The organism is Lonsdalea populi (assembly GCF_015999465.1).
Classification (GTDB): domain Bacteria; phylum Pseudomonadota; class Gammaproteobacteria; order Enterobacterales; family Enterobacteriaceae; genus Lonsdalea; species Lonsdalea populi.
On record NZ_CP065534.1, the window covers coordinates 1,729,710 to 1,845,052 of the forward strand.

The following is a 115,343-nucleotide window of genomic DNA, read 5'->3' on the forward strand; positions in this document are numbered from 1 at the left end:
CTACGACCAAAATCTTACCCGCGCGGCGGCCAGCCTGGGGGCGCCTCCGCTGTTGGCGTTCCGTAAGGTGACGCTGCCCTTGATCGCGCCCGGCGTGTTTTCCGGCGCGCTGTTCGCGTTCGCGACGTCGTTCGACGAAGTGATTGTCACGCTGTTTCTGGCCAGTCCGCGTCAGCGCACGTTGCCGCTGCAGATGTTCGCCGGGATCCGTGAAAACCTGGACCCGACTATCGCGGCGGCCGCGTCGATGATGGTGGGGGCCGCGCTGCTGTTGCTGATCGTGATGGAAGTGCTGCGGCGACGCGGTGAAAAGCTGCGCGGCGCACAGCACTAAAATCGACGAGGTCATATATACGGTAAAGCCCCGGGCATGTCGCTCGGGGCTTTGTTATAGGTGGGTTATTCCAGCCGCGACGCGCGGGGCGGGTAATCCACCGCGCCGTTGGGCGGCCGGCAGCGCCTCAGGCGCGCTATCGCCAATTTCCAACCTGACAGCGCGCCGAAGCGGCGGATAGACACCAGCGCGTAGGTCGAGCAAGAAGGGTGGAAACGACAGCGGCCGCGGATCCTGTCGGGCGCATACCTGCGATACAGCATGATTAGCCGCAGACTCAACCCACGCAATATCATTCGCGTTTTTTTCGAAACGTGATGACGTAGTAGTTCACGACGCCCGTCTTGTTGGTGCTAAAACAGCCGGGCTGTTCTTCGATGCCGATGGTATCGACGCGCTGAAACTCCCATCCGTCTAGCGCATAGTCGTTGACGACATTTTCGAGATATTGGGCCGCTATTCCTTGTTTGTTGTCCCGCGCTTTCACCGAAATATTGGGGGGGATCTGCACCATCTTGTATTGATAGATCACTATCATCCTTAATGTTAATTTTTTTTAATGTTATCACCAGGGGCGGATAAGTGAAAGCGGTGCTCGTTGCTGTAAAGGGAGTAAAAACAGGATGATATATTTCACTGACGTATGGTAAAGGTAATAAACATTATAAATGTTAATGTTTTGGTGGGCGCGCGCCGACCGCAACACTGGGGCCAAGGGGGCCACGGTGCGGCGGCAGGCGAGTGCCTGCCGAGGGCGGAACAATCAGGCATCCGGCGAGGAGACGTAATCGGGATTGGGCGCGTCGTCGTCCTGAATAATGGACTCAAAGCTGCGCAGACGTTTATAGATCGACAGTAGCTCCACAATCGTGGTCCAGGAGTTAATCAAATACTGGAACGAACTGCGGACCTGGTCGAACACGTTGTTGATCTGCGACATCAGGCCCAGCGTGAGCGCACCGGCCACGATGGAGGGCAGCAACACGACGATCCCGAAGACATTGTCCACCTGCAGATATAGTACGCGCGCAATGTTGAAGTAGGTGTAGTGGAAGTACAGCCGGAAGTAGTTTTTTCGCACGTTGGTAAACAGCTCGCGCACGGTCGGCGGCGTGGCGCGCTCGGCATGATCCTCTCCGTAGACGAGTTCCTTACGGTAAGCCGCCTCCACGCGCTGGTTATTGAACTCCAGTCCCGGTAGTTTGATCCCGATAAAGGCCAGCAGCCCGGTGCCCGCCAGCGACCAGATCAGCGCGGCGATAAGGAGCGCATAGGGGATTTGGCCAAGGATCGGCACATCTCTGACGTGGACGGAAAGCGTGATCAGCACCGGCAGGAAGGCGATTAGCGTCATGACCGACTGAATCAGATTGACGCCCAGACTCTCGACCGTGGATGCGAAGCGCATACTGTCTTCCTGGATACGCTGGGCGGCCCCTTCGACATGGCGCAGCCGAGGCCAGTGCGTCATGTAGTAGTCGTTCATCGCCATTCGCCAGCGAAAGACATAGTGGCTGACAAAAAACATATTCAGCACACCCACCACCACCGCACACAGCGCGATGCCGAGAAAGACCGACAGTTCGTGATAGAACGCGCCGATGGTGACGGCATGCGGGGTGCCGAGCGCTTTCTGAATCAGATCGTAGAAGGGCACGTACCAGGCGTTGACCGCGACGCCGACTTCCACGGAGAAATATGTCACGAAGATAATCAAAGCCGAACCGAGAATGGACCAGCGCTGCCAGCGGTGCGGGCTGAATATGAACCAGCAGGCTGAGAACAGACCGACGGCGATCGCATAGTAGCCGTAAAACCACAGGAAGGCCGGGCTCCAGAAACGCGCGGCGCTGGTGGGTAGCGGCTGATCGGTCAGATTCAGCAGATTGGCCCCCAGAGGGCGCGCGAAAGCGTACCAGATGGCGATGCAGATCAGCGACCAGATCGCGGCGGAAGAGAAGAATAGTTTGGGATGAGGAAAAAACGATTTGAACATAGAGTATGTTTTACCTGTTAAACGCCGATGCACAGAGTCGCCTGCCTGCCGAACAGACCGCGGCGGTCGTTGCCGGGCGTGCGATTCTGCGCTGAGTTCAATGGATTACCATGCTTTGAGTAATACCAGATAGCTAACGGATGTGCAGGATTATATTGAAACTATTTCTAAATTTTTACTGAATCGAGAGGCGTTGACCACCCGTATGGCAGGTCCAGCCATACTGGTTCTTTTGGGGGCAAGAGTCATATAACGCGCTCGCTGTCCATCTCGGTCACCTCCGCTTTGCGCGTGGTGTCCTGCTCCAACTGCCGCAGCACCCGGTAGACCTGAGCGACGGCCTGCAGGGTATCTCGCGGAATGTAACGGCCTTCCGGCTGACGGTAGAGCGTGCGGGCAAGCCAGACGAAGCGGATCACCGGGATCTCGGCCCGATGCGCGCGGGCGATGAGCTGGCGTGCCTCCTCATCTTCTCCTTTGCACAGGATGCGCGGCAGCGGGGTTTGTCCCGGACGGTAAAACAGCGCCACCGCGTAGTGGGTAGGGTTGACCAGCAGTAAGTCGGCATTTTCCACCTTGCCGGCCGGGCGCAGTTTGGCGGGTGCATTGAGGATGTCGCGCGCCATCGACTTGCGCTGTCCTTTCATATGCGGATCGCCCTCGGAATCCTTGTGTTCGTTGCGAAGATCTTCACGACTCATCCTTTGCTGTTTCATAAAAAAGTATTTCTGTAGTCCAAAGTCGAGCACGGCCAGGACAAGCAGGGCCGCCAGCGTCGTGCGCGCCACGCGCTGGAGCACCGCCGCAACGCCGTGCCAGAAACCGTCCAGGTTGCCGTAAGCCAGCTCAGCCAACCATTCCAGCTGCGGAATCATCACGCGGTAGAAAATAAAGCCGATGGTGACGGTCTTCAATATGTTGGTCAGCATCTCCGTCAGCTTGCGCATAGAAAACATCTGCTTGATCTGATTGACGGGATTAAGCCGGTTAAAATCCAGTTTAAGCGCCTCGGGGGCAAATAACGGGCCGTATTGGAGCCAGGCGCCGACAATTCGCATCAGTATGGCGACCGCGACGGTCAGCAGACATAGCGTCGCCAGCAGACTCAGCGCCTCGCCGACGATCTCGTTGACCGCATGTCCAAACGGATCGGTTAGCCGTTTGAGCGGCAGTTGCATCAGCATTTCGAGCTTTTCCATGCCGTTGTTGACCAGTGCCAGGATCATTTCCAGCAGCGCGGCGCTGATCAGCAGTTTGGGGATGTCCTGACTTTGGCCGACTTCGCCTTTGCGCCGCGCATCCCGTAGCTTTTTCGGGGTCGGTTTTTCAGTTTTTTCGCTCATGCGTCAGCCTCGGCGAGTCCGTCAGGAGAACGTGGGGAAAAATTGCGGCAAAACGTGTTTCAGGTCCGGCAGCGCCTGAATCCGCCCCTCTGCAAGATATTGCAAAATCGGCAGATACACGATGAAGAACGCTATCCCGGCCAGACATTTGGCGGGCACGGACAGCACATAGACCTGCAGTTGCGGGCTATACAGGCTCAGCAAGGCAATGCTGAACTCCAGCAGTAGCAGCAGCGCCACCAGCGGCCCGGCGAAAATCACCAGATGCGTGAAGGTGTCGGCCAGCAGGGTGAGATAGGCGTGGAAGCCGGTTTCGCGAAGCGGCGGCAGCCAGACCAGCGCGGGCCACAGGCGATAGCTGTCCCAGAGCAGCTGCGTCAATCCGGAGAGTCCCAGCGTCAGCAACAGCATTAACGTCAACAGCTGCTTCATCATATGGCCGAGGGGTGTGGCGTCGCTGCCGAGCGCGGGGTTGAGCTGTCCGCCGATCAAGGCGCCGCGCTGGTTGTCGAATAACGCGCCCACGGATTCAAACAGCCAGAAAGGCATCGCCAGGATGCAGCCCAACAGCAGCCCGACTACCAGCTCCTTGAGCAACAAGCCCGGCAACAGCGGCCAATTGAGCGTCGTGTCCTGCATCTGCTGTTGGATGGCGGCGGCCGGCACCAGTGCCAATGCCAGCACGATGGCATTTCTGAGCAGGCCTTTCACCAACGTGAACGAAAATAGCGACACCAGAAACAGGCAGGGATAGAGTCTGGCCATACCGAGCGTCAGAGCAAAAATGAAGTCATACAGGCGTTCGAGAGTATCGAGGGTCAGCATCATGGCCTCATGCGCGAGTCTGTTCGATCATATTGAAAGCCAGCAGGGTCAGTTGGATCAACTCTAGGCCGATCCAGCGACCGGTTATTGCCAGCACCAGACCGACCGCCACCAGCTTGATGGCGAAAGGAAGCGTCTGATCCTGTAGCTGCATGACGGCCTGCAGCAGCGAAATCAGGATGCCCACGAGCACGGCGACGACCAGTGGCGGCGCGGACAGCATCACAACCAGCACCATAGCCTGTCGAAACAAATTCAAAATCTCCACGTTCGCCTCACAGGTAGCTATAAAACAGGCCGTCGAGCAGTCGGGTCCAACCGCTGACCAGCACGAACAGCAGCAGTTTGAGCGGCAGCGACAGCGTCGTCGGCGCGACCATCTGCATCCCCAACGCCAGCAACACGTTAGAGACGATCAGGTCGATGACGATAAAAGGGATGTAAATCAGAAAGCCGATTTTGAATCCCGCCTGTAGCTCGGAGAGCACAAAGGCGGGGATCACCAGCAAAATATTGTCCGGCGTCACTTTGTCGGACATGGCGGCGGGCCACATGCGAATGCTGTTCTCATGCAGGTGGGTGAGAATGTCCGGGTCGGTATTGCGGGACATGAACTTCTGCAACGGTTCGATGCCACGCGTCGCGGTGGTTTCCAGCGTGCCGAGATCGCTCATATCCAGCGGCGTATCCTGAAAGCGTTGTTTGATATCGCCGAAGACCGGCGCCATGACGAACAGGGTAGCGGCAAGCGCGATGCCGTACAGCGCCATATTCGGCGGCACCTGCTGGACCCCGATGGCGTTACGAGTAATCAACAACACGGTGGCGATTTTCAAAAAACAGGTACAAACCACCATCATTAACGGAATGAGCGACAGCGCCCCCAACATCAGGGCAAACATCACCGGATCGAACGCGCCCGACGTCATGACATGGGCTCCCGATCCGGCTGCAATGCACCGAGCCGTTGGGTGATTTGCAGGCCCAGACGTCCCGCCACGTCCACCAGTTCGCCCCGGGCCAGCGGAACCTCGCCGTGATACAGCATCGCTTCGCCCGGCAGCGCCTGCTGGACCGGAACAACGCTGCCGCACGACAACTGCTGCAACGCCTGAAGCGTCAGAGAAAGGTGCCCGCAGCGGACCGTCAGGGTCAGAGGCAGCGCGGGCAGCGGCGTGTCATGAGACGTTGCGGTCGTCGTTATCTCGTCGACAAAGGGCATTTCATGCGTGGGTGAGGCATCAAAAGCGTTATTCACCGGACACTCCTCCTGTTCAGCGATAAGAAAATGGGTCGGCGTCAGGCCGTTCCATTGCAACTGGCCCTGAAACCGTCGCCCCCCAAGCGAAACAAAGCCATCGCCTTGCGGGGAGAAACTGCAAGTAGGTGGGTAAATCAGGTCGCCTGGTTCCAACGCGTTAATCTGCTTTGGTGACAATGTCACATTGGCCAGCGTCAACGGCACGGAGATCGGCAGCGTCGGCGGCAAGGGCGGCGTGTAGGAGAACCAGCCCGGCTGACGAAGTAATGGCAGCAGTTCGCCAGCGCTGATGCGCAGCAGACTCCGGGCGCGTCGCGCCTCGACCTGAACGTCCAGCCACAGTGGAATGGCCTCTTTGGCGATGTTGTCGTTGACCGGTGTCAGCGGCCCCAGCAGCGTATACAACTGCGGGCTGAGGCCATCATTAAACAGCGTCCAGAACCACTCGGCCGCCGTCGGGTCTTCTTCCTGTGTCGGCAGCAGCGCCGGGCAGTCGGACATCAGCGACAGCACCGTCGCGGGATCGCTGAGCGAGAAGCGACCCGCCGTGCTTTGCCACGCGTGCGCGGGAGTGGCCGGTTCCTGGAGCGACGCCAGCGCCAAATGCAGCTCACCTCGGCGACCGTCGTCAAAGCGGAAAGCGAAACGGCAGCCTTCCGCCAACTGTTGAGACAGCTGAGCCTGCAACGGCGTAAGCGTCCGCAGCCTGAGGGGGGCTGGCGGCATCAAGGTTTTCATGGCTCCTCCTGGACTTCAAATCCAAGCCGGATCGGGCACCCGAGCGCCGAAGACAGCGCCCGTCGGCAGCTTTCTCGCTGGCGGAGAACTTGCTGACAGGGAGAACGCTGGAATCGCAACATCACTTCCCAGCCGATGGGCTGCAACGTACTCATCCTGACATCGATGCCGCCGAGCTGAGGCAGCTGCAGGCTAAAAGAGAACGGTCCGTGGGAGGCGAGATCGTTGCGGGCGGCCAGCTCAGCGTGCAGTGCCGTGGTGAGTGACATTGTCACGTTTTCGGCGGATAAGGCGGATAAATAAGGCGTTGAACCCGCCGATGTAAGGTCGGCATGTACGGCGGTCGCCCCGGGCGTGTAAAAGTTTAAAGGGGGTGAAGCCAGCAGAAGTTCGAAGTCCGGGGGACGGTCCGTCGCATCATCGCCGAAATGGGCGGCGGATCCACGCGAGCGCGGCAATGTCTTCTCTGCCGGGGGCGTTAGAGCCTGGCGCGATGCGGATGAAGAGGTGGCTGGCGGGAGATAGGGGCTCATCATGGCTCCTGATTCAGTGTCAGTAAAAATTCCAGTTTTTCGACGGCTTTTTGGCGCTGGCGCAGCAGCGCACGCCTGTCGGCGACCTGCCGCTGCTGCTGCTGGCAGCGCGCCTCGCCGTCTTCACCGCGCTGTTGCTGCTGTCGCAGACGGCCGATCTGTCTCTGCGTGCGCTCACGCTGCTGTTGCAAACTGTCCAGCGACTGAGCCTGTTCCTGCAGGCGCCGGCGGAAGTCCTCTTGCTCTTGCCGATATTGTTCCTGCTGTGTCTCTTTTTCCTGCCAGAGCTTTTTGAGCGCCGTTTCCTGCTGCGTCAGCGTCTGCGTAGCTTCCCGCAGCTGTGATTCGGCGCGGCGCAGACGTTGACGACGGATAGGCAGCAGCAATTGAAGCGTGGCGTTCAGTGAAGACATGGCGCGCCTCCGGCCGTCAGAGATAGCGCATCAGACGTTGGCATAGCGGCTGACCTCGTTAAGTCGAGCGGTAATCTCCGCGAAGGTTTGCGGTTCGCGCATCGGCTGTTGCAGGAAGGCGTTGATTTCCTCATGAGCGGTGACCGCCGCATCCGTCAGAGCATCGTGTCCCGACTGGTATTCGCCAAGCCGGATCAGCATGTCCACCTGTTGATAGGCGGCCATCAGCCGTCGCAGCGCACCGGCGTCTTTGAGGTGCGCCGCGCTGGCAACGCTGCTCATGGTGCGGCTCAGGCTCATCAACACATCGATTGCCGGATAGTGGTTACGCTCCGCCAGCCGTCGCGACAGCACGATGTGGCCGTCAATCAGTGATCTCACCTCGTCCGCCACCGGATCGTTCATTGAGTCCTGTTCGATCAGCACCGAGTACAGCGCGGTGATCGCGCCCTGACGGGTTTGTCCGGCGCGCTCGACCAGCCGCGGCAGCAGGGTATAAACCGATGGCGGCAGGCCGCCGCGTCCCTGAGGCTCGCCGAGCGCCAGCCCGATTTCACGCTGGGCGCGGGCAAAGCGGGTCAGCGAGTCGACGATGAGCAGCACCTGTTTGCCTTCGGCCCGGAAGGCTTCCGCAATGGCGGTGGCCGTGAAGGCGGCGCGAGCCCGTTCCATGCTGCTGCGATCGGAGGTCGAACACACCAGCACGGTGCGTCGGCGCAGTGCGTCGTCCAGTTCGTGATCAAGAAATTCGCGCAGTTCGCGGCCGCGCTCGCCGATCAGTCCGAAGACAATGGCGTCGCAGGGCGTGTTGCGGGCCAGCTCTGCCAGCAGCGTGGTTTTACCGCAGCCCGCGCCGGCGAAAATCCCGACCCGCTGGCCGCGGCCGACGGTCAGCAGGCCGTCGATGGCGCGCAGTCCGGTCGGCAGCGGATCGCTGATGCGTGGGCGCTCGGTGGGCGGAGGGGCGTCGCCAATTACCGGAATGGGGCTGGGGCAGTTTGTGCCGGGTTCGACGAACGCCGAGCGGCTCTCGGCCGTCAGCGGTCTGCCGAAACCGTCCAGCACGCTTCCCAACAGATCGTCGGCAACCTGTACGCAGTGCGGCTGATAGAGCGGCGTCACCACCGCCCCCTGCGCGATGCCGTCCAGCGCCCCCAGCGCCGAAAGAAACACGTGCTGCGGACTGAAGCCGACCACTTCGGCCAGCACGTGCGTCTGATCATGGCGTTCGATTCGGCACAGATCGCCTATCCGGGCCTGCGGCAGGCTGGACTCCAGCAGGATGCCACTGATCCCCGTAATGCGGCCCCGCAGCTGAACCGGCGCGTAGTCGGCCAGATGCCGCCGCTGCAAGGCCAGCCAGCGCTCAAGCAGCGGGTAGCATCTCGGTTCGTCGGTCGAGATCGTCGTCATTACCAGTTCACCTTGATTTGCTGTTTACCGTTGAACTCGATCTGGTGGTTATCGATGCCGACCAGCCGGAGTCCCTTCACCTCGTCGCCCACGAACAGGCGCTGACCGTCGGACGTCACGATGTTGGCCTGCGCGCCGCTGGTCACCTGTGTGATGTGGAACGGCAACGTATCGCCTCTGACCTGGGTGTGATTTTCGATCGGTTGAGTGACGCGGTAACGTTGTTGAAACCGGACCAACATTCGGTTAATCATCGGAAGTTGGTCCTCTGCCAACGTCCCGCTCAGAATGAGGCGGTCCGGCTGCTGGATGACCTGTACGTTGCCCAAATCACGGTCATTGAGCATGGTTTGCAGCATGGCGGCGGACTGATCCGGAGACGTTATCGGGATACGGGTATCGGACGGCGGCGCTGACGGCATGGCGACGCTGTCCTGCATCAGCCAACTACCGATGAGTATCACCAGCAGTCCGATGAGCAGCAGGTAGCTGCATTTCGCCCGCAGCGGCAGGCGGGCTTTGGGCTCAGCCCTGGGCGTTTCGGGGAGGCCGTCAACCGGCGGCGCTGACGACGGCTCGTCCGTCGGCTCGGGCATGGAGTCGGAGTCGATCGTCTCCGTGTCCTCCTGCCACGGCGTTTCTGCGCTAACGATGCACAACCAAATGACGCCCGCGGCGAATGGCGTTCCTGGCGATAAGATGAGCGATGCCTCAACGGGATGGCCCTCGCTGTCGCTCACCGCGCCCTCCAGCGCGGAGAGGACCCAGGCTTCTCCCTGTTTTTCCAACAGACAGTGACTCTTGCGAATACCGGGGTCGTACATCACCATATCCGCATCGTCGGTACTGCCGATACGACACGAGAGTCCGTTTAACGGCAGGGCGGCTCCCCGATGCAGCCCGGTCAGGACGCGCAGTTCAAACATGATTCTACCTTCTTATGTGTGAGCGGTGACGGTCATATCATGCAGGTCGATGCGGCCCACCACGTTGATGGACAGGTACGACTCCAGCTCGGTGAATGAAAGCACCGGCAAAGGGTGAAACTCGTCCTGCACCAGCGCCCGAAGCGGACTACGCAAATCCTGAGCGACCAGTAGCAGGGACGACAGCGGCACGGTCGGCGGAAAGCAGTTCCGCAATTGGGTCAGCAGCGTGGCAGCGTCATGCTGCGCTAACGCGAAGAAGGTGTCGTTCTGCGTTTGGCGCAGGGCATCGCGCAGCAGCTCCTCCGTCTCAGGCGTCAATAACCAGACGGACAGGCTGTCGTCTCGGCTATATTGGTGGCAGATTTGCGCCTTCAGTTGCAGACGGACGTAATCCGTCAGCGCGTTAACGTCGCGCTCGTGCTGGCCGACCTCGATCAGCGCTTCCGCTATCGGGCGCACCGCGCGCAGCGGTATGCGTTCGCCTGCCAGCTTTTGCAGCACGCTGGCGAAGCGCGAGAGCGGCATAATTCGCTGCAGCTCTTGCGCCAGCTCCGGCTGTTCGCTTTCGAGCCAGGCGAGAATGGATTTTGTCTCTTGAAGGCCGATGAACTGGGCCGCGCTGCGGTGGATGGCGTTTTCCATCCGCGCGAGGATCAGCGCCTCCTCCGTCTGACGAACCCACGTCTCTTGTTGCAACAACGGATGATCGGCGGGCAGCCACAGCCAGTGCGCTTCGTCGCGGGCGGGTTGGCCTGCGGACAGCGCATCATCATTCAGCGCTTCCTGCGATACCTCTTGGCGGGGGACCGCCAGGCGCGATGTGCCGAAGGTAGCGCGCAACAGGGGAATTTCATAAACGCAGAATTGAAACTCATCCTGCGCGATTTCGGACGTGAATTCGATGTCGAACGAGGGCAGCGTAAAGCCGAACTGGTACACCAGCCGGTTACGCAGCCGGCGAATTTCCTGCACCAGCAGCGCGGCATGCTCAGCGCTGCGCCCCTCGGCGTGAAAACGCAGCAGGTAGGCGCGCGTGGGGTTGAAGCGTCGCAGATCCTGGTAGCCATTTTGCTCCGCGGGCAGGTTGTCCGCCGCCAGCGCATTGAATTCAGCCAGACCAAGCTGCTTGGCCCGCCACAGCTGAAACAGGCCGCTGGACAGGGAGAGCAGGCTGATCAGCAAGAACACCATCGTCGGCATGCCCGGCAGCAGGGCGAAGCCGAACATGCCGAGGGCGGAGATAATCCACGCCTTCGGCTGGCTGGTCAGCTGCTCGGCGATCTCGCGGCCGATGTTGTTATCCACCTTTTGTCCGTCGGCGGAGACGCGCGTGATGATCATCCCGGCGGTCAGGGAGATCAGCAGGGCCGGGATCTGAGCAATCAGGCCGTCGCCGATGGTCAATACCGAGTAGACGTGCATGGCGTCGCCGGCCGCCATCTGGTGCTGCATTACCCCGATGGCGAAGCCGCCGATCATGTTGATGAATACGATCACCAGACTGGCGATTGCGTCGCCTTTGACGAACTTCATCGCGCCGTCCATCGCGCCGAACAGCTGGCTCTCTTTCGTGAGATTTTCGCGCCGCTGGCGGGCCTGCTGAGCGTCAATCAGCCCGGCGCGTAGATCGCTGTCGATGGACATCTGTTTGCCCGGCATGGCATCCAGCGTAAAACGCGCCGCCACTTCGGCCACGCGTTCTGACCCTTTGGTGATCACCAGAAAGTTCACCACCGTCAGGATCAGGAAGATCACCAGACCGACCGCCAGATTGCCGCCCACGACAAAGTTGCCGAAGGCCTCTACTACGTGGCCCGCATCCTGTTGCAGCAGAATCTGCCGGGTCGTCGAAATAGACAGGGCCAGCCGAAACATGGTGGTTAACAGCAACACGGCGGGAAAGGTCGAAAAGGCCAGCGGCTTGGGCAGATACATCGCCAGAACGATCAGCAGCGAAGAGAGGCAGATGTTAAAGGCGATCAGCACGTCAATCAGCCCCGTCGGCAGGGGAATGATCATCATGAAGACGATAGCCATCACAATGACCGCGCCCACGATTTCTGAACGCTGCATCGCGCTGATGGCGATGCGGTTGAGCCAGGAGATCAGCAGGGTCATCAGCTACTCCTTGCGCGGTGCGGCGGCCAGTTCGGCCGCCTCTTGCCGCGACAAATCGCCGATCAGACCGCGGATGAGATGCAGTGCGGTGTGGCGGTGTTTGCTGTCTCGCCATAACGTCTGCGGCAGGTCGCCTACCAGCCGTAGCAGGGCGTTGAAAAACAGCAACTGCCGCTGTGCGTGTTGTCCGGCGACTTCTCGCCCCAGATTGTGTAAGTCGCGGATGTAGGCCCCATTGGCGCTCAGGCCGATCAGCCGACGCGTCAGCTCCACCGCGCCGAGCGTTGCGGCCGGGAAGCGGTGGGCGCCGTGCTCCAGCAACTGTTGGCTGGATGACAGCGTATGGCTCAACTGACGCGCATCGTTGAGATGTTTCAGCATCTGGCTCAGCGCAGTCTTCGAAATGGAGGAAGCCAGCGAGGCGATGTCGGCGGCCAGAGCCCGTTGCAGAGTACGCAGACCGGCCGTGAAGTGCTGGGCGTCGAAGCGTTCCAACAGGGCGTCCAGCAGCGAGCTGGGGGACTGCTGATGAACGATGCGTTCGTAATAAAGCTCGCGCAGGATCTGTTTCTGTTGCGGGTCGGTACTGAACAGGGAGATCGCGGCGGCCGTGTTCAGCCCGGCTCGCACCTCCGGGCCTTTTTCCTGCTGGATCCGCGCCAGACTTGCCCGAGCTGCCTGTTCCAGCGCCGGATCCCGCTGCTCTCGGGCCTGTGCCAGCAGATGACGCAGAACGATATCGCTGCGCGCCGCGTCGCCGCCCGCCGCCTGTACTAATGCCTCGACCGAGGCTGGGGGCGTTTGCAGCATCAGCCCCTGCATTCGCCGTACCTGCTGGTCCAGCGTCGGCTGCTTGGGATTTTCCAACAGGTGGAACAGCTCGGTCAGCTTCTCTATTCGCTCGATGTTCGCTTCCATACGATTTTGCATCTGGCTGATTTGCCTGCGGTTCAGCGACTTGCTTTTGCGTTCCATCTGTTCGCCGAAAGCGGCTGATACCTCCTCCATGCTGTCATGTATGACTTTGTCAGAGGCCTTCGACGCCGGGACGGGAGCGGGGGTTGACGGCTGTTCCTCGATGGGTGCGCTGAGGGGCGTCGCCGCATTGGCAATCGCTGAAGAGAGCGGGGGGATGGCAACCATATTCTGTCCTGCCTGAATCGATCTTTTGATTAAAGGTATGGAGTTATGTGGCGTTAAGAGAAATCGGGTTCCCGCCGGGAGGTCCCATCGTCTTTTTGTCCATAAAAAAAAGACCCAGTGATGACCGATTGATTGCAATCGTTTGCATTTTAGTCGTTTTTTACCGGCAAAAAGTGGCGCAAAAAAACCGTTCTTTTAATTAAAAACATAGTTAAAACAGAGAATTAATTAAATTCAGTTCGGTGGCATACGCCTTGCTGTCTCCTCTGCGCCAATCACGGCGCAACCATGGAGAACCCGCAAATGGAAACAATCGTTTTGTCACCGGAAAAGGACTGCTCGTTTGAATCACATCCTGAGGCTGTAGACTGGGAGCTGGTCTTTAGGCAGCATGGCAAACGCCTGCAGAATTTCATTCGTCAACGTGTGGACAATAAAGAGGATGTGGAAGACTTGCAGCAGATGACCTATCTGGAGGTGCTGAGAAATCGCGAAAAATTCGCCGGCGCATCGCGCCCGGAAACGTGGGTATTCGGCATTGCGCTGAACTTGGTCCGCAACTACTACAAGCAGGCGAAATCCCCTGTTTGCGACATCAGTGAGGATGAGCTGGAGAAGCTTTCCTGCGGCAGCGATCCCAGCCGAATTATCGAATGGGGCCATGCCCTGCACCGTGTGCTGGCGGCGAGCGCCCATTTACCGGACGACACCCGCCACATGCTGGTGATGTTGATTGACGCCGACGCCAGCTATCAGGATATCGCCGAACGATTAGGTATGCCGATCGGTACGGTACGATCGCGCCTTTCCCGTGCCAGAGGCTTCCTCCGCCAGGCCGTGGACGCCTGAGCCTCCCTTTGACCTCGTGGCAACAGAGAACAACGGGTCATTCAGTTTGATTATCCGGTTACAGACCATGTCGTCAGGAGATGACTGTAACCCCTTACTGCCCGTGGCGCCGAATCGGGGTCCGGGCAGATCTTCGACAGCATGGAGACGGTTATGTTATATCCCCCAAGGTCCCCTCAATCCCTTGATGAGGAGGAGGCCCCGCCGATGGAGCTTGTCGCGCTTGCGTTCAGCCGCATTAAAGATGCGGTCTATATCGTCAATGAGCACAACCAGTTTTGCTATGCCAATGCCGAAGCCTGCCGGGTGCTGCATTACAGTCAGCAGGAGTTCCAGAAGCTGTACCTCCGGGATATCGATCCCTGCAGGAGTGCGGAGTTGATTCAGCACAGCTGGTGCGATCGGCACGGCTGGAAGCGCGGACTGACGTTCGAAACTCAGCACAGAAGCCGATACGGCGCGATTATTCCGGTCGAAGTCAGCGTTAACTTTTTTAAATACAAGGGAAAGAAATACAGCATGTGCGTCGTGCGCGATATCCGGGAGCGCAAACACATCGAACATATCGCCTATGCGCGTGAACAGGAATTCCGGGCGCTGGTGGAAAATACGCCGGATCTGATCGTCCGATTTGGTCCGCAAATGACCTGCCAGTATGCGAATCCGGCGATGTTGGCTCATCTGGGATTTACCGCCGATCAACTGCTCGGCCATCGGCTGACCGATCTTCTGCCCGACGCCCCCTGCGCACAGCGCATTCAGCAGTTAGTGCAACTGGTCATGGAGACGCAGAGCAGCGTGGAAGGGGAACTGGAGGCGGAGGCTCAGGACATCGGCGATAAACCGCGCGCCGTTCACCATATCCGCTGTGTGCCGGAGTTCGGCCAGAACGGCCAGCTGTCTTCTATTCTCAGCGTTGGCCGCGATATTTCCGCTATTCGTTATGCGGAGAAAAGGCTCGAGGAATCTCACAGTCAGCTACGGCTCCTGACGCGTCAGCGTGAGATTTCCCGGGAGGAGGAGCGCAAGCATATCGCCCGGGAAATCCATGATGAGCTGGGACAGCATCTCACTTCCATGCGTATCAGTTTGTCTTTACTGCGTATGCAGTTCGCTAAAGAAAACCCGTCGCTATTGAAGTCACTACAGAATCTGATGGCGCTGTCCGATAAGACGATTCAGGTGGTGCGGGATGTGGCGACACGGCTGCGCCCGAACGTGCTGGATATGGGATTGACGCCGGCGCTGGAGTGGCTGCGGGACGAGTTTGTCTGTCAATACGGCGTCCAGTGCCAACTGCGTGCGCCGGAACACGACGTTTTGATGAACGACGAGTGCGCGACCGCCGCTTTTCGCGTGGTTCAGGAGTCACTGACCAACATCGCTCGCCACGCCGCCGCCAGCGAGGTCGTCATTGCGCTCGAAAACCGGGAGGGGCTGATTGTGCTGAGCGTACAGGACAATGGCGACGGTTTCGACGCCCGGGAGCAAAAGCCCAACACGTTCGGCCTGATGGGCATGAAAGAACGCGGAAGAATGTTGGGCGGCGAGGTGACGGTCACAAGCCAGCCCGGCGGCGGTACGTCGATCCGCATGACGTTCCCGCAGCGCGCCGTCGTGCGCTAAATCCGCACAGAAAGACTGTCGTGAAACTGCGGCCATCATCTTGGGAGATACACTCAATGAAACTCATCCGATTAATGATCGCCGACGATCACGTCATCATGCGGGAGGGGCTGAAACAGATATTTACGCTGGACGATACGCTGCAAGTCGTGGCGGAGGCGGGGAATGGCGCGCAGGTGCTTACTACGCTGCGAGAAGTCGATATCGATCTGCTGTTGCTGGACATGAGTATGCCGGGCATTTGCGGCGAGGAGCTGATCATCCGGGTGTTGGCGCAGTACCCGCGCTTGCCCATTCTGATTCTGAGCATGTACAGCGAACCGCAGATTGCACGGCGGGTGCTTAAAAGCGGCGCGCTCGGCTATATCACTAAAGACAAGGATCCGGAAGCGCTGCTGACCGCTATCCGCCGAGTCGCGCAGGGCGCGCGCTACATCGACCAAACCATTGCCGAACAAATCGTGTTTGCGGACTATCTCACGGACGATCGCCCTTGCCACAGCGTGCTGACGGTGCGAGAACATCAGGTGATGGTGATGCTGGCGCAGGGAATGGGCGTGAATGCGATTGCGGAGGCGCTGGCGATCAGCAACAAAACGGTCAGCACCCATAAGTCGCGTTTGATGGAAAAAATGCAGTTCGCTTCTAACGCCGATATCGTCAAATATGCCTTAAATCAACGTCTGATTCCGTAGTGCTGCACGGAATGTCCAGCCGAAAATACCCTTCAAAAAATTATGGGTAAGGATTTCCCTACTTTTTTATCAGTTATTCCTACAGCAACTTCAGTCGTTGACTGATGGCTTACAACAGCAATGGCGGTAATGCTTTAGCGTCTTCATCAAGTAACCGTAAGTTGTTACCTTTTTTTGCATGCTAATCGTTAAGAAACCGTAAGTACAATAATGAAGCTGCAGGCAAAACCATTGACAGTGGTTGCCTGAATAAGGATAGCCCCCAAGGGTACAGGAGTTGTCATGAGCATCAGAAACCGTAGTGTATCGAGTCGACATCTTCCCTTAATTGATTGTGGAGCCTTTTTTGAAAGCCAGGAAGACGATATTCATGCCGGATTAAGCGCCTTAATCAACGATATCGCTCCGTTGAATGTCGACATTATTCTCGAAGGGGAAACGGGGACCGGCAAAGATACGCTGGCGCGCCGCATCCATCAGCTTTCCGGCTGTGCCGGGCCGCTGGTGGCGGTCAATTGCGCCGCAGTCCCGGAAAGTCTGGCGGAAAGTGAACTGTTCGGCGTAGTGTCCGGCGCTTACACCGGTGCCAGCCGTTCGCGCGCCGGCTACCTGGAGACCGCGAATAAAGGCATTCTTTTTCTTGATGAGATAGACAGCATGCCGCTGACGCTACAGGCCAAAATGCTGCGAGTGCTCGAAAATCGCGGGATTGAGCGGTTAGGCAGTACGCAGTTCAAGCCCGTCGACATGCGGGTGATCGTTGCGACGCAGACGCCGCTTGCCAAACTGGTGGAAGAAGGGCGTTTTCGTCGGGACCTCTATTTTCGTCTGGATACGGTCAAAATTCAGCTGCCTACTCTGCGTTCCCGTAGCGATATTATCTTACCCATGTTCCAGCGCTTTACGCGTACCGCCGCCGAGAGGCTACAGCGGCCGGTGCCGGCCCTTTGCGCGGAGGTGCACGAACGGCTGCTGACCCACAGTTGGCCGGGCAATCTGCGCGAGCTTAAAGCCGCCGCCGAACGCTGGGTATTGGGACTTTCCCCGCTGGCCTCGCACGCCAGGGCCGAGACGGCCCCGACGCAGCTGAAACACCGGCTGCGGCGCATCGAAAAATTTCTGATCCAGGATGCGTTGCGGCGTAACGGCCATTGCATCGACGACGTGGTGACAGAACTGGGGATCCCTAAACGGACCCTCTATCACCGTCTTAAGCTGCTGAACGTCCCTTCGCGGGGGCTTTGACGGGCTGTGGGCGGCCGGCGGCGAAAAAATAGTGTTCTTCCGGAACCGTTGACCGCGATCTCCTACTTAATAGATGAACACGATGACGGGGTCGTCGTCATCCGGTTCATCACACTTTCAACGGACTTTTTATTAGTGGAGATAACAACATGTTTGGACTTTCAAATGCCGCATCCCTGGCCTCAATGCAGACTCTGGACAAAACCATGGCGGCAACCACGGCCATGACCACGGCGGCTCAGAGCCAGAAAATGAAAACGGATGCGATGAACTCCATCTCTGACATGCAGATGGATTCTGCATCGAAAGCGATGAATGCCAGCACCAAAACAGCAAAGTCGATCCAGTTCTGATCGCGGGTTTTTAGATTGTTGAATGGCCGGGGGATTCCCCCGGTTTTTTATGGGTGGAATTTCATCGCTAAGAGGCAGAAACAGGATGAAAATTTCTCAGGTTTCAGGCGCGAGTCACCCGTTTTCGGGCATGGACGGACAAGACGCGGCGACGGCGCCCGCGGCGCAAGATGTGTCATGGTTCAGCGCCGCGATCTCGCCGCCCGGGGCGGCGGCGAATCAGCCGGAAAAGGGGAACGCCGTCTGGATTGATGCGTTGGCCGGTCGCTCCGGTCATCTCGATGGGCTGCGGCAGAAAGCCGAACGACAGGTCGGCAAAAGCCTCCATAGCAACAATCCCAAGGATGTGATGGACGCCACGCGAACGCTGTCTTCGTTTTATCTCGAAAGTTTGCTGAACGCGAAGGTGGTGGCCAAAAGCGTACAAAGTCTTGAAAAACTCACCAACCTACAGTGAGGGTAAAGCAATGCGTCACGGTGTACTAAAACGCGGACTCCCTTTGCTGCTGGTCTGGCTTCTGGCGGGATGCGGCGACCGTGTGGAGTTGTATCGCGACCTGTCGGAAAACGACGCCAACGAGGTGATTGCCCAGCTTGGCAGTTATCGCATCAATGCTGAGAAAAGTATTGATAAGACCGGTATTTCGTTGCTGATCGATGCCCGCGATATTGAGAGGGCGGTGAATATTTTGAATGCCGCCGGGCTGCCGCGGCAGAGCAGAACCAACCTGGGTGAGGTCTTCCAAAAAACCGGCGTGATCTCAACGCCGTTGGAAGAGCGCGCCCGCTATATCTATGCGCTGTCGCAGGAGGTGGAGTCCACGCTCAACCAGATCGACGGCATTCTGGTCGCCCGCGTTCATGTCGTGCTACCGGAACGCATTGCCCCCGGCGAGCCGATACAACCCGCTTCGGCCGCTGTTTTCATCAAGCATCGGGCGGAGCTGGATCCGGACAGCATCAGGCCGCGTATTCGGCGCATGGTCGCCAGCAGCGTGCCGGGTCTGAGCGGAAAAAGTGACAAAGAACTGTCCATCGTTTTCTCCTTGGCCAAGCCCTATCACGACAGCGTGCCGACTGTCTCTATGGGGCCGCTGACGCTGACGCCGCAGGGGGTCAGTCACCTGCAGTGGGCCGGCTCTCTCTTGGCATTGGCGATAGCTGCAGGCGTGGGGGGACTTATAGCGAAACCCTGGTGGCGGCAACTACAAACGCGCAAAAAGCCGCCGGCGCAGGAGTCCTGACCGATGATGTCCCTCGCGGATAGGAGCCGGGACGCGCAGCTAAAGTGGGTCCGGTGGTGGGCCTATGGTTGCATTCTGGAGGCGGATCACAGTTGGCAGGTTGATGCCGGGCTGGCGGGAGGCCGAACGTCGCTGGAGAATCTGGCGCCGTTGCAGCACCGGTTATTGCGTGCGCGCTGGGGCCTGCCGGAAGGCCTGCCCGAGTTGCCATCGGAAGCGCTATGGCAACTGATCGCGTTGACGCCGCCCCAGCGCATCTGGGTGCTTGAGCTGATTGCGTCGGTATGCCGTGCGCCGGAAAAACCGTTGCCGTCTGAGCCGTCGCTATGGTGCCGCCGGCTGGCGAAAGCGCTGCGTCCGGGGCTGTGGCTGCCCGAAAACCTGAATTTTACCGCACGGCGGCAGCACGATGCGCTCTGCCTGCTGCGCCATTGTTTATCCGCCGCCGCCTGGCCGCGCGTTCGACTGCTGTTTCCGCGTTCATGCAGCGTCGGAGTGGAGGAGTCGCCTGCAGTGGCGTTGCCCGCAAGTCGAGTGAATGTGCTGTGCGACGCTGCGATATGGAAAGCGCGCCTTTGCGCTGCGCCGGACGGTAACGACGTCGGCGTGTTTGTTAGTCACAGAAGAGAGTCATCAGTGTAATGGAAAAGAGGGAGTCGGGATGCTGACACGAAAACAATTGAAGCTGGTTACCGGTACGGAAACCCGGGAAGAGACGGTAATTAAAGCGGACCGGTTGCAGCAACATCAACGGGGACTCGAAGTCATTGAGACCGCCGAACGGCAGGCGGAGGATCTGCTGGCGGAAGCAGAGAGCCGGGCGCGGGTGGAGGCGGGGCGGACGGTCCACCAGGCCGAAGCGCGTTTTCTGCGTCAGGCGGACGACATCCTGCGCGGCTGGCAGCAGGAGCGGGCGTTGATGGAAGCCTTTGTCGCCGAACAGGCGGGTCAGGTGCTGAGTGATGCGATGCGCCAGCTGGTGCAAGAGATCCCGGACGAACAGCGCACCTCCGCGCTGCTGCGTCAGCTGTTACGCAATCAGAGCGGCGAAGGGCGTGGCGTGCTCTATTGCCATCCCGAACAGCAGCCACAGGTGGAGATCTGGCTGAACGATCACGCGCATCTGGGCTGGCAATTAGCTATCGACGACGTGCTGGATAAAGATGAACTGCAGTTAATGACGCCCCAGGGCGTGATGAACCTGAGCTGGCGGCGAGCGGTGGAACAACTGGTCCCCGCGCCTGCTTCTACGCCTTAGCCGACCCGATCGTTTCATGGTCTCGGACGGCGACGCCGTGCCGCTTGCCCCTCGGTCCGCCAGCGCGGACTGAAGGGGACGCCGATCCTTCAGGATCGGCGCTGACGCCGTTATCCCTATGATTGTTTGCCGCCAGGCCTCCTCGGTCCGAACTTTTACCCTCCTCTGGAACCGTCGCCTGTGAACTGACCACCTAAAGGGCAGGTTCAACAACTCACAGGAGTACTCATCATGTCTTCATCGCTGGGATTACAGCGTCGGCTGGATACCGCGTTTGTGGATGCGCAATCGCAGCTGGATGCTATGGCGCTAAACGTCGCGGAAGGGGGAGCCAACATGGCGGACAGCCATGCCTTCTTCGAAGCCAGTATGGACTACGCGAACGCCAACTGGGCAAGCGGGCAGCTGCTGAGCGTCAAACACGGTCTGGCCAAGGCCATCATCAATGACTTCAACTGAGCTGATTCACCTTATCGAAGACTGGCTAAACCGCATGGGCGGCCCGCTGACGCTGGATATTGACGGCGGGCCGGTTTTGCTGACCCGCTACCCGCGCGGCATCGGCTGTTCAGCGCGGTTGATGTCGGCAATCGAGGTGGACGATGCCTTGCTGCACCGGGCGCTGGTGTTCTCGTCGGCATCGCTGCAGCTCTTTGGTCTGCAGGCGGCGGCGCCGGCCTATGCCAAAGAGGACAAACAGCTCTGGCTGCTGATGCGCCACGCGCCGGATGAGCCTCAGGCTCTTTGCCGCACGCTGGAAATGCTGGTAAATCAGCGAGACGCCTGGCAGGGCCTGTTGCTCGCGGAACGACGCGACATCGCCATCCCGGTCACTAACCTCCACACGCTGGCCTGGTCGCAAGGAGATTGGCATGCGTAACCTGATTTATTCACTTCTATTCACCCTTTATCGCCTGTTCTGCTGGTCGCTGGTATTGATCGGGATGATGCCGATAGCGTATGCCGCCACGCCGTCGTCGTGGAACAAAGGCGCTTACGCCTATTCGGCGGAAAACACGCCGTTGTCGCAGGTTTTACAGGACTTTTCCGACAGTCACGGCGTTAAACTGCAGCTCGGCCAGATCCCAGAGAGCGCGGTCAACGGGAAAATTCGGGCGGAAAATCCGGCGGCCTTTATCGACCGGCTGGCGTTGGAGCATCATTTTCAATGGTTCGTGTACAGCAACACGTTATATGTCAGCCCACAGGATGAACAGACATCGGTAAGTCTCGAGATCTCGCCGGAAGCCGCGCCCGATCTCAAACAGGCGCTGACCGGTATCGGCCTGCTCGATCCGCACTTTGGTTGGGGAGAGCTGCCGGAGGAGGGCGTGGTGCTGGTCACCGGGCCTCAGGAATACGTCAATCTGGTCAGCGGTTTCGCCCGCAAGCGCGAAAGTCGGGAAGAGCGCCACAAGGTGATGAATTTTCCGCTGCGCTTCGCCGCCGTGTCTGACCGCACCATCCACTATCGCGACCAGAAGCTGGTAATCCCGGGCGTCGCCACCATTCTGAACGAGTTGATGGACGGCAATCGTCATCCGCCCGTCGGGGCAACGGCCGCCGCCAGCGGTGCTAACGCTGCCGCGGGCGGCGGATCGGCGGCCGGTGATTCCAATAAAGCGCTGGAGAACGAGGCCCGTAATATGTTGACGCGCTGGGCGACGCGCAGTTCTCCCCGCAGTCGCGACGGCAAATCGGCGCTGAATGGCAAGGTGTCCGCCGACGTTCGCAATAACGCCTTGCTAATCAGGGATGACGAGAAGCGGCGCGCAGAGTATCAGTTGCTCATCGACAGCATCGATATTCCACAAAATCTGGTCAATATCGATGCGGTGATTCTTGACGTCGACCGCACGGCGCTATCGAGGCTGGAAGCCAACTGGCAGGGAAAATTGGGATCGGTGACCGGCGGCGCCAGCCTGATGTCCGGCGCCAGCACGCTCTTCGTCAGCGATTTTAAACGGTTCTTCGCCGATATTCAGGCGCTCGAGGGGGAAGGCACCGCCTCTATCGTGGGAAACCCGTCGGTGCTGACGCTGGAAAATCAGCCTGCGGTTGTGGACTTCAGCCGCACCGCATTTATTACCGCGACCGGCGAACGGGTGGCCGATATTCAGCCGGTCACGGCGGGCACCAGCCTGCAGGTGACGCCGAGGGTCATCGGTAAAGGGGATCAGAACAGCATTCAACTGGTGATCGATATCGAAGACGGCCAGTTGGAGACAAACGCGGATGGCAACGCCGCCGGTGTGAAGCGCGGGACGGTCAGTACACAGGCGCTGATTGGCGAAAATCGCGCGCTGGTGCTGGGCGGTTTTCACGTCGAGGAAAGCGGCGACCGGGACCGGCGCATCCCGCTGTTGGGCGATATTCCCTGGATCGGCAAACTGTTCACCTCCCGGCGACACGAGGTGTCCCGGCGCGAGCGGCTGTTTATCCTCACGCCGCATCTCATCGGCGATCAGAACGATCCCACCCGCTACGTTTCTCAGGATAACCGTCGCCAGCTACAGGAAGTGATGGGGCGCGTCACGCAGCGCAACCGCAAAACCGATCTCTACGGCATGGTGGAGAACGCGCTGCGCGATCTGGCCAGCGGGCAGACGCCCGCCGGCTTTCACGCCGATAGCGTCGGCAGTCGCCTCAATGAGATCTGCCGCAGCGCGCGCGGTCTGGTCTACGAACGCGGCCGTCACCAGTGGTACAGCAATGATGCGGTCACGCTGGCGGTGGGGGTGGTGACAAATCGCGGGCTGCAGCCACTGCGTTTTGACGAGGCGACTTGCGCCGGTCGTCGCACGCTGGCGGTCTCAGCCTGGCCAAGAACCACGCTGGCGCCGGGACAGTCGACCGAAGTTTACCTGGCGCTGCTGCCAGCCCGATTAGCCGCTCCGACGCGTCCTTCACTGATCCAACCCTGATGCTTTAAGGAGAAAAGCATGTATTCCAAGCTGTTTATATTCTGTTTTTCGTTGTTGCTGAGCGCTTGTGCGGCCAAAACGCCGGCGGCCCGGTGTGCAGACGTTTCCTGCCGTCCGCAGCCGGAAAACCATCAACTGGTGATCTGGTGGCAGCCGGACCTGCGAACCGGCGAGGCCGATTCCACCCAGGTCACCCTGCCATGACGGACAGTACGTTAACCGACGTTGAGAGCGGCGCGGCGTTTATCGCCGCGATGAACCGCCAGCAGCCTACCCGCTGGCAGCCGCAGTCCGGTATAGAACTGCGGTTTCAATACGGTGAAAGCGGAGGCTGGGCACTGGAGCTATCGATTCAGCCGGACCGGCAATACCCTGGGCTGGTACGACAGATTTTGGGGCGTTGCTATGAACGGGACGCCGAGACCGAAGGCGCGCACATCTTCCTGCGGGAAGCCAATGTCCTGACGATTGGATGGCTGCTCTGGCAACCGGCGGTGGAGTATCCGCAGGCGGTGCGTGAGCTATTTCAACTGGCGGGCGTAGAGTTTGGGGACGTGGATAGAACGGATTGATCCCGATGAAATCATGACGGCAAGGAACTGTTCTATTCCTGAGGTCACTCACCTATCAGTACCGGACAGGCGTTCGCCGTAGGTACTGGCGTTATGACGCGGCGTTGCGCACGTCATAGCAGGACATCGCCACGACTCCATCAAATAGATAAGGAAATAGCATGATTCAAATCTCGATCAAGACCACGCCCGGCGCTGATCTCGGATCTCAAGCCTCGGGTGTTGAAGGCTACCGGTCTCTGTCCGGTGGAACGGGAACGCAGGGCAGCAGCGGTGCCAGCGCCGATCAGCTGAGTAGCATCATCGATAAACTGACCGACCTGCTGACAGCCCTGATGTTTGCCAACAACGGCCAGTCAGGCACGACGCAGAGCGATTCACAGTACAGCGGCGCAGGCACGAAAGGCGTGCAATCTCCCGTTAATACTCAGGATTCGGATGCCATCGATAAGCTGTTTTCCCAGGCGCTGGAGAATCTGCTCGGTAGCGATACGGTCAACGCCCTCAGCCAGTCCGGCAGCAATGGTGGATCGCTGCTGAGCGACAGTCAGGCGACACAGGGCAATCAGGATGCCTATAGCCAAGGGGTTAAAGATGCGCTGACGCTGCTGGGGAATAACACAAGCGGCAGCATGGGCACGCCGCCATCGCTTTCTCTGGGAGGCAATGGTCTTCAGGGGCTGAGCAGTCCTTCGGACTTCAGCCAGTTGGGGAGCGCCGTCGGTTCGAGCGTTGGCAAAAGTGCCGGTTTGCTGGCGCTGAATAATATCGATACCCACCGGGATGGCGTGGATCGCAACTTCGTCAACAAAGAGGATCGCGGCACGGCCAAGGTGATCGGGCAACTGATGGACCAGTATCCTGAGATTTTTGGCAAGCCGGAGTACCAGAAGGATAACGCGTCATCGCCGGTACAAGACGACAAAAGCTGGGCGCAGGCGTTGAGCAAACCGGACGACGACGGGATGACCCGTGAAAGTATGGATAAATTTAAACAGGCCGTCGGCATGGTGAAAAGTGCACTGGGGGGCGATAGCGGCAACAGCAATCTGAACCTGCGCGGCGCGGGCGGTTCCCTGCTGGGCATCGATGCAGCGGTCGCCGGAGAGAAGATCGCAAATCTCTCACTGTCGAAGCTGGCCGCCTAACCGCCGGCTGGCACCCCGATATCACGTCGTTGCGTCGTCGCCGAGACAAAAGATAAAAGTACGGCGATGCGGGTGCTGAGGGCAACTGTCCGCCCCACCAGGCAATGCAATTCTCTACCCCGGCGCTGCCGGGGTTTTTTATGCGTCGCTGTGCTCTCTGGATCTAAATTTCAAACCCCGGCGCGACTTCCTTGATCGGTTTATTACAGGCTTCCAACTTAGAAGCCTGCGGATTTTTTGCTGAACAGTCGGGTTTGAATGGATTAAGGGCGTCGCGATAAAAATAGATGAGCAACAGCAGCACGATGAGGGCGATTCGACGGAATCGTTTATTTTTTTTCATAAGACATTCATTAAGTTGTTTACGGGACGTTAACATTTTACAAAAGCAATAAGGTCTTGTCTCCTCGCTTGATGTGGTTTCTTATCCTGAATAATCGCTTTCCCCGCGGGGCAGAAGATAAACAGGGTCCGGACCGCTGTTTCAAAAGTTCAAAATCTGTGCAAGGTCAAAAAAACGTCTATTTTTTGGGGTTTAAGAAGGAGGCGCATAATCTACATGAAGCCGGAAAACACGGCATCAGGTAAAATTGCGTTGAGTTAGTCGACTTTTTCCGAACAAAGTAAAAAACAAGTTATATAAAAAATGTGCTTATGATTAAATTGCATTTATGTGGCAGGGATTTATGCCGTTGTAGTTGATGTACTAGTTTGTCATTGCCATAAACGTCCAAACATAAGATGTCGTGTGCACTATTCATTTGGAATGGGATAAATTATGAAATTGCAACAGCTTCGTTACATTGTTGAAGTTGTTAATCACAACCTGAATGTATCCTCTACAGCGGAAGGCCTTTACACCTCCCAGCCTGGTATCAGTAAACAGGTCCGGATGCTGGAAGATGAGTTGGGGATTCAGATTTTTGCACGCAGCGGCAAGCATTTAACACAGGTGACGCCTGCCGGGCAGGAGATTATCCGTATTGCCCGCGAGGTGCTGTCCAAGGTTGAAGCCATCAAAGCGGTCGCTGGTGAGCATACCTATCCAGATAAAGGATCGTTGTACATTGCCACAACACATACGCAGGCGCGTTACGCATTGCCAGAGGTGATCAAAGGTTTCATCGATCGCTATCCGCGCGTGTCTTTGCATATGCACCAAGGCTCGCCCACGCAGATCGCGGAGTCGGTGGCAAAGGGGGCGGCCGATTTCGCCATCGCCACCGAGGCGCTGCACCTGTATGAAGATCTGATTATGTTGCCGTGCTATCACTGGAATCGCGCCGTTGTGGTCAAACCCGACCATCCGCTGGCGTCGAAAACCGGTATTACCATTGAAGAGCTGGCGGCTTATCCGATTGTGACGTACACCTTTGGGTTTACGGGACGTTCGGAGCTGGATACGGCATTTAACCACGCGGGTCTGACGCCTCGGATCGTCTTCACCGCAACGGATGCCGATGTCATCAAAACCTATGTCCGTCTGGGATTGGGCGTGGGGGTTATCGCGAACATGGCGGTCGAACCGCAGGCGGATCCCGATCTGGTCAAGCTGAATGCCGACGACATCTTCAGCTACAGCACCACCAAAATCGGCTTTCGACGCAGTACGTTCCTGCGTAGCTACATGTACGACTTCATCCAGCGCTTTGCTCCTCATTTAACGCGCGATGTGGTGGATACCGCCATCGCGCTGCGTTCGAATGAGGAGATTGAAGCGATGTTTAAAGACGTGGTATTGCCCGTCAAATAACGGTGCTGTGTTCATTAGCGGCCAATGGGGTTGATCTTTGGCCGCTAATGATGACCGATCAGACGTCAACCTTGTCTTTAAACTCGCAGAGATCTTCGATCAAGCAGGAACCGCAGCGCGGCTTGCGCGCTATGCAGGTATAACGTCCATGCAGGATCAGCCAATGGTGGCAGTCCACTTTAAATTCCGCCGGCACGACCTTCAGCAGTTTCTCCTCAACTAACTCCACCGTCTTACCAGGCGCAAAACCGGTACGGTTGCACACGCGAAAAATGTGGGTGTCGACGGCGATAGTCGGCCAGCCAAACGCGGTATTTAGAACGACATTCGCCGTCTTTCTGCCGACGCCGGGGAGGGCTTCCAAAGCGGTCCGGTTTTCAGGTACCTGTCCCTGATGATGTTCAATCAGCATCCGGCAGGTTTTTATCACGTTTTCCGCCTTGCTATTAAACAACCCGATCGTTTTGATATAACTTTTCACGCCATCCACGCCCAGCGCCAGCATGGCCTCCGGCGTATTGGCGACCGGATAGAGCTTGGCGGTAGCCTTATTGACGCTGACATCGGTGGCCTGCGCCGAGAGCAGTACGGCGATCAACAGTTCGAAGGGGGAGCTGTAGTGAAGCTCTGTCCTCGGCTCAGGATTGTTGTCCCGTAATCGCGTCAGTATTGCCAGTCGTTTTTCTTTATTCATGATGATGCAGTCGAGCCTTATTCAGAGAACGAAATGGCGTGGATCCCGGGGATCGCCCCGGAACTCCCAGTGAGCCGCCGTATTCACGACGCGATTCCCGACGGCGAGCAGGTCGTTCAGCGTCGGTATTATAACGTTGAACGGGAATGCGCCGGTATCCGCGGTTGCGTGAGCCGATCTATCAATGGAACGGCCAGATTCGCCAACAATACGGCAAAGGCAATCCCATCCGGATAGCCCCCATAGGTTCGGATAGCCCAAACCAATGCGCCGGTCAGCACGCCGAACAGGATACGTCCTTTTCCCGTCATCGCCGAAGTGACTGGGTCGGTGACGATGAAAAACGCGGCCAGCAGCGTCAATCCATACAGCAGATGCTGCGACCACGGGGCGCAGACCTCCGGTTGAAGCTGTCGACCAACCAGGGCGCAGAGCGATAACGCCAACAAAAAACTGACGGGAATCTGCCAGCGAATGATGCCCCGTGCCAGCAGTAACAGCCCGCCGGCCATAAAGGCCAGATTGATCCACACCCAACTCAGTGGGTTGGAAAAGGCATTGAACGCACTGAGGTTAAACCGCGCGGCAAGCGTTTCTTCGGTGGGGTGTGTGGCAACCTCGGCAGGGAACGTAACAGGATGTGATCCGACGAAATCCGATGGCGATAGCGCGCGATGACCTGAGAATAGGGTCTGTTGCGTGCCGATCGCATCTTGCGATTCGCTCGGTGAAAGGCCGAGGATTATCGAGGCATAAAACGTCAGCATTAGTAGGGCATAGCCCACCATGGCGGGGTTAAGGCGATTACGCCCCAAGCCGCCGGACAGCTGTTTCACGCTGACGGCTAGCGCTGTGGCAAGGACGGTCCACCACCAGGGTGACAGCGGCGGCAGGATGATGCCGAGCAATACCGCAGTCACAAGCCCCGAATGGTCTCTGGCCGATGCCACGATCGGACGCTTTTTAAGTGACGATGTCACGAATTCGGCCACCTGCGCCGTCACTATCGCCAGCAGTATTTGAAAGAGATTGCCGTAGCCAAAAAAATAACTCTGTACGGCGATACCCGGAACGCAGGCCAGGATCACCCAGCGCATAATGCCGGACGTCGTCTGCCGTTGATGCAATAACGGTGCGTTCGCAATTCTGAAAGCCATTTATTCCTCTTGAGACTGTGTTTCCGTTTGAGAGCCCTGCAATGCCTGCGACGCTTTGCGTGCTTTAACACGGGCGATAGCGGCGGCCACGGCGGCTTTACGGGGGTCGTGTTCTGACTCGGTATTCGCCGCCGGTAGCGCGTCGACACCCTCTGCCTTGACCGGTGAGGCATCAGACGAAGGCGTCTGCTGCTGCGCCGCTTTGCGTGCTTTAACACGGGCGATAGCGGCGGCTACGGCGGCTTTACGGGGGTCGTGTTCTGACCGACGGGGCGGGGCGGTATCGCCAGGCGCTGCGGTCTGCCGGGGGGCTGTTGCTACGGGTTGTGGCGTCGCCAGGGCTTCAGCCTGAAGCGCCTTAGCCCGTTCGATAGCAGCCCTGACGGCGGCACCGCGTTTGCCGGAGGTAACGGTGGTTGTGTCTATCGCAGGCTTAACGTTCGCAGACGGTTCGGCCGGCGTCTTAGGTGCAGGCGCGACCATCGCCGCAGCGCGTTGATGCCGCTGCTCCCGCGCCGCTTTTTCACGTACCAATCGGGCTTTTTTCGCCACAAAACGCGCTTTGGCGGCGGCGGCCCGCTGGGCTTCCTGTTCCCACGACTGAATTTCGGCTTTTGACTGGCGAAAGTATTGCACCAGCGGAATATGGCTGGGGCAGACGTAGGCGCAGGCGCCGCATTCGATGCAGGCGGATAAGTGATGCTGGCGCGCCTGTTCGTGGTCGTTATCACGGATGAATTTGAACAGCTGTTGCGGCAGCAGGCCCGTTGGACAGGCGTCGGCGCATTCTCCGCAGCGGATGCAGGCTTGCGCTTCCAATTCGGGGTGAATTTCATCCCGTGCCGGCGCCAGTATCGCGCTGCTGGCCGGGGTAACCGGGACATCCAGCTCCGAAAGCGTGAATCCCGTCATCGGGCCGCCCACGATCACCATGGGTTGCCCCCTGGTGACACGATAGCCCGCCTGGCGCAGAAGATAGCGAACCGGCGTACCGAGTCGCGCCCAGACGTTGCCCGGCCGTTGAAGCGCCTGACCCGCCACCGTCACCACGCGCTCCGTCAAGGGTTCACCGTCAATCACCGCCCGTTTAACAGCATAGAGGGTGCTGACGTTCTGTACCAAAACGCCGGCGCGGGTAGTGGGCTGGCCGTTGGGAACGATCTTGCCGGTCAGCACTCGCGTCAGCATGGCGACATTACTGGAGGGATAGCGGGAGGGGATCACCCGAATGTGTACGCGCGGCGAGGCGTGCAGCGCCTGTTTTAGCGCAGCAATCGCCTGCGGCTTATTATCTTCGATACCCACTAAAATACGCTGAGGAGCGTAGAGTCGATCAAGGATGTCGATACCCACGGACAGTTCCGCCGCGCACTCTTGCATCAAGCGGTCATCGGCGGTGAGGTAAGGCTCCGATTCTGCGGCGTTGATGATGAGCGTGTCGATGTCGCACGGCGCATCCGGCCAGGGAGAGGCGGTAGCAAACCCGATGCTGCCTAGCCCTGCGATCCCCGCCTGATGCAGATAATCCCGCAGCATGTGCGGCGCGGTCTGACGGTAGTCCTGCAAGGGGCGGCGTTCCGCCCAACGATCGTCGCCGTCCGGTTTCAGGATCAGGCTTAGCTCCGGCAGCCCGGACGGATGCGTGGCGGTGTGATAACGAACGGCCTGGATCGTGCCGGAGGTGGGGGCATGTACCGGCACCGTCGGGCCGACACTTCGCGTCAGCGGCTGGCCGCGCAAGACCTGATCTCCGACCTGTACGCACAAATCGCTGTCCGGTCCCAGGTGGGCATGAAGTGGAATAATCAGGCGGTCAGGCAGAGGCAGACGACGTAACGGTATTTGATTCGACGGCGATTTCATTTGCGGCGGGCGAACGCCGCCCTTCATGGGCCAAATCCGATTTTTCCCGAAGGCAGTCAGCAAATTAAACATGATGCCCCCCCTGTAAAATGCGTATCGGTATCGCGTTCAGGTCCCAGTTCCAGCTGTCGGGGGTCGGTATGACCGGGTCCAGCGTAATACAGTCGGTCGGACAGGGTGAAACACACAGATTGCAGCCGGTACAGAGATCGCTGACGACGGTATGCATAGCGCGTGCGGCGCCGACGATGGCATCCACCGGACAGGCCTGAATACATTTGGTGCAGCCGATGCAACGGCTTTCGTCGATTCGTGCGACCTGGCGTTCGGGTTTGCCCGGCATCGCATCATCCGGCAAGGACTGGGGCTCGACGTTCATCTGCTCAGCCAGTTTATGCATCAGAGGTTCGCCCCCCGGCACGCATTTATTTATCAGTTCGCCGTCTTGAATCATGGCTTCGGCATAGGGGCGGCAGCCCGCGTAACCACATTGGCGGCACTGAGTCTGCGGGAGCAGGTCTTCCAGCTGTTCAACGGAGGGGGGAGTGTGCCGCAGAGAACGTCGGCGTGAGGCGTAGCCGAGCATCAGACTCGCCGTCAGCGTCAGTGCGCCGAGTGCGGCTATCGTCATCCAAAAATTCATCATCACCATTTCACCAGTCGGGTTAAGCCCGTAAGAGCCGGCACGTTCGCCAAAAAAGCGCCAACCGGTAGCCGCGGGTATTCGCTCATTACAGGACTTACAAATAAAACCGCCGTATTATCCGGTATTGTCCCAGGTTCGACAACCTGAACGCCCGCCATCCCTTCCGGCGAGAGACTGAACGTCTAACTTGTGGTCATCAGCGGGGGGGCATGCGCTCGTCCGGGCAATCCTGAGCGCCGTTTCAGCCGGAACGTGATAACAAGTGAAAGGAATTTAAGAAGAAAAGCGAGGGTGAGAGGCCCCATCATTTCACGGGGCGTTAAGGTTTTAGTTTTTTACTCGCCGTTGTTGCGGATCAACTTCTGGTACCAGAAGAAACTCTTCTTGCGCTGGCGTGCTAACTGACGTTGATGGTCGATATAGACAAAGCCGTACTGTTTCTGAAAACCGTTCAACCAGCTCAGTAAATCGAGAAATGACCAGGGATAATAACCGCGCACATCGGCGCCTTGCGCAATTGCATCAGCGACGGCATCAATGTGCTGACGCAGATAGTCGATACGGTCGTCGTCCACGATGTCGCCATTCACGATGGGATCTTTGGCGCCCAAACCGTTTTCGGTGATGTATATCGGGATATCACCGTAGCGTTCTTTGATGTTCAGGATGCCTTCCGTTAGTCCCTGAGGATAGATTTCCCAGTCCCAGTCGGTATACACCCCGTTAGGGTTCCGCACGAATTTGAACAGATCTTTAAAACCAAACTCGTTTCCGGCCTGATGCGCGCTGCCTTTTTGGCCCGTTGTATTGATTTGCAGGCGCGACTCGCCGTGATTCGCGGCCACCGTTTCCCTCTTGTAATAATTCAGACCGATAAAGTCGCAGATATTGTCGCGCAGCAGCGCGTCGTCGCCCGGCTCGAATACCGGCGCACCGAGGCTCGATTGTGCCAGGTGCAGCAACTCTATCGGATATTCTCCTCGCAATACCGGATCGTATAACCAGTGGGTAAAAATCCCGTCCGCCAACTGGCAGGCGGCGACGTTTTCCGGCGTATCGTCCAGCGGGGTATTCGTTTGCAGTACGTTGACGAAGCCGATTTTGCCAGCGATGCCGGACTGGCGGAATGCGGCTACGGCGCGCGCATGAGCGATAAACACGTGGTGACAGGCTTGCAGAGCGCGGGCAGGGTTGCAAATGCCGGGGGGATGCGCACCGGTTATGTACCCAAAGCCGATAAAGCAGATGGTTTCATTGAAGGTAGACCATAGCTTGACGCGGTCGCCATAGCGCTGGTAGCAAAGGCGGGCGTACTCCTCGAAGGCGTCGATAGTCTGGCGGGATTCCCAGCCGCCCTGGTCCTGCAGCGCCTGCGGCAGATCCCAGTGATACAGGGTGATCATGGGCTGGATACCGTGCTCCAACAGCGCGTCAATCAACGCACTGTAAAAGGCAACGCCCGCTTCGTTGATCTGACCTCGCCCCTCTGGCAGTAATCTTGGCCACGAGATTGAAAAACGATAGCTTTTCAGCCCCAGTTCCCCCATCAGGGCGACATCTTCCCGGAAACGGTGGTAGTGATCGACGGCGACATCGCCGTTTGTTCCTTCAAAGGTGGTGCCGGGCAAGTGGGAAAACGTATCCCAAATCGACGGGCCTTTACCCTCGGCGTCGTGCGCGCCTTCGACCTGATAGGCTGCTGTCGCGGCGCCCCACAGAAAATCTTTTGGAAATATGGACATCAAAACCTCGCTCTTGGGTGGCTTTAACCAACGACTAATGAGTGTAGGCGGGTTGAATTATCGATTGCAACCGGTTTCTGAAACCGGTTTCTTTTTCCGGTGTGAATCTGTGATCGCACTCACGCCGCTTAATCCCAAGTCTGTATCAGTACGTCGTTTCAGGGGGCATACGGTGTCTGAATAGGCGCTTTTCCGCTGATTGCGGCCGGATAAGGGTTTAAGGTAAGGGCGGCGTTTTAATGACGTTATCCGATAAATATGGAGAGCTTGCAGTGATATACTGGCCGTTCCATCACAACGGAAAATGCCTGTCGCTCAGGCTAGGGGTATGATTAATGGCAGATACTATTCGTGTCGGATTGTTAGGATATGGCTATGCGAGTAAGACGTTTCATGCGCCGCTAATTGCTGCGACGCCTGGGATGGAATTAGTGGCGGTGTCGAGCCGGCATCCGAAAAATGTGCATGAGGATTGGCCGTCTGTGCGGGTAGCCGAGAAACCTGAAGTGTTATTCGACGATCCGGAAATCGATCTTATCGTAATCCCCACGCCTAACGATACGCATTTCCCCCTGGCGAAACGCGCGCTGGAAGCGGGCAAGCATGTGGTGGTGGATAAACCGTTCACCGTCACGTTGTCTCAGGCCTCCGAGTTGCATCAGGTTGCTGTCCACATGGGAAAGGTGCTTTCCGTATTTCACAACCGACGCTGGGACAGCGATTTCCTGACCCTCAAACATCTGGTGCAAACCGGCGTGTTGGGGGACGTGGTTTATATGGAATCCCATATGGATCGCTATCGACCCGAAATTCGCGAACGTTGGCGCGAAGACGGCAGTGAGGGCAGCGGTATTTGGTATGATCTGGGGCCTCATCTTATCGATCAGGCGTTGCAGCTGTTCGGCGCGCCGGTCGCCATCCATGCGGATCTTGCGCAACTGCGTCCCGGCGGTAAATCCGCCGACTACTTCCATGCGACGTTGATTTACCCGCAGCGCCGCGTCGTGTTGCATGGTACGTTGCTGGCGGTTGCTGAAACCGCACGCTACATCGTTCATGGCTGTCACGGCAGTTATGTGAAATATGGCATCGATCCCCAAGAGGCGAAATTAAAGGCAGGACATTTGCCGGATAATGATGCCCAGTGGGGACGCGATGACCGCGATGGCATGCTGACGCTGAACCGAGACGGCGCAGCGGTTGAGGAAGCGGTGACGACGATCTCTGGCGATTACACGGCTTATTATGCCGCCGTTCGCGACGCGTTGAATGGTCAGGGGGAAAATCCCGTCCCGGTGACTCAGGCGATTAAAGTGATGGAACTGATCGAACTTGGACTGATTTCTAATCAGAAAAAATGCGCGATGACGTTAAAAAAATAGCTAGCGCTGTGGGTATTTATTCCACATATTATCTCTTTATCTCACAGGCGATCTTAGGATCGCCTGTATTGTTTATTGAGAGGGTGTCGTTTCGTTATGGGATGGTTGCAACGTTTAAAGATCGATAAGTTTCTGCTTGTTCTGGTTCTGGTGGTCATTACCGCTTCGTTTTTCCCCTGTGATGGTGAGGTGAAGGTGTTCTTTGAATACCTGACGACCTCGGCCATCGCACTGCTGTTCTTCATGCATGGCGCAAAATTATCTCGAGAAGCTATTTCCGCCGGCATCAGCCATTGGCGTCTGCATTTGGTGGTCTTCGCCAGCACGTTTGTGTTATTCCCGTTGCTGGGGCTGATCATGTCGTTTCTGGTTCCAAAGATTCTCACGCCTACCGTTTATCTTGGATTTCTTTATCTCTGCGCCTTACCCGCAACGGTTCAGTCCGCCATCGCCTTCACCTCCATGGCGCGAGGCAATGTGGCCGCGGCGATCTGCAGCGCGTCGGCATCCAGTATCCTCGGGGTCTTTCTGTCGCCGATTCTGGTCGGACTGTTGATGCATACGCAAGGCGGACAGACGGATACGTTGCATGCGATTGGATCGATCATTCTCCAGTTGATGGTGCCGTTCGTTCTGGGCCATCTGTCGCGTCCACTGATCGCAAACTGGGTGCAGCGTCACCGTAAACTGGTCAATATCACTGACCGTTCATCGATACTGCTGGTGGTTTACGTCGCGTTCAGCGAGGCGGTCGTTCAGGGGATCTGGCATCAGATCAACGGCTGGTCTCTGCTGTCTATCGTAATGTGCTCGTTCGTCCTGCTGGGGATTGTGCTGGTTTGTACCACGCTGGCCGCGCGCAAACTGGGCTTTTCGAAGGCGGACGAAGTGACGATCGTGTTCTGTGGCTCGAAGAAAAGTCTCGCTAACGGCATACCCATGGCCAATGTGCTGTTTCCTGCGGCGGCGGTCGGCGCCATGGTGCTGCCACTGATGATCTTCCACCAGATACAATTGATGGTATGCGCCACGCTGGCCCAGCGCTATGCTAAACGACCGGTAGAGGCAAATAGCCCCGAAGAGTGAGCGCGAGTCCAAAGCGTGAATATGCTACGCCATGCGTGAGAACGCATGGCGTTATTTCTTTCAGCGCGTTTACGACGGGAGATTTTCACACTGAGCAGTGATATGAATAATTGCCGCCTTATTTATAAAGAGTGAAAATTTAATGGCGTGGAAGTGTGCGTTTGAATGCGAGGGAATAAAACAGACGTGAGAACTTCATTGAAGTTTAGCCCCCGCCACTCATTATGACCGAATACGAAGCGTAAGGGGCGGCGGGGGGAGATAACGTTATGCCGCGCGATTTTTCGCTTTCCGACGCAACTGCTCTTTTTCCTGTTCGCCGATGAAAGAGACGGTTAGGCCGTTTTCCTGAGCCTGATGAATATTTTCCGGCGTCAATCCGGCCTGTGGTGCGGCGATGCTGTATTCGTGCTCGATTTCGATCCCCTGCACGGCCGGATCGTCGGTATTAATCGTCGCCAGCATTCCGTGGCGCAAGAAATGCACCAGCGGGTGGGCGAGCAGAGAGTGGACGGTGCTGGTCTGGATATTGGACGTTAAGCAGGACTCCACGCCAATCTGATGCTCAGCCATGTACTCCATCAACTTACGATCGACAATGGCTGCCACGCCATGGCCGATACGTTCCGCGCCTAGTTGGTTAATCGCCTGCCAGATGCTTTCCGCACCAGCGGCTTCACCGGCATGCACACTGATATGCCAGCCTGCATCTCGCGCCTGACGGAAGTGGTCGGTAAACAGTTCTCCCGGGTATCCCAACTCATCGCCTGCCAAATCCAGCGCGGTAATACTGTCTTTATATGCGAGGAGTGAACTCAGCTCCTGCTGGCAGGCCTGAGTCCCGAACGTGCGGCTCATAATCCCCATGAGGCGGATCATCACCTTGTCATCATTGTCCCGGCAGCCGGCCTGAATGCCGTCGATGACCGCTTCAACCACGCCTTCCAACGGAAGCTGATAGGCCTGCGCCATGTAGTAAGGGGAAAAACGCAGCTCGGCGTAGTCCAGTCCGGCGCGAATCGCATCCTCGACGTTTTCGTAGGCGACGCGACGACATGCGTCTAAAGAACCCAGAACGTTCACACCCCAGTCAAGCTTCTTCAGGAAGCTGAGCAGATCCGGTTCGTTGTCGACGATCTGCACATGAGGACGCAGAGACTCCAGATCCTGTCCCGGCAACGCGATATTGAACTGGCGGCCCAACTCAAGAATGGTCTGAGGGCGGATATTACCATCCAGGTGGCGGTGGATATCTGTTAATGGGATGTGGGGATCAATCATGTTTTACTCTTTATTAATGAAATCAATTAGTCAGTAAACAGCCGTTAGTATAAGAATAAATTCGGTCAAATTACCATTTATTCGCAGAAAAGTTCATGTCCAGCGGTGACTGAATCGCAAGGGCGGGAGGCCGTATCGCGGGGTGTTTGGGTGCTAATAAGCAGGGAACGGGAAGAGGATTGCTTAAGGGCAGGCACCCGATAGGTGCCTGCAAAGCGCATTGATTACTGAGCCTGCGGCGCAGGAGCCGGGACGGCTTGCGGCGCGTCCTGTGCGGGGACAGAAATATAGGGAGCGATAAATTCCGCTAGTGTCAATTTGCGGCCATTGAAGGTCACGGTGCCGTCGACGTACTGCAGCGAGCTAGTGATAGCGTTGTCCTTGGTGACCGTCAGTTGGCTCATCTGGCCGACACCGGCAATCAGTTGCGCCTGCTGGCGGGCCATAGCTTCAATCTGCTTTTTGTCGTTGTCGTTAGCGACTTTCGGACCGGTCTGTACGAACAGTTCCGTCAGCATATCCAGCGGCAGATTGAGTTTCAGGTCCACATTTTCGATGGACTGACGGATTAACGCCTCTTCATCAGACACGCCAGTGATGGCGTTGTGATCTTTCTGCAGCGGATCGGTCAAATCCAGGGCCAGATTGAAGTCGCTCTGTCCTTTGGCGTTTTTCCAGGTCATCGGAGCGATGTGGATCTGCGGATTGCCTTTCAACAACTGCGGCAAGTTGTGCAGCACGACCATCGCCATTTGCTCTTGGTACTCATCGGTGGTGAGCGTTTCCGGACTGGACATCAGCGACTGGAATTTGGCGCGATAGGCCTCGGAGAACTGCTTCAAGCCGTGGCCGTCGACACCGGCGTAGCTGGCTTTCAGGTTCACAGCCCCCAGGTTTTGGTCGCGCACGACGATGGAGGCAACGTCGATACCCAGTTTCCCGGACAGATTGACGTCGTCCGCGTTGTTCTCGCTGGAAACGTTCACATCATTGATGGTCAGCCCATTTTCGTTTTCGACGTTCAGCGTCAGTTTTTTCAGGGTAAAGTTGGCATCACCGACATTGATGTCGAACTTGCTCTTACGTGAGGTGGATTCCAGCGCCAGATCCTGCAGCGTCAGCGCTTCATTCTGACCCTGCGGGTTTTTCTTCTCGGTCGCCAGATTGGCAATGTTGCCCGAGATGTGAGCCTGGCTCAGGTCACGCGCCACGAACAGTTTCAGATCGGACCCGCTGAAACTCAGTTTCTGTTCCGGGTTCTGGTAATCGATCGCCGCCAGGCGGATATCGGAATGGGTATCGCCACTGTAGGTGACGCGCGTTTCCGCATTGATGAACGGAACGTCTTTGGTCAGTTCGAACAGCGGTGCGACGGCGTCGGTCTTCACCAGTTCGCTGCGCACGGATGCCATCGACGGGATCAGGTTCAGATGTTTGATCTGGGACAGCGGGAAAGGTCCGTGATACAGCGTTTCTTTAAAGACCACTTCCTGATTGTTGTCCAGTACCTGATGGTCGCTGGCGGTGCCGTCGGACTGAAGAACATACGTCAGGTGACTGCTGAACAGGCCGCGCTGATAATCACGGTAGCTGACCTTCAGTCCGGCGTTGGGATAGTTGGCTTTCAACTGGCCGTTGATATTATCCGTGAATTCACCAATATGCTTTTCAACCTGTTTGCCAGTAAACCAGGAAGCTCCTGTCCAAACTGCGCCGAGAGCGACAATGACCCCTACGGCCACGACTGTTTTTTTAGTCACGCTATGTATCCTTTTTATCTTGTGTAGTACCGCCCCTCATTGGGGCGTCAGCATCGTGCTGTTTAAAGTCTAGTTATAAACGCGGGCAATGCGACCCGTACCGTGAATCTGCACGGGCGATTCATCAGCGCCAATAAAGCAGGACTCTCCCGGTTGCAGAGTGATCCTATGTTGCGCTTTTTCCACGGTGGCTTCTCCGCTGACGCAGAAAAGGATAGCAGCACTCTCCTGAGTCAGCGCCTCCGGCCGTGCGGTGAGATCGTGAAGAGAGAAGGCAAAGTCGTCAACCGGCACGGAGAAGGTCAACGTTTGCTCGCCGACGGCGGGCGTCGTCAACAGCGTTTCGGCCGGTTTAGGCTCGAACTGCACGTTGGCCAGCAGCTCGGGAATATCGATGTATTTCGGCGTCAGACCGGCGCGCAGTACGTTATCTGAGTTGGCCATCACTTCCAGCGCGACGCCATTCAGATAGGCGTGCGGCGTTTCTGCCGTCAGGAACATGGCCTCTCCCGGCTGTAACGTCACCACGTTCATGAGAAGCGGAGAGAACAGTCCGTTGTCGTCTGGATAGAATCGCGTGATGTTGCGAATAGTCGCCCAGGGTTCGCCGTCACGGCTGTTTAGCGCGGCTTTGAGGGTTGCGATCGCGGCGTCTTTCTGCTCTCCGCTCATTTCAAGAAGGTTGGCGAACAGCATCGACAAATTCCTGCGATCCGGCTGCTGCAAAAAGGCGGCGATAGACGGATGCGCGCCAGCCAGGGGCTGCAATAGCTCGGCGATTTCTTCAAGCTTGCGGAACCCGTTGATGGCGCTGAACGGCGTGAGCGCGAAGACCAGTTCCGGCTTGTGATTGGCGTCTTTGTAGTTGCGTTCCGCCGCACCGACGGGAATGCCCGCCGCGTTTTCACGGGCGAAACCTTTCTCGGCGGCGCTTTTGCTGGGATGAACCTGAATGGACAAGGGCTGATCGGCGCACAACACTTTAAACAGGAACGGCAGTTCGCCGAAACGCTGTGCGATGCGCCGGCCCAGATAACGCTCCGGGTCGGCGGTGATGATATCCCGCAGGCTGACCTGCTGCCCCTGATTGTCAACCAACAGGGAGCTGCTGCTGGGGTGAGCTCCCATCCACAGTTCTGCCATCGGACGATTGTCGGGATTTTCCATGCCGTACAGCTCGGTCAATGCGCTTGGGCTGCCCCAGGCGTAATGCTGAACACGGTTAAGCATTTTCTGCATAACGGGATCCTAGTGTTATTGATGATTTCACGTAGTGAACTAAGGGTTAAATACACAGGGGGACGGGTGATGATCCAGAACCTCGATACCCATCATGGTAATGCTTTATCCGCGACGATACCATAATGTTAAGTACCTCAATTATCCGAAAATAAACGCCTCTTTTAAGGAGACAGGTCATGCCCGATATCCGTGTTGAGAAAGACTCTATGGGACCGGTTGATGTGCCCGCCAACAGGCTATGGGGAGCGCAAACCCAGCGCTCTCTGGAACATTTTCGTATTTCAGAAGAGAAAATGCCCCGTGCGCTAATCCATGCGCTCGCGCAGACCAAACGTGCGGCGGCGAAAGTGAATCTCGATTTGGGATTATTGCCAAAAGAGCGCGGCGGCGCGATCATCAAGGCGGCGGATGAGGTACTCGCGGGGCAACATCCGAACGAGTTCCCGCTGGCTATCTGGCAGACCGGTTCCGGAACCCAGAGCAATATGAACATGAATGAAGTGCTCGCGAACCGTGCCAGCGAACTTCTGGGGGGAGGACGCGGCAACGAACGCCTGGTTCATCCCAATGATGATGTGAATAAGAGCCAAAGTTCCAACGATGTTTTTCCGACGGCGATGCATGTCGCCGCCGTGACCGCAGTGCTGGAGCATCTTCTCCCCGAACTGAAAACGTTGCAGCAAACGCTTTCTACCAAAGCGGTGCAATATCATGACGTCGTCAAGATCGGCCGTACCCATCTGCAAGACGCGACGCCGTTGACGCTGGGCCAGGAGATCTCCGGTTGGTCGGCGATGCTGGAGCACAGTCAGCGACACATCGAACATACTATCCCTCATCTGACCGAGCTGGCGCTGGGGGGCACTGCCGTCGGGACCGGGCTGAACACGCATCCGGAATATGCGGTGCGGGTCGCGGCGGAGTTGGCGTCTCTGACCGGTCTGCCGTTCGTGACTGCACCCAGCAAGTTTGAAGCGCTGGGCACCTGCGATGCGCTGGTGCAGTCCCACGGCGCGCTCAAAGGCTTGGCGGCGTCCTTGATGAAAATTGCTAACGACGTGCGCTGGCTGGCGTCCGGACCGCGCTGCGGCATCGGCGAATTAAGCATTCCAGAGAATGAGCCGGGAAGTTCCATCATGCCGGGCAAGGTGAATCCGACGCAGTGTGAAGCGATGACGATGCTGTGCTGTCAGGTGATGGGCAACGATGTCGCGGTGAATATCGGCGGCGCTTCCGGCAACTTCGAGCTGAACGTGTATCGGCCTATGATTATTCACAATTTCCTACAGTCGGTGCGGCTACTGGCGGACGGCATCAAGAGCTTCAATGAGCACTGCGCCATCGGCATTGAGCCTAATCGCCCGCGTATCGAACAGTTGCTTAACGACTCGCTGATGCTGGTGACCGCCTTGAATCCGCACATTGGCTACGATAAGTCCGCTGAAATCGCGAAAAAAGCGCACAAGGAAGGGCTGACGCTGAAAGCCTCGGCTCTAAAACTGGGCTATCTGACGTCCGAACAGTTTGATGAGTGGGTTCGCCCGGAAGATATGGTGGGAAGCCTGAAACGCTAAGCGCCTTCGTCGGTATACAGGTGAAGGCGAGGGATCAGCAGTCGCAGAGGGTGTGCTTTGGGTTTATGCTTATGTTTGATGCTGCTGGCATCGTAATCATTCAGTTCTCCCAATACCGGTGCTGATGCGCCGTTGCTCAGACGACACAGGACGATCAGCGGCGAAGGACAAGGATACTGCACCTGCTTCTGTTGTTCCTGATACCAGACCCGCGCAATCGGCTGGACTTTCACCGGTCGTTTAATCTTCAGTAACGCCTGCTCCGGCAGGCGTTTGACATCAAAAATTTCCTGTTCCATCAGCAATGCCCACTGCTCCTTGCCGTAAGGCGCCAGCGAGCGGCCTGCCTGCAGGCTTTTCTCCAGTTTTTTCAATACGTCGTCGCGCGTCACCTTTTTGATGATGTTTTTGTTGGCCCAGCCGAAACGGACCGACGCCGGATTGACGATCATCGGGATCGTGCGGTAGGCGCTCAGCGTGATGAGCCCGCGCAGGTGGGTGTGCACGAAGTCGAAGCGCTGTTCGGGTTCGAGTCCTGACTCGACGGTGATGATGTATTCCAGCGTTTTTTTCAACGTATTGATGTGCACAATACGCTGTTCAGCCTCGAGAATTTGTGTTTCATCAACGGAGAAGCAGAGGGCGCCGGGCAGGCGAATCGCGGCCTTGCTGCTGATGTTTTCCGCGTAGTGATGAATAAACAGCCGCTGAAAATGTTGCAGCGCCAGATCGCGCGCGGCTTCGCCTTCCGACGGCGTCACCGCAATCTGCATGATGGGATCGTGCTCACAGCCTTTCTCTATCTCAGGGAGCGTGAATACGCGGGCGGCGACGAGATCAAGCTGTGAAAATTGCTGCTGCATTTGCCTTAGTTCTTTCTCCAGTTCGATAAAGGTCTGATTCATTCGTTCGATCACATCGTAAGCCGCCATAAAAATCCTTGTTAGTTACAACATACTATAATTTATAAACCAACTCCCCCCATGAAACAACCGTGTTTATGTTGTTGGCTTAACAGGGGAGAGAGGTAATGATATTAACGTTGCAGCGCTTTTAAGCGGAAGCTGATGTAGAACGCCAGCAGCAGCAGCGCTGCCAGGAATACCGCGACGCCTGGCCAGCCGAACTGATACCAGAAGAATCCGCCGGTGGTGCCAGCCAGGCTGGATCCGAGGTAGTAGAAGAACAGGTACATTGATGACGCCTGACCTTTAGCGCGATGCGCACGTTGGCCAATCCAACTGCTCGCAACCGAATGCGAAGCAAAAAAGCCCGCCGCAAATAGCATCATGCCTGCAAATACCAGCACCAGCGGCGAGAACAGCGTCAATATCAGGCCGGTCAACATCAGCAAGACCGAGCCTGCCAATACCCGGCCCCGGCCATACTTTGCAGTCATCGCGCCCGCGCGCGGCGAGCTGTAGCTGCCGGTCAGATAGACGACGGACAGCAGGGCGACGACCGCCTGATTCATATAATAAGGCGCACCCAGCAGACGGTAGCCGATGTAGTTGAACAGCGTGATGAAGGAGCCCATAAGCAGAAACCCTTCAACGAACAACAGCGGCAGGCCCTCATCGCGCCAGTGCAGGCGCGCATTAATCCATAGCGATTTTGGCTTCAAAGAACCGGCGCGAAAATGGCGTGATTCAGGCAGCATGCGCCAGAACGCCAGCGCGGCGAACAAGGCCACGATCCCCAGAACGAAAATAGCGACGCGCCAGGGAAAGAAATCCGTCAGCACCCCGGTTATCAGACGCCCACTCATGCCGCCGATCGAATTGCCGCTGATATACAGCCCCATTGAAAAAGCGATGACGCTGGGATGAATCTCCTCGCTCAGGTAGCTCATGGCGACGGCGGCGACGCCGCTCAGCGACAGCCCCAGTAGCGCCCGCATGATCAGCACGCTTTGCCAGGTGGTCATGAAGCTGCAAACCAGCGTACAGACGGCGGCCAGCAGCAGTGACACCACCATGACGTTCTTGCGTCCGACGCTATCGGATATGGGGCCGGTAAAGAGCAGCCCGACGGCCAAGGTGGCGGTTGATACGGACAACGAGAGGCTACTGGTCGCCGGCGAGATGCCGAAATCTTGAGAAAGTATGGGGAGGATAGGCTGAATGCAGTACAACAGGGCGAAAGTGGCGAGACCGGCGGAGAAGAGCGCCAGGGTGACCCGCATAAAGGCCGGGGTGCCGCGTTTGATATAAGGTGTTTTGTAAATCGAAGGGGTGCTTGTAGGAAGAGGGTCTGCATTATCGGTGGTGGCCGAAGACATTACTTGTGAAGACAGCGGGGTACTCACAAACGATCCTTATCCGGATAAGAAGGCAATATTGGAAACTGGGCGGCGATCATAGAACCGTGAGATTGTTTTGTATAATATATTAATCATCATGAATGATACTTTAAACATATGAATATAGAGCTGCGTCACCTGCGTTATTTCATTGCTGTTGCGGAAGAGCTTCATTTCGGGCGAGCCGCCGAAAAACTGCGTATCTCTCAACCGCCGTTGAGTCAGCAAATTCAGATACTGGAAGAGCAGGTGGGCGCCCGGCTGCTGGACCGCAATAATCGTACGGTTCGGCTTACGCCCGCCGGAGCGCAGTTTCTAAAAGAAGCCTGGGCCATTATCAATCAGCTGAATCAGGCCGCAGATCGCGCCGCGCGCATTCAGCGCGGAGAAGTGGGCGAGTTAAATATCGGTTTCACCTCGTCGGCGCCGTTTGTCAAGTCCGTGTCCCGCAGCCTGCTGCAGTTTCGCCAGTCGTTCCCTGAAGTGCATATTCAGATGGTGGAAATCAACACCAAGCAGCAGATTGAACCGCTGCTGAGCGGCAAGCTGGATATCGGCGTAATGCGTAACAATCCGCTGCCTGATGCGCTGCTTCATCAGGTGTTGCTGCATGAACCCCTCGTGGCCGTCGTTCATCAGGAGCATCCTCTGGCGATGGTGCCGGACGGATGTATCAGCGTTCGTCAGCTCGCGCAGGAGCCTTTCGTCTTTTTTGCCCGAGAAGTCGGAACCGCGATGTATGACGAAGTGCTGACCCTGCTCAAAAACTATGGCGTGAAACCCTACATCACGCAGGAAGTGGGAGAGGCGATGACCATTGTGGGTCTGGTGTCTTCCGGACTGGGGGTGTCTCTGTTGCCCGCGTCGTTTAGACGCATCAAGGTTGATGGGGTGAAATATCTGTCGCTATTGGAAAAAGACGCTATCAGCGAGATGTGGCTGGTGACGCATCAGCGGCGGCCGCGCAGCGCAGCCGCACAGACGCTGATTTCACTGATGTTAAATCACTCCGAGTTAAATATGTGCGGTAAATCACACAATGAATCAAATCGTTGACGGCTTTTATGAAAAGCGACACCATGGCCGCAGTTTTTTATTTTGCAGTGTAAAAAATAACAACATCGCATGATAAATCAGGAGTCGCTTTAGCGTGATTGCCAGCGGTCAGCCCGGACACATCGATCAAATTAAGCAGATGAATGCAGGGGCCGTCTATCGCTTGATCGACAAACTCGGCCCCATCTCCCGCATCGAATTATCCAAAAAAACCCAACTGGCACCGGCCAGCATCACCAAAATTGTCCGCGAACTGATGGACGCGCATCTGGTCCATGAAACCGAGTTCCCCGATGTCGGCAGTCGGGGACGGCCCGCCGTCGGCCTGGTGCTGGAAACGGAGGGGTGGCACTATCTTGCGATGCGTATCAGCCGTAATACCATGACGTTGGCCCTGCGCGACCTCAGCAGCGCACTGGTGACAGAAGAGACGCTGCCGTTGCCAGACCAACATCCTACGCCGTTGCTGTCTCGTATTCTGCACGAAGTGGATGCGTTCTTTATCCGTCATCAGCGGCAGTTAGAAAGACTCACGGCCATTGCCATCACCTCGCCGGGGATCGTCGATGCGATCACCGGCATTATTCACCGAATGCCGTTCTTTGATATCCATGAAATGACGATCGGCCCCGCGCTGTCTGAGCGTATTGGCGTTCCTGTCTACCTGCAGCATGATATTTGCGCCTGGACGATGGCGGAAGCGCTGTTTGGCGCGTCGCGGGGTTACCAGAATGTGATTCAAATTGTTATCGATCACAACGTCGGCGCGGGCGTGATCACAGGCGGGAAGATCCTCCATGCGGGGAGCCGGAACCTGATTGAAATTGGCCATACACAGGTCGATCCCTATGGTAAACGCTGCTATTGCGGGAATCATGGCTGTCTGGAAACGGTCGCCAGTACCGAGAGCATTCTGGAGTTGGCCCAGCAACGGTTATCCCAATCCATGAGTTCGATGCTGCATGGCCAACCGCTGACGGCGGAAGCCTTGTGCGACGCCGCACTGCGGGGCGATCCACTCGCCAACGATATTATTGTGGACGTCGGACATAACGTCGGGAGAATCGCGGCGATTATGGTGAATCTGTTCAACCCAGATAAAATTCTGGTGGGGTCGCCGCTGAATCAAGCTGCGGACATTCTCTATCCCGCAATGATGGCGTGTATTCGGCAGCAGTCGCTTCCCGCTTACAGTCATAACCTTCAGGTGGCCGCCACCGAATTTTACAATCAGGGCACCATGCCGGGCGCCGCGTTAGTCAAGGATGCGCTGTATAACGGCTCTCTGTTGGTAAAATTGTTGCAAGGCTGATCGTAAAATCCTCATCTAATCGTCTGTTCGCCCCCCTGAAAAGCAAAATATTGAGCTAACGCAAGCTGGCTGATCGGGCTATCGCCTAGACTTTTGACTTTGACAGTGGATTTCACATTTTTTATTTATTTCCCTGGTGGTTCCTTCCGGAGTGGTATCGTCATGTTAAAGCGTATTTTCATTACAGGCACGGATACGGCCATAGGTAAAACGGTGGTATCAAAAGCGTTATTGCAGGCGCTGGTGAAGTCTGGCAAAACGGTAGTGGGCTATAAGCCTATCGGCAAAGGGTGTATCGAAACGCCGGAAGGGCTGCGTAACAAAGATGCGATGATCCTGCAGGAGGCCTCAAGCCTCTTTCTTCCCTATCAGCAAATCAATCCGGTCGCGTTGCCTGAAGATGAGATTAGCGCCAGCGAGCTAACCATTAACTATTGCGCTATGACGGAAGGACTCCAGCAGATCTCCGCGATGGCGGACGCCGTCGTGGTGGAAGGCAGCGGCGGTTGGCGCACGCTGATGAATGATATGCGCACCTACTCCGACTGGGTAATACAGGAGCAACTGCCGGTCGTCATGGTGGTCGGCATTCAGTCGGGATGCATCAACCATGCGCTGCTGACGTCGCAGGCGATCCTCAATGATGGGCTGCCGCTGGTTGGGTGGGTTGCTAACCGTATCAATCCCGGTCTGGCGAATTATGCCGAAGTCATCAACGCGCTGCGCAGGAAAATCCCGGCGCCGCAGCTGGGCGAACTACCGTATCTGCCGCGTCCGGAACAGCGCGAACTCTCCTCCTACATCGACCTGTCCGTGCTGGACCAATAACATTGCGACCGGCGTTTCCACGCCGGTCCGCTCATCCTTCTTTTCTAAACCCGGCGCGCTCCGTCGGGTTTCTTGTCCCGCCGGTCGAAAGTTAAGCATTTGCATCAGACTTTGCTATTTTTAACACGTAGCCTGCCGTGACTTCATAAAGTGACGGTTTCAGCCATTCAGTGATTCCCATTATCAAGTGCGAACTCTTTCCTGCAGCGTCATTGGCTGCCCTTTGGCGTCCGTGCTCAGGAGTAGTTGTGTGAACAAAAATTTCCTTGCTTGGTTTAAGTCCGAACAACTTCCTGCTTTTCCCACCAAAGGGGCGACGCCTAAGCCTGGCGAACATTCTGATACCACGATCAAAGCCGAATTGTTCTCGGCCGATCAAATGGAGCGCTATGGTCGAAAGCTCGCGCATTCCCACAAATTGACACACGAAAACGCGCCATATTTTCTGCTGAAAAACCTGGCGGAGCATGAAGTGGTATTGACTCGCAGTTGTGATGTGCTTAACGCCAGCGACAAATCGGCGATTACGCCGGCAGGGGAATGGCTGCTTGATAACTTCTACCTGATTGAAGAACACATACGCGCGGTTTTTCAGCATTTGCCGAAAAACTTCGGCAAGGGGCTGCCGCAGCTGGGCGCGCCGTTTAATGGGCCGCGGATTTACGACATCGCGACCGAAGCCATCGCCCACGGAGACGGACGTTTCGATGCCAAAACGTTGATGCGCTATATCTCTGCTTATCAGGAAATTACGCCGCTGACGCTCAGCGAACTGTGGGCGTTGCCCGCGATGCTGCGGCTGGCCATTATCGACAACCTAAGACGCGTGAGCGTGGAGGTCGCTACCGCACAGCAAGAGCGCAATCTCGCCGATGCCTGGGTCGACAAGTTTCTGGAAGGGGCGGAAATCGACCCTACCAATCTGATTATCGTGATTGCCGATATGGCGCGATCCAACCCGCCGCGTTCCAATGCGTTTGTGGCTGAAATTGTGCGCCGCCTGCGCGGTCACGGTAACATGCTGGCGCTGCCGCTCACCTGGGTGGAGCAACGGCTGGCCGAGGAAGGATTGACCACCGACGCCATGATCCATCGTTTCAATCAGCAGCAGGCGACTAATCAGCTGTCGGTCAGCAATAGTATCGCCAGCCTGCGGCAACTGAGCGAAACGAACTGGCCGGATTTTGCGGAATCAATGAGTCTGGTCGAACAAAGGCTGTTGCAGGATCCTGCCGGGATTTACGCCGAGATGCATTTTGATACCCGGGATCACTATCGCCATACCATTGAAATTCTATCCCGGCGGTGTCCGTACAGCGAAATCGAGGTGGCGGACGCCGTCCTGGCGATGGCGAAAGCGGCGCCGGAAGGGAGGCGCAAGCGCCACGTCGGTTACTATCTCGTGGATAAAGGCCGTGCCGCCCTGGAACAGCAGCTTCGTGTGCATTATCCGCCGCTGACGCGGTTGCGGCATTGGTTCAATCAGGAGCCGCTTTTGTCGTGGCTGGGCAGCCTGAGCTTGTTGACCACCGCGCTCAGCGCCGACCTGTTATTAAGAACCCACGAAACCGGGATGGGATGGGCGCTGTGGCTGATGGCGATCCCCGCCATTATTGTTTTTAGCCAACTGGTGTTGGATCTGCTGGGCGACGCAACTATGCAGACGCGCACGCCAAGGCCGCTACCGAGACTCGACTTTTCCACGGGCATTCCGCCAGATTCCCGGACGCTGGTCGTGGTGCCGTGTCTGCTGAGCAGCCGGGCCAGCGTCGATAAACTGACCAATAGCCTGGAAGTGTGTTATCTCAGCAACATTTCTCCGAACCTCTATTTCGCGCTGCTGACCGACTTTCCCGACTCCGCTACCCAAACACAGCCGTGGCAGGACGAGCTGCTGGCCTATGCCAGCCAGCAAATACACCGCTTGAATCAGCGCTATTCCAACCCGGCGGACGGGCTGTTTTTTCTGCTGCACCGCAATCCGCAGTGGAATGAGAAGCAAGGCGTCTGGATGGGCTATGAACGTAAGCGCGGCAAGCTTCAGGCCGTGAACCGCTGGCTGCGCCAGCAGAGCAATCAATTCGATACCGTTGTCGGTAACCAGAGCCACACGCTGGACGACATCAAATATGTCATCACGCTGGATAGCGATACCGTGTTGCCGCGCGATGCCGCGCACAAGATGGTGGGCGCGATGGCCCATCCTCTAAACCAGCCTGTTTTCGATGCGGATAAAGGGCGCGTGGTCGCGGGATACGGCATTTTGCAGCCGCGTCTGGCGGAGGAGATCCCCCGTTACGGCCAGAGTCGGTACGCGGCGCTGTCCAGCGCTATTCCGGGTAACGATCCCTACTCCTACATGGCGTCTGATATTTATCAGGATCTATTTAGCGAAGGCTCTTTCGTCGGTAAGGGGATCTACGACGTCGACACGTTTACCCGCGCTAACGAAGGCACCTGTCCGGGAAATCTGGTGCTGAGTCACGATCTGCTGGAAGGGTGCTATGCCCGTTCCGGGCTGTTGAGCGATGTCCTGTTATATGAACAGTACCCCACCTGTTATCTGGCCGATATGGCGCGGCGAACCCGTTGGATACGCGGCGACTGGCAGCTGTTGAACTGGCTGGGCCTCTACGTGCGGCGGGAAGACCGACGGCGTGTGGCTAACCCGCTGAGCGGCTTGTCCCGCTGGAAGCTGCTGGATAACCTCCGGCGGAGTTTGTATTCCCCGAGTCTGTTGATCGTGCTGTTTTGCGCATTAACCTGGGCGCCCAATCCGGAGAACTGGCTGACGGCCGTCGCCATGGTTCTGTTCTTGCCTACGGCGCTGACGTTGATTTATCAACTGATCAGAAAAAACCGGCGGCGCACGTTCTCGCAGCATCTACGAACCGTGTTCAACTCCGCGTTGCAGCGGTTGATGCGCGTCGGAATGAACCTGTCGACGCTGCCGTATGAAAGCGTCAATACGCTGCGGGCTATCGGCGTCACGCTGTGGCGTCTGGCGATCAGCAAACGCCATTTGCAAGACTGGGTGAGTCTGGATGCCGGTCTCGGTCACCATCTGCTGCGCCGCGTGAATGCGCCCCAACAGTATTATCTGGTGATGTGGGCTAATCCGGTCGCGGCGGTGCTCTTAATGGCGCTGACGGCCTACTTCAATCCGCTGCTGCAGGTGGTTTCCGTTCCGTTGGGCGTGCTGTGGCTATTAGCGCCGCGTCTGCTGTGCTGGCTAAGCCGGGAGCCTCAGCGAAAGAAACCGGGGCTGACGGACGATCAGCGTCGGCGTCTGCGTGAGCATAGCCGCGAGATTTGGCTGTTCTTTGAAACCTTTGTTACGGCAGACGATAACTGGCTGCCGCCGGATAACTTTCAGGAAGAGCCGGGACCGATCATCGCGCGCCGAACCTCGCCGACCAATATTGGCCTGTCGCTGTTGGCGAATCTGACGGCATGGGACTTTGGCTACGTCAGTCAGGCCAGCGTGCTCAACCGGACATCGCTGACGCTGGATACGCTCGACAAAATGGCGCATTTCCGCGGCCATCTCTATAACTGGTACAGCACGGACACCCTGTCGCCGCTGGCGCCACGCTATATCTCCAGCGTCGACAGCGGGAATCTGGCGGGACATTTGCTGACGCTCCGTTCGGGGTTGATTGCCATGCGCACGCAGCCGGTCATGGATGTAACCCAGATTCTGGCGGGGCTGAACGACACGCTGTCGCTGCTGGAACGCGTCTGGACCCATGCGCCGGGCGCGCTGAATCAGCTGCGTAAGCAATGGGCATCCGCGCATGACGCGCCGCTGTTTCGTTTCGGCGCCGAGCTACAGGCAATGCAGGGGGTAAGCCATACGTTGGCCGAACTGGCGGCGGCGGAAAGCCATGTCATTCGACGGTGGGCCGACAGCCTGGATGCGCAGATTAGCGGGATGAGTCAGGAGTGGTCACAGCTATTGGGCTGGATGACGGAAGAGGATCGCGCCGTCACCACGCTCCCGTCGTTGGTCTGGTTGGCGCAGTACACCTCGTCGGTGACGTCGACTCACTCTATCGCCATGTCTTCCGCCATTGAACTGGCGCGTCAGCGGCTGTCGATTCTGTCCGAGCTGGAACAGCGCCTGAGCGATCATGCCAATATGGATTTCCGTTTCCTCTACAACCCGGTGACGCATCTGCTCAGCGTGGGCTACAACTGCGACGCCAACGTCATGGACAGCAGCAGTTATGACCTGCTGCCGTCGGAGGTCCGGCTGACCAACTTCGTCGCCGTCTCCGCCAACCAGTTGCCGACCAAAAGCTGGTATGCGTTGGGACGGCTGTTTACGGTGATTGACAACGAACCGGCGCTGATGTCGTGGAGCGGTTCGATGTTTGAATACCTGATGCCACAGCTGGTCATGCCGGACTATCCCGGTACGTTGCTGGAGCTGATGAGCCAGTCCGCGGTGAATCGTCAGATTGCGTGGGGGAAAATTCGCGGCGTGCCGTGGGGCATCTCCGAGTCGAGCTACTACGCCTTCGACGTCAACCGCAATTACCAATATCACGCGTTCGGTGTACCCGGCCTGGGGCTGCGGCGCGGTCTGGGCGACGAGACGGTGGTCGCGCCTTATGCCACGTTACTGGCGTTGATGATTAACCCGGCCAAAGCGTGCGAAAACCTGACGACGCTGGAGAATAACGGTGCACGCGGGGAGTACGGCTTCTATGAGGCGCTGGACTACACCACGTCGCGTCTGGCGCAAGGCCAGTTTTACGCCATCATTCGCTCATATATGGTGCACCATCAGGGCATGGGGCTGCTGGCGCTGTCTCACGTGCTGCTCGATGCGCCCATGGTGGAGCGCTTCGCCAGTACTCCGATGTTCCAGTCTGCGCGTCTATTATTGCAGGAGCGGATGTCTGAGGTGGTAGAGCTGTACCGACCGCGCCGACACTTCGAGTCCCATGAAGGCGTGCTGAAACCCGCGCAGTACGATATTCGGGAATTTAAAGATGTCGACAGCCCAATCCCGGAAGTCCAACTCCTGTCCAACGCCGATTACCATCTGATGTTGACGCAGGGCGGCGGCGGTTACAGCCGCTGGCGCGATTTGGCGCTGACACGTTGGCGTCAGGACAGTACCTGCGATAACCGGGGAGCGTTCTGCTATCTGAAAGATACGGCTACCGGCGAAGTGTGGAGCAACACCTGGCAGCCCGTGGCCGGGCAGGAAGGGCATCACAGGATCGTATTTACGGACGCGGGCGCAGAGTTCATCCGCCTCAATGGTTCGCTCACCGTGCATACCCATGTGGTGGTGTCGCCGGAGGATGATATTGAACTGCGCCGTATGACGCTGATTCATCGCGGCCGTCAGGCCCGTAGCATTGAGATTACCTCCTATGCCGAAGTGGTGCTGGCACCGCTGGCCAACGATCTCGCGCATCCGGCCTTTAGCAATCTGTTCGTACAGACGGAACTGTTGCCGGAACAGGACGCGATTCTCTGTCACCGCCGTCCGCGAGAGCCGGAAGAAGTGTGCCCGTGGTTATTCCATACGATGGTCGTACACGGCCATAACAGCGGGGCGACCTCCTTTGAAACCGACCGTGCCGCCTTCATCGGCCGGGGCCGCAATAGTGCGACGCCGTTGGCCTTGGAACGAGACGGTGCGCTCGCTAACAGCGCAGGCGGGGTGCTTGACCCCGTGATGGCGGTCCGCCAGCGCATCCAACTGGAGCCGGGCATCCCGGTGGTGGTCGATCTGGTCTACGGCATTACCGAAGCGCGCGATCCCACCGTCGCGCTGCTCGAAAAATACCGTGACCGCAATATTGCGGACCGCGTGTTCGAACTGGCGCGTTCCCACAGTCAGATTGTCCTGCGTCAGTTGAATGCCAACGAAGACGATGCCAGCCTGTTCAACCGGTTGGCGAGCGGCGTGCTATTCCCGACGCAGGAGCTGCGGGCCGATGCGCAGACTATCATGGCGAACCGTCGCGGCCAGTCTGGCCTGTGGGGGAATGCGATTTCCGGCGATTTACCGATCGTACTGCTGTCCGTCAACAGCAACGTCAATATCGGGATGGTGGCGACGCTAGTTCAGGCTCACAGCTACTGGCGTCTGAAAGGGTTGTCGGTCGATCTGGTCATTATCAACGCCGACCTCGGCGGTTATCAGCAGGATCTGCAAAACCAGATTTTGGGCCTGATTTCCGCAGGCGATGCGTCCAGCCAGTTGGATAAACCGGGCGGCATCTTCGTGCGCGGCGATATCCACATGTCCAACGAAGATCGCACGTTGCTGATGAGCGCGGCCTCGATCGTTCTGGACGACCGCGGCGACAGCGTGATTGAACAACTTAATCAGCGGATGCAAAACACGCTCTCACTGCAAAAACCGCTGGTTCCTCTCACTCCTGCGCTGCCGGACCGTCATGCGCCGTTCGCCCCGGAGGTCAATCAGCTGCAGTTCTTCAACGGCCTCGGCGGCTTTTCGCCGGACGGCCGCGAGTACCACATCGTACTGAACGAAGGCGAAAACACGCCGGCGCCGTGGTCGAACGTGATCGCCAATCCCTTATTCGGAACGGTGATTTCAGAGAGCGGCCAGGCCTATACCTGGTATGAAAACGCCCATGAATACCGTCTGACGCCGTGGGAGAACGACCCGGTCAGCGATACATCCGGGGAAGCCTTTTATTTACGGGACGAGGAGAGCGGGCGCATATGGTCGCCGACGGCGCTGCCGGTGCGGGGCAGCAGCACGTACCGCACGCGGCATGGGTTCGGGTACAGCGTATTCGAACATTGTGAGTCCGGGATCGACAGCGAACTGACGGTGTTTGTCGCTGAAGAAGCGCCGGTAAAACTGTTTATCCTGACGCTGACCAACAAATCCGGGCGTACCCGTAAGCTGTCCGCCACCGGGTATGTCGAGTGGGTGCTGGGCGATCTGCGGTCTAAATCCGCCATGCATATTGTGACGCAGGGAACGCCGGTCGAGCGTGGGTGCGCGATTCTGGCCAAGAACTACTACAGCGGCAACGGCTCCGAGCGAACCGCTTTCTTCGCCGTGACCGGTGCGCACTGCTCCATCTGCGGCGATCGTCGCGAATTTCTGGGGCGCAACGGTTCACGCGCGGCACCTGCGGCGCTGAAACTGCGGCGTCTCTCCGACAGAAGCGGTGCGGGACTTGACCCGTGCGGCGCGGTGCAATCGGCCCTCGAGCTGATCGACGGCGATCAGCGCACGCTGATCTTTGCGCTGGGGGTCGGGCAGGACACCGGGCAGGCGGAAGAACGGTTGCGGCAATACCTTAGCGAAACCAGCGCGCGTAGCGAGCTGGAACGCGTGCAGCAATACTGGCAAGGCATCGTGGGGAAAATGCAGATCGTCACTCCGGACCCGGCCACCAACCTGCTGGCGAACGGCTGGCTGCTTTATCAGACGCTCGCCTGCCGTATCAACGCCCGCAGCGGCTACTACCAGTCCGGCGGGGCATTCGGCTTCCGCGATCAACTGCAGGATTCGCTGGCGCTGACCCATATCGCGCCGGAGCGGATGCGTGAGCAGATCCTCCTGTGCGCCTCTCGTCAGTTTATCGAAGGGGATGTTCAGCACTGGTGGCATCCGCCGCTGGGGAACGGCGTCCGCACACGCTGCTCGGACGACTATCTCTGGCTGCCGCTGGCGATTTGTCACTACGTGGAAGTGACCGGCGATATTGATGTGCTGGAGCAGCCGGTGCCTTATCTTGAAGGGCGTGTGCTTAACCCCGGCGAAGAGTCGAGCTATGAACAGCCGGGCATCAGTTCTACGTTGGAAACGCTGTGGCAGCACGGTGAACGCGCGATAGCGAACGGTCTGCGAATGGGGCAGCACGGCCTGCCATTGATGGGCTGCGGCGACTGGAACGACGGCATGAATCTGGTGGGGCTGCAAGGCCGCGGCGAAAGTGTCTGGCTTGGCTTCTTCCTGTATACCGTATTGCAGCGCTACGCAACGCTGGCCGAGATGCGCGGTCTGACGGAGAAAGCCGATTTTTATCGGAATAACGCCGCGATGCTTAAAGAGAATCTGAATACCCACGCCTGGGATGGCGACTGGTATCGACGCGGCTATTTTGATACCGGCGAGATGCTGGGTTCACACACCGCCGAGGAGTGCAAAATCGATGCAATTGCTCAAAGCTGGTCGGTCTTGTCCGGCGCGGGCGATGAGGCGTATCGACAGAAAGCTATGAAGGCGCTGGACGAACATCTGATCGACGATGCGTCCGGTATCATCAAACTGCTGATGCCTCCGTTTGATGGTCATGGCCCTAATCCCGGCTACATTCGCGGCTATCTGCCGGGCGTGCGCGAAAATGGAGGACAGTATACGCACGGGGCGATTTGGGCGGTGATGGCCTTTGCGGAAATGGACAATACCGAACGCGCCTGGGAGCTGATGTCGATGATTAACCCAATCAATCATAGTCTGGAGCCGGCTTCGACGCATCGCTATAAGGTGGAGCCTTACGTCATCTGTGCTGACATCTACGCGGTCAATCCCCACAATGGACGCGGCGGCTGGAGCTGGTATACCGGTTCTGCGGGCTGGTTCTATCGGCTCATTACCGAGTCACTGCTGGGGATCACCCGTCATGGCGATAGCCTGTCCGTCGCGCCGCATCTCCCGGCCGACTGGCCGCAGTTGGAAATCCGCTATCAGGAAGGCGGCAGCCAATACGTGATTACCGTGAAACGCGGCGAACGCGAGGATCGCGTGACGGTGGATGGTCAAAGCGTGAGTGAGGGTCTGATCCCACTACGGGATGACGGCGCATTGCATCGGGTCGAAGTCTGGGTCGGCGGGGAGGCGTCAGTGGGGCGATAACCCCAGAGCGGAAACCGCGTCCCGTGAGTTTGACTCTCGCGGGACGCGGTGGAAGCACAACCTATTTTATTGCGAAACATTTGCCGCTGGGGCATCACCTTCGGAAAAGCGAGTGTAAACGATCTTTTGCGAATCGTTTTCGCAATGACCGACAACCTGTCCGCCCGCTTGACCTACCTGATCGTTAGGAACGATGTCCAGCTTAAAGCCAGATTCCGGTACGCCGTTTTGGACGATTTTTTGTGAGATGGCATCACGAACGCTTTCACAAGATGCCTGTGCGGCCAGAGGGGTAATCACAAAAAGCGCGACACTTAACATTATCGTTTTTTTCATTTCATCACCTTTGTTCAAAGAAACCCAACGATTGCCCGGCTGGATGCCGGGACAAGGGTCGGGACTCTCTACAAGCGTAGACGAAAAGTTACGGCATGACAGTGCGGCCGGTACGACGGTCAAGACAGCGGGAGGTATTAGGCTCCCAGTAGGCGTTGACGTTGGCGCTGGTCGTGCAACGTTCCCGGCCGTCAGTCGCGTTTGCCGTCTTATCAAACTCTTTCTCGACTCGCTGATTCACTTTATTACGCAGTCGCTGGGTTTCGTTCCACTGTTCCTGGCTCTGACGGGCTGCTTCCTTGGATAACGTACTGTTGCCGTTATCTATAATAATGTGATCCGTCTGCGCCTGAGCGGACTGCCCACTCGCCGCGGCCAACAACAGTGACAGCGGAATGACAAAACGCAGTGCTGATTGGTATGACTTCGTGTTCATGTTTCACCCTGAATTCGGTATGTGCCAACGCGATTCTCGCTGTGATGCCAAAACAATAACGTTGTCTATGACAACGAAACTATAACCGACCCGCCATTCACGTCAATTGCGCGTGATCGGACTGCGTTAATAACCTTGCAAACTATACTGATATTTATCGACAGCGACTTGCGCTGTCATTTAGTGAAAAACCTCTCGTGCGTTTTACACGATGATGGACGGCAACTTCTACGTGATGAAGGGGGAGATATGTTAAAGCGCTGTACGTGTCACCGACGTCTTCTTTTTCCCTTGCTATTGGTCGCGGGCCTGGGTCGGGCGCAGGCGTCGGATACCCGCAATATGATCCCTTATTGGAGCGTCTGGGTCGATAAAGCGGGCATTTCTCATCAGGCGAAGTGTATGTTGGATACGTTCAAGCTCGAACAGTTCAGCGCCAAAGGCGATCCCGAATGGGTGTCTCAGCAGGATCTGCCCACGTCGCGTTATGTCTTTAATATTATGCCGGTAGGCTGGGTCGGTCCCTGGCACAAGAACCCATCGCCGCAGTGGATTATCCCGCTATCGGGGCGTTGGTTTGTTGAGACGATGGACGGCAAACGGGTAGAAATGGGGCCGGGAGAAATGTCCTTCGGCTTTGACAAGAATGCCGGGATGTTTGGCAAAAAAGTCGGCCATATCTCGGGGGCGGTGGGTAAAGAACCTGCCAGGGTGATGGTGGTTCAGGTAACTTCGGCGTTGGAAAAGCCCAAGGATGAGCGATGTCCGGCGGGAGGGGTGAGCCAGTAAGCGAGCGGCGCTCATCGCATCGTCGGCTACTCGTCGCGATAAACCTTTAGCCCTGCATAGGTCTGGCTGACCGGCATCATTTCCATCGTATTGATATCGACGTGCTCCGGCAGCGTCGCCACCCAGAATACCGCCTCGGCGACGTCTTCCGGCAGCAGCGGGTTGGTTTTGTCGTAGGTCTGCTGAACCTTGTCTTCGTTGCCTTTGAAGCGGATGCCGGAGAACTCCGTGCCGCCCACCAGCCCCGGCTCCAGATTGGTGACGCGAACCCGGCTGCCGTAAAGGTCCGCGCGCAGTCCCAGACTGAACTGACGCACGAACGCTTTGGTCGCGCCGTAGACGTTGCCGCCGGCATAAGGCCAGTTACCGGCGGTAGAGCCGATGTTGATGATGTGACCGGCGTTCTTGTTCACCATTTCCGGCAACAGGGCGCGGGTCACGAACACCAGGCCTTTGTTGTTGGTATCGATCATGGTTTCCCAGTCGTTGACGTAGGCCTGCTGCGCAGGTTCCAACCCAAGCGCCAGCCCGGCGTTATTCACCAACACGTCGATCTTGCGCCACGCGGCAGGCAAGGATGTGATGGCCTGATCGATGGACCGTTGATGGCGCACGTCCAGACGGAGCGTATGCAGCGAGTCGCCAAACTCCTCTTTCAATACATCCAGACGTTCTTGACGGCGACCGCAGGCGATAGCCCGGTGGCCTTCCTTGATGAAACGTCGGGTTATTGCTTCACCGAATCCAGCGGTGGCTCCAGTAATAAAAATAATCATGTAAGTTCCTCTTTACTGCGCGATGGTCATTTCAATCATGGTCGATAGGGGGGATATTTCAACTCAGGGCTGCAAACAGAGGACAAAGAGGGGCGAATTCGGATTTTTCGGCGTTCATGTCGCCAGACGCTCCGGGTATGAGGCTGAGTGTTGGCGATAGGGTTTCCCCTCGTTCCTCTATCAGGAAGCATTAAAATTTGTGTCGTCCTAAGCAACGATACTTTTTGTATCGTATATATAGTACAAATAACAATGCATTATATTTTTGCCACTCAACATCGAGAGAGGACTTTATCGTGTCGACGCCAGCTTCGTTGTCTATCGGATTACTGCTTTTCCCCGGACTGACCCAGCTTGACCTGACGGGCCCGTATGAGGTGTTTGCGCGCGCGCCGGGTGCCAAAGTTCATCTTATTTGGAAAAGTCGCGATCCGGTGACGGCGGACAGCGGCCTGCAGCTGCTTCCCTCGACATCCTTCGCGGAGTGTCCCACGCTGGATGTCCTTTGCGTCCCCGGCGGACCGGGCCAGATGGCCTTGATGGATGATGAGGAGACGCTGGCATTTTTGCGGCGGAAGGCGCAGGAAGTGGCGTGGGTGACGTCGGTCTGCACCGGTTCGTTGATTCTGGGCGCGGCGGGGTTGCTGCGGGGCTATCGGGCGACGACGCATTGGGGATCGCTCGACCAACTAACGCTGCTGGGCGCGACGCCGGTGGCGGAGCGGGTCGTTCGGGATCGTAACCGTATCAGCGGAGCCGGTGTGACGTCGGGAATTGATTTCGCGCTGACGGTGGTAGCAGAGCTTTACGGCGCTTCAGCGGCTCAGCGTATTCAGCTTCAGTTAGAGTACGATCCGCAACCGCCGTTTATGAGTGGTTCTCCCGACGCCGCGCCGCCTGAACTGGTCGCGGACGTCCGTCGAGGCCAGGCCTCGTTTGCTGCCCGGCGGCGAGCCGCGACGGAGAAGGCGGCGGCCAAACTGTCCGACCTATCGCCAGATCCCTAAACCTGATGTTTCACTCTTCGGACGAAATTTCCTGTCGGTCGGCTTCCACCGCTTCGTACAGGCGTTCCAGTACGTCCGGGAACGCGGATTGCACGCGGTTCCAGCTAGGGACGAACGGCTTGTCTCCCGGGCTTTCGCTAAAGACCTGACCGGACTGCGTGATGACATCGGCAAACAGCTCAACGGCGGACTCTTCCGTATGGCGGTCAAAATGCAAACCGTTCATGCGGGCGTCATGCTCGAACGAATCAATCATATCCAGCGCCGTGCGATAGTAAGTCGCGCGCAGCACGCGGAAGGAGTCGGTAGTGATATTCACGCCCTGAATCGCCAGTTTGCGATAGAGCGCTTTGGTGATGTCCATCGCCATACGCTGTAGTCCGGCGTTGGGATCGTTTTCCGAGATCGGCTGATGTTTATGGTCGTAGTTATCCGCGATATCCACCTGACAGATACGGCTGGTCGCCGTCCCGCGATGAATTTCCGACAGAACGCCGATTTCCAGCCCCCAGTCGCTTGGGATCCTAAGGTTACGCAAGACGTGGCTGCGCATGGCGAACTCGCCGGACAAGGGGTAGCGGAAGCTGCGCATATATTCCAGAAAATCCGAGTTGCCATACACGTTTTGCAGTGATTTGAGCAGAGGAAAGACTAACAGGCGGCCGACGCGGCCATTCAGCTTTCCTTCGGCGACGCGGGCGTAATAGCCCTTACAGAAGTCGTAGTGGAAGTGGGGGTTGGCGATGGGATAGAGCAGACGCGCCAGCATACTGCGATCATACGTGACAATGTCACAATCATGCAAAGCGATACAGGACGAGCGCCTGGACGCCAGAATGTAGCCCACGCAGAACCACACGTTACGGCCTTTGCCGGGCTCCATCGGCGCCAGACCCTTTTCAGCCAGTTCCTGACTCAACTTGGTCAGGCGTGGACCGTCGTTCCATAAAATCCGGTGCCGCTGCGGCAGGCGAGAGAAGAAAGCATGGGCAAACTGGTACTGATCGCGATCGGCTCTATCCAGCCCGATAACGATTTCTCCCAGATAGGGCACTTGCGACAACATCTCCACAATGTTGCCGAGGGCCGGGCCTTCAAGCTCGGAAAACAGAGAGGGCAGAATCAGGCCCATGCTGTTTTGGCCCGAAAAAACCTGAAGGTCGTATTCCAATTCTTCCACGCCGCGCTGGGTCAGATTATGAAAGTTGGTGATGATGCCATCCTGATAAAAATCGCTCATACCTTCACTCTCCCTTAATAATAAATTGTAGAATTAATAAGTTATGAATTGACTGAGGTAGTGGCTGAGACCCTCGCTCCAGCCCCGAGGTCCCGGGGATTCCGTGCGGTAGACTTCGCCATGATACTCTGGTGACAATGTCACCTTATCGCTGACGGCCCCCTTGATGATGACCGCATACTGCGTTGCCTCCAACAGAGAACGATCATTCGGCCCGTCGCCGAGCCCTAGCGTGGTCATAACGGATCCGGTCCGTTGTTGATAATGCTTTGTCAGCCATTCCACCGCATGGCCTTTGCTGACGGACTCGCCCATAACATGATAGAAGCGTCCGCCCTGCGTTAACGCGAGCTGATAGGGCTTGAGACAAGCGGCAAAGCGTTCCAGTTCATTGTGATTGCCCAACCAGATTAACGGCTCAGAACCTTGCCGACGTCGCGCAAGCGCCGCATCGCTCTGGGGAAGCCCGGTTATACCGGCCACCTCGGCGTCCGTCATATCCGAAAACCCTCTGAAGTTAAACGACTGTTCCGACCGCAAAGAGTTCAATATCCGGCAGAGACGAGGGTAGTTCGCGCTGAAGACTTTATGAGGGAAATCAGGATGATTTACCCAGGGTGCGGGAAGCGTCACTGACGCGCCGTTTTCGGCGATGAACGGGGTATCGCTCAGGCCCAAAGAATGCTGCAGCGGCGCCACTTCGGCGGCCGTTTTACTGGTGGTGATAATGACCGGCACCCGTGCGGCCCTCAGACGCGCCAGCCACGGCTTGGCGGGTTCCCAACGATAAGTGTCATGGTCCAGCAGCGATCCATCCAGATCGGTAAATATCACCCATTCAGGCATTTGACCTCCGATGATGATGACTGGGGGGCTTAACAGGTTAACTCGGGTAGGTATAAGGACGCAGCGATAATAGCGATAAAACTATCGAAAAATCATCATGATGAATGAGACCGCTGCCTTTCATGCTTCACTAAGCGTATGCGCGTATTTCCATTTGTGCAACCCGATGAGCCGTAGCCGAATCTCCCTGCCGGTCGCCAAAATGAAAGGGCGGGGATTTAGATCCCCAGCGTAACGCGGGCGATGCAGCCCGCCGCCAGATCCCATGCCCCGGCACCGACCATTTTGTACACGATGGGCGCCCGGCAGCCGGTGCATCACGTAATGCGTCGATCAGCGAACGAACGGATGCCCAGTCCACGCCGGCCAGAAGCGAATCGCCCGCTTCTTGTTTCGCGCCTTCGGGGTCATCTACAAAGACCTCGCTTCCCGCCAGCGTATAAGGGCCGATTTCCGCCATATTCGGCTTGAAGGCACCGACGCCGATGACCAAGACTTACCAGACGTTCAGGGCTAAGAATACCGTCTGTCGCATACTCTTCCGCGGAGTGGGCAATGGCAACGACCAGCGTGGCAAAACTGAGTAATTTGGCCGTATCTTTACGGTTATAAGTGACGTAGGACGGGCTTTTCACCAAAACTCACTGAATTTAAATGGAAAATGGGGCCCTGGGCGTCAGGAGACGACGACGTCGGCCTTCATGGATGCTAGAAAATGGACCATTCGAGGCGTTCTGACAGCCGCTCCAGCGCTGCAATGCCCGCCAGCGAGTTCCCCGACGCATCCAGCTCCGGTGACCATACGGAAATACTCATTTCTCCCGGCACGATGGCAACAATGCCCCCACCGACGCCTGACTTGGCGGGCATGCCTACTCGCCACGCAAACTCACCGGCGCCGTCGTACATTCCGCTGGTAATAAGCAATGCGTTCACCTGACGCGTCTGACGTGAGGACAGCAGGGCGGGCGCGCTGCCCTGTGAACGCCCATGACTGGCGAGGAAAAGAAAGCAGCGCGCGAGTTCTGCGCAGCTCATCGACAGCGAGCAGTAGTGAAAATAAGTTTGCAGCACGCTGGTAACGTCATTATCGAAATTGCCGAAGGATTTCATTAGCCAGGCTATCGCCGCGTTGCGCGCGGAATGCTCGAATTCGGACTGCGCCACCGTGCGATCGTAGTCGATATCGGGCTGGTCGGTGAGCGAACGCACCAGTTCCAGCATCCGCAGCCGCGGGGCGGCGAGGCGGGTTTCCAACATGTCGCACACGACGAGTGCGCCGGGATTGATAAACGGGTTGCGAGGTTTGCCGTGCTCCAGCTCTAGCTGCACCAGCGAGTTGAAGGGTTGACCAGATGGGTCTTTGCCGACGCGTCGCCAGATCTCGCTGTCCTGATAACGCGTCAAGGCCAGGGACAAAGAGAGCACCTTCGATATCGACTGGATAGAGAAACGCGTATCGGCATCGCCTGCCTGATAGCATGACCCATCAACGCTGCAAACCGCGATCCCCAGGTGGTACGGCGCGACGCCGGCAAGGGCGGGGATGTAATCCGCAACGTGGCCTTGCCCAATCAGCGGACGGACGTCTTCCAGTATTTCTTCCAGTAAACCATTGCTGAGTTCAGCCAAGGCAGACAATCTCCGACGAATGAAACAGATCAAAAGGAATGTAAGAACCGCGTGAGGCCTATTTTTTCACAAATTTTAGGCCGTGCGCAAAGTGGGGGGCCATAAATAACGAAGGGGCGGCGACGCGGCCACCGTCGAAGGGCGGTCTCGATATCAATAAGGATGACCGGAAAACGTCTATTTTCGGCCATCCCTGGCGGATTACTCTCGCGCGCCATTTTACGATAACGGCGGCATTAGCAATACGTCTCTGTTACGGCAGCTGTACGTTGCCGACGACCATATAGGCTTGCGACGTGCTTTCCGGCATCTGCGGCAGCACATCCCGTAATTGGCGGCCCTTGATGTCGGTAAATCTAATTTTCGTGGTCTGGTTTCCCAAATTTTCCAGAATGAAATGGTTGTAACTCATTTTAGGCGCCGAGACCCAATTATTATTCTTCATGTATTGCATGGCGATAATCGGGTATTTGGCATTGCGGACCTGAACCGCCGCCCAATAGGGATTTGAGCCTTCTTTAATGCGATAGATGACATTCCCTGTGACCGGGGCTTCAACCAGCTGCCAAGAGATATTGATGATCCCGTCCTGTAGATCGCCGATTTTCTTGAATGCGTTAAAGGAAAGATCCAGTGCGCAATCGCCGCCTTCGGGATAAATATCGGTGACATACACGGTGGTGCTGCCTTTGGGCCCCGTCACTTTCAGGTAGGCGCCCGCCATCGCGGCATTGATGCCGTTATAGTTCAGCTGATTGCTATTCAACGCTGTGATTTCCATATCGCTCGCGATGGGGTCCAGCAGCAGCGCACCACCCGAATATCCGGAACCGGTGGCCGTCGCATAACCGGAGCAGACGTTATTGATATTCCATGATGCCTGAGCGGCGTTAAAAGCAGAGGAGGAAAGGTATAATAATGAAGTCGCCAACAAAAGCGTTTTGTTTTTCATATTCACATCCATTATGAATTAATTAAGAAATCAAATGAAATCCGTAATAGTATTTTTTAGAGCAGAACGTTCAGCTAACAATACTAATTATTCCATTAAAACTATTGCCCCCTGATAAATGCAGGTTAGAGCAACGTCACGTTTATAAATCAGGACGGCGTTCTTATCAAGGAATTTTATCTTAAAATGCGGAGGGCGAAATAATGACCGCCTCGGTAAAGACGATCATTATTTTTATATTATTTCTTTGGGGAGTATTAAATTTCGAAAATCCCCAACAATTAACGATGACCACGGAGATGCGCGTTGCCGGACCATTGATAGGTTGCGGAAGTATCGGGTTTGAACTTGTTTTTCTTCTTTTCTGCGCGGGCTTGTTTGGCGGCGGTGTCTCTGACCTGCATCAAATCATCTATAAATTTGTCCTTGATGTGGTTGTTTTCAGAGTTGGTCAGCGGCCTGCCGTGCTGCTTTCTCGCCTGGTCGAGCAAGGTTTTGAGTTGACGCTGCTCGCTTTCCGTCATGTCTTTCTGAGTGAGTCTGGGCATAAATCTCATTCCGCATTAGGGTCGGAACGTCATTATAGTGGAAAAATGCCGTTGATTCTCAAAAATCGTCACGAGTTTCGTATTACAACGATAATGACAAGTTTTCTATATTTGTTGTATATCGTCACGAGTTATTTAAATAAGTAAAAGGAGATATTGGTCTTTAAATGGACACGCTCTGCCGCGCGTATCAAAAAAATCAATTTTTGGTCCGGAGTGCCGATAATTATTCGGCAGGTCTTCAGTTTCATGAATGAATACGCAATATTCAAAATTGTGAGAAAATAATATGACTTATAATCTTAATGTTTTAGTTCCGGCTGAAAGAACAATGGCGGGCAAGGAAAATACGCCGTTACATGGAAAAAATCTACGGTTGACTCCGCTTTTCGTCATTGTGTTTTCCGTGGTACTGGCGCTTTTTGCCATGGCGATCGGCACGGCGTCCTACTTTTTGTGGCAAGGGCAGCGCTCCCTGGTTGAATCCACCCAGGAACTCAATATCCGTATGGCGCTGGTCGACAGCGCCAACCATATGCGCGCGGCGCGCATGAACCTGATGCACGCCGCGAATAGCAGAAACAAGGGGCAAACCGAACGTTACAACGCCAGCATCAACGCAGCGGAGGTGCGCCTCGCGCTCTCGCAACAGATGTTTAACGAATATATCAACCGAGCAAATCGTGCAGAGGAAGAACTGCCGCGCGATCGTGAGTTGGAAAGCCGATATAAGGACTATATCGATAACGGCATCCTGCCGATGTTTAATCTGGCTAAGACGGGCACGTCCCAGCAAATCGATGATTTCGAGTCTGATGTCGTCGATAGCTTGGATTTTCAATATGATATTCCATTGAAAGCCTCTTATCTGTACCGCGTCGATAAGGAAAAGGTCATCACCGAAAAGGCCAAAAGTCATTCACGGCTGAGTTATCTTCTGATGGGCGCCTCCTTCCTGTTAACCGTGGTGCTGGTATTTATTACCTTTGGCATAATCCACCGCATCATCATCAATCCCACCCGATACTGGGTTTCACGCATTCAGGCCATCACGAAGGGGGATCTGACGCAGTCCAACGTCCCGACCGGCAACAATGAAATCGGCGTTTTGGGCGATAATATCCAGCAAATGCAGCAGTCGCTCTATGACACGGTATATTCGGTGCGCGACAGTGCGGCGTCTATCTATAGCAGCTCCAGTAAAATCGCCGTGGGAAATACCGACTTGTCTGCGCGTACGGAGCAACAGGCTGCGGCGCTGGCCGAGACGGCCGCCAGCATGGAGCAGTTGACGGCGACGGTAAAACAAAATACCGACAATGCCCATCACGCCCGGACGGTGGTCGCGAATACCTCTCAAAAAGCGACGGAGGGCGGCGAGATTGTGGATCGGGTGGTGGCGTCGATGGACAAAATATCCCGCAGCGCGGACAAAATCACCGAAATCATCGCACTGATCAACAGCATTGCATTTCAGACTAATATCCTGGCCCTTAACGCCGCAGTCGAAGCCGCGCGCGCAGGAGAACAGGGTAAAGGCTTCGCCGTTGTGGCGTCAGAGGTACGCAATCTGGCCCAGCGCAGCGCCAATGCCGCGACCGACATTACCCGATTGATTCAGGATTCTGAAACCTGTGTAAAAGAGGGCGCGGAACTGGCCAGCAGCGCCGGCAATGCGATGAAGGACATTGTGTCTGAAATCAACAACGTGACCAGCATCATGAATGAAATCGCACTGGCTTCAGATGAGCAAAGCAGCGGCATTAATCAGGTTTCGCAGGCCGTCTCCGAGATGGATCACGTTACCCAGCAAAATGCCGCGTTGGTGCTGGATGCGTCGGCATCGGCAATGTCGCTGGAAGAACAGGCCGAGCGACTGAATCAGGGCGTGGCCAAGTTTACGTTGAATTGATTTTCTTAAAGGGATGAATCAACAACACGGCAACGGCAGCACCGGACCGGGAACGCCAGTTCCCGCCCATCCTGCCTTGATTCGTATAATGTATATTATGTTAAATTAAGGCATTCCTCATGTCAGCATAGTAAGCTTCTCCATTTAGTGACATGCCCTTTCGAGAAAGCGCCTGATGCACTGCATCGGGCGTTTTCGTATATGAGGTGGGAACGTTGGATCACTGCCCCCGGAGTGCGTACCGGGGACAACGCCGAGGGGGTAATTAGTTGAGTTTATACTGCAACGTAATCTCAGCGTTTAAAACCTGGGACACCGGGCAGCCGGCTTTCGCTTTTTTGATGATGGCGTCGAACTTGTCGGCGTCGATACCCGGGACTTTCACCGCGCTGTCCAGTTCGATTTTGGTAATGGCGAATCCGCCGTTGGCTTTATCCAACAATACGATGGCGGTGGTATCGATGCTGTCCGGCTTAAAGCCCTCTTCACCCAGCATCAGCGACAGCGCCATGGAAAAACAGGCTGAATGGGCGGCGCCGATCAGCTCTTCCGGGTTAGTGCCGGTCTTGCCCTCGAAACGGGTGTTGAAACCGTAAGGCTGCTGGTTCAACGCGCCGCTTTCCGTAGACACCGTGCCTTTACCCTGCTTGATATCGCCTTCCCAGTGGGCTTGCCCTTTCTTATGAATGGTCATGCTTTCTCTCCTGTTGGTGAATCCGAACTGTAAGTATAGAAACTTATCCCGTTCCTGCCTGAATTCCCGCTATGGCATGTCCTGTTTCCACGATCGGCCGCACAGGTTTACGCCAGTCATTTGTCAGAGGGTGGGAATCTGGCGCGATGAAGAATCTGACATACACTCAATACTCATCTTATCTATCCCGTCCTGGTTATTTATCTCACTGCTAAGGCAAACGTATGAGCCAACTCTTCACCCCGTCAAAATTGGGAGCGCTGACGCTCGATAACCGCATCGTGATCGCGCCGATGTGCCAATACTCCGCCGAACAGGGTTTTCCCACCGACTGGCACGCCATGCACCTCGGCAACCTCGCGCAATCCGGCGCCGGGCTCCTGATCCTGGAAGCGACCGCGGTTCAGCCCGAAGGCCGCATCAGCGCGAAAGATCTAGGCTTGTGGAATGACGAACAGGGAACCGCGCTGGCGAAACAGGTTGAGGCTATTCGACGCTACTCGCCGATCAAACTCGGCATACAGCTTGCGCACGCGGGGCGCAAAGCCTCCACTGCGGAACCGTGGAAAGGGGGTCAGGAGGTGACAATCGCCGAAGGCGGCTGGAAAACGGTGGCGCCCTCCGCGCTGGCCTATGCCGACAGCAGCCGGCCGGTGGCGTTATCGGCGCAGCAGATTGAACAGCTCAAGGCGGATTTCGTTTCCGCCGCGGTGCGTGCTGAAAAAGCCGGATTTGATCTGATCGAACTGCACGCCGCTCACGGTTATTTGTTGCATCAGTTCCTGTCGCCTCTGTCCAACCAGCGGGACGATGAGTATGGCGGCTCACTGGAAAATCGGATGCGTCTGGTGCTGGACATCTTCGCGGACGTCCGCGAGGCGGTATGCATCGCCGTCGGCGTAAGAATTTCCGCCACGGACTGGGTCACCGGCGGCTGGAACGAGGACGACTCGGCGACGCTGTCCAAACGGCTGGAAGCGCTGGGCTGCGACTACATCCACGTCTCCAGCGGCGGCCTATCCCCCGATCAGGAGATCCCCGTCGGTCCGAACTATCAGGTCCCGCTGGCGTCGAAGATCCATGAATCAGTCAATATTTCCACCATCGCGGTGGGGCTGATTACCGAAGCGGAACAGGCGGAAGCCATTATCGCCACGGGACAGGCGGACTTCATCGCCCTCGCCCGCGGCGTGCTGTTCGACCCCCGTTGGCCCTGGCATGCCGCCGCCAAACTGGGCGAAACCCTCCGGGTTTCCCCGCAGTATTTGCGCTGTGAACCCCATGCTCTGCGTGGTTTGTTCCAATAATGCGATGATGGCCGGAGCCAGAACGGCTTCGGTCATTCCCCCGTCATTGATGTGCAATATCGTACAACGCAATATTCTGGACGCTTACGTCCTCACACCCCCCAATCAGTAGGTGCAGGCATGAATAACATTAGCGGTAAAGTGGTCGTGATCACCGGCGCCAGCAGCGGTCTGGGCGAGGCCAGCGCGCGTCATCTCGCCGGTCGCGGCGCCGTTCTGGTCCTGGCGGCGCGCCGGAAAGCGCGGCTGGACGGACTGGTCGCCGACATTACCGAACACGGCGGTAAGGCTATCGCCGTCAAGGCGGACGTCACCCGCAAGGACGAAGTGCAGAATATCATCGATAGCGCGTTGGCCGCGTTCGGTCGCGTGGATGTGATGATCAATAATGCCGGACTGATGGCGATCGCGCCGCTGACTCTGGGCAAGACCGAGGAGTGGGATCGCATGATCGATATCAACATCAAAGGCGTTCTGTACGGCATTGCGGCGGCGCTGCCGGTGTTTGAAAAACAGCAGTCCGGACATTTCATCAACATCTCGTCCGTCGCCGGCGTCAAGGTATTCAGCCCCGGCGGGACGGTCTACAGCGGCACCAAGTTTGCCGTTAAAGCCATTTCCGAGGGGCTGCGCCACGAGGTCGGGCCGCATATCCGCACCACCACCCTCTGCCCCGGCGCGGTGGACAGCGAGTTGAAACACGGCAGCACAGATGCGCAGAGTCTGGAGTCGGTCAATGAGTTCTATCTAGAAGCCATTCCGGCGGACGCCGTGGCGCGGGCCGTGGCCTATGCCATCGAACAGCCAGACGAAGTCGACATCAACGAAATCGTGCTGCGCCCGACGTTCCAGGCATTTTGAATCCTCTCACTGGCTCATCCTCCCGATGAGCCTGCCCTTGCCTGCGATCTTCCTCCTCTCTTCCGGCGAACCAGTCAGCTATGGCTGCGGATAAAGCGTAAACGCCAGGGTTTGAGCACCCACAGCGCCAGCGCGGCGGTGACGAAATCCAGCGTGATCGCGGTGCCGAAAACCACATGCCACCCCTGCGTGTATTGGTACAGCAATGCCGCCAGCGGGCCTCCCAGGATCGATCCCACGCCCTGCGACATATACAGCCAGCCGTAGTTGGCGGTCGCGTTTTGCGTGCCGAAGGTATCGGTCAGCGTCGAAGGAAATAGCGAGAAGATCTCGCCCCAGCCAAAGAACACGACGCCTGACAGCAGCACAAACAGCAATGCGTTATCCCGCGACATCAGCCAGAGCGTCATTGCACACCCTTCCAGCGTAAACGCGATAAACATTGTGTTTTCACGCCCGAAGCGGTCGGAAATAAAGCCTAACAGCGGCCGGGTCAATCCGTTGGTGAACCGGTCGATGGTCAGCGCCAGCGGCAGCGCGGCCATACCGAACACCACCGCGCTGGTGATGCCGAAGTCGTGGGCGAAGATCGCCATCTGCGACGTCACCATCAGTCCGGAGGTCGACATCATCGCCATCATCAGAAACATCAGCCAGAACAACGGCTGACGCAGCATCTCACGGGAGGCGAACTGGCGCTGGCTCTGTTCTAGCTTGCTCGGCGGCTGCGCGGCGGTATCCTCGTCGACCGGTACTCTCAACCCCTGACTGGCCAGCAGTCCCACCAGCGCGAACACGCTGCCGAAGACCAGTAACGTCCACTCCAGCCCCTGCTGACCCAGACTGATCGAAATCGGAAACGTGGTCAGGATCGCCCCCATACCATAGCCGGCGGCCACCATACCCGCGGCGAATCCGCGATGACGCGGGAACCAGCGCACCATCAACCCCACGACGCCGACATACACAATTCCCGTCCCCAGTCCGCCAAGGCAACCATAAACCAGGTAAAGCATCGCCAGATTCTGAACCTGCGCGGAGAGTACCCAACTGAGCCCGGATAATACGGTCCCCAGCGAGATCAGCAGGCGTGGCCCGAAACGATCGATCAGCTTGCCCTGAAACGGCGAGAAAAAGGTTTGCAGAATAATCAGTAGAGAAAAAGTGACCTGTAGTTCAGGCAGGCTGACGCCGATTTTCTCTGTGAATGGTTTGGTCATTAAGGTCCAGACGTATTGCGGACTGGATATCGAGGCCATGCAAATTAATCCCAGCACCATCTGAATCCACTTGGTGCGGGCCGATACCTGTATTGGCATACTGAGCGCTGTCATTATTCATTTCCCCTTGCTTAACAATGTCATCGCGCATCCCTGAGATGCGTCGAAAAACTGCGATGGGACGCCGGTCTCTTTGTGATGATGACGCAGTTGGCCCGGAGTGTGGTAAGCACTATCTATGCCACCCGATAGATAACGCGGGAAGAGAAAGCGAGCGACCAACGGGTAACGCGTTGACCAAATCCGAGATGATGCGGCTGTGGATATGGAGTGGTGGTCTCCCTTCCAGTCCGAGACCGCAGTAAACGACGTTTAATGGTGCGCATCCGATACGGCTGCGCACCCTTTTCGTTCATTCGCTGCCTTCGTTCGCGCCCGCGGTGGTGGTTTTGTATGACGTGAAATGACACGGCGGTGTGGTCGGTAGAACGCGCTTCAGCATTTCATTACTTTGCGTTACGGGCTACCCTTGGTACGGGAAAAATTAACGCTGATAGGGCAAGCATTTATTCCTTTTGCCGCTTCTTTTGGCGTTTGAATTGCTGGTAAAAAGGTAGAATTTACGCTGGCGCAGACATACACGAGCTTTTTCTGCCTGAAACATCTACTACACAAGGTCTATTTGGCGTGGCAAAACTATTTTTACGCAGTGGCAATCTGGACGACTTTCTGGCGTTAGGAGAGAACGGACAGCCCGTTTACGCTTCGGCGCTGCAACTCAGGGAAACACTGCGACTGCGTAAGCAGCAGCCGATCGCTGGCTGTCTGGCCATTCCCCAGCCTAATGAAAAAGGCGATCGCATCGACTGGTATGCGCCCATCGCAGGCAAAATGACGTCCTGGATGGCCGCAAGCGATGAACAGCGCGAGTACGCGCTTGAACTGCTGGAACAGTACCAGCAAACCATCGCCGCGATTAGCGAGAAGGCGCAGTCCTCCGAAAAACCCGCGCTGAAACTGTTTGGCGTCCTGCTGGCGAAAGCGATCCAGTTCCCCGGTCCCAATCATGTTTATCTGGTTGATGATAAACCGGTCATTACCTTCTGGGGCTTCGTCAATCTCGGCAAAAAATTCCGCGCCGATGCGCTGGAATGCCTGCGCCCCGTGGCGCCGCCCGAACCGCCCGCGATGGTGGAAGCGCCCGAGCCGGAACCGCTTGAAGCGCCTGAACCTGAGATTCAGGAACCAGAGCCAGATATTGCCCCCGTCGTATCGTCCGAACCGGCTCCCGCGTTTACGGTGCCGGACGTGCCGAAACCCGCGTCACGTTCTGTCTGGCTACGCGCGTGGTGGCTAATTCCCTGCGCCGGTTTGCTGGTCACGTTGGGCATGCAAATGCGCAGCTGTGTATCGTTGCCGCCTTCCGAAAAAGCGCCTTCGATGGTTGTCGTCAAACCCGAAAAACGCGTATTAGACGCGACCTCAACGCCGGTGGAATCCCCGCTGCTGAGCTTCTCGGGGCTGCCGTTGGGTGATGCCACCATAATACCGCCCGTCGCGCCGCCTGCGGTGGCGAGTGAAGACAAAGCGCCGGACGCCGCGCCAGCCAGCGACGCTGCGCACCTGACGCCAGCGCCCAAAGGGGTGCTGGTCATGCCGCCAGAGTCCATCCGCGTCGGCTCTGTCCGGTTCCTGAACGGCAACTGGCAGGCGACCGCCATCGTGAAAAATCCGCTGACCGGCAAGCCGCCGGTGTTGAGGTACCAGATCCAGAACGGTAAAGGCCGAGTGAGATTCACTTACGGCGATAAAGTCACCTGCCGCGCCGACGTCGAAGCCGGACTTCATCAGTCGGGTAACCTGGTGATCAACAGCCGCTACCGCGCACGATGCAGCGACGGGTCGCGTTACAGCATGCCGGAAGTCGTTTGTAACCGGGTGGACACCGCCGAAGCGGCGGACTGCAAAGGCCGTTTTGACGCCGACACGATATTACCGATGACGATTAAGCGTGAGAGTAAATAATAATGCTGGCAACCATTACTGATTATAAACAACGCATTACGCTGATTCAGAATAGCGGTATCCAGTTTCTCGATTTCGCGATCAAACTCAATTCTGAGGCAGACATTGCCAACCGGTTTATCCGCAAGAGCGCCAATGGCCCCCTTCTGCGGTTGATTTACAACGAAAACAACGGCAAGTTCGTGCTGCCTGGCGAAACCAATGTCTTGCCGGAGGCGGTAAACCCCGAGTCGAACTTCACGCTGAAGCGGTCATTGAACCTGCTAAGTCAGGCCTGGCTGCCACTGCCGTTTTTCCGCTTCAACCCGCCGCGAACGTTCCTCGGCGGCCCTCAAAACTGGGCGCGCGTTCAAGTATTAGAGTTGGACCAGCCGGATGAGGACGGCAACACGCACCGCATCTGTCTGGCCTTCGATACCAAGGTTTATCCTGAAAGCCATGAATATGAGTCGCTGGCGCCGAGCGAGAACGACATTAACACCGGCAGAAACTTTACTTTGGCCTACCACAGCGACGAGCTGTATGAGTTTCTGGATCTGACCTGGGTCGACGGCTGGCTGCGCGAGACCTTCTCTCAGCAGGCCGCGAAGCGCGAACGTCGTAAGCCGCACGAAATTCGTCAGGGACTGCGCGACTTCGAATATCAGGCGCATTTCCTCAACCTGCTGGACGTGCTCGGCAACCTGCTGGACATTCCCGAGGTGCAGATCACCGCCAGTACGCTGCAAGAGCCGGCCGTCAACGTCGACCTGATCCTGGATGTGGGCAACTCGCACACCGCCGGTATTCTGGTGGAAGATCACGCGGACGAAAGCAATGGGCTGAAGCAGACCTACGAAATGCAGATCCGCGACCTGAGCGAGCCTCACCATCTTTACAACGAGCTGTTCGACAGCCGCGTGGAGTTTGCACAGGCCAAATTCGGCAAACAGAACTTCTCCTACGAAAGCGGCCGAGAAGACGCTTTCGTATGGCCGTCCATCACCCGCGTCGGACGCGAGGCCAGCCGTATGGCGCTGCAGCGTCAGGGGACGGAAGGCTCCAGCGGCATTTCCAGCCCGCGACGTTATCTGTGGGACGAAGAACCCTACATGCCCGGCTGGCGTTTCGGTCAGCCTGCGGGCGCAGCCCAGCAGGAGCCGTTGGCGACGGCGATGCCGCTGACCATGCTGGTCAATGACGAAGGTCAGCCGCTGTTCAATTTGCCGTTGGATGAGCGTCTGCCGGTATTCGCGCCCCACTACAGCCGCAGCGCGGTTATGACATTTATGCTGTCCGAACTGCTGGCGCAGGCGTTGATGCAGATGAACAGTGCGGCGCAGCGTCAGAAAATGATCCACGCCAACGCGCCGCGTCAGCTGCGCAACATTATTCTGACCCTGCCCTCGGCAATGCCGAAGCCGGAGCGGGAAATCTTCCGCCGCCGTATGTATGAGGCTATCGGACTGGTGTGGAAAGCGATGGGCTGGCACCCGGCGGATGAAGACTTCCACACGCCGCAGGATAAAGCGCTGAGCCGCGTTCCTGTGCCGGAAGTCCAGATGGAGTGGGATGAAGCGACCTGCGGCCAGATGGTATACCTGTATAACGAAGCGCAGGTGAACTTTGGCGGACGCGCTGAAGCATTCTTCGCCAGCATGGCGCGTCCCGATAAAGAACTGGCGGACGACGAACAGCCCGGAAAAACACTGCGCATCGCCTCTATCGATATCGGCGGCGGCACCACCGACCTCGCGATCACGCAGTACTGGCTGGACGACGGCGTCGGCAGCAATGTGAAGATCATTCCGCGCCTGCTGTTCCGCGAAGGGTTCAAAGTGGCGGGTGATGATATCCTGCTCGACGTCATTCAAATGTACGTCCTGCCCGCGCTGCAGGCCGCGCTGAAAAAAGCCGGTATGACCAGCCCGGAAGGCGTGATGACCCGCCTGTTCGGGAGCGAAGGCCGGATGGATGGGCAGTTGACGCTGCGTCAACAGGTCACCTTGCAGCTGTTCATCCCGATCGGTCAGGCGGTGCTGGAGGCCTATGAAAACTTCGATCCGCTGGATCTGAATGCGGAGATCGACGCCACGTTCGGCGAGCTGCTGAGCCAGCTGCCGACGCAGAAAGTCCTGGATTACGTCAACAGCGGCGTGCAGCGCGAGCTGTCGGAAGAAGAAGTCGGCTTCGATATTCTGCAGGTGCCGCTGGTTCTGCGCTTAAGCAAGCTGCACGCCGAGTTCCTGTCCAACCGCATGAGCATTACCCAGCATCTGCGTCTGATGTCCGAAGTCGTCTCGCTCTACGCCTGCGATGTGCTGCTGTTAACGGGACGTCCTTCGCGCTTCCCCGGTATTCAGGCCCTGTTCCGTCATCTTCAACCGTTGCCGATCAACCGCATGCTGTCGCTGGACGGCTACCACACCAGCGACTGGTATCCGTTTAACAAGCGTGGACGGATCGACAATCCGAAATCGACCGCCGCGGTAGGCGCGATGTTGTGCCTGCTGGCGCTCGACCTGCGTCTGCCGGGCTTCTATTTTAAGGCGGGCGATTTCCAGCCCTATTCCACAGTGCGTTACCTGGGAATGCTGGACAGCAGCCAGGCGTTGACCACGGATAATGTTTACTACCATGATATCGATCTGGATGTCGCCGACTTCACCCTGCGCGAGCAGCCTGGTTTCGACGTGCGCGGCTCACTGTGCCTGGGTTTCCGCCAGTTGGATAACGACCGGTGGCCCGCCTCTCCGCTTTACTCCCTCTCGATTGTAGATCCGGAGCTGGCAAGAAAAGTCGCGGGTGACAGTATGTTGCACGTGCGTCTTGACGTCGTCAAAGGCGAAGGCCACGACACGCCGGAGTGTTTTGAGATCGCCGAAGCGATTTTGGGGGATGGCCAACCGGTGCCTCCGCAGCATTTGAAACTTCGTCTGAATACTCTGGCCAGCACTGGCTCGGGCATGACTCATTACTGGATCGATAGCGGGAGCGTCTTTAAGAAATGAAACCATTAACGCCCAAACAACTATCGAGCCGACTTAACCGTCAGTTGCAGTCCGTCTCTCAGGGCGTCGACGAAGCGATAGCCTGGCTGGACGATACGCGCCGTAATGTTCCTCGTCTGGATATGGAAGCGGATCGCCTGAGCATCAAACTGCGCAGCAGTCGCAATAAGGCGCGCGATCTGATGGACTCCGCCACCAAAGAGATCGCGATGGGCTTTTTCGGCTTGTCGCAGGCGGGCAAGTCCTACCTGATTTCGTCTCTGGCCGCCGGTGAAAACGGTCGGTTGGAAACCAGCGTCGGCGGATTGACGCTGGATTACCAAACACACCTCAACCCGACGGGTCAGTCTTCGGCGTTTGTGACGCGTTTTACCCGCCAAACAGAAGGTAAAAACACGCCGAACCCGGTTCAACTGCAACTGCTGAATGAAGCGGATATCGCGCGGATTATGGCGAATGCGTTTTTGTATCACCGTCGCACTCCGGCGAATGAAGCGTTGGATGAGCAGCACATCGCCGAGCACCTGAAAATGCTGGCGATGCACCGGCAAACCACGCCGGTTCCTGGTATGGACAGCGACGACGTGGTCGCGCTGTGGGACTATCTGGCGCGTCACGACGCCAGGCGTCAGACAATTCTGGCCGGTCAGTTCTGGCCGACTGCGGTTGAGCTGGCGCCTTTCCTGAGCGTGGACGATCGCGCCAGCCTGTTCGCCCTATTGTGGGCCGAGCAGGCCGACATCACGTCCGCCTATCGCTACTTTGCCTATACGCTGCAACACCTCTCCAGCGCGCGAAAAGTGCTGGCACCGCTGAGCGTACTGGTGGATGAGAGCATGCACGCCGACGGCGGCATCCTGAACGCCAGCCTGTTCGACCGCCTGAATAGTCCGGCGGATATGAGCGTTCAGGTGCGTCCTATCGTGGGCGGCCGTGCGGCGAAAACCGTCGAACTGTCTCTGGCGGAGCTGATGATGTTGACCGCGGAGCTGCAAATTCCGCTGCTGAACGCGCCGCGTGAAACGCTGTTCGAACAGGTCGATTTACTGGATTTCCCCGGTTTCAGTCTGGTGAACGACGAGCCGAATGTGGACAATGAGAAAGACTTCAGCCGGCCTTTACGTAGCGCCCCCCACCCGCTGGCGCAGACCCTGCTCTACGCGAAACGCGCCTATCTTCTGGAGCGTTACACCGACAGTCAGGAGATGAACGTGCTGTTGGTGTGTACGGCCGCCGCCGGTAAACAGGATGTGAAAACCGTCGGCAAAGCGCTGGACTACTGGGTACGTCATACTCAAGGCGAAAACCCGCAGATACGTAGCCGCCGTAAACCCGGATTGATCTGGGCGGTCACCAAATTCGACCGGCGCTTTACGCACGGACACAACAACGACGAGGCGGTTCAGCGCTATGTCGGCAACCCCGGCGATGCCTGGGGAACGATGCTGGCGCTGGACAAACGCGGTGTGAATCGTATGGCGGCCTGGCTGGATGCGGAAGTTCGCCGCGAGGTGAAACTCAACCGCGTCAACGAACAGTTGAGCGAGCTACAGCGTGAGCTGACCGAGAATCTGTTGGGGAGCTGGTATCAGCCCGCGGGCGCGGATGCACCGGCGAAAAAGCAGCAGATTGCCGAGTCGATGCTGAAAGCATTGCAGACCCGAACCGGTGTTCACGGCGAAATGTTGGAACGTCTGTTGCCGTCGCGGGATGAGCTGCGCAGGCTGTATCTGCAACAGTCGGATTTGTCTCCGCGCAGCTATAGCGCGTATCCGGACGATGTGGACGCCGCTGCGCCGCCAGCGAGCTATGAACCCTTCGGCGTGGGGTTGGAAATCGATCTGTTTAGCGATGAGCCGGTCAGCGAAGAACCCAACGACGCCAAAGAGCTTAAATCCCCGGAGCCGGATATTGCGGACAGTCAGGGGTACGAGGCCGAGTTCGCTCGCAGCGTCTATCGCTATTGGATCACGCACTTGCGCAATCTGCCGGAAAATGACGCCGTCATAGAACTACTTGGCGTGGCCCGCCCCACGATCGAAATGTTGGTGGAGGAACTGATCACCGCCGGAATTCGTCTGAAAATCGAAGAAGAGCTGCTGACGGTTCTGGTGAACGCAGAGCAGTCGGACCTGAACCGGGAAAATAAAACCGACCGTCAGGTTTCCCGTGCGCTGACCGTGCTGGGCGACTTCGTCGCCTGGCTGGGCTTCCAGCGGGTGAAAGAAACGGAACGTCCGGAGAGCCGGGTCAATAAAGGGCAGAAAATCTTTGCCCGTCCCGAAAAGCAGGCCGGAAGTTTTGGCGCCGCACAGCGGCTGACGCGCCTGTCCGTGACGCCGACCAACAGTACGGCCTATTACATCTACGACTGGCTGATCGGTCTGAATGAAACCATTATCCGCAATGCGGGCTATGCCGCGGGACGGGATATCAGGCCGAAACAGCGTGAGCGTCTGGGACAAGTCCTGGCGCTGATCAAGTCCGACGCGTAAATTTGCCGGCACCGCATCTGATGACCTCAGGTGCGGTGCTTGTTTTCTCCCCTCACTCCTCAACCTGGTCGCGTGTGCGACGACCTTTCGCATATTATTCTCCCTGCTTGTCGCCGCGACATTGATACTTTTCGCTCCATCACATGCACGCGTTATAACGCATGAGCCTATGCCTGACGTGTGTGGCGGACAAAAAGCGATCCAGATCAACGCCTTTAGAGAAAACCGACAAAAACCATACAAAATCAGCACGTGTTGTGGCCTGATCGAGAGAACGATATAAGAAAAAAACTTCTTTGCGTGAAACCGATTTCACGACTCACACAGCCCCCAAAATGGAATTGTCACCATGAATTTACACGATCACGCTTGCCAGCATCAGAGGGAGGCTCACTTCACGGTCAACGGATTTGTCGAGCTCGACAGTCGACAAACGCTGAGTCAGGAGCTGGATGATATCCGCACTCTGCTGAAAAAAGCGATGGTGCTGGAACACACCGTCATCCCCCCTTACCTCACTCTGCTTTATACGCTGAACGACGATAGCGACCACTGGATATTGAACGTTATTCGCAGCGTCGTCGTCGAAGAAATGTTGCACTTCGTTTTGGTCGGTAACCTGCTCAATGCCGTGGGCGGTTCGCCGGAGGTCAACTCCCCCGACTTCTTGCCGGACTATCCTGCGCCGCTGCCGTTTGGCATCGATGACCTAGAAATTCAGTTGCACGCGTTCTCTCCCCACGCCATCCATCAGGCGATGCAGATTGAGCATCCGAAATATGTCCGCCCCGAGGTCGTGGCGAATCACGTCTGCAGCGACATGACCATCGGCGAATTTTACGTCTATATCGAATCTCGCCTGCGGGCAGCGGTGAAGGCGTTCGGCGAAAAAGCGGTCTTTTGCGGCGACGCGAACCGCCAAATCGCTCCCGAACATTTTACTTACGGCGCGGGCAGTAACGTGATCCCGGTGTACGACTTGAACAGCGCCACTGAGGCGGTAAGAGTCATTTATCACCAGGGAGAAGGATCGCCGAATCAACTCTGGCTCAGCGATGATGGTGAGATAGCGCACTACTATCGGTTTAATGAAATCTACCGCGGCCGTCGTTACGTGTCTTGTGACACCATCGCCAGCGGACCGTCGGGCGTACAGCTGACTACCGGATGGGAACACGCCGTCAAAACCCACAGCGGACTCAAAGTCAGCGACTATCCCGCTGGCGATGAGCAAGCGGCGATCGTGCGGTTTAACCGTCGCTACTGCGAATTGCTTGAACAGCTTCAGCAAGGATTGTGCGGTAAACCTCAAAAACTGATGCCGGCGCTGGCATCCATGCATGCGCTGCGGGATGACTTTCTGCATATCGTTCGTATGCCGTACCCCGGCGACAACGATTATTCTTGTGCGCCAACCTTTGAATATACTCCGCCAAAAGTGACGACGTCACCGAGCGCCGTGCTGGATGTGAGTTTTAGCAGCAATCAGAGCACGCTGAGTACGTTGATGCTGGCCTATGCTTCCGGTGATGTACAAAAGGCGGTGGCGTGTATGAGTGAACACATCGTCTGGGATATTTCCGGCCCCATCGATGTTCCCTACGCCGGCGTTTTTTATGGGCATGACGGCTTTAACCGTTATTGGTCGCTGATGGAACAAACGGTGGAGTTCAGCAGTATCGGCACCGAAAACGTATTTTTCAACGGCAACGAGGCGATGGCCTACGGCGGCGAGCAAGGCATCACCAAGACGACGCGCATGCCCTACAGCTATGACTGGGCGATTCGCTACGAGTTTAATGAAGATCATAAGGTGGTGCTAATGCGTCAATACTTCAACCCGATGCGTATCCAGGCGGCGTTAGCGGCATCTCCTACGGGGGGCGCGTCGGGCGGTTAAGCGGGGAAATGACGTGGGTCTGCGCCTCGGCCCACATACGGTAGAGATTATTTTGCTGGCAGCGCATGCATCTTATCGCTGATTTCGAGGACCTGTTTATCCTGCGCCGCGACGGCGGCGGGCAATACGGCGATATCAGTGAAGGTGACCGGCTGCACTTCCATAATCCGACCTTGCACGTAAGTGGCGCAAAGGGTGTGCAGCACCTGTTTGTTCAGCATCGTCTGCAGACAGCGTATCGTTGAACCGTTGCTGCTGGTCAGTATCCGCTTCTCCGGCGGGATCCGCTGGCGCAGCATCTCTTTTTCCGCACTGGCGATGACGGCGTCCACTTCGGTCTCCCGATCGGCGTGAGGGATTTCGCTGCGGGTATTGACTGGTAGTGTATACAGAGAAATCAGCGCCTTACGTTTTTTCGCCGGCTCAATGTACTCCGCATCAATAATATGGTTGCTTGTGTCCGTGTTCAGACTGCGCCGCACCAAACCGTCGATGGTATCTGGTAACGCAGACGCCAGCGCCTGTGACGTATAGCCCTCTATCCTGTCTGAGTCGGTGTTCTGCGTCTGCCCGATAGCAGGCATTGTCAGCAACGCTGCGGCGACGATATAACTGACCCGAAATTTCATCGGCATAGCTCCATCCCTATCTCTTTATTAAACGTAAATGTTGTGAATCAATAGGTTCTTATCGGCTGTGCTTCGAGATTCTTTTCTTAAGAGGCCTTATTTGTACAAAAAAGCGGTAATTCAGGGTGATCATCAAAATTACGGCTATGAAATCCGCCATAGCCAGCTCCCCTTTGCTGATGATCTAGCCATAGTCAAAAAGCGAAGCCGATAGTATGCTCGTTTAGCCACTCATCTTTCTGGGGACACCGTGATGCAAACATTTCTATTTGATAAAATTTCGACGCCAATTGGGGAACTGATGGTGGTTGCCGATAAAGATCACCACCTGCGCGCACTCGAATGGAGCGAATTTGAAGGAAAGCTGCATCAGACGCTAAAGCGTCGCTATCGCGATTCGCCCGTGCGGCTGACCCCCAGCGCTAATCCCGGCGGATTGAGCGAAACGCTACAGCGCTATTTCGCCGGAGAATTGACGGCGATTGATACTCTGCCGGTCGCGGCGGCGGGAACCGATTTTCAGCAGCAAGTGTGGAAGGCATTACGAGATATTCCGTGCGGATCTGTGATGAGCTACGGCCAGCTCGCTGCTCGTCTCGGACGCCCAACGGCATCACGCGCCGTTGGTATGGCGAACGGCGCAAATCCGATTTGCATCGTCGTGCCCTGCCACCGAGTCATTGGCGCAGGAGGGGCGCTGACCGGTTATGCCGGTGGTATTCAGCGTAAACAATGGCTACTCATACATGAAGGTTACTTATCATAGCAATGTGTAATTCCTCGAGTAACATTTTCACATTGGCTTATACCTTCACATTTAACGGTTAACACAGGATTACCAGCTATTCACATTTCTAAACTCTCAGAGCGTTATATTCACCCTTCCAGGAGGTCTGTGGTCTTATCAGTGACCTTAAAAGCTGTTAAAATTGACCAATGTCAATTATCGCCAGAGCAAAACCTATGATTCCTGAAAAGCGCATAATCCGACGCATCCAGTCTGGTGGTTGCGCAATCCATTGTCAGGATTGCAGCATCAGCCAACTCTGCATCCCCTTTACCTTAAATGAGCATGAGCTGGACCAGCTCGACAACATCATTGAAAGGAAGAAACCGATCCAGAAAGGACAAGCGTTATTTAAGGCCGGCGATGAGCTGAAATCCCTTTATGCCATTCGCTCTGGAACGATCAAAAGCTACACAATTACCGAACAGGGCGACGAGCAGATTACCGGATTTCATCTGGCTGGTGATCTGGTCGGGTTCGATGCCATTGGCAACGCTCTGCACCCGAGCTTTGCGCAGGCGTTGGAAACGTCGATGGTCTGCGAAATCCCCTTCGAGACGCTGGACGACCTGTCTGGAAAAATGCCCAATTTGCGTCAGCAGATGATGCGGCTGATGAGCGGTGAAATCCGTAGCGATCAGGACATGATCCTGCTGCTGTCGAAAAAGAATGCGGAAGAGCGACTGGCTGCCTTTATCTACAATCTGTCACGCCGCTTTGCGCAACGAGGCTTCTCTCCCCGCGAATTCCGTCTGACGATGACGCGCGGCGACATCGGTAACTATCTCGGCCTGACGGTCGAAACCATCAGCCGTTTGTTGGGCCGCTTCCAGAAAAGTGGGACGCTGGCGGTAAAAGGCAAATACATCACAATCGAAAAGATTGAAGCGCTGGCCGAACTGGCCGGAACTGCCCGCCAGAAAATCTAATTCCCCTGCCGAATCAACGGTTGTTCTCAATTATTGATTCGGCTCCCATCATCAGTTGTTCAAAATAATTTTCTTGGGGTACTCTTATTTATACAGGCTGCGAATCGTCAGCCGAAAGGAGGACCTATGGCGAAGTATCAGAATCTACTGGTCGCTATTGACCCTAATCAGGATGACCAACCGGCACTGCGTCGCGCCGTGTATTTGGTGCAACGGCTTGGCGGCCGTATCAAAGCGTTTCTGCCGATCTACGATTTTTCCTATGAAATGACGACGCTGCTGTCTCCCGATGAGCGGGTCGAGATGCGGCAAGGCGTTATCGCTCAGCGAACAGAATGGATTGCTCAGCAAAGCCAGTACTACCGGGATATGGGCATCCCCATTGAGATAAAAGTGGTTTGGCACAGCAAGCCGTTTGAAGCCATCATTCAGGAAGTCATCGCGTGCAAGCATGATCTGCTGCTGAAAATGGCGCACCAGCACGATCGATTGGAAGCGGTCATTTTTACGCCGACCGACTGGCAGCTGTTGCGCAAATGCCCCTGCCCGGTCTGGATGGTGAAAGATCAGCCCTGGCCCGACGGCGGTCAGGCGTTGGTGGCGGTTAACCTTGCGAGCGAAGATCCTTTACACGACCCACTGAATATCAAATTGGTCTCCGAAACGCTGGACCTCGCCAGACAGGTCAATCAGACCGATGTGCATCTGGTGGGGGCGTATCCGGCGACGCCCATCAATGTCGCCATTGAACTGCCGGACTTTGACCCCAGCGTGTACAACGACGCCATCCGCGGCCAGCACCTGTTGGCGATGAAGGCGTTGCGGCAAAAATTCAGCCTCGACGAGCGTCTTACCCACGTTGAAAAAGGATTGCCTGAAGAGGTGATCCCCGATTTGGCGGAACATCTGCAGGCCGGTGTCGTCGTTCTCGGCTCTCTCGGTCGAACGGGTTTGTCCGCCGCCTTTATCGGCAACACCGTCGAACACGTGATTGACCGCCTGAAATGCGATTTACTGGCGATCAAGCCGGATGATTTCGTCTCTCCCTTGGCCTCTGGCGACAGTGGCGACGATAACGCGCCAGAATAATTTAGCGAGCAGTAACAAATAGCGCTTTATTGCAGGGCGCAGAATATTGGGCGCCCTGCATACTTCCCTCGTCTAACTTATTCATAATCACACAGATACATGACCGCCGCACAGCTTGGTCACCCACGCAATAATCCCTCGCGTGTTTGCTTTATTCGCCGACGTTCTAGTTAACGGAAGTCCGTATTGTGTGATTGAAGAGTGAACGAGAGAGGCTTTTGCCGAAAGAAAAAAACAACGCCGCACGAGGCGGCGTTGGGAGAGCGTAAAAGAAAGCTCAGAGCGCTTTTAAAATGGCTTCGACGCTGGCTTTAGCATCACCAAACAGCATCTGCGTGTTCTCTTTGAAGAACAGCGGGTTTTGCACGCCAGCATAACCCGTGTTCATTGAGCGTTTGAACACGATAACATTGTGCGCTTTCCACACTTCTAGAACCGGCATTCCCGCGATGGGACTGTTTGGATCTTCCTGCGCGGCCGGGTTGACCGTATCGTTGGCGCCGATAACCAGGACGGTGTCAGTGTCGGTGAAATCATCATTGATTTCATCCATTTCCAGCACGATGTCGTAGGGCACTTTGGCTTCGGCGAGTAGCACGTTCATGTGACCCGGCAGACGTCCGGCGACCGGATGGATACCAAAACGAACATTGATGCCGCGTTCTCGCAGCTTGGCGGTAATATCATGAACCGGGTATTGCGCCTGTGCGACGGCCATACCATAGCCCGGGGTGATAATGACTGAACTGGAGCCTTTCAGCAGTTCAGCCACCTCTTCCGCGGTGGTTTCGCGGTATTCGCCCACTTCCTCGCTGGCTGAAGAGACGGCGCCGTCCGTACCAAACCCGCCCGCGATGACGCTGATAAAGGAGCGGTTCATCGCTTTACACATGATGTACGACAGAATGGCACCGGAAGAACCAACCAGCGCACCGGTGACGATCAGCAAGTCGTTGCTCAGCATGAAACCCGCTGCCGCAGCGGCCCAACCTGAATAGGAGTTCAGCATGGAAACCACAACCGGCATGTCCGCGCCCCCGATAGACGCGACCAAATGCCAGCCGAACACCAGTGCGATAGCCGTCATCAGCAGCAGAGACAGCACCTGCAAGGAAACGCTGCCTGTATTCACGAAGACCAACAACAACAGGAAAGATACGACCAGTGCCGCCAGATTCAGCTTGTGGCGGTTAGGCAGCATCAGCGGTTTGGAGGAGATGGTTCCACGGAGCTTCCCGAAAGCGATAACCGAACCTGTAAAGGTGACCGCACCGATGAATATGCCCAGGAAAACCTCGGTCATGTGAATGTTGATCAGAACAGGATCGGTAATTTCACCGTGGTCGATATAGCTATTAAAGCCAACCAATACTGCAGCGAAACCCACGAAGCTGTGCAAAATCGCCACCAACTCCGGCATTTCCGTCATTTCAACTTTGCGCGCCAGATGCACGCCAATACCGCCGCCGATAGCCATCGCCACGATGATCCACCCGACGTTATCGGCATTTGGTCCCAAAATGGTCGCCAGCAGCGCAATCGCCATACCGGTAATCCCAAAAATGTTCCCCTGTTGAGAGGTTTCATGTTTGGATAACCCTGCAAGGCTGAAAATAAACAATATGGCAGCGACGATGTAGGCTGCCGTAACTAATCCACCAGACATCCTTGACTCCTTAATTCTTGCGGAACATTTTCAGCATGCGCTGAGTGACGGTGAAACCACCGAAGATATTGATGCTGGCAACCAGTACAGCGATAAAGGAAAAGAACGACACCCAGCCGCCATGCTCGATCTGCAGCAGTGCCCCGACGACGATGATGCCAGAAATGGCATTCGTCACGGACATCAGCGGCGTATGCAGCGCGTGACTGACGTTCCATACCACGTAGTATCCGACCACGCAGGCCAGCGCGAACACGGTGAAATGCGACAGAAACTCTGGCGGCGCCACGTTGGCCAACCAGCCGAACAGGACGATAGCCACCGCGAGGATGATGTATTTATTCCACGGAGAGGCAGGTTTCGCTTCCGGTTTCTTCGGCGCGGCGGCGGCAGGTTGGGCCTGCTGCGGCTGAGCGGATACCTGAATCGGTGGTGCCGGCCAGGTGATTTCACCGCTTTTCACGACGGTTACGCCGCGAATTACGTTATCTTCGAAGTTGACATCAATTTCGCCATTCTTCTCTTTGCACAACAGTTTCAGCAGGTTCACCAGGTTGGTGCCGTACAGCTGGGAAGACTGTGTGGGCAAGCGGCTAGGCAGGTCGGTGTAACCGATGATCTTGACGCCATTGTCCGTTACCGTGACCTTGTCGGCCACCGTCAGTTCGCAGTTTCCGCCGGTTTGCGCGGCCAAATCGACGATAACGCTGCCAGGTTTCATGCTCTCCACCATCTCTCTGGTGATGAGACGTGGTGCAGGCTTACCGGGGATCAGCGCAGTGGTGACGATGATATCCACCTCTTTCGCTTGGGCGGCGAACAGCGCCATTTCCGCTTTGATAAAGGCCTCTGACATCACTTTGGCGTAGCCGTCGCCACTGCCAGCTTCTTCTTCGAAATCCAGTTCCAGAAACTCTGCGCCCATGCTACGCACTTGCTCTTTCACTTCAGGACGGGTATCGAAGGCACGAACGATAGCACCCAGGCTCCCCGCCGCGCCGATAGCGGCCAACCCGGCAACGCCGGCTCCGATCACCATGACTTTCGCCGGAGGAACTTTACCCGCTGCGGTGATTTGTCCGGTAAAAAAACGGCCGAATTCATGGGCGGCTTCAACGATCGCACGGTAACCAGCGATATTGGCCATTGAACTCAGGGCATCCAGAGACTGTGCGCGTGAAATACGCGGTACGGAGTCCATTGCCATCACGGTCACCTGACGGTCAGCCAGTTTTTTCAACAATTCAGGGTTTTGTGCGGGCCAGATGAAGCTGACTACGGTGCTGCCAGCGCGAGTCAGTGCGACCTCGTCATCTTCCGGCGCATTCACTTTAAGGATGATGTCACTCTGCCAAATATCCGCTGTATCCAGGAGCGTCGCGCCGGCCTGTTCATAGGCGGAATCTTCGAAGCTGGCAAGCTTCCCAGCCCCACGTTCTATTGCTACCTCGAAGCCCAATTTCAGCAACTGCTCCACCGTTTTCGGCGTTGCGGCCACGCGGGCTTCATTGGTTAGCCGTTCTTTTGGTACACCAATACGCATACGGAATCCCTTTTCGCTCATATTTAACGAAGGTTGTTATAATGATTTACCTGAAAAATTATCTACCGTATAAGTTCACACCCTCGAACTTTTCGATAAATGCCGTTATAACCTACTGAAAATGGAAGTAATGATCCACTTGTAAAATAATTTTGATTTAAAACCTCTGTAAAGGCGAGCCGAACCACGATTTTTCGCGTCTGCAGCCCCTAAACCTCATGTTCGTTAACATAATTGTCGAAAAAATATTTTCGGTCGGTTCACAAAATCAGCCGATAGGCGTGGTTAATGGCGGGGAACGCTAATAAAAAACAATCATGATTGACTCAGTTATATCAGTTGTCTTTATTTCCACGTTTGCCCTCCTCTTTATGGTCGATGATCCAGCAAGGGTGTTTGCTTTAAAATGCTGAAGCACTGGGGATTATTACGTGACATAATCGGCGACTAACACACAGCGTGCCTATTCGAATTAACCGTACTGCGTCAGGCGAAAGGATTTTTTATGAAGCTGAGAACTCGCGTTATTGCCTCCACCCTCCTCTCCATATTAGCGTTTTCCGCGCAGGCTGCGCAGGAATTGACTCCAGAAAAGGCCGAAGCCGTAAAACCCTTTGAACGTATTACCTTCATGGGGCGCTATAACGCTATCTATGAAGCGGCTGCCGACGCATCTAAGCGCGCTGACGAAAAAGGCGCAGATGCGTTTTACATCCAAAGCACGGCTGAAGTTAACGGTGGACGCTGGGCGGTGACGGTAGACCTGTACCACAATGATGCGCCCAAGGTTTCCGACGTCACAACCTATCGCGCATTTAGCGGCGTGAAAGAGCTGCCAAAAAATGAGGCGTCGCAGCTGGAGCCTTTTGACACGGTTACCGTGAACGGCTACTTCCCAACGCAGTTAGATGTTACTGCGGCGATTGGCGAAGCGGCTCAGCGCAAAGGTGCTTATGCCTTCTTTATTGCCCGCCAAGTTGACATCAACTCCCGCGGCAACAGCCAGAATATTACCGCTTTCATCTACAAAAAAGATGCGGCTAAACGCCATGTCCAGAGTTCGGATGTCATCCCTGCCGATTCCGAGGCTGGTAAAGCGGCGCTGGCCGCAGGCGGCGAAGCGGCTAAACGTGTGGAAATCCCTGGCGTGGCGACCTCTTCCAGCCTGAGCAGCAATGTCGGCAACTTCTTTCAGACGCAGTCCTCCAGCGTTGGTCCGCGTTATACGGTGACGACAAAAGACGGTAATCGTATCCAGGAACTGAACAATGCGACGGCGGCACAAATGGTGCCATTCGATTCCGTGAGCATTCGCGGACGGTTCAGCACGCCGACAGAGATGACCGAAGCTATTGCCAAGCGCGCCGCGGATAAAGGCGCGAAGTACTATCACATCACCAAAGAGTGGCAAGATAAAGCCGATCGTTACACGATTAGCGCTGATCTCTACAAGTAAACGCTCACCTTGATGGGATATCTGCTCATAGCCGGTATCCCATTTATTTGTCCCCTCTCAATCTTCAACATGCGACTCTTACTGGCGTATTAACGGCAATGGGTCGATAAATCAAATATATCGAGTCAATTTACCTACCTTTAATTAAGTTTCGCAGTCAACCTCGATCCAGCTGGTTTGAATATGAGGCTTGAAGTCATTTCCGTGGCAAGCGTCCTTTCGATTAATTTGAGATGAGCCCCGCCCTTTGTTTCTTCTGTATGAATAAGTTAAAACGCCGATGCTTAGGTAAGGTTGTTTAATTGAGCTGAATGTATGTTGTAACTAATATGGATTCGATGATTGAGCAAATAAAAAAGCCCGCACGTTGGCAGGCTCAGTAGTAAGCATACGCTAATACGCTAAGAACTTAATGGTTAGTATCCAGTTCAGGGAAGTTCTTCACCAGATCATCAATCGCTTTGATTTGCATCAGGAATGGCTCCAGTTTGCTCAGCGGTAACGCTGAAGGCCCATCGCAACGGGCATTATCCGGATCTGGATGCGCCTCAATGAACAGACCAGCCAGACCGACAGCCATCCCTGCTCTTGCCAGTTCCGTCACCTGACCACGACGTCCGCCCGATGCCGCACCGAACGGGTCACGACACTGCAAGGCATGAGTGACGTCGAAAATGACCGGTGAACCATCAGAGACCTGCTTCATTACATTGAAGCCCAACATGTCGACAACCAGATTGTCGTAACCGAAATTACTACCGCGGTCGCACAAGATGACCTGCTCATTTCCCCCTTCACGGAACTTATCAACAATATTCCCGACCTGGCTTGGGCTGATGAATTGCGGTTTTTTGACGTTGATCACGGCGCCAGTCTTGGCCATCGCTTCAACCAAATCCGTCTGACGCGCCAGAAATGCAGGCAGCTGAATAACGTCAACGACTTCTGATACCGGCTGAGCCTGCAGTGCATCGTGAACGTCGGTGATAACCTTCACGCCAAAGGTCTGCTTAAGCTCCTGAAAAATCTTCATCCCCTCTTCCAGCCCTGGGCCACGGTAAGAGTTGATAGAAGAGCGGTTAGCTTTATCAAACGACGCTTTGAAAATGTAGGGAATACCCAGCTTTTGCGTGACGGTGACGTAATGCTCGCAAATCCGCATCGCCAGATCGCGTGATTCAAGTACGTTCATGCCGCCAAATAGTACAAAAGGAAGATTGTTGGCAACCGGGATATTCCCGACGTTAACCACTTTGTTATTCATACAGTTACCTTAATGTCGGATAAATCAAAATCAAACTCGCAGTTAATGCAACACAATGTCTTTCTGTTCGATCGAGTGTATCTGTACTTTGATCATCTCACTGACAGGGTCCTCGGGACATTGTTCTACAAAGTAGCTCAGGTCAGAGAGCGCAATATGGTCGCAATCAAGCTGAGCGTAGATCAATCCCCGGTCGCGTATCTCATAAGGGTCTTCCGGGTCGAATTGAAGCACGGCCTCGCAGGTGCGCAGAGCCAGCTCCATTTGCTTTTCTTCCATCAGCGCAATTTTCAGCGTATCCAGCAATTTGCGGACAATCATGACGTTTTCCGCTTCGTCCAGATCCTCATCCAACAGCCGAGTTGAAGGACCAATGTTTCCTTTCAGCCAGACATCCAGCACATGTTCGCTCAGCGTGTCGCCGTTAAGCGGATTGATGAGCCACATTTCGTCATCCAGCCAGTCGACACGAATAATAAACTGGGTGGGGAAAATAACCGGCATCAACGGCAAATCAATCTGCTGAGCGATATGCATGAAAATAATGCCCAGCGAAACCGGCATCCCCTGACGAGTGGATAGAACCTTATCCAGCCATAATACGTCTGACAGCCGATATACGCCGCTGGCACCACCAAATCCCCATGAGCCGAAAAACAGCCCAATCAGCTTTTCAAGTTTTTGTTCCGGGGCAAGATAAGTCGGGATAGCCGTCCGGGCCTCATCGACAAGGTGTTGCAGATTTCGTCGCACTTCCGTTGCAGAGAAGTCACAGCGTATTTCCTGGGAAACTAAGATTACCCCTTCACTCAACGGTGAGCGGTTAAATTCGAAATCGGCAATAGCACTCATAGGTATTCCATCAGCATAGGTAACTTGGTGAAAATCCAGCGTTTAATAGATAGCAGGCCCACCAAGGCAAAACATTAACGCTATCCTGCTAATTTTCTGTCGTCGTCGCAGGGGCTACAACCCCGAACGCAAGACAGAATGTAAGTAATTATGCCAAACGGGCTCTCTCGCAGCCAGCATTCCACGATGAAGGGTAGGCAAAATGAGCGATGTGTATCATTTTGCCGGAGTTAGGGGAGAAAGGATCGTCATTCCGGCCAAAAACCCAGCGAAACACGCTCGTTGCTGCCGTAGTCTTTATGCGTTTTTACCCGAATGAAACCTCGCTGTTCCAGCATGGAGCGTACTGCAGCCCCCTGCTGCCAACCATGCTCCAACAGCAGCCCGCCTCCGGGCAGAAGATACTGGGGAGATTCCGTAATAATCACGCGCAGATCCGCTAGTCCCTCTTCACCTGAGATCAAGGCGCCGCTCGGTTCAAAGCGCACGTCGCCCTGGGACAAATGGATATCTTCGGCGTCGATATAGGGCGGATTACTCACGATAAGGATGAAGCGTTGTCCTTCAACCCTAGAAAACCAGCTTCCTTGAGTAAAATAGGCGTTGCTGATGCCGAGGCGCTGCGCGTTTTCCTTTGCTAACGTGACCGCCTCGAGCTGAATATCGACGCCCTGTACGCGGCAATCCGGACGCTCGCTGGCGATAGCTAATGCGATAGCGCCCGTGCCGGTGCCTAAATCCAGTATGTCAGCAGGCTCCGCCGGAAGATAACTCAGAGCGTGTTCGACCAGACACTCGGTATCCGGCCGCGGTATGAGCGTGGCGGGAGAAACGGTCAGCTGCAGCGACCAGAACTCTTTTTGGCCAGTAAGATAGGCGACCGGCTCACCGGCAACACGCCTTTCCAGCAATTGCGACAGTTGCCTCTGTTCTGCCTCAGACAACATGGTTTCGCCAAACGCCATGATAAAAGTACGTGCTTTCCCCGTCGCGAAACCGAGCAGGATTTCCGCATCGCGCCGGGGACTATCACTGTCCTGCAACCGTGCAATGGCCTGCTGCAGCCAGCGTTGATAATCCATTACTCTTGCTCGGACAGTGCGGCCAGCTGGTCGGCCTGGTATTCCTGCACAATCGGCTGGATCAGCATATCCAGTTTGCCTTCCATCGCTTCATCCAGACGGTATAAGGTCAGGTTGATGCGGTGGTCCGTCACGCGTCCCTGCGGGAAGTTGTAGGTACGGTTACGGTCGGAACGTTCGCCGCTGCCTAGCAGGTTTCGGCGCGTTGAAGCCTCTTCCAACTGACGCTTTTGCACTTCTGCGGCACGGATGCGCGCACCCAGCACGGAAAGCGCTTTGGCTTTGTTTTTATGCTGCGAACGCTCATCCTGACATTCAACGACGATGCCGGTAGGAATATGCGTGATGCGGATAGCGGAATCGGTGGTGTTGACGTGCTGGCCGCCCGCGCCGGATGAGCGGAAGGTATCGATGCGCAAATCTGACGGATTGATCTCCGGCAGTTCAGCTTCCGGCACTTCCGGCATCACGGCCACCGTACAGGCGGAGGTATGGATGCGCCCCTGAGATTCCGTCGCCGGGACACGCTGTACGCGATGGCCGCCGGACTCAAACTTCAACTGTCCGTATGCACCATCACCGATCACTTTAGCGATCACCTCTTTGTAACCTCCATGCTCGCCATCGCTGGCGCTGACCATTTCCACCTTCCAGCGGCGTGATTCTGCATAGCGGCTATACATACGGAAGAGATCGCCGGCGAAAATCGCGGCTTCATCGCCGCCGGTGCCGGCACGAATTTCCAGATAGCAGTTGCGATCGTCATCAGGATCTTTCGGCAACAGCAGCACCTGCAGTTGCTGTTCCAACTCCTCACTTGCGGATTTTGCTTCGCTTAGCTCTTCCTGCGCCATTTCTCGCATTTCAGCATCGTCCATCATCGCTTCCGCCGTGGCAATATCTTCCTGCGTTTGCTGCCAGCACTGGAAACAACGGGTAATGTCGGTCAACTGAGCATATTCCCGGGACAACGCGCGAAAACGGTCAATATCGGCGATCGCGCCGGGATCGCCCAACAGCGCCTGGACCTCTTCATGGCGCTCTTGCAGTGTTTCCAGTTTGGCAACAATAGAAGGCTTCATGCGTGGTGTTATATCCTGTCGTTAATCGAAAAGGGTGAGAAGGATGCTAGTTCAAGCCGAGGCTGTCACGCAAAATTTGCAAACGGTCCTGATCGCCGTCGCGGGCAGCCTGCTGAAGAGAGATGGTTGGTGCATGAATTAAACGGTTAGTCAGGCGATGCGTCAGCTCTTGCACGATAGCTTCCACGTCCCCGCCCTGCTGGATCGACTCCAGCGCCTTGGACGTCATTTCCTCACGCAACATATCCGCCTGAGAGCGGTAGTCACGAATGGTTTCTACCGCCGTCTGCGCACGCATCCAGCCCATAAATTCCAAGCTTTCCTGCTGAACGATCGTTTCGGCCTGCACGGCAGCGGCTTTGCGTTGCGCCAGATTCTGCTGCACGATTGCATGAAGATCGTCCACGCTGTATAGGTAGACGTTGGGCAGCTTGCCGACTTCCGGCTCAATATCGCGCGGTATCGCAATATCCACCATCAGCATAGGGCGGTTACGCCTCACTTTAAGCATGCGCTCCATCATCCCTTTCCCAACAATAGGCAACGTGCTGGCCGTGGAACTGATGACGATATCCGCCTGCGCCAGTTGGCCGTCCAGCTCGCTCAGCGTAATGACTTCTGCCCCCACCTTGTCGGCCAAGACCTGTGCGCGTTCACGCGTCCGGTTGGCAATCCACATACGCTTGACCTGATGTTCGCGCAAATGACGCGCCACCAGCTCGATCGTTTCACCGGCGCCGATCAGCAGGACATTGACCTCCGCCAGCGATTCGAAAATCTGACGTGCCAGCGTGCAGGCGGCAAAGGCGACGGAGACAGCACTGGCGCCGATATCTGTTTCGGTACGGACGCGTTTCGCGACCGTAAAGGATTTCTGGAACAGACGTTCCAAGTCGCCTGACAGAGAACGTTCACGCTGAGATTCCGCAAACGCTTTTTTGACCTGGCCAAGAATCTGAGGTTCGCCAAGGATTAAGGAATCCAGACCGCTGGCGACACGCATCAGGTGGCTAACAGCCGCATTGCCCTCATGCCAATACAGGCTTTTACGCACGTCGTCCGCGCTAAGGTGATGAAACTCGCACAGCCAGTGAATGAGCTGTTCACGCCGATTCTCTTCGGCTTCCACGCTCAGATAGAGTTCAGTGCGATTACAGGTGGATAGCAGTACCCCACCCTGTATCAGCGGTTGCTGTAACAGGCTGTGCAGCGCTGCCCCAAGTTTATCCTGCGAGAACACAATGCGTTCCCGCAAAGAAACCGGAGCCGTTCTATGATTAATGCCAAGCGCAAGCAGGGTCATGAGTCTTTGAGTAATACCGATATTAGTATGGACTTCATCCGTGGGGGCATTCTACTTGAACCCTCCTTTTAAGAAAAGTGAAGGGATAGGCCCCATTGACGGCACTTAAATAATTTTCGGCGGCGATAACAATCATTGACGATAAACATGAAGCCCGCTAGCGTGACACCTTATCCCGCATTTTTCCTGTTCCAGAGGACCCCATATCCATGTCAAAAAAATGTGTCCGTTGCCTGCAATTACTGCCTCTCGCGAGTATTTTGCTAACGGCCTGTAGTACGCGACAGCCAGAATTACCCGGGCAAAGTCCGACTTCCCCACAGTGGCGGCAGCATGAACAAAAAGTACAACATTTGAGCCAGTATGAGACCCGCGGATCCTTTGCCTATATTTCAGATAGGCAAAAACTTTATGCCCGCTTCTTCTGGCAACAAACTTCTGCGCAAAACTATCGTCTGCTCCTGACCAACCCTCTCGGCAGCACCGAGTTGGAGTTGAAAGCACAGCCGAATAGCGTCCAGATTACCGATGGCCAGGGAAAACGTTACGTGGGAAAAGATGCCGAAGACATGGTGCGCCAGTTGACCGGTATGGATATCCCGATAAATAACCTGCGCCAATGGATTGTAGGCCTGCCCGGCGACGCCCAGCAGTTTACGCTCGACCAACACTATCTGCTGCACACAGTAACCTATCAACAAGGCGGACAGAGCTGGAACGTCAATTATCAGCAGTACACCGATAGCATTATGCCAATGCCGAAGAGCCTCGAATTAAGTCAGGGCGAACGGCGCATCAAGCTGCGAATGGACAACTGGATGGTTCAGTAAGCCATGTCGACGAATAAAATAACCTGGCCGTCTCCGGCCAAACTGAATTTGTTTCTCTATATCACCGGGCGTCGGGCTAACGGTTATCACGATCTGCAGACGCTGTTTCAGTTTTTGGATTACGGTGACACGTTAACCATCATCCCTCAGGCGGGCGAAACGATTTCGCTGTTGACCGACATGAACGGCGTTCCCGCTGAGCAAAATCTCATCGTTCGAGCGGCCACATTGCTGCAGGCGTATTGCCGTCAGCAAAACCGACCATTCTCCGGCGCTGACATCGCCATCGCTAAACGGTTACCGATGGGCGGCGGACTGGGCGGCGGTTCGTCGAATGCCGCCACCGTGCTGGTTGCGCTAAATTATTTGTGGAAATGCGGCTTGCCACCCGAAACGCTGGCAGAGCTGGGTTTACAACTGGGAGCAGATGTACCGGTGTTTATTCGTGGTCACGCCGCCTTCGCGGAAGGCATCGGCGAAGCGCTGACGTTCGTCGAGCCGGAAGAAAAATGGTATCTGGTCGCCCACCCTGGCATCAGCATCTCGACGCCGGAGATATTCAACGCTCCCGATCTCAAGCGGGATTCACCGGTGCGTACATTGCAGGCGTTATTGGCTTATCCCTTCGCCAATGATTGTGAACCTGTAGCGAGAAAACGTTTTCGTGAGGTTGAACAGCTACTTTCATGGCTGTTAGAATACGCCCCGGCGCGCTTGACCGGCACAGGCGCTTGTGTGTTTGCAGAGTTCGACACCGAGTCTGCTGCTCGTCATGTGCTCGACCAAGCCCCGGAAAATTTAAACGGTTTTATTGCTCGCGGTGCTAATGTATCTCCCTTGCAACAAACGCTTTCCGGACTACCCGAGGGTCGCTAAAAAACCACCGGCATCAGTGGTGTTTTAACGCTCTTTACCCATACCCGTATGCATATTCTTCCTACCCAGTGGGTCGAGTATTTCTCTGGACGCAAGCTTGAGGTTCTTCTCGTGCCTGATATGAAGCTTTTTGCTGGTAACGCCATCCCGGAACTAGCGCAACGTATTGCTAACCGTTTGTACACCAGCCTTGGTGACGCCGCCGTCGGTCGCTTTAGCGATGGTGAAGTCAGCGTGCAAATCAACGAAAATGTCCGTGGTGGTGATATTTTCATTATCCAGTCCACCTGCGCACCGACCAACGACAACCTGATGGAGCTGGTTGTCATGGTTGATGCTCTGCGCCGTGCTTCTGCTGGACGAATTACCGCGGTAATCCCCTATTTCGGCTATGCTCGCCAGGACCGTCGCGTCCGCTCCGCTCGTGTGCCGATTACGGCAAAAGTTGTCGCTGACTTCCTTTCCAGCGTAGGTGTTGACCGCGTTCTTACGGTTGACCTGCATGCTGAGCAGATCCAGGGGTTCTTTGATGTGCCGGTAGACAACGTATTTGGTAGCCCAATCCTGCTGGAAGACATGCTGCAGCAAGATCTGGATAACCCGATCGTTGTCTCTCCGGATATTGGCGGTGTCGTTCGCGCTCGCGCCATTGCGAAACTGCTTAACGATACGGATATGGCCATCATTGATAAACGTCGTCCTCGCGCCAACGTTTCTCAGGTGATGCATATTATCGGTGACGTCGCGGGTCGTGACTGCATCCTGGTGGATGACATGATTGATACCGGCGGTACGCTGTGCAAAGCTGCAGAAGCGTTGAAGGAGCGCGGTGCGAAACGTGTGTTTGCCTACGCCACTCATCCAATTTTCTCCGGCAATGCCCACGACAACATCAAAAATTCTCAGATTGATGAAGTGATTGTCTGCGACACCATCCCTCTGGCTGATAACATCAGAGCGCTGCCGAATGTGCGGTCGCTGACGTTATCAGGCATGCTGGCTGAAGCCATTCGCCGCATCAGTAACGAAGAATCAATCTCTGCCATGTTCGAACACTAATCGTTCACGTCAGTGATGTAAGAAAATGCCATCGATTTTCCGGTGGCATTTTTGTTGGTGCAGCCCTACGTTGACGAACCGTTAGGGAAGACGCTCTGTACGGCGACAACGTTTATCGAAATGTTTAACCCACCAATAGCGGTCCGACACCGAATCCCTACCGCCAATGCGTGCGCCGATGAGCCAGACGATCGCCCCGGAAAATATTCCCATCAAATCCAGATAGCGCCCCGATCCCGGCAGGTGCCAATCCGGCAATTGGCTGATGATGGCATAAGCGACACTGGCCACCATCAGCACGAGGCCGATACTCATCAGCAGATTTCCTGTCATAACAGCATGTTTGCGTCTCATATCCACCTCCTGAAAGGGTTTGACTGATAACGGGGATATCCTAGCAATCCCTCTTATTAGTCAAAATTATAGGCGCTGTGCCAGTCGCTGTTGCGGAGACGATCACATAAAATGAATAAAAAACAGTCATCTTACCTACAATTTATTGTCAGTCTGCGGACAAATAGCGGCTTTATACCCTGGGGCGGGTGTGATATTGGTGATCCCCTCCCCCTGAGTGTAAACTAGCGGGCCTGTTATTTGTCTCTGACTTCAGCGTTACTGGCGTAACGCCCTATCTGGAAAAGTATCGTGAGCAGTATCAAACTGATTGTGGGGCTGGCGAATCCGGGTGCTGAATATGCGGCTACCCGCCATAACGCGGGCGCCTGGTATATCGACCGTTTGGCCGAATCCCACCGCCAGCCGCTCAAAGAAGAAAGCAAATTTTTCGGCTACACGTCGCGCCTGGCGTTAGCGGGACATGACGTTCGTTTATTGGTGCCGACCACATTTATGAATCTTAGCGGCAAGGCCGTGGCGGCGATGGCGACGTTTTACCGCATCCAGCCTGATGAAATTCTGGTCGCACACGACGAGCTGGACCTGTTGCCCGGTGTCGCCAAACTTAAGCTGGGTGGCGGCCACGGTGGTCACAATGGGCTGAAAGATATCATCAGCAAACTCGGGAATAACCCGAATTTTCACCGACTGCGTATCGGCATCGGCCATCCGGGTGACAAAAATAAAGTCGTTGGTTTCGTTCTGGGCAAACCGCCCGTCAGCGAGCAGACTTTGATCGATCAGTCCATTGATGAAGCCTTAAGCTGTAGCGAAATCATGCTGCGCGAAGGCATGGTCAAAGCGATGAATCGGCTGCATGCCTTCAAGGCATCTTAAGGTTTGATGGGGTCAGTCGCATAACGCCCCTGCATTTGTGTATAATTGGGCGTAATTTTCGTATTCAGACGGGCTGTTGCATTAACAGTCTGATTAACAAGTTATTTAAGGTGATGTAAACATGGGATTCAAATGCGGTATTGTTGGGCTGCCTAACGTGGGTAAATCCACCCTCTTCAACGCGTTGACTAAAGCAGGTATTGATGCGGCCAACTTCCCGTTTTGTACCATCGAACCGAACACCGGCGTTGTACCGATGCCGGATCCGCGTCTGGACAAACTGGCCGAAATCGTCAAACCGCAGCGCACCCTGCCCACCACGATGGAGTTCGTGGATATCGCCGGTCTGGTTAAAGGCGCCTCTAAGGGCGAAGGTCTGGGCAACCAGTTCCTGACCAACATTCGTGAAACTGAAGCGATCGGCCATGTCGTTCGTTGTTTCGAAAACGACAACATCATCCATGTTAACAACAAAGTCGATCCGGCTGATGATATCGACGTCATTAACACCGAACTGGCGTTGTCCGACCTGGATACCTGCGAACGCGCTATCCACCGCATCCAGAAAAAAGCCAAAGGCGGCGATAAAGACGCTAAAGCTGAGCTGTCAGCTTTGGAAAAATGCCTGCCACAGTTGGAAAACGCCGGTATGCTGCGCGCTATTGACCTGAGCGACGAAGAAAAAGCCGCTATCCGCTATTTGAGCTTCTTGACGCTGAAACCGACGATGTACATCGCCAATGTCAACGAAGATGGCTTCGAAAATAACCCGTACCTGGATCAGGTGCGTGAAATCGCAGCGAAAGAAGGTTCCGTCGTGGTTGCCGTTTGTGCCGCCGTTGAAGCGGATATCGCCGAGCTGGATGACGAAGAACGCGATGAATTTATGGCTGAGCTGGGACTGGAAGAACCGGGACTGAACCGCGTGATCCGCGCAGGCTACGAGCTGCTCAACCTGCAGACTTACTTCACCGCTGGGGTAAAAGAAGTACGTGCGTGGACTATCCCTGTCGGCGCCACGGCTCCTCAGGCCGCCGGTAAGATCCACACCGACTTCGAAAAAGGCTTCATCCGCGCCCAGACCATCTCCTATGAAGACTTCATCGCTTACAAAGGTGAGCAAGGCGCTAAAGAAGCCGGCAAAATGCGTTCAGAAGGTAAAGAGTACATAGTGAAAGACGGCGACATCATGAACTTCTTGTTTAACGTCTGACGAATTTTTCGGAACTCAGGAGCGCTCGGTGGATTGGGCAGGCCTTTTGAAATCAATGGGTCGCTAAACAATACGCTCTGCTGAGCGTTCCTATTGTTCATCAAAGTCCAGAAAATTCGGGATTAAGCCGATACGCTCGTAGTCACGCAGGGTGTAGGCTGTCAGGCCCGTACATTTGGCGACTTCATTAATGGTCAGATGAAATTCTATGTGATGATCCTGGAAGATAGAGCGCACTCTAAATCAAGCACTTTTATACCTGATAAAAACCTGCGCAAGATCGCTCGCTGAACACTCACCTACAGATACCTGTTTGCATTGGCTTGAAGCGTCTAGCGTCAAGCTATGACTCACCTCCTTTTCGAACCCGATTCCCAGTCTTCGCGGTCTGTCGCGTGTGCCAGCCAGCGAAAGCAAGGCAGTGGCAGATCCAGAGGTTCTATCACGCCTTGCGTGACGACAGAGGGTATCCGGAAACTGCGCTGCTCCTGATCGCGCTGACCGCCTTCCGCCCTGGGGAGGCGGCGGATGCCGAGTGGGACGAGTTCTATCTTGGTGATGCGTTGTGGCGTCGACCCTGGAAAAGATGAAGGCCTAGCGTGATCATGTCAGCACGCTGTCGACGCAGGCCATTGCCGTAGTACGGATTCAGGCCTGATGCGATTGAGCGGCAACTGGCTCATGTGCAGAGCAACAAGATGCGAGCAATCTACAACAAGGCACTGTTGCTGGTACAGAGAAGATCTTTGCTACAGAATTGGGCTAACTATTTGGGAGGATCTAAAATTCGGCAAAGACGAGTCTGGGGCATCATAACTGCATCCTCAATTAATGAAATGCGGGTCGGACGAAACGGTAGAACCACCCTGCGCTCGTTTCGCAAGCGGTTCTGTAAAAGCCAATATGGCATCCAGGAATTTCTGACGATCTGCCGTGGGTTGCAGGTGAACGTAATGAGAGGCACCTGCTATCTGGACTGTGGTTATTGATTCAGCCTCTGTCAGGTGTGATTTCAGTGTCGTTACATCAGTCGGACGCGACCAGAAGTCACGTTCCGAACGCAGTATTAGTACATGGGAACGAATGAATGACGCGTCAAATAATTGGTGTCCGTTCACCAGTTTTAGCGTATCCGATGTAGGACCTGACGGGAATCGGAAGCTGGGCGGTTTGCGTGTGTTGGTGGTCGCATCGCCTTCCATCGACAACTGTGCGTAGCGTGCGAGGAACTCCTCGTTGACTCCCTCGCTGCGCCAACGTCCAACCAAGTTCTCCACGGTTGCGAACCGATAGGCACCGAACCGGGAACGATCCAACTCTGTCGGTGACAGTGGATCACCAAACTCCTGCTGTAACGGCCATTTCCCCGGTGGCCCACCATAGGCCGCGTTGTAGTAAATCAAATGCGAGATACGCTCCGGATACAGGCTGGCATAATGGCCCAGCCACTGAGAACCCGTCGCCCAGCCAATGGCAACAAGCCGTTCATCACCAGGATGCCGACGACGGATTTCCTTCACCGCTGCGGAGATATCACGCACGGCCTCGTTTGACCTGACGGCGACGGGACCATTGCGCGCTTCAGGGGTATCCTGCATTTCGGGGGGGAATTCCGAGCGACCAAATCCTCGGATATCCATTAGATATACCCGATGTCCTGCCTTTGCAATCTCTTGTGCCGCCGATGTGCTGGGAGCATCCACATCCCAACTGGCCAGCACTCCTGATCGACCACCATTGATCATCAACATGGGGCCGCGATCGGATGTTGATGCTGTGTCACGCAATTCACGAATAAATATTCTTAGGCCGTCTTCATTGGTGATGGTGAAGTCATGCCGGACGGTTTCGGCCATGCAGGGAAATGCCAGCAAAAGGCTCATGCAAGCCGTGGTCAGTATATGTTTCATATGCTTACCCTCAGTTAGACAACTAGAAATTGTTAGAAATTGAGCTTAAGAGTGGAATGTGATGTTATCAATGTCATTAAAAGGCATCGACTGATGTATGCGGAGGTATCAATGGAGTTTAGTCAGCTACGCCATTTCCTGGCCGTTGCTCGGACACTGCATTTCGGCAAGGCTGCCGAAGAATTGGGCATGGCCCAGCCGCATCTAAGCCGGGTGATTGCACGATTGGAAGCAGAACTGGGCACATCGTTGTTCCTTCGTACCAGCCGCAAGGTACAACTCACTAATGCAGGTGAGGTTTTTCGACTAGAGGCCCTTGAACTAGTAAGGGGTGAGCAGCGAGCAAAGGGGCTAGCTCGTGCCGCCTCGGCCCAGGGGAAACACATTTTACGTATCGGTTTTGTCTCCGCAGCCTTGTATTATTTGCTGCCAGCTATGCTGCGTGAACTACGTGCCACGCATGCTGACGTGAACACAGAACTAATAGAAGCGTCAACGCAGGAACAACTAATTTTACTTTCTGGCGGTGATATCGACATTGGGTTGGGCCATCCACCGGTCGAACAACCAGACCGTATCGTGAATGAACTGCTCTTTCGTGACCACTTTGATGCTTTACTACCATCAGAGCACGATTTGGCTAGCAAACCCTTTGTTTCCTTTTCTCAACTAGCCGCCAATCCTTTTGTGCTCTTTCCTGAGAAGCAAGGCCCGGTCCTATTCGCTGCAATACGAGATTTGTGTCGGTTGGCAGGGCATCCCATGAATACAGCCCAGACCGCAACTAGACTGCACAGTCAGTGTTCTCTTATCGCAGCTGGCTTGGGTGTAGGGCTGGCCCCCGTACAATCGCGCAGCTTGCAAGTAGAAGGTACGACCCGTGTAGCCATTAAACCCTATCCAACTACTTTGCAGCTGCCTCTGGCAGTCTTTCGGGACGGGCGCAGACGTTCCAGCCTTCATGAGGAATGTCTTTCGATCCTCAGACGGCTTTCACACCGACTTCCAATCATTCATACGGCTTGAAGTGTTGTTATCTGGCAGTCCTTTTGTCGTGGTGATAGGTACAGTTCGCTCCCGTCCGCCCTTCGTCAACGATCCCTTGAGGACGATGTGATCGCCCCGATCCGCATAGTCGGGCTGGAACAGCAGCGGTTCTTTACGTCTCAGCCCGAAGGCCGCCTGTAGCTGAAGGCTCATGCGCACGTGGGCATCGGTGACCCGTTCAAGACCTGTACCCAGTTCCTGAGCCTTGCTGATATTGGTCACATAGCGACGCTCGGGCACGCCAAGCTGCGTGTTGTCCTGGGATGGTTCCACCCTGTTGGGCCAGCGCTTGCAGGAACTCCTTCGGCAAGAACGACGTTCCAAGAGGCAGCGCCGCTTGGTCAAGGCCGCAGGCCGCGAAGGCAAGGCGAACCAGGCTGGGCGAGGCTTCCATCCCCGAGCCTGCATCACTTGTGCGGCAAGATCACCCGCTTTCATCGGCGCGTGGAGCATCTTGCGGATATTGGCGATGTACGCCAGCGCCGTTTCCGCGCGATGCCTGCTGCGCAGGCGCTTCCCGACGGGGTTCGGGGCGGCAGCCCGGCTCACGGTCGTACGTCGTTCAATGCTGCTTACTCGGGCATGAGGACGCCATCCACTGGTTCAAGGCATTAGGCGGCAGCGGTTTTGAGAACAAATAGCCCTGCACCACCGGGCACTCCAACGCGATCAATAATCTGCGCTGTTCGTCCGTTTCCACCCCTTCCGCCACCACCATCAAATCCAGACTACGTCCGATACCAATGACGGCATGCACCACCGAACGCAGCCGGTTTTGCTTTCCGCATTGGTCGATGAAACTGCGATCGATTTTGACTTCCGTAACAGGAAGGTTAGCGAGGCTAGACAAGCTGGAGAAGCCAGTACCAAAGTCATCCACCGACAGTCCAACGCCCAACGCGCGTATGCGGTTAAGGATATCCAGCGTTTCATCCGTCAGCGCCATCATCAGGCTTTCGGTGATCTCGATGGTCAGGTTCGACCCCGCGAGCCCGTAGGTCTGCAACTGGCGAGCCACATAAGCAGGAAGATCCGGATGATTAAAGTTATACGAAGAGAGATTCACCGATACCACCGGTACTCGAATGCCCTCAGCCCGCCACGCGGCCATCTGGCGGCAGGCCTCTTCCAACGCCCAGCGGCCGATGCCGTCAATCTCGCCGATATCCTCCGCCAGACGGATAAACCGGTCGGGCGGCACATCGCCGAATTCGGGATGATGCCAGCGGGCCAACGCCTCAACGCCAAATAGTTTTCCGCTACGCGTGCACACCTGAGGCTGGTAGTGCAGATGCAACTGACGATGGGCTACGGCAGATTTCAGCGCGGCGCCGAGCAACAATCGCTCGCGCGCCAGCACGTTCATTTCGGCGCTGAAAAATCGGAATACATTGCCGCCAGACTTTTTGGCTTTGTACATGGCGTTCATGGCATTCGTCAGCAGCACTTCTCTCGTAGCGCCGCCTTCGGGATACTGGCTGATACCGAGACTGGCCGATAAACTTAGCTGATGGCCGCTGATTTTGATCGGCGCTCGTACAATGCTAAGGACCTGGCTCGCCAGAGCCGATGCCCGCGTGACGTCAAAATTTGGCATGACGATGACGAACTGGTCGGTTTCGGTACGGCTGATGAACTCATCCGGACGTATCCACGACTGCAATCGGTTGGCCATCGCCACCAGCACCTGATCGCCCGCCGCATGGCCAAACATGTCGTTAATATCTTTAAAATGATCCAGATCCATATTGAAAAAACCGATCTTCTGGCTGGATGAAGCGAGCAAATCATCCACGTGGCAATGCATGTAGCTGCGATTCGGTAAGCCGGTGAGCGCATCGAATCTGACGACCCGAGCCATCTGATGACGGTTCTCTTCCCGTTCTATCGCCAACGTACACAGGTGAATGCTCGCGTCGGCGATATGTTCAAGAAAGGTATTCGGTTTTAAGCCCTGCCGAAAATAAAAGGCGAAGGTGCCAAGCACCCGGCCATCGCGCTGTTTGATAGGGTAGGTCCAGCAGGCCCGCAGGCCATGCGGCAACACTTGGTGTTTGTAAGGCGCCCACAGGGGATCGGTTTCGATGTCATCCACCATCACCTGTTCGCCCCTGAACGCGGCCGTTCCACAGCCCCCGACGCCCTCGCCTATTTCTACGCCTTCCCACTCCGTACCGTAGGAGTCATGAAAACTGGGCGCGGCCCAAGGACGCAGTTTGTTGTCTTCAACCCGAGAGACGGAGACCAGCACATCGGGAACAATCATTTCAATGCGGCGACACAGGAAATTACCGAGTTCGTTGAACGACAGGCTGCTGGTCAGCGCCTCCAGCGCATCGCGTTCCAGATCCTGAATCAGACGTTCCTTGGTAACATCCGACAGCACGACCACATAATTTTTAATGAGTTCGTTGTTTCGCTCGTCAACAATAGGATTAACGGAAAAGCGCACCCAGACGTCTCGGCCGTCTTTGGTCAGCGTCAGGATGTCGCCATGCACGCCTAACCAGTCCTGGGTTTTGGTGCGCAGTTTATCCAATAACGATTTATCTGTGCGTGGGCTAGCCAGCAGTTCGCTCGGACCTTTGCCGATGGACTCTTTGGCCGTATAGCCAAACAGTGAAGTGAATGCCCGGTTGATTTGAACGATCCGTCGAGACGCATCCAACACGCAGACGGCGCGGTCAGTGTTGTTGATCGCCAGCAACAGCAGTCGGGTTTCTTCCCGACGGGCGACCTCGTCCGTGATATCACGCGCGAGCGCCATGAAATGGATACGTCCGTCGACATCGACTTTAGACAGGAAAAACTTCACCCATAGCTGCTGCCCATTACGTTTTTCCATGAGGATCTCCCGGCTCATCGCTTCCGCTCGAGGAGAGCTTGCCTGGCGGTTTCTGCGGATGTAACGGGTATGTACTTCGCGCATGTCCTTAGGCAACAGCGGGCGCATATGTCGCCCGAGCACTTCGTCGCGCGAGTATCCCCACAGTCTTTCTGCGGCCGCATTAAAAAATAGGACGCGGTCGCATTCATCAATCAGGACGACGGCAAGCATCGTCTGCTCCAGAGCTGGTAGCAATATGTGACAGTAATTCGCGACCGGACCTTCCATCTTCATTGATATATCCTCCGTGCAGACGGGTTATCCATTCCTTTGAGATAAGTCCATCTGCAGCAATCTCTATTTTTAAGCAGCCCCAGACACCAGGTTAACTGCATGGGTACACGAATGGATATTTGCGCCGCCGTCATGGCCAGTCACCGATAGTGCTCATGTCAGGGGTCTTCATCAGGAAAACCAGAAATGATGGGAAACATAAACTTTAGCCCGGGGTTTTTGTCTTATCGGCACAACGAAGTAAACATTGAACATTTGCTCCGGCCAATGACAGGCACAGATAAGGAAACGTTTACACACTATGACTCCCCGTTTCACCACCTTCGCACGCGCCACACACTGAATTGCAGTCGTCAAGTATGCCATCCAAGCACAACTTTTCTGTGGTGATAATTAGATGAATTTAACTTATCCATTAACAGGTTATTCACGTTGGGAAGCGGTTAAAAAACGATCTCCCCCCCTCCGTGTGAGCGGCCAATACAATAGCTTACCGAGCGAGTTGGGGATACGCGCAAAATTCTGAATAAGCACTATCCTTTCTAAAGAAATCATAAGATTAATTAACAGGACGGACTCTCATGCAGGATCATGCTACTTCAATTACGTTTAGCGTAAACGCCCAGGAGTTTATAGACACCCTCACCCGTATCGTCGGCAAATCTCATATCCTCACCGACACGCGCAAAACCGAACGCTATCGAAAGGGATTCCGCTCCGGTCAGGGGAATGCGTTGGCGGTCGTCTTTCCGGGATCGCTACTGGAACAGTGGAAAGTATTCAAAGCCAGCGTAGAAGCGGATCGGATTGTCATTATGCAGGCCGCCAATACCGGACTGACGGAAGGTTCGACCCCCAGCGGCGACGGCTATGACCGTGAAATCGTTATCATCAACACCCTCAGACTGGATAAGGTGCAACTGTTGGATCAAGGACGACAAATCGTCGCGCTCCCCGGCAGCACGCTTTGGCATCTGGAGCGCGTCCTGAAGCCATTAGGCCGCGAGCCGCACTCGGTAATCGGTTCCTCGTGTATCGGCGCATCGGTCATTGGGGGGATCTGCAATAACTCCGGCGGTTCGCTGGTGCATCGCGGTCCCGCCTATACGGAGATGGCGCTGTACGGACGCGTGAACGATCGAGGCAGGGTAGAACTGGTCAATCATCTGGGGATTAATCTGGGAGAGACGCCGGAGCAAATTTTGATTCGTCTGGAACAACATCAATACACCGAGGCGGACGTGGTCAACGATGAGCGCCAGGCGTCCGACCATGAATACGCCGAACGCGTCCGGGACGTGGATGCCGATACCCCTTCACGCTTCAACGCCGACGAACGCCGTCTGTACGAAGCAGCAGGCTGCGCGGGTAAACTGGCCGTCTTCGCCGTGCGGCTGGATACGTTTCCGGCGCAAAAATCCCAACAGGTATTCTACATCGGCACCAATCAGCCGGAAGTTCTGACCGAGTTGCGTCGCCATATTCTGGCGCATTTTACGCACCTGCCGGTGGCCGGAGAGTATCTCCACCGGGATATGTTCAACATGGCCGAGGTCTATGGTAAAGACACCTTCGTCATGATCGACAAGCTGGGCACCGATAAAATGCCTATGTTCTTTAACCTTAAAGGTCGGATGGACGCCATTTTCGATAAGATTCCGTTCCTGCCGTCGCACCTGGTGGATCGCACCATGCAGTTGCTTAGCCGTTTGCTGCCCTCTCAGTTGCCTGCGCGTATGCGGGCCTATCGCGACCGCTATGAGCATCACCTGATGTTAAAAATGGCGGGAGATGGCATTGAAGAGGCGCATCGTTGGCTGGAAAGCTATTTCCGCGAGGCAGACGGCGAATTTTTCGCTTGTACGCCGGAGGAAGGCAACAAAGCGTTCTTACATCGGTTCGCGGCGGCCGGAGCCGCCATACGCTATCACGCGGTACATAGTCACGAGGTGGAGAATATTCTGCCGCTGGATATCGCTCTGCGCCGTAACGACCGGGAGTGGTTTGAGCATCTGCCGCCGGAAATCAGCGATCAGCTGGTGCATCGCCTCTATTACGGACACTTCATGTGCCACGTATTCCATCAGGATTACATCGTAAAAAAAGGCGTCGATACCCACAAGCTGAAGGCGCACATGCTGGAACTGCTCGATAAGCGAGGGGCTGAATACCCTGCGGAGCACAACGTCGGCCATCTTTATCAGGCCAAACCGCCGTTGAAAGCGTTTTATCAGCAGAACGATCCCACCAATACGCTTAATCCCGGCATTGGGAAAACCAGCAAGCTGAAAAACTGGGGCTGCGGCTGCAACGACAGTTCACGCCACTAACGCCGCGATTCTCTTTTCTCTAGGGCTTCCCCACGTCATCGCGAAGCCCTGGTTTCCCCCGCCACATTCTCTCACTGCTGTCGAGAAATCGAATAGCGGCAACCGCCGTTAGTTGGCTTCTACCGCGTCGCGTTCTTCATCATGCTGATTGTCCAGCTCCAGCACGCTGTAGGCTACCGAGCAAAACAATGAGTTCAGACGCTTCATGTCGCCTAACAGCCCCAGATGCAGCGAACTGGTTTCCAGACTCTGCACGTTCTTCTGCCGCAAACGCTCGACGTGCGCATGGGCGAACCGGCGATCCATTATGCGGAAGCGGTGTTTGGAGCGACGCAGACGTTTCGCGCTGGCGATATCGTTATTGAAGAACACGGTCTGGCTCAGCCGCAGGTTGTCGAGCAGTCGGGAGTAAAGCGCGTCCAGCTCCTCTTGCCCTTCTGCGGAAAACGCCCGGCGCGATGCCTGCGCTTTAGCGCGAATATCGCCGGCCATTTTTTCCAGAATATCGCCCGCCTGTTCCAGATTCATCGTGACCTCAATAACCTCGGCCCAACGGCGAGAGTCGCTTTCACCGAGATCGTCTTTCGCCATCCGCGCCAGATAAAGTTTGATACCGGTATAGAGCACGTCGACATCGTCATCCAGACGACGAATGGTTTTCTCCTGAAGATAGTTGCCGTGCATCATTTCGTGGGTGAGGATCAACATATTTTCCACGATGTCTCCCATCCGCAGCGTCTCCCGAGCGGCGTTGGCCAGCGCCAGCGCCGGGGTATCCAATACGCTGAGATCCAGATGCCGCGGACGCAGCCGCGGGTCTTCCTCCTGATTGTCGCGCAGCAGCATCTGGCACCACTCCGCCATGCGTCCGGTCACCGGCAGCATCAGCAAACAACGCAGCAGGTTGTAAACCACGTGGAAGTAGATGACCAGATTCTCTGCGCTGACGGGCAGTTTTTCCATCTCCACCGCCAGCATCTCGACGAAAGGCAGCACCACCACGCAGCCAGCGAGCTTGAACAGCAGACTACCCAGCGCAACCCTGCGACCATCAACACTTTGTTTACTCGCGTTGATCATCGCCAGCATTCCGCTGCCCAAATTGGCCCCGACCACCAGACACAGCGCGACCTTCAGCGAGATCACGCTGGTCGCCGTCAGCGTCGCGGTCAGCAAGACGGCCGCCAGGCTGGAATAGCTGACGATGGCAAACAGGGCGCCAATCAAGGCATCCAGCAGGATGTCGCCCGTCAGCGAAGAGAAGAGAACCTTGACCCCAGCCGCCTGCGTAATCGGCGTGGCGGCATTTACAATCAGCTCCAGCGCCAGCAGGATCAGCCCAAGGCCGATCAATACACGCCCCATCTGCCCGATGCGGGCCTGTTTACGACTAAGGAACAGTGCGACGCCGCTGAAGATCAGCAGCGGGGAGAGCCAGGAGAGGTCGAAGGTCAGGATACGTACCATCAGCGCGGTCCCGACGTCCGCGCCCAGCATAATCACCAGCCCAGGTGCCAACGCAATCAACCCCTGCGAGACAAACGATGTGACCAACAACATAGTGGCGTTGCTGCTCTGTACCAACGCCGTGACCACAATGCCCGCCATAAAAGCCAGCGGTTTGTGACTGACGTTCTTGCTGAGCATACGACGCAGTCCTGCGCCATACACTCGCATGATGCCGGTGCGGACAATGTGCGTCCCCCACACCAGCAGCGAAACAGCGGACAATAAGTGCAGCAATATCAACAAAACAGAGAGCTCCTTAACCTTCAGCGATCGACCGTTTCCTATCGCCAGTGATGTAGCCAAAATACGTCATGTGTCGCAAAAGCGTCCAACCGTTTTCCGCGTTTTGTCGCAGCCGGCTCGCCAATGAAGAGCATCGGCGGAGGCATGCTATCAATCGTCCCGAATCCGCTTGTCGTTATCAACCTTAAAACGTCTCTCTGTGGCGGTAATGAGGCTCTGTTTAGGCTTTGTGAGGCTCTCTGTCCGTACAAATTAACGTCATGCCACCTCCTGAATGGTCGCCAGATCGAGGAGTAATCCCACCTGAGCGCCCTCATCGTAAACCAGTTCCATCGAGCGGTTGAGCGTATCCACCTGCAATTCGAATTCCTGTACCCTCACCCGATAGCGGATCACATTGCCAAGCAGGCTATGGCCGACGATAATCGCCGCTACGCCCTGCTGCGGGTGGGTCAACGTGATTGACTCAGGGCGAATAGCCACCTGTTGCGTAAATGTCTGCCCGGTCAGCCGGGAAGCCTGTTCCGCGCTCAACAGATTGTAGTTGCCAATGAAGCCGGCCGCGAATGCATTAACCGGCTGAGTATACAATCGCGCCGCGTTACCATTTTGCACGATTTCGCCTTTATTCATCAGGACGATGCGATCGGACAGCGTTAAGGCTTCTTCCTGATCGTGCGTTACGAACAGCGCGGTGAGCCTCAGCTCACGCTGGATAGTGCGGATCTGCTCTCGCAGATGGCGGCGAATACGCGCATCCAGCGCGGAAAGCGGTTCGTCTAGCAACAGCAGCCGGGGGCGCGTCACCAGGGATCGCGCCAGCGCCACTCGCTGACACTGGCCACCGGAAAGCTGGTGCGGATAACGCCGGGCGAACGTCTCGAGTTCCACCAGCGCCAGAACGTCTGCCACTCGGCGATGCACCTCGCCGCTCGACAATTTTTGCATCTTCAACCCGAAAGCGACGTTGCCCTCCACCGTCATATTGGGAAACAGCGCGTAACTCTGAAAGATCATGCCAATTCCCCGCTTCTGGGGCGAGAGCGGCACGATATTCTGGCCCTGGAGCAGGATTTGCCCGCTGTCGACCGGCGTCAGACCGGCAATACAACGCAACAACGTAGATTTGCCGCAGCCGCTCGGGCCCAGCAGCGTAACAAATTCCCCCTCTTCCGCCATGAAGTCGATCTGGTTGAAAACTGAGGTCGACCCGAAACTTTTATTCAGTTGCGTCACTTGCAGATAAGCCATGTTTATCCCTTGTTTTTATTCAGCAAATTCGCCAGCCACGTCACCACCAGCACAACGAAGAAGTAGGAGATCACCAGCGCGCTGGTGAAGTGTCCGCTACCGTTACGCATGTTGAACAGGTAGACCTGCAGGGTTTCGTAGCGGCTCCCTACCAGAAGATTGGCGAACACGAACTCGCCGATCAGAAAGGAGAAAGACAGCAGGACAGCGATAAATGCGCCTTTACGCAGATTGGGCAGCACCACCCTCCATGCCGCCTGCCAGGTACTCGCCCCCAACAGGTGGGCGGCATCGATCAGCTCGCGCAGGTTAATCGCCTGTAGATTGTTAGTGATGGCCCGATAGATAAACGGCAGCGCGATGGTGAAATAGCAGCCGATGAGGATCCATGGCGTGCCGGTCAGCATCAGCGGCGCCGAAGAGTACAACTGCAGCAGCCCCACGGAGGAAACGATGGGCGGGACGGCAAAAGGCAACAAAATCAGGACGTTCATCACCGCATCCAAACGAGGAAACTGATAGGCGATGACGAACATCGCCGGCAGAATCAACGCCAGCGACAGCAGCAGCGAAGCGCCGCAGATCAACAATGAATGCCACAGCGCCGTCAGAAAACGCGGGTCCATCCATAAACTTTTCATCCACTTCAGCGTAAAACCCTCCGGCAATACGGTGGAGCCCCACTGGGTGGCGAAGGCATAAACCAGCGTTGCCGCCAGCGGCAGCACCAGAACGAACAGCAGCGTTCCCACCACGAAACGGTGGTAGACGCGTTCAGAGAGAGACATGACCGTTCTCCACGATGCGTTAACGTTTTACATTCAGATAGCTGTGACGAATCAGCCATTGATGAAGCACCGTAATCAGCGTCATCAACACCACCAGCAGCATGGACAGCGCACTCCCGAGGTTAGGATCCAGCGAGATATCACCCGCGACCAGCGCCGCGATACGGACAGGCACGATGTTGAAGTTGCCGTTGGTCAGCGCATACACGGTGGCATATGCGCCCAGCGCATTCGCGAGCAGGATCACGAAGGTGCCTGCCAGCGCCGGCATCAAGATGGGCAGTCCGATATATCGCCAGTAGCGATAACGCCCGGCGCCGAGCAGCGCCGCAGACTCCCGCCACTCCGCCTTCAGACCGTCGAAGGCGGGGTACAGCAGAAGAACGCCAAGCGGGATCTGAAAATAGGTATAGAGAACGATGAGGCCGGAGCGGGAATAGAGGTTGAACGTCTCCATAAACCCCAGCTGTTTCAACAATAGCGTCAGACAGCCGTTCAGCCCCAGCAGAATCACGAAAGCAAACGCCAGCGGCACGCCGGCGAAATTGCTGGTCATGTTGGTGAATGCCATTACGCAGCGATGCAGGCGACCATGCCGGAGCTGACTGAGGGAGTAACTGCCGATGAGTGCGACCAACAAACCATAGAGGCTGGAGTACAGCGAAATATCCAGAGAAAACCGTATCGCCTGGAGATAAAACGGAGACGTCAGAATATCCCGGTAGTTATCCCAGCCCCATCTGGCGTTGATGTCACTGTAGAAACTGTTGACGGCGATCCATCCCAGCGGCACCAGTTGAAAAGCAATAAAGCACGCGGCGAATGGTAGCAGGCAAAACATCGCCAACCCTTTTTTCTTCATCGTCTCGCTCCCGCTACGTCAGCAAGCAGCGCGGAACAGCGAGGTTTATCGTGCGGCACCCCCAGAACCTCGCAGATCGTTCCACATAGTTCCGTCTGGCGCAGCGACGCGTCAACCAAGGAAAACGCATCGCCGAACACAAACAGCGGGACCTCCCTTTCCTCCGGCAGCACACCGCCGTGGCTGCGGTCGTCATTCATACCGTGGTCCGCGGTGATCACAACCTGATAGCCTGCCGACAACCAGTCCGCCAACCTCAGCGAAAGATAGCCGTCGGCCTTCCGGGCCTTATTCCGATACTGCGGGGACGACAGGCCGTACCGATGGCCCGCATCATCAATGTTCATTGGATGCACCAGCAGGAAGTCCGGACGATGGGTCCGCCGCAAGCTCTCGGCGTCAATCAACAAATGGGAGTCTGGGTAGTCGTCCTCGTAATAAAAATGACCGTACTGGATGGGTAGATGCTTATCCGCCGTATGGCGGTCACGCGGCGGGTCAAACGGCGTCCGGTTATACAGCTCGCTCACCCAGTGATAAGCCGCCGCTGCGGTTATCAGCCCGGCGTCACGGGCATAATGGAAAATGCTCCGCTCATTCGACAATCGTTGAACGTCGTTATGCACGATGCCGCTTTCCACGGGCGTCACGCCGGTCAGGATGCACTCATACAGCGGCCGGGAGAGAGAAGGCAGTTCGCTGGTCAGCGGATAGAGCCGCCCCCGTCCCGCATCGCACTGCGCTTGCAGATATCCCATCGCATCGCGCGCCACCTGATAATTCAGCCCGTCCAGCACGACCAGAATACATTTCATACCTGCTCCCTCCCCGGCAGATTACTGCTGCATGTTGATCATGACGGATTCCTGCCACTGACGCGGCAGCAGACGCGCGCTTTTCTCCCAGGCAGCCGGGTCGGCAATGGGACGGGCTGACTGATACTGTTCAGCCGGCAGCAGCTTGTCTTTCACATCATCCGGCAGCGACAGATGCTCTGCGCGAATCGGGCGGGCATAGCCGCGCGCCAGATTGATCTGACCGGCATCCGAGAAGATGTATTCGCGCGCCAGTTTGGCGGCGTTAGGATGCTGGGCATACTTGTTGATAATCGTGGTATAGCCGGACGTCACCGAGCCGTCTGACGGGATCAGCACGACAAAGCGGTTTTTATCAATTTGGTCGCGGTAGTTGAGGCCGTTGAAGTCCCATACCACCCCGACCTGCACTTCGCCTTTTTCGATATTGGCGATGACCGGGTTGGTCAGACCAAGCCGACCAGCCTTGGCTAAGTCGGCGAACAGATCCAGCCCCGGTTTAAGGTTGCGCTCATCTCCGCCCATCGCATAGGCAGCCGCCAGTATGCCGTTGGTGGCCTGAGCCGCCGAACTGACGTCCCCAATAGTGACGGTGTAACTGCCTTTTTTCAGGTCGGCCCAGCTGTGGGGCACATCTTTGACCAGCTGCTTATTGACGATGAAGGCGATGGTGCCGGTATACGCCAGCGCCCAGTGTCCGTCTTTATCTTTGGCCCAGTCGGGAATTTGCGACCAGGTGGTGGGTTTGTAGGGCTGGGTGACGCCCTTTTGCATCGCGACGGGGCCAAACGAAGCGCCCACATCGCCGATATCCGCGCTGGCATTCTGTTTTTCTGCGGCGAACTTGGCGATCTCCTGAGCGGAGCTCATGTCCGTGTCCGTGTGGCGCAAGTTATAGTGTGAGTTCAGGTCTTTCCAGGTGTCTTTCCAGTTCGCCCAGCTGTCCGGCATCCCCACGCTGTTCACCTGTCCTTCCGCCCGCGCCGCCTGCTCCAGCTCGGCGACGTAGCCTTCGGCCGCGTGAGCGGGAGAAAGCGACAGCACGAAGGCTGTCGTTAATACGGTTGCAACCCTGTTTTTCATCTTGAATGCTCCTGGTGATAAGAATGAACACTGGTCTAGTCCAGCAAAATCCACGCCAATCTACTCCCCAAAGATGAAATTTATATGTCAGTCGCCCCTATTGACTGCGGGATGAACGGTGTAGAAATTAACGCGCTATACTCCTGGCTGCCCATGACGGTCCGGGCAAGACCTTTTGACGACTGCGTGGCAATATACCGTTCTGATCAAAAACGGCGGTGTACCCATGCTGGTGCAAGTCGTGCTCCAGAATAGGCTGACGAACTCATGCAACAATCTTCGACCACCGTGGCGCTGATCTGCCAGACGCTGCTGTCGCAAATTGATAAAGGAACATGGCGGAGCGAGGCGCGTCTGCCCTCGGAAAGAACGTTGTGCGAACAGTTCTCCACGACCCGGATTACCCTGCGTGAGGCGCTGCTGCAATTGGAGTCTCAAGGAGTGATTTACCGGGAGCCGCGTCGAGGATGGTTTATCTCTCCGCCGCGGATCGTCTATAACCCCTTGCAGCGCAGCCATTTTCACGCCATGGTCGAACAGCAGGGACGCCGCGCCGCTACAGAGGTGCTGGACGCTTGCGAGATCGCCGCCAGCGACGTGATAGGCCAGCAGTTGACGCTGCCCGTGGGCGCGATGGTTTACCAAATCCGCCGCCTGCGACGCGTTGACGAACGCGCGGTGCTGTACGTGGAGCACTACCTGAATCCCGCTTTCTTTCCGGGCATTTTTCCGTCCGATCTCACGCAATCTCTCACCGATATCTACGAGACGCGCTATGGCATCCGCTATGGCCGGGTTCGATTCACCATGCTGCCGACGCCGGCTCCGCCTCTCGCCGCCTCGGCGCTCAACGTGGCGGCAGGCAGCCCGGCGCTATTTATCACCCGTATCAACCGGGATCAGTCAGACCGAATCATCGATTGCGACCACGAATACTGGCGCTACGACGCCATTCACATTGACGTCGAAGCGATTTAACGGCGCTGAATACAAGCGTTCAGGATCAGGTTGACGTCATCACCGGTTCCAGTGACGACATCAGGCTAACGGCCAAGCCTGCTATGATGAACGCTGCGCCGCTCCACTAAGCCAGTACGATCCGCATACGTTACGCCGCCTGCATTTGCCCCAGCAGAGAGATAATAAAGTCCCGACTCTCCTTCACCTGTTGCATAAATCCGGAAAGCACTGCGTTAAAACGATGTTCATCCAACCCGCTGAGTGAATACTGAAAGCACAACCGCAGCTGGTTGAACTCATCCAACGCCAGCCAGCAACCGCGCATTGCCGCCATTTCGAAATTAAGTTGCAGCATCAGACGAAAGATCGCCACTTCGTCTACCCCATCCGCGCCATCAAGCGAGGCTATCCGGCAGTGAAGTAATAGCTGTTCGCTGTGTGCCGGGACGTCAATCACCGCCGCTTCTTCGCCGTGCTCGTCATTAAGCACGCAAATCCCATTATCCAGCCTCAATGAGGTTTGTGTGGCCTGTCCAAACGCCTGCAGTAAACGGGCGACCTGTTGTTGGGAATGCATTGTGGGGCTCCTTCTGCATGTGCCATCGTGTATTAGTGTTTCGCCAGCGTAATGCCTTCCTGATGCAGGCTGTTCAGCGCCTGAGCCAGGGTTGGATTAGCCCGCGCGATCTCGCCTGCCAGACTAAAGTGCCTTGGCGTATTCTGATTCTGTCCATAGGAGAAATGAATTTCTCCCAGCGACTTGCTCATACTGACGTCCACGCTGCTGGACGCACCGATGATAGGCGTGGGGAACGTGAAGCCCTCTTTTTTCTTTACCGTTTCGGTAAAGCTGATCGAGCCGATACGCAGGTTGTTGCTGTCTTTGAACAGGTCGACGATGTTTTTTTTACTCAGGCTATTGTTCTGAATCCCCTTCTCCACCAGCGCTTTCATTGCGTCTTTGGGTTCCAAATTCACGCTGGCGGAAACGTTAGGCCGCGCCTGTAGATGGGTAATCACGGCTTTTAACGTCGGGTCGTCGTTCATGAAAGCGTGGA

General features: G+C 56.1%; 102 protein-coding genes (2 of these 102 cut by a window edge). 46 read left to right on the forward strand and 56 right to left on the reverse strand.

What is annotated here, in order from left to right:
- A protein-coding gene (locus tag I6N93_RS07510; protein WP_085684245.1) for an ABC transporter permease crosses the window boundary here: on the forward strand, nucleotides 1–334 show its 3' end. It extends 488 nt beyond the left edge of the window; the window shows 334 of its 822 coding nt (coding positions 489–822); the start codon falls outside the window, past its left edge; it ends in the stop codon at nucleotides 332–334.
- 65 nt (nucleotides 335–399) lie between these two features.
- Here I6N93_RS07510 and yidD read toward each other — a convergent pair whose 3' ends face one another.
- The 14 genes from yidD to sctW form a co-directional block, all read right to left on the reverse strand.
- Nucleotides 400–615: a membrane protein insertion efficiency factor YidD gene (yidD, locus tag I6N93_RS07515; RefSeq protein ID WP_197669193.1), complete on the reverse strand. Its 216-nt coding sequence runs from the start codon at nucleotides 613–615 to the stop codon at nucleotides 400–402.
- A gap of 11 nt (nucleotides 616–626) precedes the next feature.
- Nucleotides 627–863: a hypothetical protein gene (locus tag I6N93_RS07520; protein WP_026740169.1), complete on the reverse strand. Its 237-nt coding sequence runs from the start codon at nucleotides 861–863 to the stop codon at nucleotides 627–629.
- 234 nt (nucleotides 864–1,097) lie between these two features.
- Entirely contained in the window at nucleotides 1,098–2,330 is a 1,233-nt protein-coding gene (gene sbmA / locus I6N93_RS07525) for a peptide antibiotic transporter SbmA (RefSeq protein WP_085684241.1), read from the reverse strand.
- 245 nt (nucleotides 2,331–2,575) lie between these two features.
- A complete protein-coding gene (gene sctU / locus I6N93_RS07530) occupies nucleotides 2,576–3,673 on the reverse strand; it encodes a type III secretion system export apparatus subunit SctU (RefSeq protein WP_085684239.1) in 1,098 nt (365 codons plus the stop codon).
- 21 nt (nucleotides 3,674–3,694) lie between these two features.
- A complete protein-coding gene (sctT, locus tag I6N93_RS07535; RefSeq protein WP_085684237.1) occupies nucleotides 3,695–4,498 on the reverse strand; it encodes a type III secretion system export apparatus subunit SctT in 804 nt (267 codons plus the stop codon).
- A 7-nt stretch (nucleotides 4,499–4,505) separates the two neighbouring features.
- Nucleotides 4,506–4,766 carry a type III secretion system export apparatus subunit SctS gene (sctS, locus tag I6N93_RS07540; RefSeq protein WP_085684235.1) on the reverse strand — a complete coding sequence of 87 codons (261 nt, stop codon included), beginning with the start codon at nucleotides 4,764–4,766 and terminating at the stop codon, nucleotides 4,506–4,508.
- A gap of 7 nt (nucleotides 4,767–4,773) precedes the next feature.
- The gene (gene sctR / locus I6N93_RS07545) at nucleotides 4,774–5,427 is read right to left on the reverse strand and encodes a type III secretion system export apparatus subunit SctR (protein ID WP_085684233.1); all 654 of its coding nucleotides are present in this window, start codon (nucleotides 5,425–5,427) and stop codon (nucleotides 4,774–4,776) included.
- A complete protein-coding gene (locus tag I6N93_RS07550) occupies nucleotides 5,424–6,497 on the reverse strand; it encodes a FliM/FliN family flagellar motor switch protein (RefSeq protein WP_232100136.1) in 1,074 nt (357 codons plus the stop codon). Before I6N93_RS07550 ends, sctR begins: the two co-directional genes overlap by 4 nt.
- Nucleotides 6,494–7,030: a type III secretion system HrpP C-terminal domain-containing protein gene (locus I6N93_RS07555; RefSeq protein ID WP_085684231.1), complete on the reverse strand. Its 537-nt coding sequence runs from the start codon at nucleotides 7,028–7,030 to the stop codon at nucleotides 6,494–6,496. The genes I6N93_RS07550 and I6N93_RS07555 overlap by 4 nt, the downstream gene beginning before the upstream one ends.
- The gene (locus I6N93_RS07560) at nucleotides 7,030–7,443 is read right to left on the reverse strand and encodes a hypothetical protein (protein ID WP_085684229.1); all 414 of its coding nucleotides are present in this window, start codon (nucleotides 7,441–7,443) and stop codon (nucleotides 7,030–7,032) included. Before I6N93_RS07560 ends, I6N93_RS07555 begins: the two co-directional genes overlap by 1 nt.
- 30 nt (nucleotides 7,444–7,473) lie before the next feature.
- Nucleotides 7,474–8,856 carry a type III secretion system ATPase SctN gene (gene sctN / locus I6N93_RS07565; protein WP_085684227.1) on the reverse strand — a complete coding sequence of 461 codons (1,383 nt, stop codon included), beginning with the start codon at nucleotides 8,854–8,856 and terminating at the stop codon, nucleotides 7,474–7,476.
- Nucleotides 8,856–9,782, reverse strand: a complete 927-nt coding sequence (locus I6N93_RS07570; RefSeq protein WP_085684225.1) for an FHA domain-containing protein — start codon at nucleotides 9,780–9,782, stop codon at nucleotides 8,856–8,858. Before I6N93_RS07570 ends, sctN begins: the two co-directional genes overlap by 1 nt.
- Nucleotides 9,783–9,794: 12 nt before the next feature.
- A complete protein-coding gene (gene sctV, locus I6N93_RS07575) occupies nucleotides 9,795–11,903 on the reverse strand; it encodes a type III secretion system export apparatus subunit SctV (RefSeq protein WP_085684223.1) in 2,109 nt (702 codons plus the stop codon).
- Nucleotides 11,904–11,906: 3 nt separating this feature from the next.
- The gene (sctW, locus tag I6N93_RS07580; protein ID WP_085684221.1) at nucleotides 11,907–13,046 is read right to left on the reverse strand and encodes a type III secretion system gatekeeper subunit SctW; all 1,140 of its coding nucleotides are present in this window, start codon (nucleotides 13,044–13,046) and stop codon (nucleotides 11,907–11,909) included.
- A gap of 303 nt (nucleotides 13,047–13,349) precedes the next feature.
- Here sctW and I6N93_RS07585 point away from each other — a divergent pair, with 303 nt between their 5' ends.
- The 15 genes from I6N93_RS07585 (at nucleotide 13,350) to I6N93_RS07655 (ending at nucleotide 24,960) form a co-directional block, all read left to right on the forward strand.
- A complete protein-coding gene (locus tag I6N93_RS07585) occupies nucleotides 13,350–13,895 on the forward strand; it encodes an RNA polymerase sigma factor (RefSeq protein WP_085684219.1) in 546 nt (181 codons plus the stop codon).
- Between the two features lie 207 nt (nucleotides 13,896–14,102).
- Nucleotides 14,103–15,521 (forward strand): PAS domain-containing sensor histidine kinase, encoded by a 1,419-nt coding sequence (locus I6N93_RS07590; RefSeq protein ID WP_373853576.1) that lies wholly within the window; start codon nucleotides 14,103–14,105, stop codon nucleotides 15,519–15,521.
- Between the two features lie 56 nt (nucleotides 15,522–15,577).
- Nucleotides 15,578–16,216 carry a response regulator transcription factor gene (locus I6N93_RS07595; protein WP_085684215.1) on the forward strand — a complete coding sequence of 213 codons (639 nt, stop codon included), beginning with the start codon at nucleotides 15,578–15,580 and terminating at the stop codon, nucleotides 16,214–16,216.
- 282 nt (nucleotides 16,217–16,498) lie between these two features.
- Nucleotides 16,499–17,461 (forward strand): sigma 54-interacting transcriptional regulator, encoded by a 963-nt coding sequence (locus tag I6N93_RS07600; protein WP_085684213.1) that lies wholly within the window; start codon nucleotides 16,499–16,501, stop codon nucleotides 17,459–17,461.
- Between the two features lie 149 nt (nucleotides 17,462–17,610).
- Nucleotides 17,611–17,814, forward strand: coding sequence for an ATP-dependent helicase HrpA (locus tag I6N93_RS07605; protein WP_085684211.1), 204 nt, complete (start codon nucleotides 17,611–17,613; stop codon nucleotides 17,812–17,814).
- A gap of 85 nt (nucleotides 17,815–17,899) precedes the next feature.
- Nucleotides 17,900–18,271, forward strand: a complete 372-nt coding sequence (locus I6N93_RS07610) for an EscI/YscI/HrpB family type III secretion system inner rod protein (protein ID WP_085684210.1) — start codon at nucleotides 17,900–17,902, stop codon at nucleotides 18,269–18,271.
- A 10-nt stretch (nucleotides 18,272–18,281) separates the two neighbouring features.
- Nucleotides 18,282–19,058 carry a type III secretion system inner membrane ring lipoprotein SctJ gene (gene sctJ / locus I6N93_RS07615; protein ID WP_085684208.1) on the forward strand — a complete coding sequence of 259 codons (777 nt, stop codon included), beginning with the start codon at nucleotides 18,282–18,284 and terminating at the stop codon, nucleotides 19,056–19,058.
- A gap of 3 nt (nucleotides 19,059–19,061) precedes the next feature.
- Nucleotides 19,062–19,700, forward strand: a complete 639-nt coding sequence (locus I6N93_RS07620) for a serine kinase (RefSeq protein WP_176222504.1) — start codon at nucleotides 19,062–19,064, stop codon at nucleotides 19,698–19,700.
- Nucleotides 19,701–19,719: 19 nt separating this feature from the next.
- Nucleotides 19,720–20,316 (forward strand): type III secretion system stator protein SctL, encoded by a 597-nt coding sequence (gene sctL, locus I6N93_RS07625; RefSeq protein ID WP_085684206.1) that lies wholly within the window; start codon nucleotides 19,720–19,722, stop codon nucleotides 20,314–20,316.
- Between the two features lie 231 nt (nucleotides 20,317–20,547).
- On the forward strand, nucleotides 20,548–20,775 hold the full coding sequence (locus I6N93_RS07630) for a serine kinase (RefSeq protein ID WP_085684204.1): 228 nt from the start codon (nucleotides 20,548–20,550) through the stop codon (nucleotides 20,773–20,775).
- Nucleotides 20,762–21,196 (forward strand): type III secretion system chaperone, encoded by a 435-nt coding sequence (locus I6N93_RS07635; protein WP_085684202.1) that lies wholly within the window; start codon nucleotides 20,762–20,764, stop codon nucleotides 21,194–21,196. The genes I6N93_RS07630 and I6N93_RS07635 overlap by 14 nt, the downstream gene beginning before the upstream one ends.
- Nucleotides 21,189–23,240 carry a type III secretion system outer membrane ring subunit SctC gene (gene sctC / locus I6N93_RS07640; RefSeq protein ID WP_085684200.1) on the forward strand — a complete coding sequence of 684 codons (2,052 nt, stop codon included), beginning with the start codon at nucleotides 21,189–21,191 and terminating at the stop codon, nucleotides 23,238–23,240. Before I6N93_RS07635 ends, sctC begins: the two co-directional genes overlap by 8 nt.
- Nucleotides 23,241–23,258: 18 nt before the next feature.
- Entirely contained in the window at nucleotides 23,259–23,444 is a 186-nt protein-coding gene (gene hrpT / locus I6N93_RS07645; protein WP_085684198.1) for an HrpT family type III secretion system protein, read from the forward strand.
- Nucleotides 23,441–23,812, forward strand: a complete 372-nt coding sequence (locus I6N93_RS07650; RefSeq protein ID WP_085684196.1) for a hypothetical protein — start codon at nucleotides 23,441–23,443, stop codon at nucleotides 23,810–23,812. Before hrpT ends, I6N93_RS07650 begins: the two co-directional genes overlap by 4 nt.
- Nucleotides 23,813–23,973: 161 nt before the next feature.
- A complete protein-coding gene (locus I6N93_RS07655; protein ID WP_309251028.1) occupies nucleotides 23,974–24,960 on the forward strand; it encodes a type III secretion protein HrpN in 987 nt (328 codons plus the stop codon).
- A 163-nt stretch (nucleotides 24,961–25,123) separates the two neighbouring features.
- Here the strand turns inward: I6N93_RS07655 and I6N93_RS07660 are convergent, their stop codons facing one another.
- On the reverse strand, nucleotides 25,124–25,303 hold the full coding sequence (locus I6N93_RS07660) for a hypothetical protein (RefSeq protein ID WP_085684194.1): 180 nt from the start codon (nucleotides 25,301–25,303) through the stop codon (nucleotides 25,124–25,126).
- Nucleotides 25,304–25,738: 435 nt separating this feature from the next.
- Here I6N93_RS07660 and cysB point away from each other — a divergent pair, with 435 nt between their 5' ends.
- Nucleotides 25,739–26,713, forward strand: a complete 975-nt coding sequence (gene cysB / locus I6N93_RS07665) for an HTH-type transcriptional regulator CysB (RefSeq protein WP_085684192.1) — start codon at nucleotides 25,739–25,741, stop codon at nucleotides 26,711–26,713.
- Nucleotides 26,714–26,771: 58 nt separating this feature from the next.
- Here the strand turns inward: cysB and nth are convergent, their stop codons facing one another.
- From nth to I6N93_RS07690, 5 genes are all read right to left on the reverse strand, one after another.
- Nucleotides 26,772–27,407 carry an endonuclease III gene (gene nth / locus I6N93_RS07670; RefSeq protein ID WP_085684190.1) on the reverse strand — a complete coding sequence of 212 codons (636 nt, stop codon included), beginning with the start codon at nucleotides 27,405–27,407 and terminating at the stop codon, nucleotides 26,772–26,774.
- Nucleotides 27,408–27,535: 128 nt separating this feature from the next.
- Nucleotides 27,536–28,564 (reverse strand): RnfABCDGE type electron transport complex subunit D, encoded by a 1,029-nt coding sequence (locus I6N93_RS07675; RefSeq protein WP_085684188.1) that lies wholly within the window; start codon nucleotides 28,562–28,564, stop codon nucleotides 27,536–27,538.
- Complete coding sequence (rsxC, locus tag I6N93_RS07680) at nucleotides 28,565–30,499, reverse strand: electron transport complex subunit RsxC (RefSeq protein WP_085684186.1); 1,935 nt, start codon at nucleotides 30,497–30,499, stop codon at nucleotides 28,565–28,567.
- Nucleotides 30,492–31,073: an electron transport complex subunit RsxB gene (gene rsxB / locus I6N93_RS07685; protein ID WP_085684184.1), complete on the reverse strand. Its 582-nt coding sequence runs from the start codon at nucleotides 31,071–31,073 to the stop codon at nucleotides 30,492–30,494. Before rsxB ends, rsxC begins: the two co-directional genes overlap by 8 nt.
- Before the next feature lie 335 nt (nucleotides 31,074–31,408).
- Nucleotides 31,409–32,815 carry a GH1 family beta-glucosidase gene (locus I6N93_RS07690; RefSeq protein WP_085684182.1) on the reverse strand — a complete coding sequence of 469 codons (1,407 nt, stop codon included), beginning with the start codon at nucleotides 32,813–32,815 and terminating at the stop codon, nucleotides 31,409–31,411.
- A 335-nt stretch (nucleotides 32,816–33,150) separates the two neighbouring features.
- On the opposite strand from I6N93_RS07690, the gene I6N93_RS07695 reads away from it, so the two are divergent.
- Together I6N93_RS07695 and I6N93_RS07700 are read left to right on the forward strand one after the other, a co-directional pair.
- On the forward strand, nucleotides 33,151–34,197 hold the full coding sequence (locus tag I6N93_RS07695) for an oxidoreductase (protein WP_085684180.1): 1,047 nt from the start codon (nucleotides 33,151–33,153) through the stop codon (nucleotides 34,195–34,197).
- A 96-nt stretch (nucleotides 34,198–34,293) separates the two neighbouring features.
- Nucleotides 34,294–35,283 carry a bile acid:sodium symporter family protein gene (locus tag I6N93_RS07700; RefSeq protein WP_085684178.1) on the forward strand — a complete coding sequence of 330 codons (990 nt, stop codon included), beginning with the start codon at nucleotides 34,294–34,296 and terminating at the stop codon, nucleotides 35,281–35,283.
- A 267-nt stretch (nucleotides 35,284–35,550) separates the two neighbouring features.
- Here the strand turns inward: I6N93_RS07700 and add are convergent, their stop codons facing one another.
- The 3 genes from add to manA form a co-directional block, all read right to left on the reverse strand.
- The gene (gene add, locus I6N93_RS07705; protein ID WP_085684176.1) at nucleotides 35,551–36,564 is read right to left on the reverse strand and encodes an adenosine deaminase; all 1,014 of its coding nucleotides are present in this window, start codon (nucleotides 36,562–36,564) and stop codon (nucleotides 35,551–35,553) included.
- Nucleotides 36,565–36,788: 224 nt separating this feature from the next.
- Entirely contained in the window at nucleotides 36,789–38,324 is a 1,536-nt protein-coding gene (locus I6N93_RS07710) for a YdgA family protein (RefSeq protein WP_085684174.1), read from the reverse strand.
- Nucleotides 38,325–38,393: 69 nt separating this feature from the next.
- Nucleotides 38,394–39,563 (reverse strand): mannose-6-phosphate isomerase, encoded by a 1,170-nt coding sequence (gene manA / locus I6N93_RS07715; protein WP_085684172.1) that lies wholly within the window; start codon nucleotides 39,561–39,563, stop codon nucleotides 38,394–38,396.
- A 179-nt stretch (nucleotides 39,564–39,742) separates the two neighbouring features.
- Between manA and fumC the strand changes: the two genes are divergently transcribed.
- Nucleotides 39,743–41,140 carry a class II fumarate hydratase gene (gene fumC, locus I6N93_RS07720; protein WP_085684170.1) on the forward strand — a complete coding sequence of 466 codons (1,398 nt, stop codon included), beginning with the start codon at nucleotides 39,743–39,745 and terminating at the stop codon, nucleotides 41,138–41,140.
- On the opposite strand, the gene tus is transcribed toward fumC, so the two are convergent.
- Complete coding sequence (tus, locus tag I6N93_RS07725; RefSeq protein ID WP_085684168.1) at nucleotides 41,137–42,072, reverse strand: DNA replication terminus site-binding protein; 936 nt, start codon at nucleotides 42,070–42,072, stop codon at nucleotides 41,137–41,139. The genes fumC and tus overlap by 4 nt on opposite strands.
- Nucleotides 42,073–42,176: 104 nt before the next feature.
- Nucleotides 42,177–43,421, reverse strand: coding sequence for an MFS transporter (locus tag I6N93_RS07730; RefSeq protein ID WP_085684166.1), 1,245 nt, complete (start codon nucleotides 43,419–43,421; stop codon nucleotides 42,177–42,179).
- Between the two features lie 138 nt (nucleotides 43,422–43,559).
- Here I6N93_RS07730 and I6N93_RS07735 point away from each other — a divergent pair, with 138 nt between their 5' ends.
- The 4 genes from I6N93_RS07735 (at nucleotide 43,560) to I6N93_RS07750 (ending at nucleotide 55,507) form a co-directional block, all read left to right on the forward strand.
- Nucleotides 43,560–44,498: a LysR family transcriptional regulator gene (locus tag I6N93_RS07735; protein ID WP_085684164.1), complete on the forward strand. Its 939-nt coding sequence runs from the start codon at nucleotides 43,560–43,562 to the stop codon at nucleotides 44,496–44,498.
- 94 nt (nucleotides 44,499–44,592) lie between these two features.
- Complete coding sequence (gene mlc / locus I6N93_RS07740) at nucleotides 44,593–45,810, forward strand: sugar metabolism global transcriptional regulator Mlc (protein ID WP_085684162.1); 1,218 nt, start codon at nucleotides 44,593–44,595, stop codon at nucleotides 45,808–45,810.
- Between the two features lie 162 nt (nucleotides 45,811–45,972).
- Nucleotides 45,973–46,638: a dethiobiotin synthase gene (gene bioD / locus I6N93_RS07745; protein ID WP_085684160.1), complete on the forward strand. Its 666-nt coding sequence runs from the start codon at nucleotides 45,973–45,975 to the stop codon at nucleotides 46,636–46,638.
- Nucleotides 46,639–46,888: 250 nt separating this feature from the next.
- A complete protein-coding gene (locus tag I6N93_RS07750; protein WP_373853793.1) occupies nucleotides 46,889–55,507 on the forward strand; it encodes a GH36-type glycosyl hydrolase domain-containing protein in 8,619 nt (2,872 codons plus the stop codon).
- A 66-nt stretch (nucleotides 55,508–55,573) separates the two neighbouring features.
- On the opposite strand, the gene I6N93_RS07755 is transcribed toward I6N93_RS07750, so the two are convergent.
- Together I6N93_RS07755 and I6N93_RS07760 are read right to left on the reverse strand one after the other, a co-directional pair.
- A complete protein-coding gene (locus I6N93_RS07755; protein ID WP_085684158.1) occupies nucleotides 55,574–55,843 on the reverse strand; it encodes a DUF1161 domain-containing protein in 270 nt (89 codons plus the stop codon).
- Between the two features lie 88 nt (nucleotides 55,844–55,931).
- Nucleotides 55,932–56,279 carry a DUF1283 family protein gene (locus tag I6N93_RS07760; protein ID WP_085684156.1) on the reverse strand — a complete coding sequence of 116 codons (348 nt, stop codon included), beginning with the start codon at nucleotides 56,277–56,279 and terminating at the stop codon, nucleotides 55,932–55,934.
- A gap of 249 nt (nucleotides 56,280–56,528) precedes the next feature.
- Here I6N93_RS07760 and I6N93_RS07765 point away from each other — a divergent pair, with 249 nt between their 5' ends.
- Complete coding sequence (locus I6N93_RS07765) at nucleotides 56,529–57,068, forward strand: cupin domain-containing protein (protein WP_197669194.1); 540 nt, start codon at nucleotides 56,529–56,531, stop codon at nucleotides 57,066–57,068.
- 26 nt (nucleotides 57,069–57,094) lie between these two features.
- Here I6N93_RS07765 and ydfG read toward each other — a convergent pair whose 3' ends face one another.
- Nucleotides 57,095–57,844 carry a bifunctional NADP-dependent 3-hydroxy acid dehydrogenase/3-hydroxypropionate dehydrogenase YdfG gene (gene ydfG / locus I6N93_RS07770; protein ID WP_085684154.1) on the reverse strand — a complete coding sequence of 250 codons (750 nt, stop codon included), beginning with the start codon at nucleotides 57,842–57,844 and terminating at the stop codon, nucleotides 57,095–57,097.
- A 296-nt stretch (nucleotides 57,845–58,140) separates the two neighbouring features.
- On the opposite strand from ydfG, the gene I6N93_RS07775 reads away from it, so the two are divergent.
- A complete protein-coding gene (locus tag I6N93_RS07775; RefSeq protein WP_085684152.1) occupies nucleotides 58,141–58,851 on the forward strand; it encodes a DJ-1/PfpI family protein in 711 nt (236 codons plus the stop codon).
- Nucleotides 58,852–58,861: 10 nt separating this feature from the next.
- Here the strand turns inward: I6N93_RS07775 and I6N93_RS07780 are convergent, their stop codons facing one another.
- From I6N93_RS07780 to I6N93_RS07800, 5 genes are all read right to left on the reverse strand, one after another.
- Nucleotides 58,862–60,091: a glycosyltransferase family protein gene (locus I6N93_RS07780; protein ID WP_085684150.1), complete on the reverse strand. Its 1,230-nt coding sequence runs from the start codon at nucleotides 60,089–60,091 to the stop codon at nucleotides 58,862–58,864.
- 33 nt (nucleotides 60,092–60,124) lie between these two features.
- Entirely contained in the window at nucleotides 60,125–60,937 is an 813-nt protein-coding gene (locus I6N93_RS07785; protein ID WP_085684148.1) for a mannosyl-3-phosphoglycerate phosphatase-related protein, read from the reverse strand.
- A 708-nt stretch (nucleotides 60,938–61,645) separates the two neighbouring features.
- Nucleotides 61,646–62,569, reverse strand: coding sequence for a glutaminase B (glsB, locus tag I6N93_RS07790; protein WP_085684144.1), 924 nt, complete (start codon nucleotides 62,567–62,569; stop codon nucleotides 61,646–61,648).
- Between the two features lie 253 nt (nucleotides 62,570–62,822).
- Nucleotides 62,823–63,521 (reverse strand): expansin EXLX1 family cellulose-binding protein, encoded by a 699-nt coding sequence (locus I6N93_RS07795; RefSeq protein WP_085684495.1) that lies wholly within the window; start codon nucleotides 63,519–63,521, stop codon nucleotides 62,823–62,825.
- Between the two features lie 281 nt (nucleotides 63,522–63,802).
- Entirely contained in the window at nucleotides 63,803–64,069 is a 267-nt protein-coding gene (locus I6N93_RS07800; protein WP_085684142.1) for a DUF3811 domain-containing protein, read from the reverse strand.
- A 331-nt stretch (nucleotides 64,070–64,400) separates the two neighbouring features.
- On the opposite strand from I6N93_RS07800, the gene I6N93_RS07805 reads away from it, so the two are divergent.
- Nucleotides 64,401–65,981: a methyl-accepting chemotaxis protein gene (locus I6N93_RS07805; protein ID WP_407943911.1), complete on the forward strand. Its 1,581-nt coding sequence runs from the start codon at nucleotides 64,401–64,403 to the stop codon at nucleotides 65,979–65,981.
- 265 nt (nucleotides 65,982–66,246) lie between these two features.
- Here the strand turns inward: I6N93_RS07805 and I6N93_RS07810 are convergent, their stop codons facing one another.
- The gene (locus tag I6N93_RS07810) at nucleotides 66,247–66,675 is read right to left on the reverse strand and encodes an OsmC family protein (protein WP_085684138.1); all 429 of its coding nucleotides are present in this window, start codon (nucleotides 66,673–66,675) and stop codon (nucleotides 66,247–66,249) included.
- 224 nt (nucleotides 66,676–66,899) lie between these two features.
- On the opposite strand from I6N93_RS07810, the gene I6N93_RS07815 reads away from it, so the two are divergent.
- Together I6N93_RS07815 and I6N93_RS07820 are read left to right on the forward strand one after the other, a co-directional pair.
- A complete protein-coding gene (locus I6N93_RS07815; RefSeq protein ID WP_085684136.1) occupies nucleotides 66,900–67,982 on the forward strand; it encodes an NADH:flavin oxidoreductase/NADH oxidase in 1,083 nt (360 codons plus the stop codon).
- 120 nt (nucleotides 67,983–68,102) lie between these two features.
- Complete coding sequence (locus I6N93_RS07820) at nucleotides 68,103–68,843, forward strand: SDR family oxidoreductase (protein ID WP_085684134.1); 741 nt, start codon at nucleotides 68,103–68,105, stop codon at nucleotides 68,841–68,843.
- 74 nt (nucleotides 68,844–68,917) lie between these two features.
- Here the strand turns inward: I6N93_RS07820 and oxlT are convergent, their stop codons facing one another.
- A complete protein-coding gene (gene oxlT / locus I6N93_RS07825; RefSeq protein ID WP_085684132.1) occupies nucleotides 68,918–70,177 on the reverse strand; it encodes an oxalate/formate MFS antiporter in 1,260 nt (419 codons plus the stop codon).
- Between the two features lie 573 nt (nucleotides 70,178–70,750).
- Between oxlT and I6N93_RS07830 the strand changes: the two genes are divergently transcribed.
- The 4 genes from I6N93_RS07830 (at nucleotide 70,751) to I6N93_RS07845 (ending at nucleotide 79,473) form a co-directional block, all read left to right on the forward strand.
- Nucleotides 70,751–72,088 (forward strand): SrfA family protein, encoded by a 1,338-nt coding sequence (locus tag I6N93_RS07830; protein ID WP_085684130.1) that lies wholly within the window; start codon nucleotides 70,751–70,753, stop codon nucleotides 72,086–72,088.
- A gap of 2 nt (nucleotides 72,089–72,090) precedes the next feature.
- Nucleotides 72,091–75,078, forward strand: coding sequence for a virulence factor SrfB (locus tag I6N93_RS07835; RefSeq protein ID WP_085684128.1), 2,988 nt, complete (start codon nucleotides 72,091–72,093; stop codon nucleotides 75,076–75,078).
- Nucleotides 75,075–77,573 carry a putative virulence factor gene (locus I6N93_RS07840; RefSeq protein ID WP_085684126.1) on the forward strand — a complete coding sequence of 833 codons (2,499 nt, stop codon included), beginning with the start codon at nucleotides 75,075–75,077 and terminating at the stop codon, nucleotides 77,571–77,573. Before I6N93_RS07835 ends, I6N93_RS07840 begins: the two co-directional genes overlap by 4 nt.
- A gap of 349 nt (nucleotides 77,574–77,922) precedes the next feature.
- The gene (locus I6N93_RS07845; RefSeq protein WP_085684124.1) at nucleotides 77,923–79,473 is read left to right on the forward strand and encodes a ferritin-like domain-containing protein; all 1,551 of its coding nucleotides are present in this window, start codon (nucleotides 77,923–77,925) and stop codon (nucleotides 79,471–79,473) included.
- A 47-nt stretch (nucleotides 79,474–79,520) separates the two neighbouring features.
- Here I6N93_RS07845 and I6N93_RS07850 read toward each other — a convergent pair whose 3' ends face one another.
- Nucleotides 79,521–80,108 (reverse strand): hypothetical protein, encoded by a 588-nt coding sequence (locus tag I6N93_RS07850; RefSeq protein WP_139829899.1) that lies wholly within the window; start codon nucleotides 80,106–80,108, stop codon nucleotides 79,521–79,523.
- Nucleotides 80,109–80,355: 247 nt separating this feature from the next.
- Between I6N93_RS07850 and ogt the strand changes: the two genes are divergently transcribed.
- The 3 genes from ogt (at nucleotide 80,356) to uspE (ending at nucleotide 82,907) form a co-directional block, all read left to right on the forward strand.
- Nucleotides 80,356–80,868, forward strand: a complete 513-nt coding sequence (gene ogt / locus I6N93_RS07855) for a methylated-DNA--[protein]-cysteine S-methyltransferase (RefSeq protein ID WP_085684120.1) — start codon at nucleotides 80,356–80,358, stop codon at nucleotides 80,866–80,868.
- Between the two features lie 197 nt (nucleotides 80,869–81,065).
- Complete coding sequence (gene fnr / locus I6N93_RS07860; protein WP_085652022.1) at nucleotides 81,066–81,818, forward strand: fumarate/nitrate reduction transcriptional regulator Fnr; 753 nt, start codon at nucleotides 81,066–81,068, stop codon at nucleotides 81,816–81,818.
- 126 nt (nucleotides 81,819–81,944) lie between these two features.
- Entirely contained in the window at nucleotides 81,945–82,907 is a 963-nt protein-coding gene (gene uspE, locus I6N93_RS07865; protein ID WP_085684118.1) for a universal stress protein UspE, read from the forward strand.
- Between the two features lie 277 nt (nucleotides 82,908–83,184).
- Here the strand turns inward: uspE and pntB are convergent, their stop codons facing one another.
- A complete protein-coding gene (gene pntB, locus I6N93_RS07870) occupies nucleotides 83,185–84,573 on the reverse strand; it encodes a Re/Si-specific NAD(P)(+) transhydrogenase subunit beta (RefSeq protein ID WP_085684116.1) in 1,389 nt (462 codons plus the stop codon).
- A gap of 10 nt (nucleotides 84,574–84,583) precedes the next feature.
- Nucleotides 84,584–86,116 (reverse strand): Re/Si-specific NAD(P)(+) transhydrogenase subunit alpha, encoded by a 1,533-nt coding sequence (pntA, locus tag I6N93_RS07875; protein ID WP_085684114.1) that lies wholly within the window; start codon nucleotides 86,114–86,116, stop codon nucleotides 84,584–84,586.
- A gap of 505 nt (nucleotides 86,117–86,621) precedes the next feature.
- Between pntA and ydgH the strand changes: the two genes are divergently transcribed.
- Nucleotides 86,622–87,572, forward strand: coding sequence for a DUF1471 family protein YdgH (ydgH, locus tag I6N93_RS07880; RefSeq protein ID WP_085684112.1), 951 nt, complete (start codon nucleotides 86,622–86,624; stop codon nucleotides 87,570–87,572).
- 409 nt (nucleotides 87,573–87,981) lie between these two features.
- On the opposite strand, the gene kdsA is transcribed toward ydgH, so the two are convergent.
- The 5 genes from kdsA to hemA form a co-directional block, all read right to left on the reverse strand.
- On the reverse strand, nucleotides 87,982–88,836 hold the full coding sequence (gene kdsA / locus I6N93_RS07885; protein ID WP_085684110.1) for a 3-deoxy-8-phosphooctulonate synthase: 855 nt from the start codon (nucleotides 88,834–88,836) through the stop codon (nucleotides 87,982–87,984).
- 42 nt (nucleotides 88,837–88,878) lie between these two features.
- Entirely contained in the window at nucleotides 88,879–89,688 is an 810-nt protein-coding gene (gene sirB1, locus I6N93_RS07890) for an invasion regulator SirB1 (RefSeq protein WP_085684108.1), read from the reverse strand.
- A gap of 248 nt (nucleotides 89,689–89,936) precedes the next feature.
- A complete protein-coding gene (gene prmC, locus I6N93_RS07895) occupies nucleotides 89,937–90,770 on the reverse strand; it encodes a peptide chain release factor N(5)-glutamine methyltransferase (RefSeq protein WP_085684106.1) in 834 nt (277 codons plus the stop codon).
- On the reverse strand, nucleotides 90,770–91,852 hold the full coding sequence (prfA, locus tag I6N93_RS07900) for a peptide chain release factor 1 (protein WP_085684104.1): 1,083 nt from the start codon (nucleotides 91,850–91,852) through the stop codon (nucleotides 90,770–90,772). Before prfA ends, prmC begins: the two co-directional genes overlap by 1 nt.
- A gap of 46 nt (nucleotides 91,853–91,898) precedes the next feature.
- Nucleotides 91,899–93,155, reverse strand: coding sequence for a glutamyl-tRNA reductase (hemA, locus tag I6N93_RS07905; protein ID WP_085684102.1), 1,257 nt, complete (start codon nucleotides 93,153–93,155; stop codon nucleotides 91,899–91,901).
- A 209-nt stretch (nucleotides 93,156–93,364) separates the two neighbouring features.
- On the opposite strand from hemA, the gene lolB reads away from it, so the two are divergent.
- The 3 genes from lolB (at nucleotide 93,365) to prs (ending at nucleotide 95,920) form a co-directional block, all read left to right on the forward strand.
- Nucleotides 93,365–93,985: a lipoprotein insertase outer membrane protein LolB gene (lolB, locus tag I6N93_RS07910; protein WP_085684100.1), complete on the forward strand. Its 621-nt coding sequence runs from the start codon at nucleotides 93,365–93,367 to the stop codon at nucleotides 93,983–93,985.
- 3 nt (nucleotides 93,986–93,988) lie between these two features.
- A complete protein-coding gene (gene ispE / locus I6N93_RS07915; RefSeq protein ID WP_085684098.1) occupies nucleotides 93,989–94,861 on the forward strand; it encodes a 4-(cytidine 5'-diphospho)-2-C-methyl-D-erythritol kinase in 873 nt (290 codons plus the stop codon).
- Between the two features lie 111 nt (nucleotides 94,862–94,972).
- Entirely contained in the window at nucleotides 94,973–95,920 is a 948-nt protein-coding gene (gene prs, locus I6N93_RS07920; protein WP_123225434.1) for a ribose-phosphate diphosphokinase, read from the forward strand.
- An 81-nt stretch (nucleotides 95,921–96,001) separates the two neighbouring features.
- Here the strand turns inward: prs and ychH are convergent, their stop codons facing one another.
- Nucleotides 96,002–96,274 carry a stress-induced protein YchH gene (gene ychH / locus I6N93_RS07925; protein WP_085684095.1) on the reverse strand — a complete coding sequence of 91 codons (273 nt, stop codon included), beginning with the start codon at nucleotides 96,272–96,274 and terminating at the stop codon, nucleotides 96,002–96,004.
- Nucleotides 96,275–96,565: 291 nt separating this feature from the next.
- On the opposite strand from ychH, the gene pth reads away from it, so the two are divergent.
- The gene (gene pth, locus I6N93_RS07930; RefSeq protein WP_085684093.1) at nucleotides 96,566–97,153 is read left to right on the forward strand and encodes an aminoacyl-tRNA hydrolase; all 588 of its coding nucleotides are present in this window, start codon (nucleotides 96,566–96,568) and stop codon (nucleotides 97,151–97,153) included.
- Nucleotides 97,154–97,274: 121 nt separating this feature from the next.
- Complete coding sequence (gene ychF / locus I6N93_RS07935) at nucleotides 97,275–98,366, forward strand: redox-regulated ATPase YchF (protein ID WP_085684091.1); 1,092 nt, start codon at nucleotides 97,275–97,277, stop codon at nucleotides 98,364–98,366.
- A gap of 90 nt (nucleotides 98,367–98,456) precedes the next feature.
- Here the strand turns inward: ychF and I6N93_RS17455 are convergent, their stop codons facing one another.
- Nucleotides 98,457–98,603 (reverse strand): MerR family DNA-binding transcriptional regulator, encoded by a 147-nt coding sequence (locus I6N93_RS17455; protein WP_085684089.1) that lies wholly within the window; start codon nucleotides 98,601–98,603, stop codon nucleotides 98,457–98,459.
- 212 nt (nucleotides 98,604–98,815) lie between these two features.
- Here I6N93_RS17455 and I6N93_RS07945 point away from each other — a divergent pair, with 212 nt between their 5' ends.
- Complete coding sequence (locus I6N93_RS07945) at nucleotides 98,816–98,956, forward strand: hypothetical protein (RefSeq protein ID WP_197669195.1); 141 nt, start codon at nucleotides 98,816–98,818, stop codon at nucleotides 98,954–98,956.
- 234 nt (nucleotides 98,957–99,190) lie between these two features.
- Here I6N93_RS07945 and I6N93_RS07950 read toward each other — a convergent pair whose 3' ends face one another.
- Complete coding sequence (locus I6N93_RS07950) at nucleotides 99,191–100,276, reverse strand: alpha/beta hydrolase (protein WP_085684087.1); 1,086 nt, start codon at nucleotides 100,274–100,276, stop codon at nucleotides 99,191–99,193.
- 111 nt (nucleotides 100,277–100,387) lie between these two features.
- On the opposite strand from I6N93_RS07950, the gene I6N93_RS07955 reads away from it, so the two are divergent.
- Entirely contained in the window at nucleotides 100,388–101,302 is a 915-nt protein-coding gene (locus I6N93_RS07955) for a LysR family transcriptional regulator (protein WP_085684493.1), read from the forward strand.
- On the opposite strand, the gene I6N93_RS07960 is transcribed toward I6N93_RS07955, so the two are convergent.
- Both I6N93_RS07960 and dosP read right to left on the reverse strand, forming a co-directional pair.
- Nucleotides 101,270–101,872, reverse strand: coding sequence for an integrase domain-containing protein (locus I6N93_RS07960; protein WP_232100137.1), 603 nt, complete (start codon nucleotides 101,870–101,872; stop codon nucleotides 101,270–101,272). The genes I6N93_RS07955 and I6N93_RS07960 overlap by 33 nt on opposite strands.
- Nucleotides 101,873–101,885: 13 nt before the next feature.
- Entirely contained in the window at nucleotides 101,886–104,444 is a 2,559-nt protein-coding gene (gene dosP / locus I6N93_RS07965) for an oxygen-sensing cyclic-di-GMP phosphodiesterase DosP (RefSeq protein WP_099017384.1), read from the reverse strand.
- Between the two features lie 581 nt (nucleotides 104,445–105,025).
- On the opposite strand from dosP, the gene dld reads away from it, so the two are divergent.
- A complete protein-coding gene (dld, locus tag I6N93_RS07970; protein ID WP_085684085.1) occupies nucleotides 105,026–106,774 on the forward strand; it encodes a D-lactate dehydrogenase in 1,749 nt (582 codons plus the stop codon).
- A 108-nt stretch (nucleotides 106,775–106,882) separates the two neighbouring features.
- Here dld and I6N93_RS07975 read toward each other — a convergent pair whose 3' ends face one another.
- From I6N93_RS07975 to I6N93_RS08000, 6 genes are all read right to left on the reverse strand, one after another.
- Nucleotides 106,883–108,526 (reverse strand): Na/Pi cotransporter family protein, encoded by a 1,644-nt coding sequence (locus tag I6N93_RS07975; protein WP_085684084.1) that lies wholly within the window; start codon nucleotides 108,524–108,526, stop codon nucleotides 106,883–106,885.
- Nucleotides 108,527–108,784: 258 nt separating this feature from the next.
- Complete coding sequence (locus tag I6N93_RS07980; protein WP_085684082.1) at nucleotides 108,785–109,777, reverse strand: ABC transporter ATP-binding protein; 993 nt, start codon at nucleotides 109,775–109,777, stop codon at nucleotides 108,785–108,787.
- A 2-nt stretch (nucleotides 109,778–109,779) separates the two neighbouring features.
- A complete protein-coding gene (locus I6N93_RS07985) occupies nucleotides 109,780–110,565 on the reverse strand; it encodes an ABC transporter permease (RefSeq protein WP_085684080.1) in 786 nt (261 codons plus the stop codon).
- Nucleotides 110,566–110,584: 19 nt separating this feature from the next.
- Nucleotides 110,585–111,427, reverse strand: a complete 843-nt coding sequence (locus I6N93_RS07990; protein ID WP_085684078.1) for an ABC transporter permease — start codon at nucleotides 111,425–111,427, stop codon at nucleotides 110,585–110,587.
- Entirely contained in the window at nucleotides 111,424–112,242 is an 819-nt protein-coding gene (locus I6N93_RS07995; protein WP_085684076.1) for an alkaline phosphatase family protein, read from the reverse strand. Before I6N93_RS07995 ends, I6N93_RS07990 begins: the two co-directional genes overlap by 4 nt.
- A gap of 21 nt (nucleotides 112,243–112,263) precedes the next feature.
- Nucleotides 112,264–113,325 carry an extracellular solute-binding protein gene (locus I6N93_RS08000; RefSeq protein ID WP_085684074.1) on the reverse strand — a complete coding sequence of 354 codons (1,062 nt, stop codon included), beginning with the start codon at nucleotides 113,323–113,325 and terminating at the stop codon, nucleotides 112,264–112,266.
- Between the two features lie 267 nt (nucleotides 113,326–113,592).
- Here I6N93_RS08000 and I6N93_RS08005 point away from each other — a divergent pair, with 267 nt between their 5' ends.
- On the forward strand, nucleotides 113,593–114,303 hold the full coding sequence (locus I6N93_RS08005) for a UTRA domain-containing protein (RefSeq protein ID WP_085684072.1): 711 nt from the start codon (nucleotides 113,593–113,595) through the stop codon (nucleotides 114,301–114,303).
- A gap of 130 nt (nucleotides 114,304–114,433) precedes the next feature.
- On the opposite strand, the gene I6N93_RS08010 is transcribed toward I6N93_RS08005, so the two are convergent.
- Together I6N93_RS08010 and I6N93_RS08015 are read right to left on the reverse strand one after the other, a co-directional pair.
- Nucleotides 114,434–114,862, reverse strand: a complete 429-nt coding sequence (locus I6N93_RS08010) for a type III secretion system chaperone (protein WP_085684070.1) — start codon at nucleotides 114,860–114,862, stop codon at nucleotides 114,434–114,436.
- Between the two features lie 32 nt (nucleotides 114,863–114,894).
- Nucleotides 114,895–115,343, reverse strand: the end of a protein-coding gene (locus I6N93_RS08015) for an AvrE-family type 3 secretion system effector (RefSeq protein WP_085684068.1). The gene runs 4,585 nt beyond the window's last position; 449 of the gene's 5,034 nt are visible here — the last part of the coding sequence; the start codon falls outside the window, past its right edge; its stop codon occupies nucleotides 114,895–114,897.

Excerpts from the sequence above, each read along its gene's own strand:
- I6N93_RS07835 (WP_085684128.1), top strand. The coding sequence starts at position 72,091 with ATGCTGGCAACCATTACTGATTATAAACAACGCATTACGCTGATTCAG.
- I6N93_RS07785 (WP_085684148.1), bottom strand. The coding sequence starts at position 60,937 with ATGCCTGAATGGGTGATATTTACCGATCTGGATGGATCGCTGCTGGAC.
- I6N93_RS07555 (WP_085684231.1), bottom strand. The coding sequence starts at position 7,030 with ATGAGCCCCTATCTCCCGCCAGCCACCTCTTCATCCGCATCGCGCCAG.
- kdsA (WP_085684110.1), bottom strand. The coding sequence starts at position 88,836 with ATGAATAACAAAGTGGTTAACGTCGGGAATATCCCGGTTGCCAACAAT.
- I6N93_RS07780 (WP_085684150.1), bottom strand. The coding sequence starts at position 60,091 with ATGAGCGATTTTTATCAGGATGGCATCATCACCAACTTTCATAATCTG.
- I6N93_RS07795 (WP_085684495.1), bottom strand. The coding sequence starts at position 63,521 with ATGAAAAACAAAACGCTTTTGTTGGCGACTTCATTATTATACCTTTCC.
- sirB1 (WP_085684108.1), bottom strand. The coding sequence starts at position 89,688 with ATGAGTGCTATTGCCGATTTCGAATTTAACCGCTCACCGTTGAGTGAA.
- ychF (WP_085684091.1), top strand. The coding sequence starts at position 97,275 with ATGGGATTCAAATGCGGTATTGTTGGGCTGCCTAACGTGGGTAAATCC.
- I6N93_RS07595 (WP_085684215.1), top strand. The coding sequence starts at position 15,578 with ATGAAACTCATCCGATTAATGATCGCCGACGATCACGTCATCATGCGG.
- I6N93_RS07845 (WP_085684124.1), top strand. The coding sequence starts at position 77,923 with ATGAATTTACACGATCACGCTTGCCAGCATCAGAGGGAGGCTCACTTC.
- ispE (WP_085684098.1), top strand. The coding sequence starts at position 93,989 with ATGTCGACGAATAAAATAACCTGGCCGTCTCCGGCCAAACTGAATTTG.
- ogt (WP_085684120.1), top strand. The coding sequence starts at position 80,356 with ATGCAAACATTTCTATTTGATAAAATTTCGACGCCAATTGGGGAACTG.
- dosP (WP_099017384.1), bottom strand. The coding sequence starts at position 104,444 with ATGAAGATGGAAGGTCCGGTCGCGAATTACTGTCACATATTGCTACCA.
- I6N93_RS07850 (WP_139829899.1), bottom strand. The coding sequence starts at position 80,108 with ATGCCGATGAAATTTCGGGTCAGTTATATCGTCGCCGCAGCGTTGCTG.
- I6N93_RS07605 (WP_085684211.1), top strand. The coding sequence starts at position 17,611 with ATGTTTGGACTTTCAAATGCCGCATCCCTGGCCTCAATGCAGACTCTG.
- sctL (WP_085684206.1), top strand. The coding sequence starts at position 19,720 with ATGCTGACACGAAAACAATTGAAGCTGGTTACCGGTACGGAAACCCGG.
- sbmA (WP_085684241.1), bottom strand. The coding sequence starts at position 2,330 with ATGTTCAAATCGTTTTTTCCTCATCCCAAACTATTCTTCTCTTCCGCC.
- I6N93_RS07690 (WP_085684182.1), bottom strand. The coding sequence starts at position 32,815 with ATGTCCATATTTCCAAAAGATTTTCTGTGGGGCGCCGCGACAGCAGCC.
- I6N93_RS07600 (WP_085684213.1), top strand. The coding sequence starts at position 16,499 with ATGAGCATCAGAAACCGTAGTGTATCGAGTCGACATCTTCCCTTAATT.
- fnr (WP_085652022.1), top strand. The coding sequence starts at position 81,066 with ATGATTCCTGAAAAGCGCATAATCCGACGCATCCAGTCTGGTGGTTGC.
- pntA (WP_085684114.1), bottom strand. The coding sequence starts at position 86,116 with ATGCGTATTGGTGTACCAAAAGAACGGCTAACCAATGAAGCCCGCGTG.
- pntB (WP_085684116.1), bottom strand. The coding sequence starts at position 84,573 with ATGTCTGGTGGATTAGTTACGGCAGCCTACATCGTCGCTGCCATATTG.
- I6N93_RS07700 (WP_085684178.1), top strand. The coding sequence starts at position 34,294 with ATGGGATGGTTGCAACGTTTAAAGATCGATAAGTTTCTGCTTGTTCTG.
- I6N93_RS07675 (WP_085684188.1), bottom strand. The coding sequence starts at position 28,564 with ATGGCTTTCAGAATTGCGAACGCACCGTTATTGCATCAACGGCAGACG.
- I6N93_RS07810 (WP_085684138.1), bottom strand. The coding sequence starts at position 66,675 with ATGACCATTCATAAGAAAGGGCAAGCCCACTGGGAAGGCGATATCAAG.
- I6N93_RS07990 (WP_085684078.1), bottom strand. The coding sequence starts at position 111,427 with ATGAAGAAAAAAGGGTTGGCGATGTTTTGCCTGCTACCATTCGCCGCG.
- sctJ (WP_085684208.1), top strand. The coding sequence starts at position 18,282 with ATGCGTCACGGTGTACTAAAACGCGGACTCCCTTTGCTGCTGGTCTGG.
- sctT (WP_085684237.1), bottom strand. The coding sequence starts at position 4,498 with ATGCTGACCCTCGATACTCTCGAACGCCTGTATGACTTCATTTTTGCT.
- sctC (WP_085684200.1), top strand. The coding sequence starts at position 21,189 with ATGCGTAACCTGATTTATTCACTTCTATTCACCCTTTATCGCCTGTTC.
- I6N93_RS07570 (WP_085684225.1), bottom strand. The coding sequence starts at position 9,782 with ATGTTTGAACTGCGCGTCCTGACCGGGCTGCATCGGGGAGCCGCCCTG.
- bioD (WP_085684160.1), top strand. The coding sequence starts at position 45,973 with ATGTTAAAGCGTATTTTCATTACAGGCACGGATACGGCCATAGGTAAA.
- I6N93_RS07815 (WP_085684136.1), top strand. The coding sequence starts at position 66,900 with ATGAGCCAACTCTTCACCCCGTCAAAATTGGGAGCGCTGACGCTCGAT.
- rsxB (WP_085684184.1), bottom strand. The coding sequence starts at position 31,073 with ATGATGAATTTTTGGATGACGATAGCCGCACTCGGCGCACTGACGCTG.
- I6N93_RS07660 (WP_085684194.1), bottom strand. The coding sequence starts at position 25,303 with ATGAAAAAAAATAAACGATTCCGTCGAATCGCCCTCATCGTGCTGCTG.
- I6N93_RS07840 (WP_085684126.1), top strand. The coding sequence starts at position 75,075 with ATGAAACCATTAACGCCCAAACAACTATCGAGCCGACTTAACCGTCAG.
- prmC (WP_085684106.1), bottom strand. The coding sequence starts at position 90,770 with ATGGATTATCAACGCTGGCTGCAGCAGGCCATTGCACGGTTGCAGGAC.
- cysB (WP_085684192.1), top strand. The coding sequence starts at position 25,739 with ATGAAATTGCAACAGCTTCGTTACATTGTTGAAGTTGTTAATCACAAC.
- I6N93_RS07650 (WP_085684196.1), top strand. The coding sequence starts at position 23,441 with ATGACGGACAGTACGTTAACCGACGTTGAGAGCGGCGCGGCGTTTATC.
- I6N93_RS07620 (WP_176222504.1), top strand. The coding sequence starts at position 19,062 with ATGATGTCCCTCGCGGATAGGAGCCGGGACGCGCAGCTAAAGTGGGTC.
- hemA (WP_085684102.1), bottom strand. The coding sequence starts at position 93,155 with ATGACCCTGCTTGCGCTTGGCATTAATCATAGAACGGCTCCGGTTTCT.
- I6N93_RS07800 (WP_085684142.1), bottom strand. The coding sequence starts at position 64,069 with ATGCCCAGACTCACTCAGAAAGACATGACGGAAAGCGAGCAGCGTCAA.
- sctU (WP_085684239.1), bottom strand. The coding sequence starts at position 3,673 with ATGAGCGAAAAAACTGAAAAACCGACCCCGAAAAAGCTACGGGATGCG.
- nth (WP_085684190.1), bottom strand. The coding sequence starts at position 27,407 with ATGAATAAAGAAAAACGACTGGCAATACTGACGCGATTACGGGACAAC.
- add (WP_085684176.1), bottom strand. The coding sequence starts at position 36,564 with ATGATTGATCCCCACATCCCATTAACAGATATCCACCGCCACCTGGAT.
- I6N93_RS07955 (WP_085684493.1), top strand. The coding sequence starts at position 100,388 with ATGGAGTTTAGTCAGCTACGCCATTTCCTGGCCGTTGCTCGGACACTG.
- I6N93_RS07765 (WP_197669194.1), top strand. The coding sequence starts at position 56,529 with ATGTTAAAGCGCTGTACGTGTCACCGACGTCTTCTTTTTCCCTTGCTA.
- I6N93_RS07730 (WP_085684166.1), bottom strand. The coding sequence starts at position 43,421 with ATGTCTTCGGCCACCACCGATAATGCAGACCCTCTTCCTACAAGCACC.
- I6N93_RS07550 (WP_232100136.1), bottom strand. The coding sequence starts at position 6,497 with ATGAAAACCTTGATGCCGCCAGCCCCCCTCAGGCTGCGGACGCTTACG.
- lolB (WP_085684100.1), top strand. The coding sequence starts at position 93,365 with ATGTCAAAAAAATGTGTCCGTTGCCTGCAATTACTGCCTCTCGCGAGT.
- I6N93_RS07755 (WP_085684158.1), bottom strand. The coding sequence starts at position 55,843 with ATGAAAAAAACGATAATGTTAAGTGTCGCGCTTTTTGTGATTACCCCT.
- I6N93_RS07950 (WP_085684087.1), bottom strand. The coding sequence starts at position 100,276 with ATGAAACATATACTGACCACGGCTTGCATGAGCCTTTTGCTGGCATTT.
- prfA (WP_085684104.1), bottom strand. The coding sequence starts at position 91,852 with ATGAAGCCTTCTATTGTTGCCAAACTGGAAACACTGCAAGAGCGCCAT.
- ydgH (WP_085684112.1), top strand. The coding sequence starts at position 86,622 with ATGAAGCTGAGAACTCGCGTTATTGCCTCCACCCTCCTCTCCATATTA.
- uspE (WP_085684118.1), top strand. The coding sequence starts at position 81,945 with ATGGCGAAGTATCAGAATCTACTGGTCGCTATTGACCCTAATCAGGAT.
- hrpT (WP_085684198.1), top strand. The coding sequence starts at position 23,259 with ATGTATTCCAAGCTGTTTATATTCTGTTTTTCGTTGTTGCTGAGCGCT.
- I6N93_RS07590 (WP_373853576.1), top strand. The coding sequence starts at position 14,103 with ATGGAGCTTGTCGCGCTTGCGTTCAGCCGCATTAAAGATGCGGTCTAT.
- I6N93_RS07560 (WP_085684229.1), bottom strand. The coding sequence starts at position 7,443 with ATGTCTTCACTGAACGCCACGCTTCAATTGCTGCTGCCTATCCGTCGT.
- I6N93_RS07805 (WP_407943911.1), top strand. The coding sequence starts at position 64,401 with ATGGCGGGCAAGGAAAATACGCCGTTACATGGAAAAAATCTACGGTTG.
- rsxC (WP_085684186.1), bottom strand. The coding sequence starts at position 30,499 with ATGTTTAATTTGCTGACTGCCTTCGGGAAAAATCGGATTTGGCCCATG.
- fumC (WP_085684170.1), top strand. The coding sequence starts at position 39,743 with ATGCCCGATATCCGTGTTGAGAAAGACTCTATGGGACCGGTTGATGTG.
- I6N93_RS07820 (WP_085684134.1), top strand. The coding sequence starts at position 68,103 with ATGAATAACATTAGCGGTAAAGTGGTCGTGATCACCGGCGCCAGCAGC.
- I6N93_RS07585 (WP_085684219.1), top strand. The coding sequence starts at position 13,350 with ATGGAAACAATCGTTTTGTCACCGGAAAAGGACTGCTCGTTTGAATCA.
- manA (WP_085684172.1), bottom strand. The coding sequence starts at position 39,563 with ATGCAGAAAATGCTTAACCGTGTTCAGCATTACGCCTGGGGCAGCCCA.
- I6N93_RS07980 (WP_085684082.1), bottom strand. The coding sequence starts at position 109,777 with ATGGCTTATCTGCAAGTGACGCAACTGAATAAAAGTTTCGGGTCGACC.
- I6N93_RS07760 (WP_085684156.1), bottom strand. The coding sequence starts at position 56,279 with ATGAACACGAAGTCATACCAATCAGCACTGCGTTTTGTCATTCCGCTG.
- ychH (WP_085684095.1), bottom strand. The coding sequence starts at position 96,274 with ATGAGACGCAAACATGCTGTTATGACAGGAAATCTGCTGATGAGTATC.
- I6N93_RS07610 (WP_085684210.1), top strand. The coding sequence starts at position 17,900 with ATGAAAATTTCTCAGGTTTCAGGCGCGAGTCACCCGTTTTCGGGCATG.
- sctV (WP_085684223.1), bottom strand. The coding sequence starts at position 11,903 with ATGACCCTGCTGATCTCCTGGCTCAACCGCATCGCCATCAGCGCGATG.
- ydfG (WP_085684154.1), bottom strand. The coding sequence starts at position 57,844 with ATGATTATTTTTATTACTGGAGCCACCGCTGGATTCGGTGAAGCAATA.
- tus (WP_085684168.1), bottom strand. The coding sequence starts at position 42,072 with ATGGCGGCTTACGATGTGATCGAACGAATGAATCAGACCTTTATCGAA.
- sctR (WP_085684233.1), bottom strand. The coding sequence starts at position 5,427 with ATGACGTCGGGCGCGTTCGATCCGGTGATGTTTGCCCTGATGTTGGGG.
- sctN (WP_085684227.1), bottom strand. The coding sequence starts at position 8,856 with ATGACGACGATCTCGACCGACGAACCGAGATGCTACCCGCTGCTTGAG.
- I6N93_RS07635 (WP_085684202.1), top strand. The coding sequence starts at position 20,762 with ATGACTTCAACTGAGCTGATTCACCTTATCGAAGACTGGCTAAACCGC.
- oxlT (WP_085684132.1), bottom strand. The coding sequence starts at position 70,177 with ATGACAGCGCTCAGTATGCCAATACAGGTATCGGCCCGCACCAAGTGG.
- I6N93_RS07735 (WP_085684164.1), top strand. The coding sequence starts at position 43,560 with ATGAATATAGAGCTGCGTCACCTGCGTTATTTCATTGCTGTTGCGGAA.
- sctW (WP_085684221.1), bottom strand. The coding sequence starts at position 13,046 with ATGGTTGCCATCCCCCCGCTCTCTTCAGCGATTGCCAATGCGGCGACG.
- I6N93_RS07655 (WP_309251028.1), top strand. The coding sequence starts at position 23,974 with ATGATTCAAATCTCGATCAAGACCACGCCCGGCGCTGATCTCGGATCT.
- I6N93_RS07695 (WP_085684180.1), top strand. The coding sequence starts at position 33,151 with ATGGCAGATACTATTCGTGTCGGATTGTTAGGATATGGCTATGCGAGT.
- I6N93_RS08010 (WP_085684070.1), bottom strand. The coding sequence starts at position 114,862 with ATGCATTCCCAACAACAGGTCGCCCGTTTACTGCAGGCGTTTGGACAG.
- I6N93_RS07630 (WP_085684204.1), top strand. The coding sequence starts at position 20,548 with ATGTCTTCATCGCTGGGATTACAGCGTCGGCTGGATACCGCGTTTGTG.
- I6N93_RS08005 (WP_085684072.1), top strand. The coding sequence starts at position 113,593 with ATGCAACAATCTTCGACCACCGTGGCGCTGATCTGCCAGACGCTGCTG.
- I6N93_RS08000 (WP_085684074.1), bottom strand. The coding sequence starts at position 113,325 with ATGAAAAACAGGGTTGCAACCGTATTAACGACAGCCTTCGTGCTGTCG.
- dld (WP_085684085.1), top strand. The coding sequence starts at position 105,026 with ATGCAGGATCATGCTACTTCAATTACGTTTAGCGTAAACGCCCAGGAG.
- I6N93_RS07995 (WP_085684076.1), bottom strand. The coding sequence starts at position 112,242 with ATGAAATGTATTCTGGTCGTGCTGGACGGGCTGAATTATCAGGTGGCG.
- I6N93_RS07985 (WP_085684080.1), bottom strand. The coding sequence starts at position 110,565 with ATGTCTCTCTCTGAACGCGTCTACCACCGTTTCGTGGTGGGAACGCTG.